This window comes from uncultured Microbacterium sp. (assembly GCF_963528945.1).
In the GTDB taxonomy this organism is placed as follows: Bacteria; Actinomycetota; Actinomycetes; order Actinomycetales; family Microbacteriaceae; genus Microbacterium.
The window spans coordinates 222,574-334,115 of the sequence record NZ_CAURWX010000004.1; the positions used below are offsets into that span (position 1 = coordinate 222,574).

The window sequence follows — 111,542 nt, forward strand, 5'->3', positions numbered from 1 at the left end:
TCGAGCGGAGGCTGCTCGACCTCGCCGGAGACGATCGCGCGCCCGCGCACACTGGGACGGTGCCGGTCGTGCGCCTGTCGCCGCGCGAGACCGACGTTCTGGCCTGTGCGGCGCTCGGCGCCACCAACGGTGAGATCGCCGCCGAGCTGGGTCTGCGCGAGAGCACCGTCAAGGCGTACATCGGCACCGCGATGGCGAAGCTCGACGCGTCGACCCGTCATGCCGCCGTCGTGCGCGCCCGGCGCGCGGGCCTCCTGCCCTGATCGCGCACCAATTCCCGTTCGAATCACATTTGAGTCGACGCTCATATCGAACCGCAATTCGCGGCAATTCTTGCCGCATTTCCCTATGCGCGGTACTGTCCTCCTCATGGCGAGAAGAATTGTGCATCAGCTGGTCGACGATATCGACGGCAGCGTCCTCGAGGTCGGCGAAGGGGAGACGGTCCATTTCTCCCTCAACGGGCAGGCCTGGGAGGTCGACCTGAACGAGGAGCACGCGAGGGAGCTGCGCGAGGCGCTCGAACCCTACATCTCCGCGGGACGCCGCGCGGGGTCGGGCGGAGCGCCGCGATCCTCCTCCTCCTCCTCATCGTCGTCGCGGAAGCGCCCGGCGCGGAACCCCGAGGTGGCGGCGATCCGCGCCTGGGCCAACGACAACGGCTATTCACTCTCGGAGCGCGGAAGAATCCCCGCGCCGGTCATCGAGGCGTATAACAAAGCACACTGACCACACGCGGAATTGCGCGTTGAAGGCTCTCCAACCGGGGAGCCTTCAGTCGTTTTCGGGCGATGCCCATCCGCCCTCGGGGAGGGTGATCTCCTGGGCCATATCGCGCAGGAACCGCACGACCGTCTCGCGCTCGGCGCGCGTCAGTCGTGCGGCGGCATAGAACCGCCGGGCCTGCTGGCGACCGACGGTCTGCATGGCCGCCTCGCGCGTCTCGTCGGTGATCGTGATGGCCAGGGCACGGCGATCGTGGGGATGCGGCGAGCGCACGATGTGCCCGCCCTTCTCCAGCCGGTCGAGCAGCTTGGTGGTCGATGCGGTCGAGATCGCGAGGTGCTGGGCGATTCCCCCCGGCGTGGCGATCGCTTTGGCGTTCGCGCACACGATCAGATAGTGCAGCGCGCGCATGTCGGTCTCGTTCAGCTGCATGTAGCGACGGGATGCCCGAGAGAGCCGCTGCTCCGCCTCGCGCAGTTCGCCGAGCGCCGCCATGAGGGTCGAGATCTGCTCGAGGTCCTCCGGGGCGACGCCGGAGCGGTCGACGAGCGAGCTGCGCGGATCGGCCGCCTCGACGTCGTAGATCGCCCCGTGGTGCAGACCGTCGACTCCGGCCGCGCTCTCGAGCGTCGAGGCGCGAGACGACTCCCCCGTGGTCGGGGTGGTGCCGGAAGCGTGGTCCATGCGAGTATGTTACACAACGATCTATTTCATGCTAAGTTAATTACTCGCCAAGCTAGTGAAATGAACGCAGAGGATGCCATGGATCACGTGACTCTTCTCGACGAGGACGGGACGGCGATCGGCTCGCTCCCGAAGAGCGAGGTGCATACGCGCGACACCCCGCTGCATCTGGCCTTCTCCTGCCACCTCGTCGACGACCGGGGCCGCATCCTGCTGACCCGCCGAGCCCTCTCCAAGCAGACCTGGCCCGGCGTCTGGACCAACAGCTTCTGCGGCCACCCGCAGCCCGGCGAAGACATGGTCGAGGCGGTGCGACGCCGCGCCGTGCAGGAACTCGGCGCCCCCGTCGACGACGTGCAGCCCGCGCTGCCCGACTACCGCTACCGAGCGGTCGACGCGAGCGGCATCGTCGAGAACGAGGTGTGTCCGGTCTTCATCGCACGTCTGGCCGGTCCGCTCTCGCCGTCGGCCGACGAGGTGGCGGAGTGGGCGTGGGTCGACGCCGCCGACGCCGCCTCCGCCGTCACCGCGGCCCCTTTCGCCTTCAGTCCCTGGCTCGCCGAACAGCTCCCCCGCCTGCGCGCGAACGGAACGGTGTGAGATGACGGCGATCGCGACGCAGGACGAGCAGGGCATCCGGATCGAAGAGGCCCTGCGCCTCCGCTTCGCCGAGCGCAGCACGGCCGCCGAGGCGTACGGAGAGCCGTTCGCCGGTCTCTGGCGATCGGCTGCGGCGCACGCGACCGGCGGGAAGCTGATCCGCCCGCGCTTGCTGCTCGACATCCACCGCGCACTGTCACCCGACTCCCGCCGACGCGACGCCGACACCGTGGTCGGCATCGCCGCCGAGATCGAGCTGCTGCATTACGCATTCCTGCTGCACGACGACGTCATCGACGGCGACCTCTACCGGCGTCGCCGCCCGAACCTCATCGGCACGCTGGCACACGACGGCGGCGCCGCAGACGACGACCTGCACTGGGCGCGGTCGAGCGCCATCCTCATGGGCGACCTGCTGCTGGCGACGGCCGTGCTGGGATTCGCTCGCGCCCGGGTATCGACCTCCGCTCGTATGCGCCTGCTCGATCTCATCGAGCACACGATCGTCGAGACCGTCGCCGGGGAGCACATCGATGTCGGTCTCGCCGACGGTGTCATCGTGCCCGACCTGCGCACCATCCTCGCGATGAGCACCTACAAGACCGCGACCTACTCCTTCTCGCTCCCCCTGCGAGCGGCCGCCGTCCTCGCCGACGCCTCGGTCGAGGTCGAGGAAGACCTCTCCGCGATCGGACGACACCTCGGCCTCGCGTTCCAGTTGCAGGACGATCTGCTCTGCATCTTCGGCGACGCCGAGGCGCACGGGAAGGACCCGTTCTCGGATCTGCGCGAGGGCAAGGAGACGGCGATCATCGCCTACGCGCGCATGACCACGGCATGGTCGAAGGTCGCACCGCGATTCGGCTCCGCCGACCTCAGTGCCGACGAGGGGATGCACCTGCGCGGCCTTCTCCGCGAGTGCGGCGCGGAGGGCTTCGTGCAGAGCCTCGTGCTGGACGAGCTGGCCGCGGCATCCGAGATCCTGACCGCTGCCGAGGAGACGCGCACCATGTCGGGGGATGTCGTGACGTGCCTGCGCACCCTGCTCGCCCGGGTCGAGGGACGGCGGTCGTGAGCGCCGCACCCGCCGGAGCGGACGACGCTTCGCTGCGCCGCTTCAGCCGCACCGCCGAGATCGCGACGACGGGCGTGATCCGCGCCTACTCGACCTCGTTCGGGATGGCGACGAAGCTCCTCGGCCGTCGGCACCGTCAGCACATCCGCAACATCTACGCGATGGTGCGGATCGCGGATGAGATCGTCGACGGCGTCGCCGCCGAGGCCGGGCTCGACGCCGGCGCGCAGGCCGACGCGCTGACGACCTACATCGCCGAGACGCACCGCGCGATGCGCACCGGGTACAGCAGCGATCTGATCCTGCACGCCTTCGCCCAGACGGCCCGCGCCTGCGGGATCGGCGAGGACCTCACGCAGCCCTTCTTCGAGTCGATGCTCGCCGACGTACCCTCCGACGCTCCGGCCGCCTACGATTCGACGGCGCACGCGCGCTACGTCTTCGGGTCGGCCGAGGTGGTGGGCCTCATGTGCCTGCGCGTCTTCCTGCGGGGCACCGCCCCGACCGCCGCCCAGCGGGAGGTGCTCGAGCACGGCGCCCGTCAGCTCGGGGCCGCGTTCCAGAACGTCAACTTCCTCCGCGACCTCGCCGACGACACGGACCGACTCGGCCGCAGCTACCTCGGCACCGCCGACCGTCTGACCGACGCCGACCGTGACGCCTGGGTCGCGACCGTGGAGCGCCAGCTCGACGATGCCCGGGCATCGATCCCCCTGCTCCCCAAGGATGCGCGGGCCGCCGTGCGCAGCGCACTCGCGCTGTTCGCCGCCCTCACCCGGCGCGTGGCCCGCACCCCTGTGGACGACCTCTACCGTCGGCGCGTGCGCGTGCCCGACCCTCAGAAAGGACTGCTCGCGATGCGTTCACTCCTCGTCACCGCGGTGGAGCCCCGATGAGCCGCGTCGTCGTCATCGGCGCGGGTGTCGCGGGCCTCGCCACCGCCGGGCTGCTGGCCAAGGACGGACACGACGTGGTCGTGCTCGAGAAGAACGCCCGCGTGGGCGGTCGGGCCGGCACCATCGAGCGCGACGGATTCCGCTTCGACACCGGGCCGTCGTGGTACCTCATGCCCGGGGTCTTCGATCACTGGTTCGCGATGATGGGCACCTCGGCCGACGAGCAGCTCGACCTCACGCTGCTCGATCCCGGCTACCGCGTGTTCCAGCCGCCCCGCGCGGCGGGAGTGCCGACGCAGCTCACCGTGCCGGCGGGCCGCGAGGCGGTGTCTCGCCTGTTCGAGGATCGCGAGCCCGGCGCGGCGGAGGCCCTGTCGGCCTACCTCGATTCGGCGCACCACGCCAGCGCGATGGCCGAGAAGTACTTCCTCTACAACCCGTTCACGCGGCTGTCGTCTCTGACCACCGGCGAGGTGCTGCGCGCCGCGCCGCGGCTGTTCTCGCTGCTCGGCACCCGGCTGCAGGCCTTCGCCGCGAAGCGGTTCCGCGACCCCCTGCTGCGCCAGATCCTGGGGTATCCGGCGGTGTTCCTGGGCACCGACCCCCGCACCGCCCCCGCGATGTACCACCTGATGAGCGCGCTCGACCTCGATGAGGGCGTCAGTTACCCGCAGGGCGGTTTCTGGCGGCTGGTCGAGCGCATCGGCGCCCTGGCCTCCGACGCGGGCGCGCGGATCGTCACGGATGCCGCGGTCACGAGCATCCGTACGGTCGGCCGTGGTCGCGACGCGCGGGTCGACGGCGTGGAATGGACGGATGCCGCCGGCGAGCGTCACTTCGAGGCGGCCGACATCGTCGTCTCCGGGGCGGATCTGCACCACACCGAGACCGCGCTGCTTCCGCCGCACCTGCGCACCTACCCGGAGTCGTGGTGGCAGCGACGCACCAGTGGTCCGGGTGCCGTGCTCGTGATGCTGGGCGTGCGCGGCGCGCTCCCCGAGCTTCCGCACCACTCCCTGTTCTTCACCGAGGACTGGGACGCGAACTTCGACGCCATCTTCGGCTCCGATCCGCGCATCCCCTCCCCCGCATCGATCTACGTCTGCCGCCCGAGCGCGACCGACGACGACGTCGCCCCCGACGACCACGAGAACCTGTTCGTGCTCGTTCCCGTGCCCGCCGACACGGCCATCGGCCACGGAGGCTCCGACGGTGCGGGTGATCCCGAGGTCGAGAAGACCGCGGACGCCGCGATCGACATGATCGCCGAATGGTCGGGTGTGCCCGACCTCCGCGAGCGCATCGTCGTGCGGGAGACCCTGGGCCCGGCGGACTTCCGCGACGACTACCACTCCTGGCGCGGCGGGATGCTGGGTCCGGCGCACATCCTGTCGCAGAGCGCGATGTTCCGGGCGCAGAACGCCTCGAAGCGCGTGGGCGGCCTGTACTACGCGGGGGCGACCACCGCGCCCGGCGTGGGTGTGCCGATGTGCCTCATCAGTGCGGAGATCGTGCTCAAGCGCATCCGCGGCGACCACAGCGCCGGCCCCCTGCCCGTCGAGGTTCCGGCGACACCGGCCACCGGGGCGCGATGATGGGAGCGGTCTACCTCGGCGCGCTGCTGATCTCGACGGCCTGCATGCTGCTGGTCGACCGACGCTTCCGCCTGTTCTTCTGGCGTGATGCGGTCGCCGCGTCGGTGGTCACGGTCGTCGGCGTGGCGTTCTTCCTCGTCTGGGATGTCGCGGGCATCGCGTCGGGAATCTTCCTGCGCGGCGACGCCCTCATCGCCACCGGCATCGTGCTCGCCCCCGAGATGCCGCTCGAGGAGCCCGTCTTCCTGCTCTTCCTGGTGATCTGCACCATGGTCGTCTACACCGGACTCGTGCGCCTGCTGGCGCGGCGTCGCACCGAGGTCGCCGGAGGCACGCCATGACCTACCTCCAGCTCTCCGCGTGCTTCCTCGCGGCCACGGTCGTCCTCGCCATCGCGCTCGGGCTGCTGGCGCGCGGTCGCGGGCCGCGTCCCGCCGGGGTCGCGCTCACCATCGCGGTGATGCTCGCGCTGACCGCGGTGTTCGACACGGTGATGATCGGAAGCAGGCTGTTCCACTACGCCGACCAGCACCTCATCGGCATCCGCATCGGTCTGGCACCGATCGAGGACTTCGCGTATCCGTTGGCCGGCGCGCTGCTGCTGCCCGCGCTCTGGGCGCTGCTCCGCCGTCGCCGGTCCGCCCCCGCGGATGCCGTTCGCGAAGAGGAGCCGGCATGACCCCGACGACCCGACCCTCCGTGGCACGCGATCTCGGCCAGATCCTCCTCTCGTCGCGGCCGATCAGCTGGATCAACACCGCCTTCCCCTTCGCGGCCGCCTACGTGATGACGACACGCGAGCTCGACCCGACCCTCGTCATCGGGTTCCTGTACTTCCTCGTGCCGTACAACCTCGCGATGTACGGCATCAACGACGTGTTCGACTACGCATCCGACCTCGCCAATCCCCGCAAGGGCGGCATCGAGGGAGCGCTGCTCGCGCCCCGCATGCACCGCCCCACCCTGTGGGCGGCGGCGCTGTCGAACCTCCCGTTCCTCGTGTACCTCGTGGTCGTCGGCGATGCCTGGTCGACCGCGTGGCTCGCGGTGTCGGTGTTCGCCGTGATCGCCTACTCCGCCCCCGGTCTGCGCTTCAAGGAGCGCCCCTTCCTCGACTCGGTCACGTCGAGCCTGCACTTCGTCACTCCGGCCGTCGTCGGGCTCGCCCTCGCGCGCGCCGAGTTCTCGACCGGCACCGTGCTCGTCCTCGTCGCGTTCTTCCTCTGGGGCATGGCGGCGCACGCGTTCGGCGCCGTCCAGGACGTCGGGCCCGACCGGGAGGCGGGGATCGGGTCGATCGCCACGGTCATCGGCGCCCGCGCCACCGTGCGCCTCTCCCTCGTGCTCTGGCTGCTCGCGGGCGTCCTCATGCTCGTCACCCCCTGGCCCGGGCCGCTCGGCGCTCTGCTCGCGGTGCCGTACCTCGTCAACGCCGCGCCCTGGTGGCGCGTCACCGATGAGACGTCGGGCGGGACCAACCGTGCCTGGCGCCGATTCATCCTCCTCAACTACGTCGCGGGATTCCTGGCGACGATGATCCTCATCCTGGCCTGGGTCTCCTGACCCGCCGCATCACGAAAGGCCCTCGCATGTCGCCCTCCGAACGCGCCTCCACGCCGAAGATCCGCGAACGTTCGCGCCGTCACTCCTGGGTGCGCGTGTTCGTGCCGGTCGTGCTGATCCTCGCCTGGCTCGTGGGAGCGTCGCTGGGCGGCCCGCTGTTCGGCAAGGTCGACGAGGTGTCGTCGAACGACCAGACGACCTACCTCCCGGAGTCGGCCGACGCGACGAAGGTGCAGGAGTTGCTCGGCGACTTCCGCGACAGCGACGAGATCCCCGCGATCGCGGTGTTCACGTCCGAGACGGAGCTCAGCGAGCAGCAGGTCGAGACGATCTCGGATGCCGTCGCCGACAGCACGTCGATCGAGGGGGTCGCCGACGACGTGTCGCCGGCGCTCGTCTCCGACGACGGTCTCGCCGTGCAGGCGTTCATCCCCATCGAGGGGGACGCCGAGCTGCGCGACGTCACCGCCGAGCTGGGAGACGCGCTGCGGGCGGCGGCTCCGGAGGGTGTCGAGGTCTTCCTCACCGGTTCGGCGGGCTTCACCTCCGACCTCGCCGCCGGATTCGCCGGCATCGACGGCCTCCTCCTCGGTGTCGCGCTGCTGGCGGTCCTCGTGATCCTCGTGCTCGTGTACCGCTCGCTCCTGCTTCCGGTGGTCGTGCTGTCGACGAGCCTGTTCGCCCTGTGCGTCGCCCTGCTGGTGGTGTGGTGGCTGGCCAAGTTCGAGGTGCTGCTGCTGAGCGGTCAGACCCAGGGCATCCTGTTCATCCTCGTGATCGGCGCGGCCACCGACTACGCACTGCTCCTCGTCGCGCGCTTCCGCGAGGAGCTGCGCTCGACCGAAGACAAGGGCGCGGCCATCATGGCGGCGTGGAGGGGCTCCTTCGAGCCGATCGTCGCCTCGGGCGGCACGGTCATCACCGGCCTCCTCTGCCTGCTGTTGAGCGACCTCAAGTCGAACAGCACGCTCGGCCCGGTGGCCGCGATCGGCATCGTGTTCGCCATGCTCGCGGCGCTCACCCTGCTGCCGGCGCTGCTGCTGCTCTTCGGTCGCGCCGTCTTCTGGCCCCGCCGCCCGCGCTTCGAGCCCGAGGTCGTGGCCGACGAGCACGGCATGCGCACCACCGGCCTCTGGGCCGCGCTGTCGCGCCTCGTCTCCCGCCGCCCCCGCGTGATCTGGATCGTCACCACGCTCGTGCTGCTCGTCGGTGCGATCGGGCTCACCCAGCTCGACGCCGAGGGGGTGCCGCAGTCCGACCTGGTGCTCGGCGCTTCCGAAGCGCGAGACGGTCAGACCGCACTGGGCGAGCACTTCCCCGGCGGATCCGGCAGCCCAGCCTCGGTGGTGGTCGCGGAGGACTCGCTGCAGGATGCCGCCGACGTGCTGCTCGCGAACGACGGCGTCGATGCGGTCGCCATCACCGCATCCGACTCGCCCAGCGGCACCGCCCCGGTGACGGCCGACGGCATCACCGCCGTGGGGCCTCCCGGAACGCCCGCGCCCGACCCGACGGTCGCCGACGGGCGGGTGCTGCTGCAGGCCACCCTCACGGATGCCGCGGATTCGGATGCCGCCGCCGAGACGGTTCGCGAACTGCGCGTCGAGCTGGCCGACCTCGATGCGCTCGTGGGCGGTGTCACGGCCACGTCGATCGACACGAACGACGCGTCGATCCACGATCGCAACCTCATCATCCCCGTGATCCTCGTGGTGATCATGCTGATCCTGATGCTGCTTCTGCGCTCGATCCTCGCGCCGGTGCTGCTCATCCTCACCACGGTGCTGTCGTTCGGCACGGCTCTCGGCGTCTCGGCCCTCGTCTTCGACGGCATCTTCGCCTTCCCCGGTGCCGACCCGGCCGTCCCTCTCTACGGCTTCGTCTTCCTCGTCGCCCTGGGCATCGACTACAACATCTTCCTCATGACGCGCGTGCGCGAGGAGTCGATCGCGCACGGCACCCGCGAGGGAGTCCTGCGCGGACTGTCGATCACCGGCGGCGTCATCACCTCGGCCGGGCTCGTGCTCGCCGCGACGTTCGCGGCGCTGTCGGTCATCCCGATCCTGTTCCTCGTGCAGCTCGCCTTCATCGTCGCCTTCGGGGTGCTGCTCGACACGTTCGTCGTGCGCTCCCTGCTGGTGCCGGCGCTCGCCTACGACCTGGGCAAGCGGATCTGGTGGCCGTCGAAGCTGTGGAGGAAGGGCCTGGAGTGAGACTCGGGCCGCGGTGCCCTCGACAGGATTCGAACCTGCGACCTGCCCTTTAGGAGAGGGCTGCTCTATCCTGCTGAGCTACGAGGGCGTGAGCCTCCAGCTTACGGGACGGCCCGCCGTCACGCCGCGAGCGCGAGGTACGGCTCCCACCGGGGGTCGCTGCGTTCGGTGCCGCGCACGGTCCACGCCGTGCCGTGCGGCGGCCGCGGGGTGAAGCGCAGCTCCCAGCGCATCTCCTGGGGCGTGCGATTGCTCTTCACGTTGTTGCAACGGAGGCAGCAGGCGACGAGGTTCTCCCACGAATCGGCGCCGCCACGCGAGCGCGGCAGCACGTGATCGATCGTCGACGCCGCTTTGCCGCAGTACCCGCACCGGTGATTATCGCGCCGCAGCACCCCGCGCCGGGTGACGGGCACGCGACGCCCGGATGGCACCCGCACGTAACGCGCCAGCACGATCACGGCCGGACGGTCATAGACACCGTGCGACCCCCAGACGGGATCGTCCTCGACCCGTTCGATCACGGTCGCCTTGTCGTTCATCACGAGCACCAGAGCCCGTTTGAACGACACGATCGCGAGCGGCTCGTAGCCGGCGTTCAGTACCAGTGTGCGCATCCGTCATCCTCTCGATCCGCCGGGACGGCTTCCCGGCACTCTCGAACACACGACGCCGTGCAGACGGAAGATCCCCAGAGACGAGAAAAGGCGCTGTCTAGTGACAGCGCCTTTCGCGCGCGGAAGCACCGCGGCATCCCTGCGGGCGATGCAGAAGGACGTGACGACCGAGGGCATCCATGGTGCGGATGCTCGGAATCGTGTCCATCAGCTTCTCCTGCCCGTTCGACGACGGGATCAGGCTAACCCATTCCGCAGGGTGCGGGGCGAAACGAGAGGTGAACGCTCGGCGTGTTCGGAGACGTCAGCCGGCGTTGGCGGCGAGCCACGCCTGCGGCTCGAGGAGCCCGCCGTTGACCCACACCTCGAAGTGGAGGTGGTTGGCGGTCGAGCGACCGGTGCTGCCGACGTAGCCGATCAGCTGGCCGGGCTCGACGGTCTGACCCTGCTGCACCTGGCGGGAGCCGTAGATCATGTGGCCGTAGGTGGTCTGCACACGCTGACCGCCCACGACGCTGTCGATCATGACGGCGACCCCGTAGCCGCCGATGCTCTCGGCCGACGCGCGCACGACACCGCCGGCGGCGGCGTAGATCGGAGTGCCAGCGGGAGCGAGCATGTCGACGCCGTTGTGGCCGCCGCCGATCGTGCGGCTGACGTGCCAGGAGCCCATCGGAAGCGGGTAGCGCACCTCACCGGAGCCGGGCGCGACGAGCGCGTACCCGGCGGTGTTGAACTTGCCGGAGGACGCAGACGAGGATGCCGATGCGACGGCGGCCGCCTTGGCGGCAGCGGCGGCACGAGCGGCGGCGGCCTCTTCGGCCTTCTTCTTCTCGATCTCTTCGGGCGTGGTCGCCGTGAAGGTTCCGCGGTTCATCGGCGCGGCGGTCGCCTCGGAGGCGACGACCAGCGACTGCGCGTCGACCGCGGCGAGCTGCTGCACCGTCGTCGTGGACGCCTCGGCCGGCTTCGTCGCGGCGTACGCCGGGAGAGCGACAGCGGCGACGAGCGCCCCCACAGCTCCGAAGATGAAGATCGAGCGGAGCGGCTTGACCACCGCGCGGGATGCGGCTCGTGCTCCGTCGCGACGAGCGATCGCTCGGTCTTCCGTTGTCTGTGCGGGCAAATTCTTGTCTGCGACCAAAACCTGATCCTCCAGCGCCTGAGCGCTCGGGTAGCGCTGGCTCGTCGGCACTCTGCTCTCGTGGCACGAATGTATCTCGGGTACTTTGTGCGTTCTCACCGCGACGACGACGAGCCGGAAGGCAATCGACGCGGGTCATCGGTGAGGGGCTCTCCGACGACCTGTCCGAGGTTACCGGAAGATAACGATCGTGTCACCCTGCGAACCTGGCAATCACCGGTGCGGCGGGACGCAGCCGCCGATCAGACGGGTTCGCCGACCAGGAAGATGTGCGACGCGAGCTCCACCGGCAGCTCCAGGCCCTCGTCGCGGCCCTCCATGCGGATGAGGACGTAGCCCTCGTTGAAGCGGAAGTCGCCCTTCGCGCCCGGCATGACCCCGGCGTCGCGCAACTGCTCCAGCAGTTCCGGGTCGACCTGCGCGGGCTCGGCGAGACGCCGCACCGTGCCGTCGACCGGCTCGCCCGCCGCGTTCAGCTTCTGCACGAGCCCGATGACGCCCTCGTCGAACGTGCGCGCCGGCATGTCGCCCAGCTGGTCGAGCCCGGGGATGGGGTTACCGTACGGCGACTCGGTGGGGTGCCCGAGCAGCTCGACGAGGCGACGCTCGACCTGCTCGCTCATCACGTGCTCCCAGCGGCAGGCCTCTTCGTGCACGAAGGCCCAGTCCAGACCGATCACATCGGAGAGCAGGCGCTCCGCCAACCGGTGCTTGCGCATGACGTCGACGGCCTTGCGGCGGCCGGCGTCGGTGAGCTCGAGAGTGCGGTCTTCGGAGACGACCACGAGACCGTCGCGCTCCATGCGACCCACCGTCTGCGAGACGGTCGGCCCGGAGTGGCCGAGACGCTCGGAGATGCGAGCGCGCAGCGGCACGATGTTCTCCTCCTCGAGTTCGAGGATGGTGCGGAGGTACATCTCCGTGGTGTCGATCAGATCCGTCATGTGCTGGCCCTCCGAGGTTCTTAGGCAAGCCTACATTCCCGGGCCGACATCGGGCCCCGCTCCCCGGTGGGCGGGCGTCGGCGCTCCCCCTAGAATCGACGCATGGCGATCGAGATTCCCCGTGACCTCCTGCCCGTCGACGGCCGTTTCGGCTGCGGTCCCTCGAAGGTGCGCGCGGCGCAGCTCGAGGCGCTCGTCACCGCGGGGGCGTCGATCCTCGGCACCTCGCACCGCCAGGCGCCGGTGAAGAACCTCGTGGGCAGCGTTCGCGAGCAGCTCGCGGCGCTCTTCCGCCTCCCCGAGGGGTATGAGATCGTCGTCGGCAACGGCGGATCGACCGCCTTCTGGGACGCCGCGGCGTTCGGTCTCATCGAACGCCGCAGCCAGAACCTCGTGTTCGGCGAGTTCGGCGGCAAGTTCGCCGCCGCGGCCGGCGCACCCTGGCTCGATGCGCCCGACGTGCGCAAGGCCGAGCCCGGCACCGCCGTGGCCGCCGAGATCGTCGACGGGGTCGATGTCTACGCATGGCCGCACAACGAGACGTCCACCGGGGTCGCCGCACCGGTGCGCCGCGTCGACACCGACGGTGCGCTCACCGTGATCGACGCGACGAGCGCCGCGGGCGGGATCGAGTTCGACTCCGCCGAGGCCGACGTCTACTACTTCGCCCCGCAGAAGAACCTCGGATCCGACGGCGGCCTGTGGTTCGCGGCCGTGTCGCCGGCGGCCATCGAGCGCATCGAGCGCATCGCCGCCTCCGACCGCTACATCCCCGAGTTCCTGAGCCTCAAGAATGCGCTCGACAACTCGCGCCTGAACCAGACGCTCAACACCCCCGCGCTGGCCACCCTCCACCTGCTCGACAGCCAGCTGTCGTGGATCCGCGACAACGGCGGCCTCGCCTGGGCCGCGGAGCGCACGGCGGAGTCGTCGGGTCTGCTCTACGACTGGGCGACGGCATCCGACATCGCGACGCCCTTCGTCGCCGACGCCGCGCACCGCTCCCCCGTGGTCGTGACGATCGACTTCGACGAGAGCGTCGACGCCGCCGCGGTCGCGAAGACGCTGCGCGCCAACGGCATCGTCGACACCGAGCCCTACCGCAAGCTCGGTCGCAACCAGCTGCGGGTGGCGACGTTCGTCTCGATCGAGCCCGACGACGTGCGTCAGCTCATCCGTTCGCTCGACTACGTGCTCGAGAACCTCGGGTCCTGACCGCGGGGCGCGGGTCGTCGACCCGCGCCTTCCCGGGCCCCCGGGGACTCACTCCTCCTCGGAGTCGTCGCCCTCCGCTGCGGAGTCGTCCGCGACGTCGTCGGTCTCGTCCTCGTCGTCCGCGTCGCTCTCGACGTCGTCGTCGTCGGTCTCAACGTCGTCCGCCTCGTCGTCGTCCGCGTCGTCGTCCTCGTCCGACTCGACGGAGTCGTCGAGCTCGTCGATGTCGACCCCGTCGAGATCGCCGGCGTGCAGCCGGGGAGACACGACGCCATCGATCTCGTCGTCCTCGTCGTCCTCCTCGTCGTCGAGGTCGAGGTCGTCCTCGACGTCGTCGGTCTCGTCGTCGAGGTCATCCGACTCGTCGTCCTCGGTGCCGTCCTCGGCATCCGATCCCGAATCATCGGCAGCCGCCGCCGCGCTCTGCTCGGCGAGTTCCGCCTGGTGCGCGCGGTACTCGGCCAGACGCTCCGCCCACGGCACCCATTCCGGGGCCAGCAGCGAACCATCGCCGGGCAGCAACTCCGCCTCGAGCACGGTGGGCTCGTCGTCGTCGACGCGAGCCACGGTCACGATCCAGTACCAGCCGGGATAGCCCGCCAGTCGGTTCTCGAAACGCAACGACACCGTGCCGTCGTCTTCGACGAAGTACCCGGCGGCCGGGCCGATCGTCGATGCAGGGGTGATCTCGCGCAGCGCCTGCAGTGCGAGATCATGGGCGCCGACGAGGCGCTCGTCGGGCTCAGGCTTCGAGGTCATCAGCGACCTTGCGCAGAACGGCGGCGATCTTGCGGCCGTGGCTCGACGAGGGGTATCGGCCGCGACGCAGGTCGCCGCCGATGCCGTCGAGCAGCTTCACGAGATCCTCGATGATGATCGCCATGTCGTCGGCCGGCTTGCGCTTGGCCTTGGCGAGGCTGACGGGCGCCTCGAGCACGCGCACCGAGAGGGCCTGCAGTCCGCGCTTGCCGTCGGCCACCCCGAACTCGACACGGGCCCCCGCCTTCACGGACGCGCCGGCGGGCAGGGCGGACGCGTGCAGGAAGACGTCCTGACCGTCATCGGAGGCGATGAAGCCGAAACCCTTGTCTTCGTCGTAGAACCTGACCTTGCCGGTGGGCATGGGAGAACCTCGCTGAGTCGTGCGGAGCAGAGATCGCGCGTGTGCGCGACCCCTGCCAGCCTACCGGTCGGTGACGATGACGGAGCTCGACGTCCGCGCGCGCGGGTAGGGTGAGAGGGATGAGCACGCAGAACTCCCAGCCGGATGTTCCGATCCGACGACTGGATCGCTTCCTGGCCTTCACGGCGCTCGGCATCGCCGCAGCATCCGTGATCTGCTTCTTCGTCATCATCATCGGCACGGCCGTCGGCATGGACCAGAAGGACTTCGGCGAGGGGCTCTGGCCGGTCGTCGCCGCGATCCCCTACTGGGGCCTGCCGCTGGCATTCGCCATGATCATCGCGCTGCTCGTGATGAGCTTCATCCGCAAGGGTCGCGCATCGCGATCCTGAGGGCGTCGACATGAGCACGCACGCGCGCCCGCTGGCCGACGACCTCGCGGCCACGAGCGATGAGCAGCTGGACCGGCTCCTGCGCGCCCGCGGGGTGCGGGCCGACCCCGGCTGGCACGACTTCTTCGACGCTGCCGAGGCCCTCCTCGATCCTGCCTCGATCCAGCGCGCGCTGCCCGCGCTCACCGCTGCCGAGGCCATCGCCCTCGTGCGGGCCGACCGCGGCGGCGACGCCGGGGAGCACCGCGCGGCGCTCACCTCTCTGGCGCTCCTGCAACCGGACGGCTCGCCGTGGCCTCCCGTGAGCACGGTGCTCGCCGGACGCCCGGCCCCCGCCGACCCCCGCGACGAGACGCCCACCGGAGCGTCATCGGATCCGGTCGCCGCACACGCCGCGGAGCGCGCCTTCACCACGGTCGCCCGCCTGGCCGACCTGCTCCTGCTCACCCGCGACGCTCCCCTCGGCCTCCTCGCCGGGGGGACCCTCACGGCCGCCGAGAAGCGACAGCTGGACGAGGCGGGAGTCCCGATCGACGGCATCGACGCGCTCCTCGACCTCGCCGTGCACGCCGAACTCGCCGTGGCCGGCGCACGCCGCCTGCGCGTCACCGACACCGGCGAATCCTGGCTGCGCTCCTCGGCGGCGGAACGGTGGATGCACGTCGCGACGGCGTTCCGCGCACGGCTGCCGCGCGGCCTGCGCACCCCCGAGGGCGGATGGACGCCCCCGTCGACGTGGGTCGGCGCGCACCCGTGGGACCCGCAGTGGCCGCAGCGCAGCGCGGCGCTGCTCGAGGTCGCGGGCCTGCTCGGCTTGGTCGCCGACGACGGCTCCGAACCGCCGTGGGCAGCGCCCCTCCGTGCGGGTCGCGACGCCGACCCCGCCGCGCTCCTCGCCCTCCTCCCCGCGGAGGTCGACCGCATCTTCCTGCAGAACGACCTCACCGCGATCGCCCCCGGGCCCCTCGCTCCGCAGCTCGACGTCCGGCTGCGCACGATGGCCGTGCGGGAATCGGCGGCACAGGCGTCGTCCTACCGCTTCACCGACGAGTCCGTCACGCGGGCGCTCATCCTCGGCGAGACCGAGCGGTCGATTCACGACTTCCTCGGCACGCTCTCGCTCACGGGCATCCCGCAGCCGCTGTCGTATCTCGTCACCCGCGCCGCCGCGCGCCACGGCCTCGTGCGCGTGTCGACCGACGACGAGACCGGGAGCACGCGCATCGAGAGTGCCGACGACCACCTGCTCGGAGCCATCGCCGTCGACCAGGCTCTCAAGCCCCTGGGACTCGTGCGTCACACCGGTTCCCTGACCACCCACGTCGGTCGGGACACCGTGCACGGCGCGCTCGTCGACGCCCGCTATCCCGCCACCCTCATCGGCGCCGACGGCGCACCGATCGTCGCCGACCGTCAGCGCGCTGGCGACGCCCCCGCCACGGCGGCCGTGGTCGACTACGGTCCCCTCATCGCACGACTGCGGGAGCACCGCGGGCCGGATGCCGACGCCGCCTGGCTCGGGCGCGAACTCGAGGCGGCCGTGCGCGCTCGCGCCCTCCTGCGGGTGACGGTGGCGATGCCCGACGGTTCGACCCGCGACCTGGAGCTCGAGGCGACCGGTCTCGGTGGCGGGCGACTGCGGGGCCGCGACCGGGCGGCCGACGTCGAGCGCACGCTGCCCGTGTCGAGCATCCGCTCGGCGTCGGTCGTCGAAACCTGAGGCCGGTCACACCCCGCGCGGGTAGGATGGTCAGCTATGTCTGATGGCCCCCTGATCGTCCAGAGCGATCGCACCGTGCTACTCGAAGTCGCCCACGCCGACGCCGAAAGCGCCCGCCACGAACTCGCCGTGTTCGCCGAGCTCGAGCGCGCTCCGGAGCACATCCACACCTACCGGATCACCCGGCTCGGACTGTGGAACGCGCGGGCCGCCGGCCACACCGCCGACGACATGCTCGAGACCCTCGACCGCTGGTCGCGCTTCCCGGTGCCGCCGTCGGTCGCGGTCGACCTGCGGGAGACGGTGAACCGCTACGGCCGCCTGGTCATCGAGCGCGACGACGAGGGGCTGCTGATCCTGCGGTCCACCGACGCCGCCGTGCTCACCCAGGTCGCGGCGAACAAGCGCATCCAGCCGCTGCTCGTCGGCCACCCCTCCCCCGAGACGTTCGTCATCGACGCCTGGGCCCGCGGACAGATCAAGCAGGAGCTGCTGAAGATCGGCTGGCCCGCCGAGGACCTCGCCGGCTACACCCCCGGCACCCCACACGAGATCGAGCTCGCCGAGACCACGTGGAAGATCCGTCCGTACCAGCAGGATGCCGTCGACGCGTTCTCGAAGGACGGCTCGGGTGTCGTCGTCCTCCCCTGCGGCGCCGGGAAGACCATCGTCGGTGCCGGAGCGATGGCGGCCACGAAGACCACCACGCTCATCCTGGTGACGAACACCGTGTCGGCGCGGCAGTGGCGCGACGAGCTGCTCAAGCGCACGAGCCTGACGCCGGAGGAGATCGGCGAGTACTCGGGGCAGTCGAAGGAGGTCAAGCCGGTCACCATCGCGACCTACCAGATCCTCACGGCGAAGCGGAAGGGCGAGTACGCGCACCTCGCGCTGCTCGACGCTCTCGACTGGGGTCTCGTCGTGTACGACGAGGTGCATCTGCTGCCCGCGCCCGTCTTCAAGCTAACCGCCGACCTGCAGGCCCGCCGACGCATCGGGCTGACGGCGACCCTCGTGCGCGAAGACGGCCGAGAGGGCGACGTGTTCAGCCTCATCGGGCCGAAGCGGTTCGATGCCCCATGGAAGCAGATCGAGGCGCAGGGCTTCATCTCCCCCGCCGCGTGCTTCGAGGTGCGCGTCGACCTGCCGCCGGACGACCGGCTCGAGTACGCCGCCGCGACCGACGACGAACGGTACCGCCTGGCCGCATCGGCGCCGGCGAAGATCGATGCCGTGCGCGAGCTGATCGCGAAGCATCCCGGCGAGCAGATCCTGGTGATCGGGCAGTACCTCGACCAGCTCGAGACGCTGTCGCAGGCCCTGAACGCGCCGCAGATCACCGGGGCGACCCCCGTCGACGAGCGTGAAGACCTCTACCGTCAGTTCCGTGAGGGCGAGATCCAGCTGCTCGTCGTCTCGAAGGTCGCCAACTTCTCGATCGACCTGCCCGAGGCATCCGTCGCCATCCAGGTGTCGGGGTCGTTCGGTTCGCGGCAGGAGGAGGCGCAGCGTCTCGGACGTCTGCTGCGCCCGAAGCAGTCGGGTCACACGGCGAGCTTCTACACGCTGATCGCGCGCGACACCGTCGACCAGGACTACGCGCAGAACCGCCAGCGCTTCCTCGCCGAACAGGGCTACAGCTACACGATCCTCGACGCCGACGCTCTCGCCGCCGCCTGATCGCCCGCTGGCTTCTCGCTTCGCTTCCGGTCGCACGAACGGCTCTTCTCCGCGCTCAGAACAGCCGTTCGTGCGACCGGAACAGGGGCTGTGGAGAGCGCCGCCGGGGCGTGGCGCGGGCATGGCAGAGTCGCGGGATGCGAAACCCGGAACCGCTTCCGCGCGACCTCGGCTCGGTGTTCGGGGTGGCCGATGCTCGCGACCTCGGCGTGCAGCGGGGCACCCTTCGGCATCCGCGATTCGAACGCCCGTTCCGCGGCGTGCGCGTTCTTCCCGACGAACGGTCCCTCTCCGACGATTCGTTCATGCGCCAGGAGCAGGCCCGACGGGCGGCTGCCCGGGCATGGCTCCCCCGGATGCTCGACACGCAGTTCTTCAGTCATGAGACGGCGGCAGCGATCTGGGGTGCGCCTCTTCCCCTCGACGGTGATCCTTCCGTGGGCTTCCCGGTGCACGTGAGCATCTTCGGCGCCGCGCCGCTGCCCCGAGCGCCGGGGATCGTCGGGCACCGAGCGAGTCCCGCGACGAGCGACATCATCACGCGTGGCGTGGTGCGAGCGACATCGCCGGCGAGTACGTGGGCGAGTCTCGGTCGCCTCGCCCTCCCCGACCTCGTGGCCCTCGGCGACTTCTTCTGCCGCGTGAGGAGACCGGGCGTCGGGCGGCGTCACGTGGGACGCCCGCCGCTCACGACCCGGGACGAGCTGCGGTCGGCTGTCGATGCCGGGCGCCGTGTCGGCAATCCGCGGCTGCGGCAGGCGCTCGAACTCATCCGAGAGGACTCCTGGTCGCCGCGCGAGTCGCATGTGCGGTGCATCCTTCTCGCGGCAGGCCTTCCCGAGCCCGATCTGAACGTCGATGTGTTCGACGACGACGGCCGCTTCCTCGCCTGCCTCGACCTGGCGTACCCGCATCGACGAACGGCGATCGAGTACCACGGCACCGTGCACGCCGCCCACTACGCCGCCGACGTCGAGCGCATGGCGCGCCTGCGGGCGGCCGGCTGGACCGTCATCGAGGTCACCGCGGCTCTGTTGGCGCGCCCCGACGTGCTGACGGGCCGCGTCCGCGCCGCCCTCCGCTGACCCTCACTCCCCGCTCCGGTCGCACCAACGGCTCCCTCCGCCGGTTCCGGTCGCGCGAACGGCTCGTCTCAGCGCTCAGAGCAGCCGTTCGTGCGACGGGAGGGCGCAGGGAGACCGGGCGCACCGGCGAATGATCAGCCGGACCATCGGCTGAGTCACCATAATGGGGTCATGACAGCTGCACGAATTCTGGTCGTCGACGACGAGCCGAACATCCGCGACCTGCTCTCCACCGGTCTCAGCTTCGCGGGCTTCGAGGTGAAGACCGTCGCCAACGGCGCGGCCACCATCTCGGCCGTGCTCGAGGAGGAGCCCGACCTCATCATCCTCGACGTCATGCTGCCCGACATGAACGGCTTCAGCGTCACCAAGCGCCTGCGCGGCGCCGGATTCACCGCGCCGATCCTCTTCCTCACGGCGAAGGACGGCACCGACGACAAGATCGAGGGACTCAACGCCGGCGGCGACGACTACGTCACCAAGCCGTTCAGCCTCGACGAGATCGTCGCCCGCGCCCAGGCGATCCTGCGCCGCACGATGCAGGCCGACGAGGAGTCGATCATCCGCGCCGGCGAGCTGTCGATGGATCAGGACACCCACGACGTGCACGTCGGCAAGGTGCCGATCGAGCTCAGCCCGACCGAGTTCAAGCTGCTGCGCTACCTCATGCTGAACCCGAACCGCGTGCTGTCGAAGGCGCAGATCCTCGACCACGTCTGGGAGTACGACTTCAACGGCGACGCGGGGATCGTCGAGAGCTACATCTCGTACCTGCGCCGCAAGATCGACCCCCACACCGAGGAGTCGCTCATCCAGACCAAGCGCGGCTTCGGCTACATGCTGAAGATCGGCAAGTCCGCCTGACGACGGCGGACACGCCCCCGCATCCACGCCACGAACGAGAGGACCGCATGGCGACCCAGCCCGACGCGGTCACCTCCTGGTGGCGCCGGATCAGCCTGCGCGCGAAGGTCACGGGGGTGACGGTCGCGGTCCTCGCGCTCGGCCTGCTCGTCGCCGGCGTCGGCACCGTGCCCATCCTGCGCACCGCGCTCGTGCAGAACATCGATGCGCAGCTTCCGGGGCTGGTCTCCACGCCGCTCGTCGACCGCTACTTCGACACCTCGACCGTCGACGGACAAACGACGTACACGCGCACCGACACCCCCCGCGATTTCTCGGTGGCCATCTACGACGCTGAGGGCGTGCTCGTCGCGACGGCGGGCGAATCGGATGCCGAGGCGGCGCCGCTGTTCCCGTCGGAGTACTCGCTGCAGAAGGCGAAGGCCGACGAGGGCGAGGCGTGGGATCTGCCCGGAGCCGACCGCAGCGTCTACCGCGCCATGGTGGCTATCGTGCCGGCCGACGGCGGCGCGCTGTACATCCAGGTCGTGGCAATGCCCCTGGTCGAGGTCGACCGCATCCTCGGCCAGTACTTCGGCATCTACATCACGATCGCGCTCATCACGATCTTCATCGCGGCACTCGCGACCCGGGGGCTGGTGACACTCACCTTCCGGCGGCTGGGCCAGGTGGAGGCGACAGCGATGGCGATCGCAGCCGGCGACTTCAGCCAGCGCCTGACCGATCTGGAGCCGACGACCGAGGTCGGCCGCCTCAACGGCGCGATCAACACCATGCTCGACCGGGTCGACCGCTCGCTCGCCCAGCGCGAGCGCACCGTGCAGCACATGCGCCGGTTCATCGGCGACGCCAGCCACGAGCTGCGTACGCCGCTGGTCAGCGTGCGCGGCTACGCCGAGCTGTACCGGATGGGAGCCATCCAGGGCGAGGAGGACACGGCGCGAGCCATGGAGCGCATCGAGAAGGAGGCGATCCGGATGGGCGTGCTGGTCGAGGACCTGCTCGCTCTCGCGCGGCTCGACGAGGAGCGCGAGCCGCAGATCGTGCCGATCGACCTCCGGCCGGTGGCCCGTGACGCGGCACTCGACCTGCGCGCGGCCGCGCCGGGCCGCACCGTGACCGTGATCGACCGCACGGCGGAGCAGCCCACGACGGCATCGGTCCGCATCGCTCCCGTGCCGGCCCCGCCGCCCCCCACGCGCAGCCTCCCGCGCGCCACCCTGGCGCGGCTGCGCCGCCGCCCCCGCACGACGCCCACGCCGACCCCGACCGAGCAGATGCCGGCGATCGACTTCACCGAGCAGCCGGACCAGCCGGTGCGCACCCCGCCCATCGCTCTGGGCGAGGAGAACAAGGTGCGCCAGGTCGTGACGAACTTGCTCGGCAACGCGCGACGGTTCTCGCCCGAGGACTCGCCGCTCGAGATCGTCGTCGACTCGAATCGCGTGCGCGGCACGGCGAGCATCTCGATCGTCGACCACGGCGAAGGGATCCCTCCGCAGATCCGCGAGCAGATCTTCGAGCGCTTCTGGCGTGCCGACACGTCGCGCGCTCGCGAGACGGGCGGCTCGGGACTCGGTCTCGCCATCGTCGCGTCGATCATGAAGGCGTTGAACGGCTCGGTCTCGGTCGCGGAGACCGAGGGCGGCGGCGCGACGTTCACCGTCACCCTCCCCTTGGCTCCGGCGCGGGCGACGCCCGAGCACCTGCTCGAGGACACCCAGCCGATCGAGCCGCTCGACCTCTGACGGCGCCGGCCAGGCTCCCTGCACAGCAACCCTCAAACGAAACTTGTCCCCGCCACCGGGCGGTCCGGGCTCGCGGGCATCCGTCGCGGCATGTGCTGCGCCTACGGTCGGAGCACCAACGAAAGGGGAACCCCTCATGTCCGTCTTCACCGTCGACACCGAAGCCGTCCAGGCCGCCCAGACGGCGGCACTCGCCACCATGACCCGCCTGCAGAGCGAGTCGAGCACGCTCATGGCGCAGCTCACACAGCTGCAGTCGTCATGGGTCGGCGGGGCTGCCACCGCCTTCCAGGGCTGCGCCGAGCAGTGGCGGGGTGCCGCCGCCCACGTCGAGCAGGTGCTCGAGTCGATCGGCACCGCTCTCGGCTCCGCGGCCACCCAGTACGCCGATGCCGATCAGTATTCGGCGGGCCTGTTCCGCTGACCCCGCGCCCGGCCGGCGGACTCCTCCTCCGTCGGCCGGGAACGCAGAAACGCCCCCGGCCGAAGCCGGGGGCGTTCTGTCATGCGGGATGGATCAGAAGTCCATGCCACCCGTCGGGTCGCCCGCGGGAGCGGAGGCCTTCTCGGGCTTGTCGGCGACGACGGCCTCCGTGGTGAGGAAGAGACCGGCGATCGACGCGGCGTTCTGCAGCGCGGAGCGCGTGACCTTCGCCGGGTCGATGATGCCCTGTGCGAACATGTCGCCGTACTCGCCGGTGGCGGCGTTGAGGCCCTGGCCCGCGGGGAGCTCGGAGACCTTGTTCGCCACGACACCCGGCTCGAGGCCGGCGTTGAGGGCGATCTGCTTCAGCGGAGCCTCGATCGCGACGCGAACGATGCTGGCACCGGTCGCCTCGTCACCCGTCAGCTCGAGAGCGTCGAGCGCCTTCGTGCCGGACTGGATGAGCGCGACGCCACCACCGGGGACGATGCCCTCCTCGACGGCCGCCTTCGCGTTACGGACGGCGTCCTCGATGCGGTGCTTGCGCTCCTTGAGCTCGACCTCGGTCGCCGCACCCGCCTTGATGACGGCCACGCCGCCGGCGAGCTTGGCGAGGCGCTCCTGCAGCTTCTCACGGTCGTAGTCGCTGTCGGTGTTCTCGATCTCGCGACGGATCTGCGTGACGCGACCCTCGATCTGGTCGGCCTCGCCGGCACCCTCGACGATCGTGGTCTCGTCCTTGGTGACGATGACCTTGCGCGCACGGCCGAGCAGGTCGAGCGTGGCGTTCTCGAGCTTGAGGCCCACCTCTTCGGTGATGACCTGTCCGCCGGTGAGGATCGCGATGTCCTGCAGCTGCGCCTTGCGGCGGTCGCCGAAGCCGGGAGCCTTGACGGCGACCGACTTGAAGATGCCCTTGAGCTTGTTCAGCACGAGCGTCGCGAGAGCCTCGCCCTCGACGTCCTCGGCGATGATGACGAGTTCCTTGCCGTCCTGGATCACCTTGTCGACGATCGGCAGCAGGTCCTTGATGTTGGAGACCTTCTGGTTCGCGATGAGGATGTAGGGGTCCTCGAACACCGCCTCCTGGCGGTCGGGGTCCGTCACGAAGTACGGGTTGAGGTAGCCCTTGTCGAAGCGCATACCCTCGGTGAGCTCGAGCTCGGTGCCGAACGTCTGCGACTCCTCGACGGTGACCACGCCCTCCTTGCCGACCTTGTCGATCGCCTCGGCGATCAGTTCGCCGATCGCGGGGTCAGCGGCGGAGATGGATGCCGTGGCGGCGATCTGCTCCTTCGACTCGATCTCCTTGGCGCTGGTGAGCAGCTCCTCGGTGATCGCGGCGACGGCCTTCTCGATGCCGCGCTTGAGCGAGATGGGGTCGGCGCCGGCCGCGACGTTGCGCAGGCCCTCGCGGACGAGCGCCTGAGCCAGGACCGTGGCGGTCGTGGTGCCGTCACCGGCGACGTCGTCGGTCTTCTTGGCGACCTCCTTGACGAGCTCCGCGCCGATCTTCTCGTACGGGTCGTCCAGCTCGATCTCCTTGGCGATGGACACGCCGTCGTTCGTGATGGTGGGGGCGCCCCACTTCTTCTCGAGCACGACGTTGCGACCACGCGGGCCGAGCGTCACCTTGACGGCGTCGGCGAGGATGTTGAGGCCGCGCTCGAGGCCGCGACGGGCCTCCTCATCGAAAGCGATGATCTTTGCCATGAGTTTTGTCGTCCCTCCTGGACGTAGACGTTGGGTTTAGCACTCCGAGTAAGAGAGTGCTAACGCCATTCTGGCACTCGACCCCATCGAGTGCAAGCCGCGTGGAGGGCCCGGGCGCCGGGGCTCAGGGAGCGGGGGTCTCGCCGCCCGATCCGTCATCTGCTCCCCCACCGCCGGAGGAGCGATCGAGGCCGATTACGATCGTCAGCTGCTTCTGTCCGTCGGCCAGGCCCGCGTAGAAGTCGCTCTGCTCGACGGTGGCGCCGCCGATGAGGTCGGCGACTCCGAGAGCGGCGGGACGGTCGGCGTCCTCGACGTAGTAGACCGTGGTGTCGGTGAAGTCCTGGCTGCCGCTGTCGCTGGCGTAGACCTTCGCGAAGCCGGCGTTCAGCAGGGTGTCGCGCATCTGGGCGTCGAGCCCCTCGTCGGGCGTCGCGTTGAGGATCGTGACCGCGTAGGCCGTGTCGACGACACCCGTCTCGACCGGCGTTGGCACCGCGGTGGGCTGAGCCTCGGGGAAGAGCGAGATGCGCCCCATGACCACGAGAGAGCCGAAGATCCCCGCGATGACCAGGACGAGCGCGGCCACGAACGACCAGAGGAGAACCACCCAGCCGTTCATTCCTGGCGCCTCGGCGCGGTGCGCTCCGACACGTCCGTCGGATCGGGGAACCTCGTCGAAACGATCGCGGGAGGGCTTGGACACCCCTCGATGCTAGCCGAGGCCGGCTTCAGCCCACGAACCCCGGCGTGCGGGCGGTGCGCCGCCGGGCCCGCACATCGCGCAACCGACGCAGTCGACCGATGAGAAGGGGGTCGTACTCCAGGGCGGCATCCGAGTCGACGAGGCGTGCGAGCAGTTGGTAGTACCGGGCGGCACTCATGCCGAGCTGCGCGCGGATAACCTCCTCCTTCGCGCCGCTGTGCCGCGGCCAGAGGGTCTCCAGCGAGAGGATCGCGCGGTCGCGCTCGGTCATCTCTCCCTGCATGCCTCCAGGTTAGGTCGACGGACCCGCGGTTCCCGGACGCCACTCCCACCACGCGCCGAGCGGATCGGCCGCCGCGCGCACGCGCCCGTCGAGGGCGACGACGAACCCCGGCCAGGAGGCGGCGTCGACCGCCGGCTCCCAGATGTCGAGCAGGCCGGGCGGATCGATCGTCACCCAGCGCGCATCGAGCGAGCGGATGCGGTCGACGAGAGCCTGGCGCGAGCCACGGGGGATGTGCACGAGCACGCCCGGCGTGGTGACGGCGAGCGTCGCGTCGGACGGCGCCGCCGCGGCCAGGGCGTCGAGGCGGTCGAGGGCGTCCCCTGCGACGAGCATCGGCGGGTCGGCTGCCGCGACGTCGAGCGCAGCCTCGATGCGCTGCTCCCGGCCGCTCTCCCCCGGCCAGACGAGGCCCCGCAGCCATCGCCGGTCGTCGGGGTCGCGGGCGTCGCGCGGAGCGAGGTCGATGCCGGCGCGCCACACGACCTGCGGCATCGACAGCGGCGGGAGCGGCCCGTCGACGCGGCTCTCGAGCACGACGTCGGATACGCCGTCGTGCGGGTCGAGAACGGCGCGCAGCGTTCCGTCGGCGTCGCGGAACCGGTACGAGTACCGGTCGGGATACAAACAGAGGCCCGCGGATGCCCCGACCTCGAGCAGCGCGAGCGGACCCTCGATCTCCGACAGCACGGGGAGCAGTGCGGCCAACCGAAGCGGCTCGTTCGTCTGCAGGGTGCGGGCCGCGCACTCCGACACCACATCGTCTGCGCGACCGATCACGAACGCCCGCCACTCGTCGAACGGTGCGACGGGAGCCCCCAGCAGACGCGTGACGGCGAACACGAGGGGCGGCTGGCGATGCGTCTCGGGGATGCGGGCGAGCACCGCCTGCACTGCGGTATCGACGGCGACCCCGGCCGCCCATTCCGCGTAGACCGCACTGCGACCCGGGGCCTCGACTGCGGCGAAGCGCGCATAGCGCTCGCGTACGGCATCCGTCATCCCCCCATTCTCGTCGCCGACGTGCCCCGCACTCGTCGCAGAGGGGAGAATGGAGAGAACACCCCGGGAGGACACATGCCGTACGACGTGCAGAAGACCGAAGACGAATGGCGCCAGGAGCTCGGCGACGAGCAGTACGCCGTGCTGCGCCAGTCCGCGACCGAGCGCGCGTGGACGGGCGAGCTGCTCGACGAGAGCCGCTCCGGCCTTTACACCTGCGGCGCATGCGGTGCCGAGCTCTTCCAGAGCGGCACCAAGTTCGACTCCGGGTGCGGGTGGCCGAGCTTCTACGAGTCGGTGCGCCCCGAGGCCGTCGAACTCATCGAAGACACGACGCTCGGCATGGTGCGCACCGAGGTGCGGTGCGCGAGCTGCGGCTCGCACCTGGGGCACGTCTTCCCTGACGGCTTCGGCACGCCCACGGGCGACCGCTACTGCATGAACTCGCTCGCCCTGAACTTCACCCCCGAGGCGCCGGAGGCGTGAGCGCCTTCGACGCCGTCGTCGCGCGTCAGTCGTGGTCGAAGGTCACCCCCGACGCCCCGACGCACGAGCAGCTGCTCCCTCTCGTCGCGGCTGCGGGGCGCGTGGCCGATCACTCCTCGCTGCGTCCGTGGCGGCTGATCGAGCTGCGCGACGACGACCGTCTCGCACTCGGCGCGGCGATCGGGAAGGCCGAGGGCGACAAGCATCCGTCGACGAAGCCCCTTCGCGCGTCGTTGCTGATCGCCGTCGTGGCGAGCTACCGCAAGAGCGGCAAGGTGCCGCGGTGGGAGCAGGAGGCCGTCGCATCGGGTGTCGCGCACACTCTCAGCCTGCTGCTCGACGAGGCCGGGTGGGGCGTCATCTGGCGCACGGGCGGTTACACGCGGGCGAAGGCGGTTGCCAAGGCGCACGGGCTCGGCAAGAACGAGGAGCTGCTCGGGTGGCTCTACGTCGGCGGCAAGCCAGACAAGAGGCCGGGCCGGCGCAAGCCGATCGACGCCGACGAGGTTCTCACACGGATGCCCGCGCCCGACGCCCTGAAGAAGGCGAAGAAGAAGTAGGCGGCGTCACCGTCGAGGGCGGGCGAGCGCCACGACGACGGATGCCGCGGCGATGACGACCATCGTCACGATCTGCCACGGGGCGGGGCCCGCCTCGGTGGGCCAGAGCATGTCGATGATCACCGCCGTCACCAGCTGGCCGAGCACCGATCCGAGGCCGAGCAGCAACACGCCCGTGTGGGCCACGAGGAACGCCCCGAGGAAGATGTAGGCGACGCCGAGCGTACCGCCGAGATACAGCCACGGCTCGGCGGGCAGCGGATCGGGAGCGCCCCCGACGAGCACGCTGACGGTCGCGGCGAGCGCGAGCACGACCGTTCCGGCGACGAAACTCGTCATCGTCGCCGCCATCGGGGAGGCGACCCGCTGGGCGAGACGGCCGTTCGCCGCCTGCTGCCACGCGATGCCGACTCCCGCGGCGAACGGCAGCACGAGCATCCACAGCGGCGCCGTGGTCAGCACGTCGCCGCTCAGCGACACCGCGACCGCGATGAGGGCCAGCGCCGCACCGGCGACGCGCCCCATCGTCACGGCCACCACGCCGGCGGGGCCGAATCCGATCCTGTCGAGCACGAGCCCGTGCGTGGTCTGCCCGGCCACGACGCCGACGGTGAACAGCGAGACACCCAGCAGGCCGGCCGTGAGTCCCTGGGTCGACACGGTGAGAGCGCCGCACGCGCCGCCGAGCAGCATCCACGGGGGGATGCGCCGCGCCCGCAGCCCTCGCGCGAGTCGCCCCATGCCCGCGCGTCCGCTCGGCAGCGCGGCGACGATCGCCGCGAGCACGAGGGTGCCGACTGAGAACGAGACGAGCCCGGCCACGATGCCGTCGCCGAGGCGGACCCCGAGCACGCCATTGATGCGCGCCTGGATCGCGGTCATGACGCCGATCGCGACCGCACCGCCGATCGCCACGGGAGCGGGGACGGAGCGGGTGGGGGTCACCGCCTCACGGTACCGGACTCCGCGGCCCCTCCCGGGTGTCGGAGGTCGGGTCTAGCCTGAGGACATGTGCGCGAGCTACGGACTGGATCCCCGCTTCACCGACGCCGAGCTGCTGGCCGAGGCCGACAGCGAGATGCTCGACGACCTGCGCGGCTGGGCGCAGCGCAACGACGGCGAGACGCTGCGCCCGTCGGGGAAGAACCTGCGCAACCTCAATCCGGTGATCGTCGACGCCGACGGGGCGCCGACCATCGAGCCTGCGTGGTGGGGGTTCCTGGTCGACGGCGCGCCGGCCCGCTTCCCCTCGATCAACACCCGCTCGGAACGCCTGCAGGAGCGGCCCGGCGGTCTCAAGAACCGCGCCCTGGTTCCGGCCACGAACTGGTTCGAGATGAAGAAGCCGGAGCGGGTGTGGCACGAGTTCGGCATCGGGCAGGGCACGCTGTTCGGCATGGCCGCCGTGACCCAGCGCGGTCGCACCGCCGACGGCGAGTGGTTCACGTGCTACTCGATCGTCATGCGGCCCGCTCCCGCGCACCTCGCCGACATCCACGACCGCATGCCGGTGCTCATCCCGACCGCCTTCGCCCACGACTGGCTCACGGCGCAGGGCGACCGCGAGCTGATCGACGAGGCTCTGCTGGCCGCGGCATCCCTCGACGAGCGCGTGGTGGCCGCACCGCGCGCCGACGACAAGGGAACGGACCGTCTCTTCTGATGGATGCATCGCTGCTCACCCGCACCGCGGCCGCGCGCGCCGACGAGCTGCCCGGCTCGGAGCGCACGGCGCCCTTCGGCCCGGAGTGGGACGTGTACAAGGTGCGCGGACGTGTGTTCCTGCTCCTCCCCCTCGACGGCACCGGGCGGGTGACCCTGAAGTCGCACCCCGACGACGCCGTCGCCCTGCGCGAGACCTTCGCCGACATCGTGCCCGGCTATCACATGAACAAGAAGCACTGGATCACACTGCAGCCGGGCCCGTCGCTCGAAGCCGGGTTGGTCGACGAACTCGTCACCGAGTCGTACCGTCTCGTCGTGGAGAAGCTCCCCCGCGCCCAGCGGCCCGTCGACCCCGAGCTGTTCGGACGGGTCTGAGCGACCCTCCGCCAACCCGCCGCCAACCCGCCGCCGGCGGAGACTAGATCCAGCCCTTGTCGCGCGCGACGCGAGCCGCCTGCACCCGGTTCTCGGTCGCGGTCTTGCCGATGGCCGATGACAGGTGGTTGCGCACGGTTCCCGCCGAGAGGAACACCTCTGCGGCGATGCGGGCGATCGCGCGGCCGTCGGCCGACAGGCGCAGCACCTGCTGCTCCCGCTCGCTCAACGGGTTGGCCCCCTCGAACAGCGACGCCTCGGCGAGCGCCGGGTCGACGACGCGCAGACCCTGGTGCACCCGCCGCACGGCATGCGCGAGATCGGACGCCGGGGTGTCCTTCGCGATGAAGCCGCTGGCCCCGGCGTCGAGCGCCTGCCGCAGGTAGCCGGGGCGCGCGAAGGTCGTGACGACGAGCACCCGGGTCGACGGGCTCACCGCTCGGACCGCCCGCGTCGCGGCGATGCCGTCGATGCCTGGCATCTGGATGTCCATGAGGCAGACGTCGGGCTGCGTCTCGGCGGCGCGCTCGCTGGCCGCGGCGCCGTCTGCGGCCTCGGCGACCACGGTGAGGTCTCGCTCGAGTTCGAGCAGCGCCCCCATCGCCCCGCGCACGAGCGCCTGGTCGTCGACGAGCAGCAGTCGGATGGGATCGGTCACCAGGTCACACTCACCCTCGTGCCGCCGCCGGGCACCTCGTCGACGGCGAGCACGGCCCCCGCCGCCCCCGCACGCTCCGCCATGCCGCGCATCCCGTTGCCCGCCCCGCCGCCGCGCACACCGCGTCCGTCGTCCTCGACGACCACCTCGCCGGGCGCCATGGCGATGCGCACCCGGGAGGCATCCGCATGCCGCAGCACGTTGGTCGTCGCCTCCCGCACGATCCACCCCGCGGGCAGCGACTGCGCGGGCGAGAGCGCGGCGGGGTCACCCGCGACCTCCACGTCGACCCCCGCCGACCGGAGGGCGGCCGAGCTCGCCCGCACCTGCTCGCCCAGGGCGGCGCCCCGCAGGCCCGTCACCGTGCTGCGCACGCCCGCGATCGCCTCGCCCGTCAGGTGCACGATCTCGGCGAGCTCGGCCTTCGCTCGCGCGGGGTCGGCGTCGACGAGCCGCTCGGCGAGTTCGGCCTTGAGCTTCACCGCGGTGAGCGTGTGCCCGAGCAGATCGTGCACGTCCCGGGCGATCGACGTGCGCTCCTCGCTCGTCGCCAGTTGCACGCGCACCCGATCCGCGTCGACCGAGCGCCCGATCAACCACGAATTGACGGTGTTCACCACCGCGATCAGCAGCACGATGGCGAGGATCTGAAAGTGCTCCGCGAATCGACCGGTGACGACGATCACCCCGGCGGCGACCGCGATGCCGCCGAGCGTGGTCGCCCAGTGCCAGACGCCGCGCAGGCCGTAGCTGGCGTACGACATCAGGTACGGCAGGAAGCTCAGCGCCCGGGTGTCGATCGCCGGGATCGTCGCGACCGCGCAGGCGATCTGCGCCCAGAACAGCGTGCGCACGAGGCGGCTGGGCGCACCCCACTCCGCGCGCATACCGGCCACGAAACCGACGACGTAGACGACCGCGAAGCAGACGAGCGCGACCCATCCCAGCGCGACCCACCCGACCTCGGCGTTCGACTGCAACAGTGCCAGCACGGGGTAGACGAGGAAGACCATCCAGACGACGGCCATGAGCCAGCCCCAGCGCTGCCACGGCCCGGTGTGGGCCGTGCTGTCGGCCACGTCGGTCATCGCTCCAGCCTAGCGACGGCGCCGCGAGCGCAGCACACCGAGACGTACGAGTCCGGCGAACGCCACGGCCCACACGACGACGTTCAGGAGCACCGCCCACAGTGGGTCTGATCCGCCGGCGACGAGCGCGCCGTCGGTCGCCGGCCACCGCACCAGGGCGACGTAACCGTACATCGGCGTCCCGTGCGCGATGTCGAGCATCGTGCCGTCGAGAGGCACGAACACGTTGCCGAAGAACCCGAAGAACGTGATCGAGATCGAGGCGAGCGCGGCCGCCGAGTCGGAGTTGAAGGCGAGACCGACGCCCAGCCCGAACAGTCCGAAGACGAGCCCGAGGCCGAGGGTGATCACGGCGGCGGCCACCCACCGCCAGGGGTCGGATGCCTCGGCGCCCGTCGCGAGGCCGGCGGCGTAGACGAACACCACGGCGAGGGCCGCGAACGAGACGGCCGCGAGCACCTTGGTCAGCGCGTATCCGAGGGTCGACATCGGCGTGAGCGCCAGCTGCCGCCCCCACCCCTGACCGACCTCCGAGGCGGCGAGCGAACAGAGCGAGCTCATCGCGGTCGCCGTGCCGTAGGCGCCCATCGACACCATGACGTAGAACGAGACGTTGGCCTGACCGACGCTCTGCGACGCGTACGACATGCTCGCCCCGAAGAGCAGGTACATCGCCACGGGCATCGCGAGGGTGAAGGCGAGCGTGTAGGGGTTGCGGATCTGGCGGACGAGTTCGGTGCGGTAGAGCACCGGGGCGACGAGCGCGGTCATGCGGGGTCCTTGGTGAGAGAGGTGAAAGCGGATTCGAGGGTGGGCGCGGTGATCTCGAGATCGGTCGCGCCCCGTGCGAGCAGGCGCCCCGCGAGGACATCGGATGCTGCGGTGCGCACCGTGACGCGATCGGCGTCGACATCCACGTCGGCGACCCCGGCGTCGGCGCGCAGCTCGGCGACGAGGGCGGCGACCTCGGCGCGGCCGCCGGGCACGGTGGCGGATACCGTTCGTCCGCCGAGCGATGCCCGCAGCTGGGCCGTCGCTCCGTCGGCGACCACGACGCCGTGGTTCATCACCACCGTGCGACGGGCGAACTGCTCGGCCTCTTCGAGGTAGTGGGTCGCGAACACGATGGTGCGGCCCGCATCGGCATCCGCCCGCATCGCGTCCCAGAACCGGCGCCGAGCGGTCACGTCCATTCCCGCGGTGGGTTCGTCGAGCACCAGCACGTCCGGGTCGGGCAACAGGGCGAGGGCGAACTTCACGCGCTGCTTCTCACCGCCCGAGCAGCGGCCGACGCGCCGACGCGCGATCGGGCCGAGGTCGGCGCGCTCCATCACCTCGGCGATGCGGCCGGTCGCGCCGTGCAGTCCGGCGATCACCGCGACCGTCTCGCGCACGGTGAGGTCGGAGAGCAGCCCTCCCGTCTGCAGCACGGCGGCGAGGCGGCCCGAGGCGACCGCCCGCTGCGGCCGGGTGCCGAGCACCTGGGCCGTTCCCTCGTCGGGGTCGGCCAGGCCGAGCAGGACGTCGATCGTGGTGGTCTTGCCGGCACCGTTCGGTCCGAGCAGCGCGACCACCTCGCCGCGTTCGATGCGCAGATCGACGCCGTCGACGGCCACGAGGCGGTGGGCGCCGGCGCCGAAGCGACGGACGATCCCCTGCAGTTCGACGGCGGGGGCGGGGGCGGGGTGCTCGGGCTCTCGAAGAGTGGAGACGGAGGCAGGCTGGGTCATGCTTCCAGTGAATCGTCGACCGCCGCGTGGCGCCGGAGGCCGATGTCACACCTTCGGGATGACATCCGTCATGTCGACGCGCCGTCGCGGCGCCGCCCGCTGCGACGGCGTCGTTTCGGAGCGACCCCGGGTCGTCGGCTACTCTGCATCGGGTGACCGTGCAGAAGACCGACGACGAACAGCACCTCCGGCGAGCGCTGAGCAACCGCCACATCCAGCTCCTGGCGATCGGCGGGGCCATCGGCACCGGTTTGTTCATGGGCAGCGGAAAGACGATCTCGGTCGCCGGACCCTCGGTGATCTTCGTCTACATGATCATCGGCTTCATGCTGTTCTTCGTCATGCGCGCCATGGGCGAGCTGCTGCTGTCGAACCTGAAGTACAAGTCGTTCAGCGACTTCGCGAGCGACCTGCTGGGGCCATGGGCCGGCTTCTTCACGGGCTGGACCTACTGGTTCTGCTGGGTCGTCACCGGGGTGGCCGACGTCATCGCCATCGCCGGCTACACGGATGCTCTGTTCCCGGGCGTCCCGCTGTGGATCCCCGGGCTGGCCGTGGTGGTCGTCCTGCTCGCCCTCAACCTCCCGTCGGTCGCCGCATTCGGCGAGATGGAGTTCTGGTTCGCGCTCATCAAGATCATCGCGATCGTGGCGCTGATCGTGACCGGCCTGGTGATGATCCTCACGGGCTTCTCGCACGACGCGGGCACCGCGAGCTTCGCCAATCTCTGGGCGCACGGCGGCATGTTCCCGCACGGTTTCCTGGGATTCGTCGCCGGATTCCAGATCGCGGTGTTCGCGTTCGTGGGCGTCGAGCTCGTCGGCACGGCGGCGGCGGAGACGAAGGACCCGGAGAAGAACCTCCCGAAGGCGATCAACGCCATCCCCATCCGCATCCTGCTGTTCTACGTGGGCGCTCTGGTCATCCTCATGGCGGTCACGCCGTGGACGGAGTACGTCGCCGGCGAGAGCCCCTTCATCGCGATGTTCGCCCTCGCCGGGCTCGGCATCGCGGCCACGGTGGTCAACCTCGTCGTGCTCACCTCGGCGATGTCGAGCGCCAACTCTGGCATCTACTCGACGTCGCGCATGGTGTTCGGCCTCGCGCAGGACGGCGACGCGCCGCGTCTGTTCGGCCGCCTGTCGAAGCGGCGCGTGCCGCAGAACGCGCTCTTCCTGTCGTGCATCCTGCTGCTCTCCGGCGTCGTGCTGCTCTACGCGGGCGACGACATCGGCACGGCCTTCGAGATGGTCACGACCGTATCGGCCGTGTGCTTCATGTTCGTCTGGACGATCTTCCTGCTCAGCTACCTCGCGTACCGCCGCAACCGCCCGTCGAAGGCCGCCGCCTCGACCTTCCGCCTTCCGGGTGGCCGGGTGATGGTCTTCGTCGTCCTGGCGTTCTTCGTCTTCATCCTCTGGGCTCTCACGACGCAGCCCGACACGCTCACCGCCCTGCTGGTGACGCCGATCTGGTTCGCGGTGCTCGTCGTGGCGTGGCTGTTCGTGCGTCGCTCGCCGCACCACCTCGAGCGGCACGCCGCGCACATCGCGCACCTGCGCAGCGACGACGAGGGGTGAGGGTCAGCGTCGCAACTCGCCGCTGACCGCCCACCGCCCGGTCGCTCGATGGAACCGGAGGTGGGCGAGCAGCGGTGCGGCGTCGTATCGGCGGATGTTCAGCCGGAGACGCACACCGCGCGTGGTGCGCACCGTCAGCACGGGTCCCTGATCCGACCGCGTGACCGCGTAGTCGGCGATGTCCGAGTAGCGGAACGTTCGGGTGACGCCGAGGAGGGTGCGGAAGGTCACTTGTTCGTCATCGAAGGCGACGTACCAATTGCGGTACATGACGACGAAGACGACTCCGGCCGTGAGGATCGCGGACGCCGTGATCGCCATGCCGACACGGTCCTCGCTTCGAGAGGCGTCGGCGAGGAGCAGCAGCGGGAGGCCGACGACGACGAAGATCCACCCGGTGATCGGGAGGATTTTCAGGAGGCGGAGGCGGTCGGGGTGCCGCCGGTCGCGGTTCGGATGCTTCCGCGCGTAGTACGCGGCCTCCACCGCCAGCCACCCGGCGATCGCCGCGACGGCGATGTGCACCACGACAGTCAGCATGCGATCCCTCCCCGCGGATGCGTCCCCCTCATGCGACGAGGGGTGTTCGGGTTTCCGTCGGCTCCGAGCGATATCATCTCATCGTGCGCTGCGCACGCTGCCGCCGGGACGACCCGGTCCGCGTCATCACCCGGGGACGGCCCCGCGAAGGATCCAGATGATGACCTCCCCCGCGGTAAGACAGTTCGTCGGAGCATCCGACCTCGCCCGCATCGCACTCGGCTGGGGCACGTTCCTCGCCGCCGTGCTCGCGCATCCGCTCCTCGCCGCGCCGGCCCCCGCCCCGGTGTTGATCGCGGCGCTCGTGGTGATCGTGGCCGTGATCCTGGTGTGCGCGTTCGGCGTCGTGACGCATGCCGAGGCGCTGGCGCACCGGCTCGGTGATCCGTACGGGTCGCTCGTGCTCACCCTCTCGATCGTGCTGATCGAGGTCATCCTCATCTCCGCCGTCATGCTGGGCCCGGGCGAGCACGCCACGATCGCGCGCGACTCGGTGATGGCCGTGTCGATGATCATCCTCAACCTGGTGATCGGCCTGGCGCTGCTGGTGGGCGGCATCCGCCATCGCGGTCTCGCGCACAACCGCACCGGTACCTCGGCCTACCTGTCGATGCTCGTCGTGCTGGTCGCGCTCGCGTTCGGTCTGCCCGCGCTGATCGGCAACGGTGGCGCGTTCACCCTCACCCAGGAGATCCCGATCGTCGTGCTCACGCTCGGGTTGTACGCGTTCTTCCTCTACCGCCAGATGGGGGCGCAATCCACGGACTTCACCGAGGTCGCGCCCCTTCCCTGGGCGACGGCGGCGGAAGGGTCGACCCCGCGCGTCGGCATCCGTCGCGTGCTCGTCGAGCACCGCACGGAGGTGCTCGTGCGGCTCGCGCTGCTCGTCGTCACGGTGGCCCCCATCGTGCTGCTCTCGCACGACATGGCCGCGCTGCTCGACGACGGCCTCGGGCGGCTGGGCGCTCCCCCGGCGCTCGCCGGCGTGCTGATCGCGGCGATCGTCTTCCTGCCCGAATCGATCACGACGATCCGGGCGGCGCTGCGCGGCGAGGCGCAGCGGGTCGTGAACCTGTGCCACGGTGCACTGGTGTCGACCGTGGGCCTGACCATCCCGGTCGTACTGATCATCGGGATGCTCACGGGGCAGACCGTCGTCCTGGCGGAGTCGCCCGTGAACCTGCTGCTGCTGGGTGTCACCCTGCTGCTGTCGGTGACGACGTTCGCGGCGAAGCGCACCACAGCCACCCACGGCGCCGCTCACCTGGTGGTCTTCGCCGCCTACGTCATCGCCCTCTTCTCCTAGCCCGCTTCCCCTCTGCTCCCCCGCCCACACCCACCGCACCCCTCTGCTCCCGTCGCACTTTCTGTCGCCCGAGCGTGCGACGAGCGACAGAAAATGCGACGGGAGGGGGAAGGGTCAGGCCTGCGGCGACCAGGTGGAGACGCGGGTGAGGGTCTCGACCTCGACGGGAGTGAGCGCGAGACGGGCTCCGGCGAGCAGGTCGGGAACCTGATCGACCGTGCGAGCGCTGGCGATCGGCGCAACGACGGTCGGCTGCGCGCGCAACCACGCGAGGGCGGTCGCGGCGATCGACGCCCCGTGGGCGTTGCCGATCTCTTCCAGCGCGTCGATGATCCGCAGTCCCTGCGGCGTGGCGTACTTCGCGGCGCCTTCGGCCCGCGGCGACGACTGCCCTGCGGTCTCGGGTGACCGGTACTTGCCGGTGAGGAAGCCGCTCGCGAGCGAGTAGTAGGGCACGAGTCCGAGCCCGAACTCCTCCGCGACGGGGATGATCGTGTCCTCGACGTCGTTGCGGTGCACGAGGTTGTAGTGCGGCTGGATGGCGACCGGCAGCGCAGCACCGGTGCGCTGCGCGATGTCGATCCACTGCCGGATGCGGTCGCCGGTGTAGTTCGAGACCGCGATGTTGCGCACCAGGCCGTCGGAAACGAGCTCGCCGAACGCACCGACGGTCTCCTCCAGCGGGACCGACTCGTCGTCGAAGTGCGCGTAGTAGAGGTCGATCGCGTCGACCCCGAGGCGACCGAGCGATGCTTCCGCGGCCCGGCGCACGTTCGACGCCGACAGCCCACGGAACTCGGGGTGCTGGCTGACCTTGGTCGCGACGATCACGCCCTCGGGCCGGCGCGACGCGAGCCACTCGCCGATGATCGTCTCGCTCTCCCCGCCACTGTTGCCGGGCGCCCACGCGCTGTACGCATCGGCCGTGTCGATGAAGTCCCCGCCGCCGTCGATGAACGCGTCGAGCACGGCGAAGGACGCGTCGCGGTCGGCCGTCCACCCGAACACGTTGCCGCCGAGCGAGAGGGGAAGAACGTCGAGGTCACTGTTTCCGATACGAGTCATACCGGGGCCAACCGACCATCAGCGCGGGGTATTTCCGATTCGACCGCATACCTCGGTCGTCGCCGACGAACCGGGACTCACGTTCCGCTTGTGAAGAGCCGACTACGGGACTCGAACCCGTAACCCCCGTATTACAAGTACGGTGTTATTTCTACCGTAGACTTCACATGTAATCCAAGTCATCGACTTGACAGCATCCTCCGTGGATGACATCTTGGACTCCATTATGTCATCCACGGAGGATCAATGGCGTCGGTGGTAAAGGTCAAGACTCCAGAACGCTGGGCAGTCGTCGACCACAGAGGCGTTCCTCTGGGAGACGTAACGGCCTTCCTTCGCTATCAACACTCCATTGAGCGTTCCCCTAATACGATCAGGGCCTACGCGTCCGACCTTGCTCACTTCCACAGCTTCCTCGAGTCAAAGTCCTTGCTCTGGACCGCGGTCACCAACGAAGTGCTCGCAGGTTTCATCGCATTCATGCGCACACCCTCACCTGAGCTTGTGACGAAACTTAATCCGGCGGGCAAGCGCACCAAGGCGACGGTCAATCGTTCACTCTCCGCCGTCTCATCGTTCGCCTTGTTCCTCGCCGATGCGCGAGGCGATGACGTGTACAGTCACCTGCTCCTCACTGCTCGGCGCTCAAAGAACAGGTACACCGAGAGTGGTCGTCCAGTTGTCCGCGTCGGCCCTCGACTGAAAAAAACCGAGCAGGTTCGGCATGTGCTCTCGGACGCTGAGGTGACGTCGATTGTCAACGCTTGCAACCGCCTCCGCGACAAGTTCCTCTTCGCGTTGCTCTACGAGACCGGGATGAGGATCGGTCAAGCTCTCCTGCTCCGCCACTCCGATATCCGCATCTCGCGCTCGTCAGTTCGCGTTTTTCCGGAAGATGATGACGTCGTTGAATCGGACGCGCGGAACAAGAGTACGAACTTCGCCGAAGTACCGGTGCCGGCTTACGTGATTCGCATGTATGCCGCGTATCAGCACATTGAGTACCGCGATGTCGACTCAGACTTCGTCTTCGTCAATCTGTAGGCAGGCGAGATCGGCCGACCTATGACATATCACGCGGTGGATCGGCTGGTCGTGCGCTTGAGGAAGAAGTCAGGCGTCACGCGCTGGTCGCCCCACACTTTCCGACACACATACATAACCCGCCTCCTATCCAGGGGCGTCTCGCCTAGCACCGTCGCCTACCTCGCCACTCACGCAACGGTGATGACCACACTCGAAACCTACAACCACGTAGACATCGAGTCCGTCCGCAACGAAATACAGAATGCAGGTGTATGGAATTGAGAACCGCTAAACAGTCACGAGACGACTACCCCAACCGAGTCGGAGCGCTTCTGGAACCGCGATTCCTCACGGATCCGATCCAAGCGGATCCGGAGGGACGGTACTCCCGAAAGATCTGTGCAGTGAATGGGTGTCCGCGAATCAGCCGATTGAAGGATCTTCAACTGTGCAAGCCGCACGGTTCTGCCTTTTCCAAGAGCGATGCTGCCGACTGGCGAGAGTGGGTCGCAAGAGCGCGGGAGGTGAAAGTTCATAAAGATTCATTCACAACCCTCGGCCTGTTCGATGTGGCGGCCGCCGGCAACAAGACGGTGCGCGACGAACTCGCCTATGGACTTCAGCGACGAGGCATGCGTCGCAGAGCCACGAGACCCGAAATTGCGACGCGGTTAGCCCGCACGTTGAAGGCGCGCGGCGTCCGAACCATACTAGACATCCGGCACGATGCAGACCTCATCGAAGCCATCGCCCAGGACTGCGGGGGCGAATACAAGTCCGTTCGCTCGTTCCTCCTCGACACGCTCGACGAGGTCTGTATCGCATACGGCGAAGAACCGACTCGTCGATACCTAGGCATAGCTGCTGTCGGTGGCAGCGTGTTCATCAACCTGAACTCAGTGGAGACTCTCGAGTTTCGTGACGCCATCGTTCGCTGGATGACCTACAGGCTGAATGCCGAGAGCGGGACGCCAACCCACATTCAATCGGTCGGTACATGGCTTACGAACTTCGCGATGTGGCTGACCGAAAGGGGTATTGACAGCTGGGCGGGCGTCTCACGGGACGTGCTGCTCGACTATCTGGCGGTCATCAATGCCATGAAGAAGCCTGACGGGAGCAGATACGCCGCCAAGTACCGGGCGAAGATCGTCAGTGGCATCGGAACCTTCCTTGAGGAGGCCGCCGTGAATGGATGGGTCGCGATCCCCTCCGGTGCGAAGTGGCTTCGCGGAGAGTTCCCCAAAGTACCAAAAGGCGTGCCGCGACTCATAGGAAAGCTGAACGCAGCGCGCCTTCGCGATCCCGAAAACCTGCAGCTCCTCGAAGACCTCGACTGTCGCACGGCTATCCTCATCATGGCTACAACGGGGCTGCGGCGCAAAGACGTCTGCGCCGGCATCACGGTCGACTCCGTTCTTGACCTCGGTGACGGTCGCTGGTCTCTCGTTTACATCAATAGCAAGGCGAAGGAAGAGAAGGTCGTTCCAATCAGTGCGGAGCTTGCCGACAGGATCAACGCGCACATCAAGTACAAGGTTGCCAAGTATCCCAATTCTCGGATGCTGTTCGCCCGTGACGATGCCGACAAGGTGATCACGCTAACCATCGTGAACGCAGAGCTCAGCAAGCTCATCAAGCTGCTCGAACTCACCGATGAGTCGGGCAAGGCAGTGAACATCACCCCGCACATGTTCCGCCATCAGAACGCTACTGAGTGGCTTGAAAAGGGGATGTCTCTGACGGCGATTCGCGACCTGCTCGGCCATAGCTCAATGAGAACCACCGAGATATACGCCCACATGACTGAAGCCAAGGTCAGAGAAGAGTGGGAGCAATCACTCGCGGTTAACAGCGACGGCGACCTTCTATACGCTCCCGGTAGCATCGAGATGGAGGCAGCGTGGACTCACGCATTCATGGGCGGCGCGACTCAGGCACTGCCCAACGGTCGGTGTGGGATGCCGTGCAGCGAAGAGTGCGAGCACGCAAACGCTTGTCTCTACTGCCCGCTTTTCATCACCACTCCCGACTACCTGCCAGTTCTGCGCGACCAACGCGATGAACACGAGACGATGATGAGGCTCGCCGAGGAGGCGGGCCATCAGAGGATCGTAGAAAGAAATAGGAAGCCCTTCTTCGCCCTGTCTAAACTGATTGCAAAGCTCGAGAAGATCGAGGGCCAGTCGCAAGGAGAGTAGACGCATGACCGATGCGCTTGCAGACGCCGCGCGACGTAGATCGCGCGAAAGTCTGGCGGCTGTCACGCGCGCAGTCGACGACCTCGTTCGTTCGGACGAACGTGTGACACTACGCGCTGTAGCGGAACGCGCCGGCGTCTCCCGAAACTACATCTACACGACTCCGAAGGCGAAAGAACTCGTCGATCAAGCGCGCAGGAGCTCTTCAACTCGTGGTCGACATGTGCGCCCGGAGTCGCGCAGTGCAAGCGAAGCGTCACTGCAGACCAAGCTCGATGCACAAACGCTGCTCATCGACGAGTTGGAAGCCGAAGTAGCAGAGCTACGGGCTAAGAATCAGGCTCTCGTGCAAGAAGTCATAGATCTGCAAAACCCTCAGCCTGCGAACGTCACGCGCATTCGCAAGCGAAGAGGCTGATGAGCCCAGGCAACCTTGAGTAGCCGTGATGCCGCCTAGGCGGTACGCCGAGAAGTGGCTCACACACGCAGATACGCGTCGACGATTTTGGCGGCGACCTCCTCCGGCACACCTTCGTCCCGCAGAAGGCTGCAGGTCATCACCACGACGAAAAGCTGAGTCAGCCGGTGAGTTTCCAGATCCGGATCAGCTACTGGTGGGCGGTCCGTCCCGAGCCATCGGTTCTTCTCCGCTGGCGCATAGGAACCTGCAAGAAAACCCGTGGCGTGCGCGTACGAGCTTTCTTCTCTCCAGGCTCTGTACAGCCCTGCACTTTTGACTTCAGTTGCATACGCTGCCGCAGCGAACTTCTCGGCCTGATCCTTGACCTTCCCGTTCTCGGTGACGTTGAGCACGAACTCTCGCATCTCAGTGAGGTCTACGTCGCTCTCCCACCCCATCTGACGCATGTGGTCGAACGTCTTCTCCCGGTTCTTCCTTTCCCAGTCGAGCGCGGCGTCCACTGCTCCCGGGCGGTCACCCTTCGGAAGATCATGCAGCCAGTGGAGCCGCACCGCCAGCTCCATGAACAGGCGCCGGTTAGGCGCTGCGGCGGGACCCCGGCCCCGCATCGTCAGGTCTGAGATCAGAAGTGACTGGTCGAACGCAGCGCGGAACCAGCCGACGGTGAATTGTGTGACTCGAGTCAGCGCCACCTCGCGGAGATCCAGACCGAGCATCGCCTTGGCTGAACGCAAGGCATAGTCTCCATTGACCATGTGTGGGGGGCGATCCCGAACCGCACGCCGTCTCGCCTTCGACTTGCGTCCGCTCATGAGATAGATCGTACTGAGTCCGCGACGGACGCGTGCCGCTTACCTCGCGCGACGCTTACTGTCATCCTCAGTCTGAGGCTCGGGAAGCAGACTTGACGTTGCGCACCGTTGAGACACCCTCTCGGAGCCAAAGTCGCCCTACTTGCGCGTGCCGCCCGGAGGCTGGCTCGCGATGGATCCGTCATTCCTCAAGGATGCGCTGAAACGTTGAGATGACGGATTGAGGAATCCGTCGCGGATCTTGTGCCCACACTCTTTTCATCACGGTCGGAACGAAGCGATGATTGTTGCGGTAGCGGAGAAGCTCCGGGATCCGATCCAAGATTCGGGCTTCGAGGTCATGGCCCCGCAGGTTCATCCAGTCGTCGAGCACTTGAATGACGGTTCCGTCGCGATACTCAATAGTGCTTTGGAGCTCGTTGCGGGAGTCCGGAAAGACCTCTCTCATTATGGCGTCTGCGAGCCTCTGAGCGTCCTCAACCCGGAACTGAACGAACGTGGAATCTGGGACGGCGGCGCGGGCAACGTCTACGCTGTCCGCCAGAAGCAGCAACCCTACTGACAACGGATCCAAGACGACGTTCTCGATTGAGTATCCCCGCGGGTTGAAGTGCACACCCAGTGCGGGCTCCACCTCTCGGGTGTCTCTATCCACCAGACCCCAGACTGCGAGGTTGCCGTTGCTACGAAGTTTCTCAACCATGCCAATCACCGCAACGCACCCATCATCACGCCCGTTCGCTGCGCCCGCCGATATGAAGGTGAGCGTGCGCTCGGACTCGATAAGCGGTCGAACGATGCTGAACATCTCCGTGTACCGGCTGGCGTCGATAGGACTCTCGGTGAAGACGACACGGCGGTGATCCGCAGAGACACTTACGGTCGGCACGCCGACGAGAAGGCGGCGCAGAGCGTCATCGCGGGTCGACTTCTTCAGCCGCGGGGATCCGCTCCGCTCCATCAAGTAGAGCGCGCGTTCTTCGGCCAGAGCGACCGTTGTGGGCGAATGGGTGGTGATGATCACCCTCATCCCAAGCTTGGTGACGAGCACTTCCTGTATCAGCTGGAGCATGCTACGGATCATGGACGGGTGCAAGGTTGCGTCCGGCTCGTCCAACAACAGCACCTTGGGAACGCGCGTCATGGTTGCTCGATAAAGGCCAGAATAGACAGAGAGTGCGATTTGAATGAGGGTCAACTCTCCGGACGAAAGGTCGCTAGGCGGAACCACGATATCTTCGCGCTCAGAGATTAGGCGGGGCACATACGGAACCTCGCCCAGACTCACAGTCGGAGCCGGGAATCGGTAGGGCAAGCCCACGCTTGAGAGGACCTCGTTAAGGAGGTCCCAAGGCGGCGGACCCTGTACCGTCAGAAAATCCTCGCGGGTCAACCATGGGTCGTGCGGCTTCCCCTCGCTCTCTAGCCACTGGTTGAAATCGTTCACAGTTCGCATCGCGCTATATCGCTGGAACGTGTCGGCGACCGACCATTGCATCAATGTCTGGCCGTGTTCAAACGGCGTGTGTTGGTCAAAGTCGGCCGGCAGCCAGTCTTTGAGAGGTTTACCGGCGCGGTGCTCTGCAGCGAGAAGGACGTCGTCCGACAGTCCGAGATAGTTGTTCAGCCACCTGTACAGGTGCGGCACGGCTGTTGCCTGGAGAGCTCCGTTTGGGCGTATCTGTTGATTGACAGCTTGCTCGAACTGGTCAACCACCGTTCTGCGAGTCGTCCCTGTCGGTTGGATAGAAGAGCTATCGCCAAGCTGGCCCGAAGTCAGAAGAACCACCGCATCGTTTGGGTATTCCCAGTCTCCGAGCATTGATCCCTGGCTCAGCGCGTAGAGAAACTGAGACTTGCCCGAGCCGTTCTCGCCGGTGATGACGAGGAAGTTGGGTAGCTCCTCCTGCGTCGGCACTTCTTCGAACGAACCGGACGCGCTGACAAACTGTAGTTGCAACTCAGGACTGCCCTTCCACTCACCTGCGCAGAGCGTATCGCAGCGCATTCACGCGACTGGAGATTCGGGCTACACAACTCTCGAATCGGCAGATCGAGTGCCGATTTCATCTAGCTGGCTAGCGCAGATGAAGGTCGGGGACATCGGTGGGCAGCAGATCTCCTACCTCGACTTCGAGCACTTGTGACAAGGCGAGCAACGTCCGGAGGGTGAGGTTCGTCGGCTCGCCTGGTCTTGACTCGCCCTTCTCGTACTTCTGATAGGTGTAACGAGTCCGCCGCGCGCGGTAGGCCACGTCCTCTTGAGTCAGACCGAGCTCAAGGCGAGCCGCCTGCAGGTTCGCGCCCAGTGCTGTCGCGTAACCTCGCCACCCCTCCGAGTGCTCGAACCTTCGCCGCGCCATCATTCAACTCTGGCGAGAGGAAGACATCACCATGGCCTAATCGGTATGGCATAATCTTCACAGCCATACGAAACATTCACTCCATCGACAGACGCAGCCGCGCGTCTCGACCTGCACGTGTGCCGCTGCGCATCGGTTCCGGGTCGCCTCGATGCGTAGGTCCCGTTCAGGTCGACCCCGATTGTTGAGTAGCAGTGACTGATTCCCGACCGATCTGGTGGAGCGCTGCAGAAGTCGAGGCTCCCGACGCTTGGATCGCGGCGTTCAAGGCGCTCACCGATGAGCAGCAAGCCGACAGAATGGGCCTGACGGCAGCCATCTTCATCGCCCGTGCACGACGACGCACCGGCCGCGGACCGACGTTCTCCGAACTGTTCGCCGAGCTCTTTCCGCGTGACCAGCTGCACCCTGAATGGCCGCCCGGTCTTACCTACCCTGTGCGCGCCACCATTCACCATGCTTTCCGCCTCCATGTCGCGATCCAGTGGAAACGTGGTGGTTGGATCAACTGGGAGCCAGGGGTGGAGCGCAGCTTGCGCGTCGGCCCGACGTTTCGCGAGAAGTCGCGCGCGCGACAGGCGGCGAGGGCGCGGTGAAGGTTCTCGAGCGAGTTGCCACCATCGAGCTCCCGGACGAGCGCGTCGCTGTCTGCGGAGACTGGCACGGCAACGTCGTCTGGGCTCGCGCAATTGCGCGCGCGCTCCCGTACATCGCACCCGACGTGACCACCCTGCTGCACCTTGGCGACTGGTCGATGCCGGTGGCAAAGATAGACGAGGTCTTTGCCGAAACTGACGTCGACCGCATCCTCGTAACCGTCGGCAATCACGAGCCGTTCGACCAGATCAGCCCTCTTCTCGACGAGAATCCGGGGGCTGCCGTGCGGGTCTCGAAGCTCACCTGGTTCCTGCCGCGACCGGCGCGCCTGGTCATCGGCGGTCGTGGGGTGCTATCTCTAGGCGGTGCCGCATCGGTCGACCGTCAGTCCCGCATCGAAGGACTGACCTGGTGGGCGGATGAGGTCATCACTGACGAACACGTCGCGGCTGCTATTGCCGGCGGCCCCGCGGACTTGATGCTCACACACGAGGGCCCGGCTGGCACACCCGTCCGCCCGGTCCGCGAGATCCTGAGGACGAACCCGCATTCGTTCCCCGCAGCCGCGCTCGAAGCGTCCGCCGCGTCGCGTGCTCGTATTACCGAAGTGTGGGACGCGGTGCGCCCCGAATTGCTGGCTCATGGGCACATGCACGTGGCTGCCGGGGGGAAGACGGACGACGGTCGCCGGGTCGCGAGCCTGGGGCGCGACGGGCAGGAAGGCAACCTGGCGATCCTCGACATGACCACGCTCAAGATGGCGACTCCAAGTCTTGCCATCATCCGCGGGATGTCCGAACGTGCCAACGTTGACCGTGACTGGCGAATCCGCGATGTTGCCGAGTCGCTGCACGACGCAACATTGGACGGGCTCAAGCCCACACCTCGGGCTCTCCAGGACGCACAAGACTATGTCGACGGACGCCGCACTCTCGAGGAGATCATCGAGGACGTCCGCCGGCGCCACACCCGCAATCCCGAACAGAAGCAGTCATGACCGGAGAGGAGCCGACCGCGTGGGCCGCGCACCTTGGCCCGTGTTACACGGTGACGGGTATGGCCCGACGACTGGGGTGGACGGAGACCGACGTCCTGGAGGGCGGGAACGATCTCACCCTCCTCATGCTGCCGACCGACGACGACATCTACCTTTTCCCAGTGCTCCAGTTCAAGGACGGAACGGTCTTCGACCGACTGGACGAGATGCTCATCATCTTCCAGACGATGACTCACGACCGCTGGATGTGGGCGGACTGGATGACCCCCATGCTCCCCGAAGACCCCTCGCCCGAGGAGGTCGAGCGGACCTGAACCGTGAGCCGCGAGGTCTCGCTCCATGGCCTCTCCCACAACTGGTGGTGGATCACGCCAGCAGAGAACCCAGACGTCGAAGACAGCGATGGATGACACCGAAGCCGAGAACAGAAACCCGTGGGCTCAGATTGTCGGCCCCTGCTACACCGTCGCGAGTATGGCCCGCACCCTCGGATGGACTGAGGCCGAGGTCTTGGCGGCCGGAAACGACCTCCGCCTGCTCATCCTGCGTACCGAGGACGGCGTCGACCTGTTCCCATCCTTTCAACTCCAGGACGGGAAGGTCGTAGACGGGCTGCAAGACGTCCTCGGCGTCCTGCAGACCGGAGTGAACGACTCATGGACGTGGGCGCAGTGGTTGAACGTCGAACTGCCCGACGTGGACCCGCCCCGCAACATCACGCTGCTCTACAAAGGTCGCCTCGAGGATGCATTACGGGTTGCGCGACACGACGCGTGGGCATGGAGCGCTCCCTGATGTGACTTTCGCTCCAATGCCTTCTCGAAGACTGCCAAGGCTGAACCCGCTACTGAGCCGATTTTGCCGAGTGTTCTACCGCTTAAGGCGAGGGCGGCGTAGGAAGAGCAGTGGGCATCAACAAGATGGGGCGAGACGATGACGGCACTGGTGGTTCGGGAATACCTGCGCGTTTCGAAGGACACCGGAGGGACCGGACGCAGTCCGGATCAGCAACACGCAGAGAACCTCCGCGCGATACATGAACAGGGGTGGTCATTGCACCCAGAACCGCCCTATCGAGACACCGACCGCAGCGCGAGCCGCTACGCCAAGATCGCCCGAGAAGACTTCCGCCGGCTGGTCACCGACCTGGCGTCTGGAGAGTTCGGGGCTGACGTTCTGGCGATCTGGGAGTCGAGCCGGGGGTCCCGTCGTGTCGGCGAGTGGGTAGACCTCGTTGACCTGTGCAAGGAGCGCAACATCCTCATCTGGGTCACCACGCACGGCCGCGCCTATGATCCCGCGCGTGCCAGAGATCGCCGCAGTCTGCTCGAGGACGCGGTCGACGCGGAGTACGAGTCGGACAAGATCTCAGAACGACGACGGCGTAGCGCCCGGGCAGCAGCGGAGGAGGGCCGCCCCCATGGCAGGAACATCTACGGGTACCGCCGCGTATACGACTCCGAGACGCGGGCCCTGGTACGCGTCGAGCCTCGCCCCGGCGAGGCCGAAGTGGTCGAAGAGGCAGCACGACGGGTGCTTGCACGAGAGTCCTTCTACTCCATCGCTCGGGACTTCAACGCCCGAGGGGTGCCGACCAGGAGCCGGAAACGAGTCCCGCCGCTCGATCACAACGGTTGGACACCGTCGGAGGTGAAGCAAATGCTCCGGCTCCCCGCATACGCCGGCAAGCGAGATCACAAGGGAGTCATCGTCGGAGATGGCATGTGGCCGGCACTGGTCCCGTTCGAGCAGTGGCAGCATCTGCAAGCCATCATGAGCACGCAGCGCAGTACCAGCCCACGCGACCACACCGCGAAGTATTTACTCACGGGGATAGCCCTGTGCGGAGTGTGTGGCACTCCGTTGAAATGCAATCTGCGGAACTATTTTCCTCGCCGTCCTGGGCCGGACGGGGTCGTGCCCCCTCCCTACAAGGTCCGTTACTACATCTGCCCCGGCATTCCCGGGAAAACGCGGGCCGACGCCACCACCGGCTGGCACGCCGGGATAACGATGGGATCGCTGGACGAATACGTCATCAACCTGGTGCTCGACCACCTCGGCCCTCGCCGCTTTGACCACCGTCACGACCTGAAATTGCCTAACAACGAAGCGCTACGAGCCGACCTCCTGAGCGAGATCGCCGGACACGAGGCGTACTTGGAATCGGTACGAGCACAAGCGGCTGCATCCCGGCGATTCGAACTTGCTCTAGATCAGGAGAGAAGGGTGCGGCCAATGATCAATGCGGCCCGCCGCAAGCTCGCCGCCCTCGACCGTGTGGATCCACTCGCGCAATTCCTGGCCGACGCAGCGGATGTCCGGGCGTCATGGGACGCACTCGACCTCGAGGACCAACGCAGGGTTGTTCGCGCCACCGTGACGCTGGTCGTGAACCGTGCGGGCAGGAGAACGAACCGGCTCTCTCGCCCTGCCGACCGGGTCGAAGCAATCTGGCACTGACGTGGAAGTGGTGTCTGGGGCGGAGGCGCAGTTGCTGAGTTCGTCTGAGTCGACGACAACAGACTCGCCACGCGGCGCCACACTCCGCGACGCCGCGTGGCGGATCCCATTGATACGAGATGCCGCGTTGCTTGGATCGAGATGAGGGATGGTTTGGGCCGTTCATCCATCCGGCTGTTGTTGGGCGCATGAACCGGCATGCGCGCACGCTATCCGGCGCTCACCGCCTCAGGGGGATACTGTGCAGGCACGTACAGAGAGGCACCACGAGCGAAAGAGTTCTCGGCGGACGGCGCTCTTCCATCGCGACCGAATGCCGAGCCGGAGGGTAGATTCTTCTTATGCTTCGTGAATACGCCACGACGCCCGGCAGCCAGTTCGCCGCCGAGTCCGACCTAGCCCCACACGTGGAGGCGTGGTTGCAGAGCATCGGCACGTCCTGCATCGGGCGCGAGGTCGAGGTTGGATTCGGGATTCCAGATCTGGTTGGCGGCGTCGGTAGCCGTCAGTCGCTCCGCAATCGTCGTCGGCAGTCCCCGGCGGTTCGGCAAGCTCTACAGCTCACCGTTCTCGAGTACTGCCACCAGGGTCGGTCGGAATCTCAACTACGCGACTGGTACGGCGGGAGCTTCGCTGACCTCTCGCGGCGTGCCCTACGCCCGCTCATCGAGAACCAGATGTTGACCCTACGAAATGGTAAGTACCGCGGACGAGTCTTGCCGAAGGACCCCTTTGACCGGCTTGTCGCAGTGGAACTCAAGTTGTCTGATGTGACGCGCGGCCTAGCCCAAGCTCACGCCTACCGGGCGTTCGCTGAGGTTTCATACCTGGCTTTGCCCGCTCACCGCGTAACGCCGGAAGTGATGGACCGCGCCAGAACTGTCGGTGTTGGTCTGCTGGCCGTGCACCTCGGCATGGTTGAGGAAGTTGTCGAACCTGACGAGTCGAGTCACGCGACCACCCGGCGGCGGCGAATGGCCAGCGAGCACACCCTTGCCGCCTTCGCTGATTGTCGGGATCGCGTAGCGGGTGCTCCCCGCCGCGGTTAGGCGAGTGCGTCGTTCCAGGCACCCAAGAAGCCTCCTCCGTCCCCGGCGATACGCGCCGGGGGCAGGGCTCGATAAGTCTCCGTCGCAAGCTCGACGAGCGCGCGAAGTGTACTGATCCGCTGGCCTGCTGGCAGTGCGGCAAGCGCCTCTACTTGGCGTCGTTGAGCCACGAGGTTGTGCTGGATCAGGAGAATCCGCTCCTCAGTCCTCAGATCCTCCAAGTCGAAGTTGGCTGCAAACAGCGCCGCTGACTCATCGGTGTCAAGTGCCATGAGTTCGGGGTTCGCCCGTCGCATGAGCACGTAGTTGTCTACTGCTACCGAGTTCAATAGACGGGGAACGTAAATTCGGTCGAGGGGGCTCCACCCCTCTTCATCGGCTTCCGGGTGCGGGCTCATGTTCATGAGGTTGCCACTCACTCCGGTGCCCCATCCCGCGGCACCTAAGGCGAGGAGCAGCAGTCCGCTACTCGCACGCTTCCCCGCGATGACGGGGACCGCCGCCTCCCTGAGAACGGTGAGTAGATCCCTGAAGCCGCGAAGTGTGGGCAAGTCTCCCAAAGGCGCGAAGGAGGGCTGAGACGTCGCGACCAAGAGGTACAGTGCGGCCATCGGTTGCCCGGTTATGTCCGAAAGCAGGACGTCTCGAGCGGTCTCGTCGGCAAGCCAAGACGAGTGCACTGCGACTCCGGTCCATACTTCCGCCCGTTCTCCAGGCGCTCGCTCCTCCATGAGTTCTTCAAACTTCGCTGCACACTCGAGGGACTCCGTGATCCAGCTCGCTTCCCCCTCGCCCGCATAGAAGTACGGCGCGATGACCACATCGGGCGAACTCTCCATTTGCAGCTCGAGGACACTCCGGCAGAACGCCGTGCGGGCAGCGTCATCACTGAAGCCCGTAAGTCGAGGATCCGCACCATAAGGCAGCTTCTTGACCTGCGCTGGCCTCCACTCCTCGGGGCTGCGCGCGAAATGGGTGACGGGATCAACGACGGAACGCGCACCAATGGCGCGTGCCGCGTCGACAAACTCAGCTACTCGCTTGCCAGCGCGGATGTCAACGATGACGCCGTGCGGCGCAATGGAAGCCATTCCCGCACCCTCGGCGAAGTTCTTGACCTGGGCGATGTTAACGAAGAACTCTTGAGGCGCCGCCTCACCTACTTGCGAGTCATGTAACGCGAGGATGGCTCGGTCAAGATCCGCAATGATGTCTGCAGCGCGGAGGTACCGACGATGAGGCTGCTTCTGGAGCATCCTTTCGACCACATCGGCGGCAACGCTCGGTATGTTGCTGTCGACGGCGCGAATCGGGGTCGGCACCTGGTGCGCCGGAGCGAACCACCGGTCTCGCACACTTGGCGCCGCGAATGGCACCACGCCCGTGAGGAAGAGATATCCCAACGCGCCGATCACGAACTGGTCGCTTCGCCAGTCGCCGTGCGTCGGCGACGTCTTGACTTGCTCCGGGCTCATCCATCCCGGCGTGCCCGGTGTCGGCAGCTCCGTTAGAGTCTCGTCGTCCACATGACGCGCGAGGCCGAGGTCCACGATGACTGGGGTGTTGTCCGGCTTTAAAAGGATGTTACCCGGGCTCAGGTCGCGATGCGCGGTCCGCTGTTCCCAGATGGCCGAGGCAGCATCGACCAGCGCTCGAACCAGTTGGAGCGCGTCAATGGCGTCAAAGACCTGGCCGCCTCCGATTGCTTGGCGCAGGGAGTGCCCTTCGACGAATGACATCTTGATCCACTTATAGACGATGCCCTCGTGCTCGAAGTCGCCGTGGTCGATGAACCGAACGACACCCGGGTGCTGGACGCGACGTAGCGCGCTTAACTCGCGTTCGACACGTGCTGCTTCAGAAAGGCCGGGGTCGATAAGCTTCAACGCATACGGATCGCCGTCACCAGTGACTTTGAACGTGCAGGCGAAGCCGCCGGTACCTAGGTGATTGACCACCGCCGCATCCGGAACGATTCGACGTGCGATGGTTTCTAGCGTGTCCTTGTCGGCCGGCATTACGACTCCCCTTCGTCGCGGTAACTCCCCGGCCCCCTGCCGGACGATACGAAGCTAGCGTATTGCGGAGGATTGCAGCATGAGACGGAACGACGATGTGCCCGAAAGCCGAATCAGTTGATTATGACGTCGCCTCGCGTAGCGGACCGAACTTATTGTCCGGGCACATCCAATCCTCGCGCCGCTTGAGCGAGCCGCTGACCGGGACTTGAAGTTCCTTTGAGCCGCCTGTCGGATTCGAACCGACGACCTTCGCTTTACAAGAGCGCTGCGCTACCACTGCGCCAAGGCGGCATATTCGATTATCTTGTCTTCATCCTACCTGTCGATTACATGTACTCGACAACGATGGCCCATAAATTGGCGGATCTGACTCTGGTGGTAGAGATAACCGGCGCGCTACCAATTGCGCCAAGTCGGCGGATGCCACCAGCTTAGCGATGGCGGAGCCGCGGTCCCGTTCCCCGGGACCGCGACGTCAGGATGCCGGGGTCTCGCTGGGCGTCGGCGTCGGCGTGGGCGTCGGCGCCTCGGTGGCCTTGTACGAGGCCTCGCTCGACGCGGTCAGCACGAACGACGAGAACTCCGACGAGTCGTCGAGCGCGCCGACGTAGGCCTCGCCGTTCACCACGACCATGGGCGCGGACTTCAGCACCAGGTCGTCCGACCCGGCGAGCGGCCCCTCGAGAGCGCGTGTGGTGGCGTCCTTCGCCCATCCGAGGAAGTCGCCGTCGACGATGCAGGAACGCACCTTCTTCGCGTCTTCGACCCCGACGGCGCCGGCGAGGTCGGCGAGCTCGGTGTCGGACATGCCGTCGGTGTTGATCTCGGGCTGGTCGTCGAGCAGCTCGTGGTTGTACGCCCAGAACTGGTCGGCCGAGTACGTCGCGACGCAGGCCGATGCGGCGGCGGCGCGCAGCGAGTACTTCGTGCCGTTCGAGCTGGCGGTCAGCAGCGCCACCGGGTGGTAGGTCACGGTGACCGCGCCCTCGTTGATCCAGTTGGTGAGCAGACGGGCGTTGGTGCGCTCGAACTCGCCCGCGTCGTCGGAGAGGTAGTCGACGTAGATGTGGATGTCGACCTTCTCGGCCGTGCTCGGCTCCGGAGTGGGCTCGGGTTCGGTGGCCGCGTCGGTCGGTGCCGCACTCGGTGTCGCGGGGACGCCGGCGGATGCGGCGGCCGACGAGACGCTCGAGATGACGACGCCGTCGCCGTCCATGCCCGAGGGCGACAGCTGCGGCTTCGACACCTGCGCCGACACCGCCAGCGTGACGGCGGTGCCGATCGCGCCGATGGCGACCAGCGCCAGGGTGCCGAGGATGATCCGGCGCATGATCCGCGCCCGGGACTGCTGCGCGTGCACGCGCTGTGCCTTCTCCCGCACGGCCTCGCGCGAACTGCGAGGGGTGGAGGAGTCCGGCGTTTCGTCGCTCGACATCGTTCCTCTTGAAAGTCTCACGGGGGCAGGGTGACCCCGACCGTCGGATGCTCGGAGGATCGACGATCGCCGCGGGAAAACGGCCGGTCTCGATGCTAACCACCGCACCTGAGAAATACCCAGGTGAAGGCATCCATGTCATACTGATCCCGACCCGATGAGGGGTCACGGCGGCGAGGCTGCCGCTTCCATCACTACGGATCGTCCGGCACGTACCTGCCGGTGAAGGAGAAACATCATGGCATCAGTGACCTTCGACGACGCCACGCGTCTGTACCCCGGCGGTACCCGCCCGGCCGTCGACAAGCTCAACCTCGAGGTCGGAGACGGCGAGTTCCTCGTGCTGGTCGGCCCCTCCGGTTGCGGAAAGTCCACCTCGCTGCGCATGCTGGCCGGCCTCGAAGAGGTCAACGCCGGACGCATCCTCATCGGCGACCGCGACGTCACCGACGTGCCCCCGAAGGACCGCGACATCGCGATGGTCTTCCAGAACTACGCGCTGTACCCGCACATGACCGTCGCCGAGAACATGGGCTTCGCGCTCAAGATCGCCGGCGTCGGCAAGGAGGAGCGTGCCACGCGCGTTCTCGAGGCGGCGAAGCTCCTCGACCTCGAGCAGTACCTGACCCGCAAGCCGAAGGCGCTCTCCGGTGGTCAGCGTCAGCGTGTCGCCATGGGTCGCGCGATCGTCCGTCAGCCGCAGGTCTTCCTCATGGACGAGCCGCTCTCGAACCTCGACGCCAAGCTCCGCGTGCAGACGCGTACGCAGATCGCGTCGCTGCAGCGCCGCCTCGGCGTCACCACGGTCTACGTCACGCACGACCAGACCGAGGCCCTGACGATGGGCGACCGCATCGCCGTGCTGAAGGACGGCCTCCTGCAGCAGGTCGGCACGCCGCGCGACCTGTACGAGAAGCCGAACAACGTCTTCGTGGCCGGCTTCATCGGCTCGCCCGCGATGAACCTGTTCTCGGCCGACCTGGCCGACGGCGGCGTGCGCTTCGGTTCCGAGGTCGTCCCGCTCGAGCGCGACGCGGTGGCCGGTGCATCCGGCACCCAGATCACGGTCGGCGTCCGCCCCGAGGACATCACCGTCGGCCCGGCCGACGGCCGCGGCCTCTCGGTCGTCGTCGACCTCGTCGAGGAGCTCGGCGCCGACGGCTACCTCTACGGTCACACCGAGATCAACGGCAAGCGCACCGACCTGGTCGCCCGTGTCGACGGTCGCAACCACCCGAACGCGGGCGAGACCGTGACGCTGGCCGCCAACCCCGGCCACGTGCACGCCTTCGACCTCGAGACGGGCGACCGCCTGAACACGGCTCCGGTCGTCTCGGCCTGATCGGTCACACCACTCGCGGCGCGGGTCGACTTCGGTCGCCCGCGCCGCGTCTGCGTCCACCCCTCGATCCCCAGGAGCCCCATGCAGGATTCGCTGCGCATCACCGCGAGCTCGATCGACCCCGGTCTGCTCGGGCTGCCCTGGTCGACGACCCTCGCCCGGTGGCCGTCGGAGCACATCGTCTCGCTGCCGAAGGGCCTCTCGCGCCACCTCGTGCGCTTCGCCGACCTCTCGGGCCGCGTGGTGGCGGTCAAGGAGACCACCGAGGAGATGGCGCGCCGCGAGTACGAGATGCTCGGCAACCTGCGCCGCCTCGACGTGCCGTGCGTCGAGCGGGTCGCGGTGATCGCGGGCCGGACGGATGCCGACGGCGAGCCGCTCCCGGCCGCCCTGGTCACCTCGCACCTGCGTTTCTCGATGCCGTACCGGGCGCTCTTCACCCAGGTGCTGCGACCGGACACCGCCACGCGCCTCGTCGACGCACTCGCGCTGCTGCTCGTGCGTCTGCACAACGTCGGCTTCTACTGGGGCGACGTCTCGCTCTCGAACACCCTCTTCCGCCGCGACGCCGGCGCCTTCGCCGCGTACCTCGTCGACGCCGAGACGGGTGAACTGCACGAGGAGGGCCTGACCGACGGCCAGCGCTCGTACGACCTCGACCTCGCCCGCACCAACATCGCTGGCGAGGTGATGGACCTCGCGGCCGGCGGGCGACTCGAGAACGGGGTGGATGCGGTGGCGATCGCCGACGGCATCGTCTCGTCGTACCGCTCGCTGTGGGCCGAGCTGACCGAACAGGACTCCTTCTCGACCTCCGAGACCTGGCGCATCACCGAGCGCGTCGAACGGTTGAACGCGCTGGGCTTCGACATCGATGAGATGTCGATGACGACCACCTCCGACGGCACGGTCGTCGAGATCCAGCCGAAGGTCGTCGATGCCGGGCACCACCAGCGCCGGCTCATCCGCCTGACCGGGCTCGACGTCGAGGAGAACCAGGCGCGACGCCTGCTCAACGACCTCGACGAGTTCCGCGCCCGCTCGACGAAGCAGTGGGCCGACGAGGAGATGTACGCGCACGAGTGGCTGACGCGGGTGTTCGAACCGGTCGTGCGCGCGATCCCCTACGACCTGCGCGCCAAGCTCGAACCCGCCGAGGTGTTCCACCAGGTGCTCGAGCACCGCTGGTATCTCTCGCAGGCGCAGGGGCGACCGGTACCGCTGGCCGAGGTGCTCACGAGCTACATCAACGACGTGCTCCGGCACCGCCGGGACGAGGCGACCATCATGGGCCCGCCGACCGAGACCATGAGCCTGCCCGTCGTCACCGGGGCGACCCCCACCTCCGACGACGAGGACGACGACGAGGTCGACTGGCGCGATCTGGTCTGATCGACCCGATGCCCGCCGTCGTCAGTCTCAGTAGCCGACGGTGAACCGCTCGCGGCGGTGGTTCGCCTGCTCGATCTCGTCGACGACCGCCACCGCGAAGTCGGCGCCCGAGATGAACGAGTTGCCGTCGGCGTCGCGCACGAGCAGGTCGCCGCCGTCGCGGTAGTGTCCGCTGCGTTCGCCCTCCGCCCAGGGCCCGAAGACCTCGGCGGGGTGCACGAAGAACCAGTCGAGGTCGTCGGGAGTCGACTCGAGCAGGGCGAGCGAGTCGATGCCGACCTGGGCCTCGTGCTTGTACTCCTCGGGGAAGTCCTGGTCGAACAGCCGCGGCCCGCCCGGGGCGACGAGGCTTCCGCCCGCTCCCCCGACGACGCCGAGCCGCGTGCCCGTGCCGGCCAGCAGGTTCGCGATGCCGTCGAGGGCATCGAGCACGCGGTCTTCCATGTCACCGCGGGGCGACAGCGCCGACACGACGGCATCCGCACCGGCGAAGGCGCCCGCGAGGGGTGCCAGCTCGAGCACCGACCCCTGCACGTACGACGCCCCCGCGACGGCATCCGTGGGCACGGAACGCGACAGCGCGATCACGTCGTGCCCGCGCTGCACCGCCTCGGCGACGATGTGACGGCCGGCGTAGCCGGTACCTCCCAGAACGACGATGCGGCTCATGCGTGCTCTCCTCTGCGGTGGAACGGTACGGCGATGACGGCGTCTAGGACGCCGACCGGACGGTGGCGACCTGGTACAGCGCGACCGAGGTGGCGATGCCGACGTTGAGCGACTCGGTGGCCGTCGAGATCGGGATGGAGACGATCTGGTCGCAGGTCTCGCGCACGAGGCGCGACAGGCCCTTGCCCTCGGCCCCCGCGACGATCACGACGGGGCGGTCGGCGAGCTGGAGCGAGGGCAGGTCGACGTCACCGTCGCCGGCGAGTCCGAGGATGAAGACGCCCTGCTTCTTGAAGTCCTTCAGGAGCGACGTCAGGTTGGTCGCGAGCGCGACGGGCAGGCGAGCGGCGGCGCCGGCACTGGTCTTCCACGCCGCGGAGTTCACGCCGGCGGAGCGGCGCTGCGGCAGGATGACGCCGTGGCTGCCGAAAGCGGCGGCCGAGCGGATGATCGCCCCGAGGTTGCGCGAGTCGGTGATGCCGTCGAGCGCGACGAACAGCGGCACCTGCCCCTTGTCGATCGTGCTCTCAAGCAGGTCCTGCGGGTGCGCGTACTCGTACGGGGGCACCTTGATGGCGACGCCCTGGTGCACACCGTCGAAGCCGGCCATGCGGTCGAGCTCCTGGCGGGTGACCTCGAGCACCGGGATGCCGCGGTGCGTCGCGATCGAGAGCATCTCCTTGACGCGGTCGTCCATCTCCACGCGCTGCGCGATGTAGAACGCGGTCGCGGGGATCTTGGCCCGCAGGGCTTCGAGCACCGAGTTGCGGCCGGTGACGACCTCGGTGTCGGTCGTGTTGTCCTTCGCGCGCGCCGACCGGTTGGGGTTGCCGCCCGCGGTCTGCCGCTGCCCCGGCTTGCCCTTGCCGCCGGATGCCGCGTAGCGCTCGGCCGCGGCCTTGCGCTTCCCGGCGGGGTGCCAGGCGCGGTCTTCGGCCTTCGGGGTCGGTCCGCGGCCCTCGAGCGCCTTGCGCCCGAGGCCTCCGGTGCCCTTGGAGGGGCCCTTCTTCTTGCTGTTGCCCGCTCCGGGGCGACCTGGCTTAACCATCGATACTCCAATGAGTTCCGGCCGGAGTGTCCTCCAGCGTGATTCCCGCCGCGGCGATCGCATCGCGGATGCGATCGGCTGCGGCCCAATCCTTGTCTGCACGCGCCTGCGCGCGCTGCGCGATCATCGTCTGCACGAGGGCGTCCAGCGCGGAGGCCTCGGCTCCCGATTCCGTGCGCCTCCACTGCGGGGAGCGGGGGTTGATCCCCAGGATCGACGTCATCTGAGCGACGTCGGCGACGTCCTGCTTCGCCTCATCGTACTTGCCCGCGTCGAGGAGCGCATTCCCGGAGCGGATGCTCGTGTGCACGGCGGCGAGCGCACGGGGCACTGAGAGGTCGTCGTCCATCGCCTCGGTGAACTCGGTCGGGAGCCCCTCCTTCACCTGCGCCCAGCCGTACGGGGCGAGCCGCTCTCCGCGTTCGAGGAACGTCGAGATGCGGGCGAGCGCCGATTCGGCCTCGGCCCACGACGACTCCGAGAGGTCGAGGCTCGACCGGTAGTGGGCGGCGGCCAGGGCGTAGCGCACGACGAGCGGGTCGTGCGCGGCGAGCACGTCGGCCGCGAGGGTGAAGTTGCCGAGCGACTTCGACATCTTCTGCCCGTTCACCGTGACGAGGCCGTTGTGCATCCAGTACCGCGCGAAGGCGTCGCCGGCCGCCGTCGACTGCGCCAGCTCGTTCTCGTGGTGGGGGAAGCGCAGATCGAGCCCTCCCCCGTGGATGTCGAACTCCGCGCCGAGGTAGCGCCGGGCCATGGCCGAGCATTCGATGTGCCAGCCCGGGCGCCCGTCGCCCCACGGCGATGCCCACGTCGCATCGGCCGGCTCCCCGGGCTTGGCGCCCTTCCACAGCGCGAAGTCCTGCGGGGCGCGCTTGCCGCGCGGATCCGCGTCTTCCGCCGCCTCCATGGCGTCGACCGACTGGTGGGTGAGGGAGCCGTACTCGGGCCACGACCGCACGTCGAAGTACACGTCGCCGGAGCCGTCCGACGCGGGATAGGCGTGGCCGCGCTCGATCAGGCGCGCGATGAGCTCCTGCATCTGCGGGATCGACCCCGTGGCGCGCGGCTCGTAGGTCGGGGGCAGGATGCCGACGGCGGCGTAGGCCGCGGCGAACTCCTGCTCGATGCGGTAGGCGAGCGCCCACCAGGCCTCGACGTCGGTCGCGTTGGCGAGCACCTTGTCGTCGATGTCGGTGACGTTGCGCACGAAGGTCACGCGGCCGTGCCGGTGGGCGAGCCAGCGCCGCAGCAGGTCGAAGCTCAGCGCGGCGCGGACGTGCCCGATGTGCGGCCCCGACTGCAGGGTGGGCCCGCAGACGTACATGGTGACGTTCTCGGCGTCGAGCGGCACGAAGTCGCGCAGGTCCTGAGCACGGGTGTCGTAGAGGCGGAGAGTCACCGCTCAAGACTACTCGGCCCGGTCGGCTCCACCCCGGGAGAAGACGACGGCGACCGCGGTCACCGCGATCCCCTCTCCGCGCCCGGCGAATCCGAGACGATCGGTGGTCGTGGCGGTGATCGAGACGGGGGCACCCCCGAGCGCCTGCGAGAGGGCGCGCTCCGCCTCGCCGCGGCGGGCGCTGAACCGGGGACGGTTGCCCTGGAACTGGGCCGACACATTGCCGATCGCGAAGCCGGCCTCGTGGAGCAGCTCGCGCGTGCGCGCCAGGAACACCGCGGCGTGCGCCCCGGCGTACTCGGGATGCGCGGTGCCGAAGTGCTCGCCGATGTCGCCGAGCCCCGCGGCGCCGAGCAGCGCGTCGACGATCGCGTGGGCGACGGCGTCGCCGTCGGAGTGACCCGAGAGCGCGGGTTCACCGGGCCAGGCGAGTCCCGCCAGCCAGAGGTCGCCCTCGCCGCCGAACGCGTGCACGTCGGTGCCGATGCCGATCCGGGGGATGCCGCGAGCGAGCGTCTCCGTGGAGGCGGTCGGCCCCCCGGTGAGCACTGCAGGGGCGGGGGCGATGCTGTCGACCGCGAGGAGTCGACGTGCCCGGTCGAGGTCGTCGGGCGTGGTGATCTTGAATGCGCGCGCCGACCCGGGGATGTGGCGCACTGCACCACCGGCGGCCGCGAACAGCGCCGCATCGTCGGTGTACTCGACGCCCGACGCGCGTGCCGCGGCGTAGGCGGCCTCGAGCGCTTCGCGCGGGAACCCCTGCGGGGTCTGCGCCGCCGCGAGCTCCGAGCGATCGACCGGAGCGACCACACGGTCGCCGTCGACGCGCTTGAGGGTGTCGACGACGGGGAGCGCGGGGATGATGCCCGTTCTCTCGGCCACCGCCGCCGCGACCGCGTCGATCTGGGCCGGAGGGGTCAGCGCTCGCGCCGCGTCGTGCACGAGAACGACGTCGATGTCGCCCCAGAGCGCGGCGAGACCCGCGGCGACCGACTGCTGACGCGTCTCTCCCCCGGTCACGACGCGTGCGAGGTCGACACGGTCTCCCGCGGCGCCGCGCATCTCGGTCTCGGCGTCACCCTCGAACCCCGCCGGCGCCACGACCACGACCTGAGCGGGAGCGGCGGCGAACACGCCGTCGAGCGCGTGCCGCAGCACGGAACGGGAGTCGATGCCGACGAACGCCTTGGGCGCTCCGGCATCCAGACGCGTGCCGGAGCCGGCCGCGACGACGATCACCGCGGTGCGCGGAACGGGAATCAGGGTCACGTCCTCACGCTACCGTGCGCGTCGCGGGGACGACGAAGGGGCGGATGCCGCAGCATCCGCCCCTTCGGGAGTCTCGGCTCAGGAAGCGAGGACCTCGTCGAGCAGGGTGCCCGCCTTGTCCTCGTCGATCTTCTCGGCCAGCGCCAGCTCGGAGATGAGGATCTGACGAGCCTTCGCCAGCATCCGCTTCTCGCCGGCCGACAGGCCGCGGTCCTGATCGCGGCGCCAGAGATCGCGCACGACCTCGCTGACCTTGATGACGTCGCCCGACGCGAGCTTCTCGAGGTTCGCCTTGTAGCGACGCGACCAGTTGGTCGGCTCCTCGGTGAACGGCGCGCGCAGCACCTCGAACACGTGGTCGAGGCCCTCCTTGCCGATCACGTCGCGCACGCCGACCAGGTCGACGTTCTCGGCGGGCACCTCGATGATCAGGTCGCCCTGGGTCACGTTGAGCTTCAGGTACTTCTTCGCCTCACCCTTGATGATGCGCTCCTTGACCTCGATGATGGTCGCAGCGCCATGGTGCGGATAGACGACGGTCTCGCCAACCTCAAAAAGCATAAAAACAAGTCCTTTCGGCAACCTCAAGGATACCACAGGGGATATGCGCTAAGGTTCGCCACCCCCGGTCCCGACCCCGGCCGCCCATACCCATAGAATGGGACACGGACATCCCCGTCGGACCCCAGGAGGACCCGTGAAATCGCGCCTTGTTGCGTCTGCCGCCCTCAGCGCCCTCGTCCTTCTCGGCGCCACGGGCTGCACGTTCATCTCGCCGCAGGCCACGACCATCGAGTACTCGGCATCCGACGGCGTGAACGTCTCCGACTCCGACGGTCCGCTCGACGTGCGCAACGTGTTCATCGTCGCCACCGAAGACGGCTCGGTCGGCAACCTCGTCGCCGCGATCGTGAACCCCACTTCCGAGCGCGCCACCCTGACGATCTCGTTCCAGGACCTCGAGCCGCTCACGGTGACCGTGCCGGCGAACGGCCGCGTCAGCCTCGGCGCCGACGCCGAGCCGCTGCGCATCGTCGACCTCGACGCGATGCCCGGGTCGACCATCGACATCCACTTCCAGTCGGGCGATGCGACGGGCGTCACCACCGCCGTGCCGGTGCTCGACGGCTCGCTCTCGTACTACAAGGACCTCGTGCCCGAAGAGGACTGACACCCGGCACCACTGTGTACGGCGAAGGCCGGCTCCCGAGGGGGCCGGCCTTCGCCGTTCATCGTCGCGGGCGGGCGGTCAGCCCTCGAAGCGGTAGCCGAGCCCTCGGACCGTCACCAGCATGACCGGCTCACTGGGGTTCACCTCGATGCGCGAGCGGATGCGCTTGATGTGCACGTCGAGCGTCTTCGTGTCGCCGAAGTAGTCGCTCCCCCACACCCGGTCGATGAGCTGTCCGCGGGTGAGCACCCGGCCCGCGTTGCGCATGAGCACCTCGAGCAGCTCGAACTCCTTCAACGGCATGTTGATGAGCGAGCCGGCCACGGTCACGGTGTGGCGGTCGATGTCGAGCGACACGCGCCCGCCGTCGAGCACCCGCTCGTCGAGCTCGCTGTCGGCCTGCACGACGCGGCGCAGCACCGCACGCATGCGGGCGAGAAGCTCGCGCGACGAGTAGGGCTTCGTCACGTAGTCGTCCGCCCCGAGCTCCAGTCCCACGACGATGTCGACCTCGGAGTCCTTCGCCGTGAGCATGATGATCGGCACCGCCGACGACGACCGGATCTGCCGGCACACCTCCGTGCCGGGCATCCCCGGCAGCATGAGGTCGAGCAGCACGATGTCGGCACCGCGCTCGCGGAACGCGCTCAGTGCGGCCGGTCCGTCTTCGGCGATCTCGACCTCGTACCCCTCGCGGCGCAGCAGGTACGCGAGCGGGTCGGCGAGATCGGGCTCGTCCTCGACGAGAAGGATGCGGGTCATGCTCTGTCACCTTTCCGTACGCGCACGGCCGCCGTCTTCGGGGGCTTCCGGTCGCGCTTCTTCTTGACCTTGACGGCCGGCTCCGCCATCGGCGGCGCATCGATCGACGGGAGTCGCATCGTGAACGTCGAGCCGCGTCCGGGGCGCGACCACAGACGCACCTCGCCGCCGTGTCGCTGCGTGGCGTGCTTGACGATCGACAGCCCCAGCCCCGTCCCGCCGGTGCGCCGCGAACGGGCCTCGTCGGCGCGGTAGAAGCGTTCGAAGATGCGCTCGCGGTCGGACTCGGCGATGCCGATGCCCTGGTCGGAGACGGCGATCTCGATGACGCCCTCTTCGGCGCGCACACCGACGCCCACGCGCGAGCCGCGGGGCGAGTAGACGATCGCGTTCACGATGAGGTTGCCCACCGCCTCGACGAGGATCTGCGCGTCGCCGCGCACCCACAGGCCGCGGTCGCCGCCGCGCGTGATCTCGACGCCGGCGGAGTCTGCCTGCACGACGTGCGCCTCGATCGACTTTGCGATGACCTCGTCGATCGCGACCGGCACCGCATCGCCGAGGCCGTCGTCGGCCTGCAGACGCGAGAGGCTCATGATGCGACCGGTGAGCTGCGCCAGGCGCCCGGCCTCGGCCGAGATGCGCGCGGCGAAGATGCGCACCTGCGCCGGGTCGTCGGCGGCCGACTCGATCGCCTCCGCCAGAAGGGTCACCGCACCGACCGGCGTCTTCAGCTCGTGGCTGGTGTTGGCGACGAAATCGCGCCGCATCTGGTCGAGGCGCTCCTGCTCGGTCACGTCGCGGATGATGAGCAGCGTGAGCCGCGGGCCCAGCACGCTGGCGCGCGCGGCCACCAGACGGGGGTCGAGGCTGAGGCCGCCCCGGGTGATCCGCAGCGATTCGGTGGCCGTGCCTCCGGAGGCCCGCACGCGGCGCACCAGCAACCGCAGCTCGGGGTTCTCGAGCGCCGATCCCACGTCGATCCCGAAGCGCGTCGCCGCCTGCGACGACGCGAGCACGAGACCCGAGGCGTCGACCACGCACGCGGCGTCGTCCATGCTCTCCAGCACGTCGGAGATGCCGTCGGGAACCGCGTTCGACGTCTCCTCGGCGACGCGGGCGCGGGCCCGGTAGGCCCAGGCGATGAGGAGGGAGAAGCCGATGCCGATCGCGAGGCCGACGGCCAGGGCGATCAAGGCGATCTGCGTCTCGGTCATGTCTCCAGCGTAGAGTGCGTTCACCCGGCCTCCTGCGGGTTTCCGGGCCTGCAGGGCAACCGGAGAAGTACTATTCACTCACTGGGCACCGTTCGTTAACCTTCGACGAACACAATCGCCTCGGGCCTGAGCGGGAGCGTACTCGCGCTCGTCCGCGCGGATGTCCGCACCCCTCGCTGGCACCAGCGAGATCCACATTGAAAGGTTGCGCCCCACCATGCGCGAAGTCTTCCATCAGTCCCTCGAGGACCTGCAGTCCCGTCTCGTGGAGATCGCCGAGCTCGTCACCGTCTCGATCGATAAGGCGACCCGCGCGTTCGCGACGAGCGACGTCGCGCTGGCCGAAGAGGTCATCGCCGACGACGCCAAGATCGACGAGCTGGCCGTCGCCCTCGACGAGCAGGCGATCGAGATCCTCGCCCGCCAGCAGCCGGTCGCCCGCGACCTGCGCATCGTCGTCAGCACGCTCCGCGTGAGCGCGTCGCTCGAGCGGATGGGCGACATGTCCGAGCACATCGCGCAGCTCGCCCGCCTGCGCTTCCCCGAGCGCGCCATCCCCCGCGGCCTCAAGGGCACGTTCGTGAAGATGGGCGAGCTGGACGTCGAGATCTCCCGCACCCTCGCCGAGCTGCTCCGCACGCAGGACCTCCGCCTCGCCGATGCGATCCGCAATGCGGACGACGACGTCGACGAGCTGCACGCGAGCGTCTTCGAGAAGGTGCTCAGCGACAACTGGAAGGGCGAGGCGACGGCGACCGTCGACGCCACGCTCGCCAGCCGGTACCACGAGCGCTTCGCCGACCACGCCGTGGCCGTGGCGAAGAAGGTCGTCTACCTCGCCACCGGCGACTGGGCCGTGCAGGAGGACGACATCCCCCTCGCCGTCGAGCAGCAGGAGCTCGGTCACGCCTGACCGCCCCCGCTCCACGAAAGGAGCCCCGGACGCTTGGCGTCCGGGCTCCTTTCGTGAGCGTGCGGGTTACTTCTTGCCCTGGGCGGCGACCGCGGCGGCGCCGGCGGCGGCGGCTTCGGGGTCGAGGTAGCGACCGGGGCCGGTCGGCACGTTGTTCTCGTCGAGCTCGTACACCAGCGGGATGCCCGTCGGGATGTTGAGCTCGGCGATGTCGGTGTCGCTGATGCCCTCGAGGTGCTTCACGAGTCCGCGCAGCGAGTTGCCGTGCGCCGTCACGAGCACCGTCTTGCCCGCCTCGAGGTCGGGAACGATCGCGCTCTCCCAGTAGGGCAGCAGGCGGTCGATGACGAGCTTGAGCGACTCGGTGCGCGGCACCTCGCCGTCGATGCCCGCGTAGCGCGCGTCGTGCACCTGGCTGAACTCGCTGTCGTCGTCGAGCACGGGCGGCGGAACGTCGAACGAGCGGCGCCAGAGCTGGAACTGCTCGGGGCCGAACTCCTCGAGCGTCTGCGCCTTGTCCTTGCCCTGCAGGGCACCGTAGTGGCGCTCGTTGAGTCGCCACGAGCGGGTCACCGGGATCCACAGCCGGTCGGCCGCGTCGAGCGCGATGTTCGCGGTCTGGATCGCGCGGCTGAGCAGCGACGTGTGCAGCACATCGGGAAGGATGCCGGACTCGGCCAGCAGCTCGCCGCCGCGACGCGCCTCCTTCTCGCCCTGCGCGTTGAGGCGGACGTCCACCCAGCCGGTGAAGAGGTTCAGTTCGTTCCACTCGCTCCGGCCGTGGCGGAGCAGGATGAGGGTGCGCTTCGCAGTCATGCGGTCAGTTTATCGCCGACCGTCCGGCCCTCGCCGCAGCTCCTGCGAGGATGGACGCATGGCGTCCTCCCCCCTCGGCCGGCCGACCCGCGGCACGACCGGGACGAACCGGCTCCGGCGCAACGACCGGTGGATCGCCGCGAGCACCGCCCTGCGGCGTGCATCCGACCCGCTCGTGGTCGATCTCGGCTACGGCGCCAGCGGTGTGACGGCGTTCGAACTCGCTGCCCGGCTGGTGCGCACGCGCCCCGATGTCGAGGTGCGGGGACTCGAGATCGATCCTGCCCGGGTGGCCACGGCCGAGGCGCAGCTGGCGGAGGTGCGCGCGGGTCGCACCCCATTCCCGCCCGACCTCCCGGTGTCTTTCGCCCGCGGGGGCTTCGAGGTGCCGCTGCCCGGTGATCGGCGCCCCGCGGTCATCCGCGCCATGAACGTGCTGCGCCAGTACGACGAGCACGACGTCGCGGATGCCTGGGAACGGATGTCGTCGCGATTGGCACCAGCAGGCCTGCTCATCGAGGGGACCTGCGACGAGATCGGTCGCATCGCGAGCTGGGTGGACGTCGACGCCACGGCGCGCCCGCTGCGCTTCACCCTCTCGCTGCGGCTGGCCGATCTGGAGCATCCGAGCGTCGTCGCCGAGCGTCTGCCCAAAGCACTGATCCATCGCAACATCGCCGGCGAGCGCATCCACGCGTTGCTCGTCGACCTCGACCGGGAGTGGGACAGGGCGGCCCCCCTGTCGACCTTCGGGGCCACGCAGCGGTTCCTCGCCGCGGTCACCGCTCTGCGCGCGGGCGGCTGGCCCGTGCTCGGCGGCCGGCATCGCTGGCGGCTGGGCGAGCTCACCCTGCCGTGGAGCGCCGTCGCGCCGCTGCCGTAGGGGCAGGCGACGCGTGGACCGGGTGGGGTCTCAGCCCTGGGCGTGGCGGGGATCCGGGGCGGACGGGCGCCGCGACAGACGGGTGAGGCGGGGCACGTCGGCGGTGGCCCCGGCATCCGCCGGAACGATGACCTGCTGCGAGGCCGCGACCGGCCCGTCGCCGGACTGCACCGTCAGGTCGCCGACGGGGGCGCGACGGGCGAGGATGGCGAGCGCGATCGGGCCGTCCTCGTGATGGCGTGCGACGGACGTCACGTGCCCGACCTCGTCGTCGCCGGCGAACACCGGCGCTCCGGGCTCGGGCAGCACGGCATCGCTGCCGTCGAGCTGCAGCGCCGCGAGGCGGCGCGGGGGATGCCCGAGGTTGTGCACCTTCGCGACGGTCTCCTGCCCGCGGTAGCAGCCCTTGTTCAGGTGCACCGCGCTGCGGATCCAGTCGGACTCATGCGGCAGGGAACGCTCATCGACCTCGGTCGCCCAGCGCGGACGCCACGCCGCGATGCGCAGCGCCTCGGCCGCGAGGACCCCCGCGAGCGCATCCCGGTCGAGACCGGCGACGAGCGCATCGTCACCCGCCGCATCGAGGATCGCCACGCGCCAGGCGTAGTCGGCCCCCGGGTGCGACGCCACCTCGGCGTACTGGTGCCCGCCCGCGCTCACGCGCTGCCACGGATCGGCCCACACCAGCGGGCGGTCGTCGATGCGGAGAGCGGATGCCGTGGCCCGCTCCCCCGCGGCGCCGCCGTCGATGAAACCCACGAGCGTCAGGTCGGAGCGCACCGCGACGGTGACCTGCGCGCGGAAGCGCATGCGCGTCAGCCAGGCGGCGAGCGCCTCGGCGTCGGCGGCATCCGCGAGGAGCCACGCGGTCGATCCGTCGTCGAGGACCGCCGCGGCGTGCTCCACCCGTCCCTGCGGGTCGAGCACGAGCAATTCGGTGCTCTCGCCGGGCGCCAGGCGCGAGACGGCCTGCGACGTGATGGAGTCGAGCCAGGTCAGTCGGTCGGGGCCCGACACCTCGACGACCGTGCGGTCGCCGAGCGGCGCGAGTGCACCGCCCGTCGCGAGGCGCCGCTGCTCGCGGAACGCGTCGCCGAAGTGCAGGATCGCGGTGCCGTCGGTCACAGCGCCGTCGAGGTCGGAGAATCCCATCGGCGTCAGACCTTCGCCAGTCGGGCCGACGCGTGCGACCGCAGCGGCGTGCCGAGCGCGGCGATGTCCCACGCCCACATCAGGTGCCCGTCGACGAGTCCGTACATGCGGGAGGACGCCGTGTGCACCTTCGCCCCCGCGGCCCGGACGACCGCGTCGGATCCGAGGTCGATGCGCGGCCCGTTGATCTCGCCGAGGTACAGCTCGAGCGCTCCGTCGGCGTGCGCCACCGAGACCTCGATCGGGAACCCCCCGCTCGGTGCCCGCAGCGCCTCGACGTCGTCGACCGTTCGGGCGGCGCCGTCGGTGGTCGGAGGCAGCAGGGCCGGGCCGGGATCGGCGGCCGTCGCGGGGCGGGCGAGACGCCAGAAGCCCGTCTCGGCGAGGAGGGCCGCCGCGGGTGCGCCGTCGTCGGTGAGGAAGGTGGCGGTGCCGGAGTAGTTCAGGAAGGGTCCGCCGTCATGGCTGAAGCTGACGCGGTGCCGGAACTCGCCCTGGATCCGGTCGTCGCCGACCGGATAGTCGATCACCCCGGTGCCCTCCCACACGCCGATCAGCCACGCCAGCGGCGCGAGGTCGGCGGGGAGGTCGGTGGGCAGCTCGAGCACGACGCTCAGCGCTGGCCGCGGAAGAGGTTTCGCAGGACGACGACCGACACGAAGACGATCGCGAGGCTCGCGAGACCCAGCAGGCCGATGTAGAAGATTTCGAGCGCGAGGAGATCCATACCCCCAGACTACCTCGGGGCGGGGCCGGTCGCGCGGGCCGGTCCGGTCCGGTCGGGCCCGGTCAGGTCGGGCCGGTCAGGTGGGGATGAGGGCCGCGACGCCGAAGCCGAACGAGATCACGCCCATGAGCAGCATCGATCCGAGGATGCTCCCGCCCACCCGCAGGATGAACCCCTCGGTGAGCCCGTACCAGAGCTGCACCGCGAACGACAGCACGATCACGCCACCGAAGGCCACCAGCATCCACGGCATCCGCCACTCCTCGGCGACGAAGATGCCGACCGCGACCGCGGCGAGGAACGACACCGCCCACACGACGACGACACCGGTGAAGGCGTTGCGCGGGACGAGGGCGGGCTGCGTCATGAGTCCATTGTGTCTCATCCGCCCCGGTATCATGGCCGCACGGCGTCGATCCGCGCCGGTGAGGAGTGCGCGTGCCCCAGGTTCTGGTCCTGACGAATTCTCCGGTCGATGAAGCCGTCCTGCCCGCCCTGGAGCTGTTGAGCCACTCGGTGCGCCAGATCCCCGCCGAGCCGGCGCGCCTCGTGAACGCGCCCGACTACGACATCGTCGTGGTCGACGGCCGCACGGATCTGGCCGGGGCCAAGTCGCTCTGCCGCCTGCTGCGCGCGACCGGGCAGGAGGCGCCGCTGCTGCTCGTCGTCACCGAGGGCGGCATGAGCGCGGTCTCGGGCGACTGGGGCATCGACGACGTGCTGCTCGCGACCGCGGGCCCCGCCGAGACCGACGCACGCCTGCGCCTCGCGGTCGCCCGCCGCGAGAGCGACGAGCCCACCCGCGTGCAAGCCTCCGGAATCACGATCGACGAGCAGTCGTATTCGGCGAAGCTGCACGGCAAGCCGCTCGACCTCACCTACAAGGAGTTCCAGCTCCTGCACTTCCTCGCCACGCATCCGTCCCGCGTGTTCACCCGCGAACAGCTGCTCAGCGAGGTGTGGGGCTACGACTACTTCGGCGGCACCCGCACCGTCGACGTGCACGTGCGGCGTCTGCGGGCCAAGCTCGGCGACGCCGACCAGATCATCGGCACCGTCCGCAACGTGGGATACCGGTTCAACGTGTACGACGACGACGCGTTGGTCGGCTCGCACTGAACCGCCGCGCGTTCACGCGCCCGACACCTCGCGGTGCTTAGATGTACCCCATGATGGATCCCACTCTGGCCGACGCAGGTCTCGGCGACGCCGAGGATGACGACTTCGACGCGATCGAGGCGCCGGACGCGCTCCTGCCCGACCACCGCTACCTCGATCGCGAACTGAGCTGGCTCGCGTTCAACCAGCGCGTGCTCGAACTCGCCGAGGATCCGTCGCTGCCCGAGCTCGAGCGGGCCAACTTCCTGGCGATCTTCGCCAGCAACCTCGACGAGTTCTTCATGGTGCGCGTCGCCGGCCTCAAGCGCCGCATCACCACGGGCCTCGCCGTGCCGACGAACATCGGCCGCTCCCCGGTCGACGCCCTCGCCGACATCTCCCGCGAGGCGCACGCGCTGCAGCTGCGGCACGCCGACGCGTGGACCTCGCTCGTGCGACCGGCCCTCGCCGACGCCGGCATCGAGATCACCGACTGGGACGAGCTCACCGACGCCGAGCGGTCGGCGCTGTACGAGTACTTCCAGGCGCAGGTGTTCCCCGTGCTGATGCCCCTCGCGGTCGACCCCGCGCATCCGTTCCCCTACATCTCGGGGCTCTCGCTCAACCTCGCGATCCGCATCCGCAACGCCCGCACCGGCCGCCAGGAGTTCGCGCGCCTCAAGGTGCCGCCCATGCTGCCGCGTTTCGTCGAGGTGCCGGGCGGCGGCGAGATCGCACGCTACCTGCGCCTCGAAGAACTCATCGCGAATCACCTCGACGATCTCTTCCCCGGCATGGAGGTGCTCGACCACCACGCGTTCCGGCTCACCCGCAACGAAGACGTCGAGATCGAGGAGGACGAGAGCGAGAACCTCATTCAGGCGCTCGAGGCCGAGCTGCTGCGCCGCCGGTTCGGTCCGCCGATCCGGCTCGAGATCACCGACGACATGGACGACCTCACCCTCGAGCTGCTCGTGAAGGAGCTCGACATCACCGACCAGGAGGTCTACCGCCTCCCCGGCCCGCTCGACCTGCGCGGCCTGTTCGGCCTCTCGCGCGTCGACCGCCCCGACCTGCGCTACCCGCCGCACGTGCCCACGACGGCCGTGGCCTTCCAGCCCGGCGACAGCAACACGCGCGCCGACATCTTCCAGGCGATCCGCAAGGCCGACGTGCTCGTGCACCACCCGTACGAGTCGTTCACCACGAGCGTGCAGGCGTTCCTGGAACAGGCCGCCCGCGATCCGCACGTGCTCGCCATCAAGCAGACCCTGTACCGCACCTCGGGCGACAGCCCCGTCGTGCAGGCGCTCATCGACGCCGCCGAGGCGGGCAAGCAGGTGCTCGCGCTGGTCGAGGTGAAGGCGCGGTTCGACGAGGCCAACAACATCGTGTGGGCGCGCAAGCTCGAGAAGGCCGGCGTGCACGTCGTCTACGGCCTGGTGGGTCTCAAGACCCACTGCAAGCTCGCCCTCGTGATCCGCGAGGAGGCCGGCAAGCTGCAGCACTACTCGCACGTCGGCACCGGAAACTACAACCCCAAGACCAGCCGCATCTACGAGGACTTCGGTCTGTTCACCGCCGATGCCCAGGTCGGCAAGGACCTCACTCGGCTCTTCAACGAGCTCAGCGGCTACGCGATCGAGAAGAAGTTCAAGCGGCTGCTGGTGGCGCCGCTTCACCTGCGCAAGGGTCTCGTGCGGCAGATCGACAACGAGCGCGTGAACGCCGTCGCCGGCAAGCCCGCGCACATCCGCATCAAGGTGAACTCGATGGTCGACGAAGAGGTCATCGACGCGCTCTACCGCGCGAGCCAGGCCGGCGTGCAGGTCGACGTGTGGGTGCGGGGCATCTGCAGCCTGCGCACCGATCTCGACGGCATCAGCGACAACATCACCGTGCGCAGCATCCTGGGCCGCTACCTCGAGCACTCCCGCATCTTCGCCTTCGAGAACGACGGCGACCCGCAGATCTACATCGGCAGCGCCGACATGATGCACCGCAACCTCGACCGCCGGGTCGAGGCGCTCGTGCGGGTCACCGATCCCGCACACCTGAAGGAGCTGCAGTCGTTCTTCGACCTCGCGATGGACCCGGGCACCAGCGCGTGGCACCTCGGACCGAACGGGGTGTGGGAGCGGAACGCGACGGATGCCGAGGGCAAGCCGCTCGTCGATCTGCAGGACAAGACCATGGGCCAGGTGCAGCGACGGCGTCGGGCGCGGGCGGTTCGATGACGATCGGGCAGACCTTCGCCGAGACGTCGAAGTGGACGGACAAGGCCGTCTACGCGGCGGGTGCCGTCGTCTGGCGCATCGTCGAGGGCAAACTGCGGATCCTCCTGATCCACCGCACGAAGTACCGCGACATCACGCTCCCCAAGGGCAAGGTCGACCCCGGCGAGATGCTCGCCGAGACGGCCGTGCGCGAGGTGCACGAGGAGACCGGCATCCACGTCTCGCTCGGCGTGCCCGTCGGGGTCAGCCGGTACAACCTCGCGTCGCGCAAGCAGAAGGTCGTGCATTACTGGGCGGCCGAGGCCACCGACGACGCCATCCGCGCCTCGACCTTCGTGCCCAACCGCGAGATCGCCGCGCTCGAGTGGGCGAGCGTCAAGAAGGCGCGCGAACTGCTCAGCTACCCCGTCGACCTCGAGATCATCGACTTCTTCGCGCGGCTCGTCGACGACGGCGTGCTGCGCACCTTCCCCCTCATCGCCCTACGGCACGGCAAAGCGGTGCACCGCTCGGAGTGGGAGGGTCCGGATGCCGCGCGTCCCCTGGCCCCTCGCGGGCGCAAGCAGGCGAAGTCGATCGTCGGGCCGCTGCGCGCGTTCGGCGTGCGCCGGATCGTCACGAGCGACGCGGTGCGATGCGTCGAGACGGTGCGTCCGCTGGCGAAGGCCCTGGGGCGCAAAGCCGTGCGTACCGACCTGATCAGCCAGGACGCCTGGGAGGACGGCACGGCCGACCTCAGGTCCGTGGTCGGCCGTCGAGTGCGGTCGGGGAAACCCGCCGTGCTCTGCAGCCACGGCCCTGTGCTCCCCGGGCTGCTCTCCGAGATCGCCCTCGCAACCGGCACGGTGCAGGGCTCATACGTCTCCAGCGCCGCCGATCTCGAACCCGGGGCCTTCTCGGTCGTCCACCTCTCGGCCTCCCACCCGGGCTCCGGCATCATCGCGATCGAGACGCACGTCCCGAAGGTCTGACGGCATCCGTCCCCTCCCCGTGCCTCGACGGCATCCGGGGGCCGTCCGTCGCGCCCCGGAATCACGGGCGACGCCCCCAGAGAGTCGACACCCGTTCACCTTCCGTTCACCCGACCGGGAGAGTCTCGTTAACCGCCGCACCTAGCGTCACTGTGTGCCCTGCACCGGGCCTCTACCCCAAACCACGATCGAAGGATCCACAGTGAAGATCTCCCGAATCGCTCGCATCGGCGCCATCGGCGCCGTCGCCGCTCTCACCCTGGCCGGCTGCGCCACGAACGAGGGTGGCAGCACCGGCGGCTCGTCCGACGCTCCCGAGTCGACGCTCTCCGGCACCATCGACGCGACCGGCGCGTCCTCGCAGACCGCTGCCCAGGAGGCATGGGTCGCGGCCTTCCAGACCGCCAACCCCGACGTGACCGTCAACTACGAGCCCACCGGATCGGGCACCGGCCGCGAGAACTTCCTCGAGGGCGGCAGCAACTTCATCGGCTCCGACCGTGCGTTCAAGGACGAGGAGGTCGCCGCGGGCGGCTTCGGCGCCTGCACCACCGACGACATCGTCGAGGTCCCCCTCTACATCTCGCCCGTCGCCGTCGCCTTCAACCTCGAGGGCGTCGACGAGCTGAACCTCGACGCCGCGACCATCGCCGGCATCTTCGCAGGCACCATCACCAACTGGAACGCCCCCGAGATCGCCGCACTGAACGACGGCGTCGAGCTGCCCGATCTGGCGATCTCGCCGGTCCACCGCTCCGACCCCTCGGGCACGCAGGAGACGTTCGCCAAGTACCTCAGCGCGACCGCTCCCGACGTCTGGACCTACGAGGTCTCAGACGAGTGGCCGATCCAGGGCGGCGAGGCCGCTCAGGGCACCTCCGGTGTGAAGCAGGCGATCACGGCCGGCAACGGCGCGATCGGCTTCCTCGACGCATCGCAGGCCGACGGCCTCGGCCAGGTCTCCGTGGGCGTCGGCGAGGAGTTCGTGCCGTACTCCGCCGAGGCCGCCGCCAAGCTCGTCGAGGGCTCGGAGCTCGTCGAGGGCCGGGGCGAGGGCGACCTCGTCTTCGACGTCGACCCGGCTGCCGCCGCCGACGGTGCGTACCCGATCGCCCTCGTCAGCTACCTCATCGGCTGCGAGCAGTACGAGGACAGCAACGTCGCGGAGCTCGTGAAGGAGTACTTCACGTACATCGCGAGCGAAGAGGGCCAGAACGCGGCCGCCGACAACGCCGGCAGCGCCCCGATCTCGGACGGCCTGCGCGAGCAGGTCATGGCCGCGATCGACATGATCCAGGTCGACTGATCGAATCGAACGACTGATGGCGGTGCCCCCGCGTCCACTCCGGACGCGGGGGCTCCGCCGGGTCAGCCCCCACCCCGAACCGCCCGAGACAGGGAGACCATGAGCACGACCGCGCAGGCGCCCGCAGCGCCGCCCGCCCCGATCAAGGCCAAGCAGCGTCTCGGCGATCGGGTCTTCTCCGGCACCGCGCTCGGCGCGGGCATCATCATCCTCATCGTCCTCGCGCTCGTCGCCGCGTTCCTCATCATTCAGAGCATCCCGGCCTTCCAGCTCGACACGACCGACAACCACATCCTCAAGGGCGAGTCCTTCTGGGTGTACGTCTGGCCGCTCGTCTTCGGCACGCTCTGGGCATCGTTCATGGCCCTCCTCATCGCGGCTCCCATCGCGATCGGCATCGCCCTCTTCATCTCGCACTACGCGCATCGCCGGCTCGCCGCGTTCCTCGGCTACGTGATCGACCTCCTGGCCGCCGTGCCCTCGGTCGTGTTCGGCCTCTGGGGCGGCCTCGTGCTCGCCCCGCTGCTGCAGCCCATCTACGCCTGGCTCAACCAGCACGCCTCCTGGGTGCCCTTCTTCGGGGGCCAGGTCTCCTCCACGGGCAAGACCATCCTCACCGCCGCCCTCGTGCTCGCGGTGATGTGCATCCCGATCATGACCGCCATCTGCCGCGAGGTCTTCCTGCAGACGCCGAAGCTCCACGAAGAGGCCGCGCTCGCGCTCGGTTCGACGCGGTGGGAGATGGTGCGGATGGCCGTGCTCCCCTTCGCCCGCGGCGGTATGGTCTCGGCGGCGATGCTCGCCCTCGGCCGCGCCCTCGGCGAGACCATGGCCGTCACGATGGTGCTCTCCCCCTCCGCGGTCGTCAGCTTCCTCGTGCTGACCGCCACCAACCCCACGCCGATCCCCGCGAACATCGCCCTCGCCTTCCCCGAGGCGCACGGCACGGGCGTCAACACGCTCATCGCGACCGGCCTCATCCTCTTCATCGTGACCTTCGCGGTCAACGCGCTGGCGCGCTGGATCGTCGCCCGCCGCGCCGAGTTCTCGGGAGCGAACTGACATGAGCGTCCTCACCGCCCCGCCCGCGTCGACGACGCCGAGCACCTCCGCCCCGCTCACCGCCGGCAAGCTCCCGAAGTGGGCGCCGTGGGCCCTGCTCGCCGGCTCGTTCGTCGTGAGCGCCGCGATCTTCGCGGTCGCCGCGATGGGGTCGAGCCTCGCCGACTTCAACATCGCGGGCACCGTGATCGTCGGCATCGTGCTCTACATGGTGCTGATCACGGTCGTCTCGTCGATCGCCGAGAGCCGTCGCAAGGCTGTCGACCGGCTGATGACCGCGCTCGTCGCGACCGCGTTCCTCATCGCCCTGCTGCCCCTCATCTCCCTGCTCTGGACCGTGGTCGCGAACGGCATCGAGCGCTTCGACGCCGAGTTCTTCAGCTCGTCGATGCGCAACGTCATCGGCGACGGCGGCGGCATCGTGCACGCCATCTGGGGCACGCTGCTCATCACGCTCACCGCGACGATCATCTCGGTGCCGATCGGCCTGATGACCTCGATCTACCTCGTCGAGTACGGCCGCGGTCGCATCGCGAAGGCCATCACGTTCTTCGTCGACGTCATGACCGGCATCCCGTCGATCGTCGCCGGTCTGTTCATCTACGCGGTGTTCGCGCTGATCTTCCGTCCTGGCATCTCGATGGGCTTCATGGGCGCCCTCGCCCTCGCCGTGCTGATGACCCCGGTCGTCGTGCGCGGAAGCGAGGAGCTGCTGCGCATCGTCCCGAACGAGCTGCGCGAAGCCTCGTACGCCCTCGGTGTGCCGAAGTGGCTCACGATCCTCAAGGTGGTGCTGCCGACCTCCATCGCCGGTATCACGACCTCGGTCATGCTCGCCATCTCCCGCGTGATCGGTGAGACGGCCCCGCTGCTGCTGACGGCCGGGTTCACGCAGAGCCTCAACACGAACATCTTCAACGGTCAGATGATGACCCTGCCGGTGTTCGCCTACAACCAGTACATGAACCAGGGCACCAACCCCGACGCGTCGGTGGCGCGTGCGTGGGCCGCCGCCCTCACCCTCATCCTCATCGTCATGGTGCTGAACCTGCTCGCGCGTCTCATCGCGAAGCTGTTCGCCCCCAAGGTCACCGGCCGCTGAGCCCGATCACTCAGAACAGGAATCCACACGTGTCCAAAAGCATCGAAGTCAACGACCTCAACGTCTACTACGGCAACTTCCTCGCCGTCGAGGGTGTCTCCCTCGACATCCAGCCGCGCAGCGTCACGGCCTTCATCGGCCCCTCGGGCTGCGGCAAGTCCACGTTCCTGCGCACCCTGAACCGCATGCACGAGGTCATCCCCGGCGCCCGCGTCGAGGGCGAGGTGCTGCTCGACGGCAACGACCTCTACGGCCCGGGCGTCGACCCGGTGCTCGTGCGCCGTCAGGTCGGCATGGTCTTCCAGCGCCCGAACCCGTTCCCGACGATGTCGATCAAGGAGAACGTGCTCGCGGGCGTGAAGCTCAACAACAGCCGCATGTCGAAGAGCGACCAGGACGACCTCGTCGAGAAGTCGCTCACCGGCGCCAACCTGTGGAACGAGGTCAAGGACCGCCTCGACCGTCCGGGTTCCGGCCTGTCGGGCGGACAGCAGCAGCGTCTCTGCATCGCGCGCGCGATCGCCGTGTCGCCCGAGGTGCTGCTGATGGACGAGCCCTGCTCGGCCCTCGACCCCATCTCGACCTACGCGATCGAAGAGCTGATCGGCGAGCTCAAGAACGAGTTCACGATCGTCATCGTCACGCACAACATGCAGCAGGCATCCCGTGTCTCCGACAAGACGGCGTTCTTCAACATCGCCGGCACCGGCAAGCCCGGCAAGCTCATCGAGTACGACGACACGACGTCGATCTTCACCACCCCGTCGGTGCAGGCGACCGAGGACTACGTCTCCGGCCGCTTCGGGTGACCTGAGGCTTTGCCTCCCCTTTCGAGAACCCAGACCGTTCGCCCTCAGCCCGGCGCGTCGCATCGCGACACGCCGAGCGTGGCAGGAGTGGTCTGGGTTTTCGTGTGTGCGGCCGCAGTGGGGTGGTACTCCCTCCACAGGTGGGGGCGTGTGGGAGGGTGCGCCACTTCTGGGGATACGGAGGGCATGATGCCGGGGCACGGCGCATGATCGGGCGGTGTCGTTCCTCAGAGCCTCCGCCGCACTCGCCTCCCTGGGGCGCATGGCGCGCACCGCGGAGCTCCGTTCCCGCGGCGTGACCGCCGCCGAACTCTCGCGAGCCGTGCGGGAGGGAGAGATCCTCCGCCCTCGTCAGGGCGTGTACGCGCTGGTCGACACCGACCCGCTCCTCCTCCATGCCGCAGAGCACGGGGGGACGATCGGTTGCGCGGATGCCGGGGAGCGGATCGGCCTCTGGATTCTGCAGCGGCCCCGACGGCCGCACGTCTGGATGGGGTCAGCGGGCACGCCCCGCCTCGAGTGCGATTCCTGCACCGTCCACTGGGATGCCGGCCGCGTGCGCGTCGGCCAGGCTCCGCCCGTCGCCAACATCCTCCTGCAGATGGCCTCGTGTTGCGGGGAGGATGCGTTCTTCGCGGCACTCGAGTCGGCGCTGCGTCGCTCGCTCCTCTCCGCGGCCGGGGCGCGGTGGCTGCAGCGACATCTCCCCGTGAGCATGAGGTGGCTGGTCGCGTTCGCACGGGCGGATTCCGACAGTGGTCTGGAGTCACTCATCCGCCTGCGACTGCATCGCATCGGGATCGATGTTCGCTCACAGGTGCACGTCCCGGGCGTCGGCGAAATAGACCTCGTGATCGGCGACCGCCTTCTCATCGAGGCCGACGGCCGGGAGAACCATGAACGGGAACGTGAGAGGGCGAAGGACCTGCGACGCGACGCAGCCGCCGCATCCTTCGGCTACACGACCCTGCGCTTCACCTACGCCATGGTCGTCGCCGACTGGCCGCTCGTCGAGGCGGCGATCACCGGCGCCATGGCCCGTGGCGCGCATCTCGCCTGACCTCGCTCCCGCCCGCGTGCAGCGAAAACAGAGACGAGATGCATCGCGGCCGGCGCGTCGCCCCTCGACACACCGCGGAAGGCGGACACGGCCTGGGTTTTCGGCAGGGCCGGCGAGGGGCAGGCGAGGGCAGATCGGGCAGGGTCAGGTGCGGGGCGAGAGCAGGTAGGTGTTCAGCGCGTCGGTCAGGGAGCGGTCGACGGGGAGCGGAGCGCCGTCGACCGCGGTGATGGCGGTGGCGAGGCGCACGCTCGACACGAGCCACGCGGCATCCGCTCGCACCAGATCGGATGCCGGGATCCGCTCGTACCCCGTCTCGAACCCCTGCGCGGCGAGGTGTTCGTACACGCTGAGCTGTGTGGTCCCGTGCAGGATGCCTCCGTTCGGAGCCGGGGTGACGAACCGGTCGCCGAACCGCAGCACCAGAGAGGCCGTCGGCGCTTCGAGCACGAAACCATCGCTCGACAGGAAGATCGCGTCGTCGGCGTCGCGTCGCTTGGCCTCCCGCAGGGCCGCCATGTTCACGGCGTACGAGAGCGTCTTCGCGCCGAGCAGCAGCCACGGCGCACGTTCGGCCGCGCCGAGGTCGTACCCGCGGTCGAGCGTCACCACGCGCACACCGTCGCGACGCACCGCGCGGAAGTCGGCGGCGGGAGCCGCCGTCACCCATGCGGTCGGCGTCGGCCCGTGCTCGACGCCGCGGCTGAGGATGAGCTTGATGACGGCCTCGCCCTCGCCGCAGTCGGCCGCGGCGACCTCGATCGCCTGCCGCCACTGCTCCGCGTTCGGCACCGGGAGGTCGCACAGACGCGCCGAGTGCGCCAGCCGTTCGAGGTGCGGCACCACCTCCTGCGCGTGGCCGTCGATGACGCCGATCGACTCGAACACCCCGTCGCCGCGCTGGGTGCTGAGCTCGCCCACGCTCAGCGCGGGAGCGGCGGCGTCGACCCGCGTGAACGTGTCGCGGAAATCGCCGCGGCTCTCCGACGCGTCGACGGGATCGATGATGAGAGCGAAACGGCGGTCCATGCTTTGAGCCTAAGGGGCCGGGAATAGCTCCGCTCGTATCGCGTTACACTGGTACAGGCCGGGCCGCATAACCCCGGGCTCCAATTTTCGCCGCTGCGAGCGGCCTTCCGCCGAGAGGCGTTCTTGCGGCCCGGTCTTTTCTTTGCCCGCGACTCCCCGCCCGATCACACCCGCAGCCGACGGGCCGCGCTCAGGCCAGGGTCCCGGCCCGCCAGAGCGCGCCGGACGCCGAGAGGTCCTGCGCGTAGCTGCTGAGTCGGGATGCTCGCGCGGTGAGTTCGCTCGCCCGTTCCGGCTCGGTCGGCTCGTAGTCGTCGGCGGTGTGCGTCGCGCCGGAGGCCTGCACCCGGCAGAACGACGCCGCGCGCTCGAGAGCCACGGCGAAGTCGCCGCGGAACGCGCCGCGCAGGATGGTGTCGATGAGCGTGACGATCTCATCGGGCCCCGCCGGCACCGGTGCGCCCGCGATCGCCGCATCGGCGGAGGCGAGCTGCACCCTCCCCCGCTCGTACAGCAGGGCGGCCGTCTGCGGATCGGCGTGGATGGCGAGCTGCAGCAGGTACAGGCGCCACAGCGCCCCCGGAAGCGTGCGCGCCGGGGCCTTCGCCCACAGCTCGGCGATCTCGTCGATTCCGTGCTCGGCGGTGAAGGCGACGAGGCGCTCGGCGCTCACCCCGCTCTCGTCGGCGCGCACGCGCGCCAGGAGGGCGGATGCCGTGGCGTGCGCGATCCGCGTCTCCTCGGCGGGGTCGTGCGCGCCGACGAGGTTGTCGAAGTCGCTGGACGGGCGCCGGACGGGACGGTGGTGCTGCTCGGGCATCCCTCCAGGGTACGCGTGATCCCTAGGGCTCAGGCGGTGGGGATGACGATCACCGGGTCGGTCGTCGGCTGGCCGTCGGGCGATCCACCCGCCTGCTCGACCGTCACGGCGATGACGTCGCCTTCGTGCATCTCGCCGTCGAGCACCGCGGTCGACGTGGTGCCGTCGGCGTCGAAGATGCCGGCCGAGATCGGGGTCTCTCCGCGCACGAACCACAGCTCGTAGGTGCGGCCGTCGGCCGGGGCGGCGAGCCCGTCGGTGACCAGCACGGCCGATCTCAGGGATGCGGACCAGTGCGCGGTCGCCGTCGTGCCGTCGTCGAGCGTCACGCTGGCCTCGGCCGCGTCGTCGGCATCCTGGATCTGTTCCAGAGCCACGACGCTGGCCGGGCGATTGAGCGCATCGTTCAGCGCGACGGCTCCGACCCCGACTCCGACGAGCAGCGCCAGGCACGCGGCGAGTGCGAACACCGCGCGTGACCAGCGGCGCGGGGGGCGGATCTCCCCGCCCGAGGTGGTGCTCGACGGGTCGGGCTGCGCGTGCTCGCTCGCGCTGGCGGCATCCACGTCGACGGCGTGAGGACCCGGCGCGTTCTGAGGCGTGGTCGCGATCTGCGCGAGGAGCGCCGCACGGATGTCGGGGCGAGGCACCTCGTCGGTGAACGGGGCGGCGAGCTGCGCCGCCGTCGCCGCGTCGGACTCGACGATGTCCTGCCACTCCGGATGCTCGGCGAGGGCGCGGCGGAAGAGCGTCTCGTCCTCCGGGGAGAGCGCGTGCAGCGCTGCACCTGCGGAGAGTTCCGCGAAGTCCTTCTCATTCATGCCGTCACCCCCATTGCCGTTCGGAGACGGGTGAGCCCGTCTCGCATGCGTGTCTTGATCGTTCCCAGCGGCGCGCCCAGCAGCGCCGAAATCTCGTTCTGACTGTAACCACCGTAGTAAGCGAGGACGATGGCCTCGCGCTGGGCCTCGGGGAGTCCCGCGAGCGCTGATGCGACGCGTTCCCCCTCGATGCTCAGTTCGACCTGTTCCGCGACGCTGTCGTGCGCGACGCCGATGTCTCGCAGCCCGGCCTTCACATCACGATCCGTGCTCGACTGCGAGGACCGTACGCGATCGACCGCTCTGCGGTGTGCCATCGTCATGATCCATGTTCGTCCTTGCCCCTTGTTCGGAGCGAAGCGCGAGGCGGATTGCCAGATCTCGAGGAATACCTCCTGCAGCACCTCTTCGCTCTGGGAGCGGTTCACCAGCACCCGCAGGATGAGACCGAGGACGCGCGACGACATGGTGTCGTAGAGCTCCGCGAAGGCGGCTTGGTCTCCCGAGGCGACGGCGACGAGGAGGTCGGCCACGGCGTCGCGCGCCGGCCCGTCCTCGGGAACATCCATCCCATCGATGACCATCACTTCCAGCATGCCCCATCCGTGCTCCTCGCGCGCGCAGGCGCGAGGGGCTTTCCCGGTCGGGATAGAACCGTTATGGATGCTCCGTCGCGCCCTCGCCCTGCGCGGTGCGAGCCCGCCGCACTGCGCCATCCGACCCGACGAGCCGCGGAATCACGCGGATTTCGAGAAAGTTCGAACTTTTTCCCATCCGATCCCGCGGCGCTTCCGAACAGCTGTCAACGCCACGGAGAGGCCGTGGTGGAAACGCTTGAAGGAGCATGAGATGTTCAGCACCAAGAAGAAGGTCACCGCAGCACTGACGCTCACCATCGCGAGCGCATTCGCCCTGTCCGCATGTTCGATGGGCAGCGACACCGGCAGCAGCGACGAGTCGATGGAGCCGTCGTCGGCCCCCGAGACGTCGCAGTCCAGCGACGACATGGAGATGGACCCGGCGGCGAACCTCGTCGGCCCCGGCTGCGAGGCGTACGCCGAGCAGGTGCCGGACGGTGACGGATCGGTCGCCGGCATGGCCCAGGACCCGGTGGCGACCGCCGCCTCGAACAACCCGCTGCTCACCACGCTGGTCGCAGCCGTGAGCGGTCAGCTCAACCCCGACGTGAACCTGGTCGACACGCTCAACGGAGACGAGTTCACCGTGTTCGCCCCGGTCGACGAGGCGTTCGCCAAGATCGACCCGGCGACCATCGAGTCGCTCAAGACCGACAGCGCCACGCTGAGCTCGATCCTGACGTACCACGTGGTCCCCGGCCAGATCGAGCCGTCCGACATCGCGGGCATGCACACCACGGTGAACGGCGCCGACCTCGAGGTCACCGGCAGCGGCGACGACCTGATGGTCAACGACGCGACCGTCATCTGCGGTGGCGTCCAGACCGCCAACGCGACCGTGTACCTCATCGACACGGTGCTGATGCCGCCGGCACAGTAAGAAGCCAGGGAGAGTGCTGCTGAGGAGCAAGGCACACCCTGACCTTCTCCCGATCTGGGGAGGACCGGGAGAAGGATGAGCGGAGGGCCGTTGACGATGGCTGTGTCGTCAACGGCCCTCTTCTGTGCGCCCTAGACTGGGAACACGGGCCTCTAGCTCAGTTGGCAGAGCATCGGACTTTTAATCCGCGGGTCGTGGGTTCGAGCCCCACGGGGCCCACCGCACGGCATCCGGCGTCTATCAGCCTCATGGTCGGGTCGCCACCCCCTTCCCGCATCGTTCGGATCGCGGAAGAGTCGGAACATCCCACGGACCTCCACGAAAGGAACGATCATGGCGACCCTCACGAACAAGCGAGTGGCATTCCTGGCGACCGACGGCTTCGAGGACAGCGAGCTCACCAGCCCGTGGGAAGCCGTGACGGGTGAAGGCGCGAACGCCACGCTCGTCGCCCCCGAGTCCGGTGAGATCACCGGCAAGAACGGGCACACGCAGGCGGTCGATCTGACCTCGGGCAGCGCATCCGCCGACGACTTCGACGCCCTGGTGCTGCCGGGCGGCGTCGTCAACGCCGATCACATCCGCATGGACGAGGCGTCCGTCGCTCTGGCGAAGTCGTTCTTCGAGCAGCACAAGCCCGTCGGCGTGATCTGCCACGGCGCCTGGATCCTCGTCGAGGCCGGCGTCGTCGACGGACGCACGCTCACCAGCTACCCCAGCCTCAAGACCGACCTGCGCAATGCAGGTGCCGACTGGGTCGACGAGGAGGTCGTGGTCGACCAGGGCCTCGTCTCGAGCCGTACCCCCGACGACCTCCCGGCGTTCAACGCGAAGGTGATCGAGGAGATCGGCGAGGGGCGGCACGAGGGCCAGACGGCCTGACGCCCACCTGACGGATCACGCGAGCCGCGCCCGGTGCCGACGCACCGCGGCGCGGTTCGCGCATCTCACGGAGCAGAAACGCTGCCGCCCGTTGCGCGTGACGTCGACGACCACCCGTGTGCACGGCGAGGCCTCGCAGCGCGCCAGGCGCTCCATCCCGCGGGTCACCAGGTGCAGCGAGGTGCCGAGGCTGATGATCGCGCGCAGCACGAACGGCAAGGAGGGCACGTCGTCGCGGTAGTGCAGGTGCCACCCCTCGCCGTCATGATTCGTGAGCCGCGGATAGGCGGCGGACTGCTCCAGCTGCGCGTTGAGCAGAGCGGCGCGGGCGTCGGCATCCGATGCGTCGACGATGGCGAGCCAGTCGTCGATCACCTCGCGCACGCGAGCGTGGTCGTCGGATGCCGGGGGGAACGTCATCGTCATGCCCAGCTCGATCGTTCGCGCCTCGATACCGGAGCGGTCGGCGGGCCAGTCGTTCGCGAGCGAAGCGGCGAGGAGTACGGCGTACTCCCCGTAAGGGTTGAGATGCATAAGGGCATTACATCACGCTGGGTACATGACCTCGCTGCACACCCTTCCCGTTCCCGTTCGCCGCTCGATCGAGGCCGCCCACGAGCACGCCTGGATCACCGAGTCCCGCCACCGCACGAGCGAAGGCACGGTGCTCTACGTGCGGTGCGCGGTCTGCACGACGCGACGCGTCGATCTGCTCCCCGCCGCGTCGTCGGCGACGGTCCCCACCCCGGTGTCGCGGACGATCGCCGAAAGTCGCGGCCGCTAGGCGGTGAGCTCGGCGAGCGTGCGCACCGTGCGCAGGTTGCGCGCCGTGCCCGCCACCCCCAGAGCACGGTCGAGCACGGCCTTCGTGAGCTTGGTGGTGTGCACTCCCCCGTCGGCGTAGCGGATCCAGAGATCACGGCCCACGAGCTCGATCTCCTCGCCCGGGACGAGCCGTTCACGGAGCGCGTCGACCGCGCCGTCCCGCGCGCTCCCCTCGAGGAACATCGCGTGCACGAGCTTCTCGATGGGCTCGGCGAACGGTTGCGCCGACAGCGCCGCGGCCAGCTCGCCATGCGAACGATGGATCACGGGAGTGTCGACGTCGAAGCGGTCGCCGATCAGGGAACGGGCATGGGCGCATGCGGCCGCCGGGTCGGCCGGGGTGGCGCACAGGATGTTGCCGCTCGCGATATAGGTCGACACGTCGCGGAGGATGCCCGCCGCGGTCAGGGCATCGCGCAAATCGGCCATCGGCACGCGGTTGCGACCGCTCACGTTCACGGCACGCAGCAGCAGGACGCTCCGGCTCACGCCGACGTGCTCTCGACCAGCTCGGCCCCCGCATGCGCGAGCTCGGCCAGAGCGGCCGCCGAGGATTCGGCCCCGACACCGGCGATGAGGTCGGTGAGCACCCGCACGCCCACTCCGTGAGCGACCGCATCCAGAGCGGATGCCCGCACGCAGTGATCCGTCGCGATGCCGACGACGTCGGCGGTCAGCACCCCGGCGGCGGACAGGATGTTCCCCACGGTCTCGCCGTCGTCGGTCACGCCCTCGAACATCGAGTACGCCGGACGGCCCTGGCCCTTGCGCACGTGATGGGTCACGGCATCCGTGACCAGCAATGGGTCGTAGTCGGCACCCGGAGTGCCGGCCACGCAGTGCACCGGCCAGGAGTCGACGTAGTCGGGCGCCGAGGCGAAGTGGCCGCCATTGTCACCCTCGGCGTCGTGCCAGTCGCGGGAGGCGATGATGACGTCGTACTCGGAGGCGTGCGCGTCGAGGTACGTCGACACGGCCGAGGCCACCGCATCGCCACCCTGCACGGCCAACGCGCCGTTCTCGGTGAAGTCGTTCTGCACGTCGACGATGAGGAGTGCTCTGCTCATGCTCCGAGCGTAGTCCGACGCACCGACATGGCGAGCGCCCTCATCGACGTCGGCATCGTCCTGCCGCGATCAACGCGCCGAATCGGCGCGAGGGGCGGGCTCGCTGGACAGGAAGTGGTCGAGGACGAGCTCGCCGGTGGCGTTGAGCTCGCGCATCATGAGCTCGACGCGCTCGGCATCGATCTTCGGCATCGCGGCCACGTCGAACGCGTACAGCAGGGGGATGCCCGGATGCACCCAGGCGGTGAGCCGACCATCGGGAGAGTCCTTCGGCAGCCAGGTCATCATGAAGCTCTCCTGACGCCGCAGCTTCGTGCCCATCACGATCTTGAGATGCGCGAGCGTCTCGTCATCGATGACGATCGGCTCGTGGATGCTGTCGTACTCCAGGCGGCCCATGCCCTCACCCTAGGCATCCAGAGGGCGCGAAACCATGGGTTCACTTCCGCGCGGCGAGCGCGAGCCGTACCCTGACAGGGGGACCTCGTCTACGGAGGGCACGATGGGAAGGTTCGTCTACAACGGCACGACCAAGGCGGAGATCGAGGATCGCACGCTTCTCCACCTCCAACTCGTCATCACGGCGAAGCTGCGACGGGGCGAGGCATTCACCTTCTCGTGGCGAGACGACCCGAGCTACGGCGAAGGACACACGACCGTATGGATCAGCCCGGCCTCCCGCCTCGTCTACGCCTTCTACGGCTCACGCAGACCCGACGTGAACCGCGCCTGGACCCAGGCTCTGGCGTACACCGCTTCGACGGCGACGGGGCTCTACGTGGTCCCCGAGCCTCCGTCGACCTCGGCGGCGGCGAACACCCATGCGATCGACGTCGTGGATGCCTGAGCATCCGCCCGCACACGCGACACCGGGAAAGCCGAAGCCCCCGTCACCACGAGGGTGCCGGGGGCTGATCGGAGCCGCTTGTCAGAATCGAACTGACGACCTTTTCATTACGAGTGAAATGCTCTGCCGACTGAGCTAAAGCGGCGTGCGACGGACGAACCGGCGCGATCACCGATATTACCCTGTCTCGCGTCCGCTCGCGAATCGAGCCCGTCGCATGCGCGTGTCACCCGCGAGTCAGCCGCGTGTCACCCGCGGTCACTCGCAGCGGAGGCCGTCTTCGGGCACCGTGTCGTCGAGCAGGAAGGCCTCGACCGCGTCGTCGACGCAGCTGTTGCCCTTGTTGTAGCCGGTGTGCCCCTCGCCCACCCGGGTGATGAGCACGCCCTCGTCGAGTTGACCCGCGAGCGCCTCCGACCACTCGTACGGTGTGGCGGGGTCGTTCGTGGTGCCGACGACCACGATCGGGCCGGCACCCTCGGCGGTGATCTCGCCCCGCGTGCCGGTGGGCGGGTAGGGCCAGACCTCGCACGAGTCGGGACCCGCCCAGTACGGCGCGATCGTCGGGGCACCCTCGGCGATCTTCGCCGTCGTCGCCGCTTCGGCCGCGGGGTCGTCCTCGACCGGGTAGTCCATGCAGTTGTACGCGCGGAACGCCTCGCTGGAGTTGTCGGCGTACCCGCCGTTCTCCCGACCGTTGTAGAAGTCGGCGAGGAGGAACGCCGTCGTCGGGTCTCCCTGCAGCGCCTCGTCGAGCGCCTGCGTCAGGTACGTCCAGCTGTCCTGCGAGTAGAGCGCCGCGATGATGGCGGTCATCAGCGCATCGGCGCCGAGCATCCGCCCGTCGGCGTTCTCGAGCGGTGACCGGTCGACCGAGGCGAGGAGAGCGCCCAGGTCGGCCATCGCGTCGTCGACCGAGCCGGAGAACGGGCAGCTTCCCGAGTCGAGGCAGTCCTGCATGTACGCACGCAGCGCCGACTCGAAACCGAGAGCCTGCGTCGCGCCCACCTCGAGACCCGGCACGGACGGATCGATCGCGCCGTCGAGCACGAGGCGTCCGGCCTTCTCGGGGTACAGGCTCGCGTACGTGGCGCCAAGGAAGGTGCCGTACGAGAAGCCGAGGTAGTTCAGCTCGGTGTCGCCGAGCACGGCACGGAGCAGATCCATGTCGCGCGCGGAGTTGACGGTCGTGATGTACGGCAGGATGCCGCCGCTGTTCGCCTCGCAGGCGTCGGCGAACTGCTGGTGGCCGGCGAGCAGCTCGCTCTCCCACTCGGCGCTGCCTCGCGGCGCGCTGGGGATGTCGTAGAGGTACGCGTCCATCTGCTCGGCATCGAAGCAGCGGACGGCCGTCGACTGACCCACACCCCGAGGATCGAAACCGATCACGTCGAAATTGGCGATCAGATCGGCCCCCACCGCGAAGTCGAGGCTCTCGCTGATGAAGTCGACGCCGCTGGAACCCGGACCGCCCGGGTTCGTGAGCAACGACCCCACCGGCTCCTGCGATGCCCGGTGCCGGACGACCGACAGCTCGATCTCGCCCGCGTCGGGGTTCTCCCAGTCGAGGGGCGCGGTCACCGTCGTGCAGTCGAAGCCGCTGGCACCGCAGGCGTCCCACTGCAGGGTCTGCGAGTAGAACGGCAGCAGCTCGGCGGCGACGCCCTCGGTGTCGGGCGCCTTGGTCGTCGAGGGTCGCGGCGCGGCCTGCTCGGGGATCGCGGCATAGAGGCAGCCCGAGAGGGCGACGGATGCCGTGAGCACGCCTGCCAGGACGGCGGCGGCGCGGCGGAGACGGGACGTCTGCTGGATCTTCACGGTGTCCTCCCGCTCGCGACGGTCACGAGCAAGCTCTCGAGGGCGAGCAGCGGTGCGACGTTGCGCTCCAGCGACTGCCGGGTATCGGCCAGGTGGTCGAGTACGACAAGCGTACGGGTGTCGGGCCACGCCTGCGCCAGCGCGGCCAGCTCCGGCTGCAGCTCGCGGTTGATGAGCTGGTCGCCGCGACCGAACTGCAGCATCACGACGTCGCGGAAGAGCGACTGCAGATCGGTGAGCACACGGTCGATACCGTCGCGGAGACTGCGCGTGGCGCGCTTCTTCTGCTCGTCTTCGAGGGCGGAGAGCTGACTGCGCAGCGCCGGGGGCACGGCCTGCCCGTCCCCCACACCCACCATTCGCAGCAGATTCGCGCGCTCGGCCGCGTCACGCTCCGCCGTCAGCGCCTTCGCGTCGTCGGTCGCGGCCTGGATGATGCGCCCCGCGACCTCGACAGCGTCGCCGACGCCGCGCACCCCGAGGACCGCCCGGAGGGTCTCGTCGCGCCGGCGTCGCGCGGGCTCGTCGGTGGCGAGGCGCTGCGCCATGCCGATGTGGCGCTGCGCGTGGCGAGCGGCCTGCTCGGCGACGGCGGCATCCACTCCCGTGCGCAGCGCGATGAGGCGCGCGACGTCGTCGACGTCTGGCTCGCGCAGCCGCAGCGAGCGAACCCGGGAGCGGATGGTCGGCAGCAGGTCGGCCTCGCTCGGGGCGCAGAGGATCCAGACGGTCTGCTCCGGCGGTTCTTCGAGTGCCTTGAGCAGCACGTTCGAGGTGCGCTCCACCATGCGGTCGGCGTCTTCGACGACGATCACGCGGTAACGGCCGGACGACGGAGAGAAGTACGAGCGCTCGACGAGCGCGCGCGCCTCGGCGATCGTGATGATGACCTTGTCTGTGCGCAGAGCGGTGACGTCGGGGTGCGTGCGTGCGAGCACCTGGCGCATCGTCGCCTCATCTTCGGGCCCCTCGGCGATGAGCGCCGCCGCGAAGGCGTACGCGAGGGTGGAGCGCCCCGACCCCGGCGGGCCGGTGATCAGCCACGCGTGGGACAGGGCGGACGGGTCGGATGCCGCGGTGCGCAGCGTCTCGACGGCGTCGGGCTGCCCCCACACGTCGCCCCACGGGAACGGAGCGATCGCGGTGTCGGGCATGCACTCAGCCTAATCGGCACCACCGACGCCCGAGCGACGGTGTGGTCAGCCGCGGTGCGGCGGTGTGGTCAGCCGCGGTGCGGCGGTGTGGTCAGCCGCGGTCAGCGGGCAGGTCGAGAAGAGCCGCGACACGGTCGCGGATGGCGGCGGCGACGACGTCCGGGGCCTGCGCGGCGTCGATCACGAGGAAGCGCTCGGGCTCGGCGGCCGCGAGGTCGAGGAACGCCTGGCGCACCCGGCCGTGGAAATCGGCCTTCTCGGCCTCGAGACGGTCGAACGGCTTGTCCGCTGCATCGATACGCTCTCGGGCGGTCGCGGGGTCGAGGTCGAGCAGCACCGTGACATCGGGAAGCGCACCTTCGGCGGCCCAGAGCGAGAGGTCGCGGATCTCCGTCGCATCGAGCACACGTCCGGCGCCCTGGTAGGCGACCGAGGAGTCGAGGTAGCGGTCCTGCAGCACGACATCACCGCGCTCGAGCGCCGGGCGCACGACGGTCGCGACGTGGTGCGCGCGGTCGGCGGCATAGAGCAGCGCCTCCGCACGCGGGGCGATGTCACCCCGGTGATGCAGCACGATGTCGCGGATGAGGGTGCCGACCTCCGACCCGCCGGGCTCGCGGGTGCGGACCACCGAGTGTCCGCTCTCGGTCAGCCAGGCGGCGAGCAGGTCGGATTGAGTGGTCTTGCCCGATCCGTCGCCGCCTTCGAGGGTGATCCAGCGACCGCGGGCCGAGGTCACGAACCGGCCTGCTTCGCCGCCGCGTTCGCGGCACGCGTCGCCGCCGCCTTCTTCGCGGCTGCGGAACGAGCCGCCGCCTTCTCGGCGTCCGCCGAGGCCTTCGCGGTCGTCTTCTTCGCGGGAGCCTTCTTCGCGGTCGTCTTCTTGGCCGTGGTCTTGGCCGGAGCCTTCTTCGCGGGGGCCTTCTTCGCCGCCGTGCGAGAGCCGCGCTTCGGAGCCGGACCCTTCGCACGCTTGTCGGCGAGCATCTGCACCGCGATCTCGAACGTGATGTCCTCGGGCTTCTGACCGCGCGGGATCGTCACGTTCGTCTCGCCGTCGGTCACGTACGCACCGAAGCGTCCGTCGCGGATGCGGATCGGCTTGCCGCTGACCGGGTCGGCGTCGAACTCGGCGAGCGCGCTGGATGCTCGGCGGGCGCCGTACTTCGGCTGCGCGTAGATCTCCAGCGCCTGCTCGAGCGTCACGTCGAAGATCTGCGACTCGCTCTCCAGCGATCGCGAGTCGGTGCCCTTCTTCAGGTACGGGCCGAAACGGCCGTTCTGCGCGGTGATCTCGTCGCCCGACTCGGGGTCCGTGCCGACGACGCGCGGCAGGCTCAGCAGCTGCAGAGCCGTGTCGAGTTCGATCGTGTCGACCGACATGGAGCGGAACAGCGAGGCGGTGCGCGGCTTCGGAACGGTCTCCTTCTTCGCGCCGCGCTTCTTCGGGGCCTCGACGACCTCGCCCGTCGTCTCGTCGACGGCGGCGTCGTCGGAGACCGGATCGGCCTCCTGCACGTACGGGCCGAAGCGCCCGTCCTTCACGACGACGATCTTGCCGTTGTCCGGGTTCGTGCCGAGCACGCGGTCGCCGGCGACCGGGGCGTCGATGAGCTCCTGCGCCTTCTCGGCCGTGAGCTCGTCGGGGGCCAGGTCTTCCGGCACATTCACGATGCGGGGCTTGGCGTCGGGGTTCTCGGGGTCGGCGACCTCGAGGTACGGGCCGTACTTGCCGAACCGCAGGGTCGCGGTGTCGGTGATGCGCGTGGAGTTGAGCGCACGCGCGTCGATCTCGCCGAGGTTGTCGACGACCTTGCGCAGACCGACGTGCGCGTCGGAGCCGAAGTAGAAGCCCTTGAGCCACTCGACCCTGTCCTGCTCGCCGCGGGCGATGGTGTCGAGGTCGTCTTCGAGCGCCGCGGTGAAGTCGTAGTCCACGAGCTCCGCGAAGTGCTCTTCGAGCAGCCGGACGACGCTGAACGCGAGCCACGTCGGCACGAGGGCCTGTCCCCGCTTGACCGCGTAGCCGCGGTCGAGGATCGTTTCGGGGATGGTGGCGAACGTGGAGGGGCGGCCGATGCCCTTCTCCTCGAGGACCTTGACCAGCGACGCCTCGGTGTAACGGGGCTTGGGCGTGGTGCGGTGCCCCTTGGCCTCGGCCTCGGAGACGGCGAGCGCGTCGCCGACGGCGACGGCGGGGAGCGACTGGTTCTCGGCGGCATCCGCATCGCCGCGCTTCTCGTCGCGACCCTCCTCGTAGGCCTCGAGGAAGCCCTTGAAGGTGTAGACGGTTCCGGATGCCGTGAACTCCGCCGTCTGTCCCGCGGCGTCGACCGCGATGGTCACGGTCGTGGTCTCGTACTTGGCGTCGGCCATCTGGCTCGCGACCGTGCGCTTCCAGATGAGGTCGTAGAGGCGCTGCTCCTCGCGGTCGAGCTCGGACGACAGCGACGCCGGCGTGCGGAAGGTGTCGCCCGACGGGCGGATCGCTTCGTGCGCCTCCTGCGCGTTCTTGCTCTTCGACTTGTAGACGCGCGGCTTGAGCGGCACGGCGCTGTCGCCGTAGAGGGAGACCGCCTGGTTCCGCGCCGCCTGCACCGCCTGGGTGCTGAGCGACGTGGAGTCCGTACGCATATAGGTGATGTACCCCTTCTCGTACAGGCGCTGAGCGACGCTCATCGCCTGCTTCGCGCCCATCGAGAGCTTGCGCCCCGCCTCCTGCTGCATCGTGGAGGTGGTGAAGGGCGCGTAGGGGCTGCGCGTGCCGGGCTTCGCCTCGACCTTCGTGACGGTTCCGGTGCCGGCGGACTCGACCGCCTGGGCCAGAGCCGTCGCGGCCTTCTCATCGAGGGTGATGACGGCGCGCTTGAGGGCGCCTCGGTCGTCGAAGTCGGAACCGCGGGCGAGCTGGCCGCCGTCGACGCGCACGAGACGGATGCGGAATCCCGTGCCGCTCGCGGCGGCCGAGGCGTCGACGTCCCAGTACTCGGCCGACACGAACGCCATGCGCTCACGCTCGCGGTCGACGATCAACCGCGTGGCGGCGGACTGCACTCGGCCGGCGGAGATGCCCGTCTTGACCTTGTACCAGAGCACGGGCGACACGTCCCAGCCGTACAGGCGGTCGAGGATGCGTCGCGTCTCCTGGGCGTCGACGAGGGCGTGGTCGAGTTCGCGGGTGTTGCCGACCGCGGCCTGGATCGCGTCTTTGGTGATCTCGTGGAACACCATGCGCTTGACAGGGACCTTGGGCTTGAGGGTCTCGAGGAGATGCCACGCGATGGCCTCGCCCTCGCGGTCCTCATCAGTGGCGAGCAGGAGCTCGTCGGCGTTCTTCAGGGCGCGCTTGAGCTCGGCGACGGTCTTCGTCTTGCGATCGGAGACGACGTAGTAGGGGTCGAAGCCGTTCTCGATGTCGATCGAGTACTTCCCGTAGGCCTGCTTGTCGGCCGCGGGGATGTCCTTCTTGTCGGCGAGGTCGCGGATGTGACCCACCGAGCTCAGCACCTCGTAGCCGTCGCCGAGGTAGCCCTGGATCGACCGCATCTTCGTCGGGGACTCGACGATGACGAGCTTCTTGCCTTCAGCCAAGAGTGCGTCCTTTCTTCGAAGCACACCATACACACCCCTCATCTGCGCCTGATCGGCAGTGGGGAGGACGGTTCGCCGTCATTCGCCTTCGGGTGGCCCGGCACGAGCACGGGAGACGGCTGCGAGTCCAGCGTACGCCGCCTGGACCTCCACGGTCGCCACGAAGCCCTCGACGGCGCAGTGCACCAGGGTCGCTCCGGCGGCGCTCGCGACCCGCGCGGCCACCGTGCAGGGGGCGTCGGCGACGGGCACGGCACCGCTCGCGGCATCGGCGGCGGCGAGGGCGGCCGCATCGGCGGCGCCCGCGACGCGTTGGGCGGTCACCGCCGCGCCGCCCACCGCTGCGAGGCCCAGAGCGAGCGACGAGGCGACCACGAGCACCCCCGCGGCGAGCGCCGTGCCCGCCATCAGCGCACGCTCCTCGGCGACATCGCTCGTGTGACCGCCATCAGAGCCCTCCGGCGAGCGCACAGCTCGACGCGGTCAGGGGCATCCGCAGCCCGCCGATCGCGACGACGCTGCTGGCGCTGACGCAGACGAGGTCGCCCGACGACGACGAGGACCAGGAGGAACCCGGTACGGCGCGCGCCAGGGCGGCTCCCGCCGCGCCGGCGGACTCACCCCGACCGAGCAGCCGGGCCGCATCGGCGGTGGCGTCCTGCAGGGCGACCTGCCGCGCGGCAGCTCCCAGCGCCCCCACCCCGAGAGCGAGGACGAGAACCACGGCCGGGAGCGCGAGAGCCAGCTCCGCCGCGGCGGATCCCCGGTCGTCGGGCCGCCCGCGCCCTCGGGTGCCGATCATGAGACGGTGAGCGCGCGGCGCACGAGATCGGTGAGGATGCCGCGCACCTCATCGGACCGCATGATGACGACGAGGAGTCCGGCGAAGGCCACGGCGGCCATCGTCGTGATCGCATACTCGGCGGTCGCGGCGCCCGAGTCGTCGCCGAACAGGGTGCGGGCGCGGCGGCCGTCGAGGGGCGGGAACGCGGGCGTGGCAACCCCCTCGCGGCGTCTGCGCAGGGATGGCGCCGTCCGAGGCGGACGCGAGGGGCCGGCGAGTGTGGTGATCATGCGTGTCTCCTTCTTTCGTGCGGGCGCGGATGCGCCCGGTCTTCTTTCTCTTGCGGACGCGGGATGCGTCCGGTCTGCGTGGTCCGCCGGGAATCGGTCGGGTTCCGGCGGACGTACGACGGGACCCGTCAGGTCGGCAGCGGGGTCGACCCGAGGACGCTCAACAGCAGCGGGGCCACGCCGAGCAGCAGGAAGGCGGGCAGCGTGCACACCCCGAGCGGCAGGAGCAGACGCGTCGAGAGGCGCGCGGCCCGCATCCGACCGCGCACGCGGGCTGCGTGTCGCTCGTGCGCCGCGGCGGCACGGAGCAGTTCGACCGCCGGCACCCCCGCACTCCGCGACAGCTCGAGCACGATGGGCACTCGCTCGTCGTCAACCGTCTCGACGGACGTCTCGCTCACGAGCCGGCGGGCTCGCTCCACGGATGCTCCGCCGGAGAGCGCGACCGCGACGAGCTCGGCCTGCAGGCCGGGTGTGCCGGGTGGCGGGGCGGCCCGAGCGAGGAGCCGGCGCGTCCATGCGCGCGCAGCGAGGACGAGACCGAGCCCGAGTCCGAGGCACGCCGCACCGATCGGATTCCGCGTGACCGCGCCGATCGTGTCGAACCCCAGCACGAGTCCCAGGAACAGACCGGCCACGGGCATCCACAGCAGCAACCGCGCGGTGCCGGCGGGTTCGGCGAGGGCGATCCGCACATCGTCGGCGCCGGCGGCCGCGTCGCGGAGCGTCTCGGCGACGGACCGCAGCACGTCGGCCAGCGGTGCTCCGACCGTCGCGGCGATCTCCCACGCGGCGGCGACATCGCGCCAGGCCCCGCCCTCCGCCTCCAGCGCCTCGACCACCCCGTCCCCGGCCCGCAACCGTTCGGCGATCGCCTCGGCGCGCTGCTCGCCGGTCGCGGCCAGGTGGTGCCACGCCTCGACGGGGTGCGCGCCGGCCTGCAGGAGGACGGCGAGCATCTGCAGACAGGTCGCCGCCTCCATCGCGTCGACCGCCCGCCTGCGCGCTCGTACGGCGCCCCCACTCCGTGTCACCACGGCCGCACCTCCTCGATGTCCAGGCGGTCGCCGCACAGCACGAGCGTGCCGGCACGAGCGATGCGCCGCACGCCGTCGGGGAGTCGTTCGAGATGCAGCACGAACCCGAACGCGCTCACCGCCTGCCGGGCGAGGGCGGTCGCGTCCATGCCGGCCAACGCACCGAGTGCTTCGAGCCGCGCAGGCACGTCGCCCAACCCGCTCGCATGCATCGTGCCGGCGCCGCCGTCGTGCCCGGTGTTGAGAGCCGACAGGAGTTCGCGCACCTCCTCGCCCCGGCACTCCCCCACGATCAGCCGGTCGGGTCGCATGCGCAGCGACTCCCGCACCAGTCGCGCCAGCGTGATGCCACCTGCCCCCTCGAGGTTCGACTGCCGCACCTCGAGGGCGACGTGGTGCGGATGGTTCGGACGCAGTTCGGCGACGTCTTCGATCGTCACCAACCGTTCGCCCGGAGCGGCATGAGAGAGGAGAGCGGACAGCAGTGTCGTCTTCCCCGTGCCCGTACCGCCCGTGATGAGCAGGTTCGCGCGCTCGGACACCAGTCGCCGCAACCAGAGCTCCTGACGCCGGTCGATGCTGCCCAGCGCGTTGAGCGCATCGAGGTCGGCGGCTCGCACGCGTGGGATCCGGATCGACAACGCGGTGCCCCCGGTCGCCACCGGAGCGAGCACCGCATGCACGCGGACGCCGGACGGGAGCCGGACATCGACGCACGGTGCCTGATCGTCGAGGTGCCGTCCGCCGCGCCCGACCAGCGCGACGGCGAGGTCGCGCACCTCCCGCTCCGACGCACGCCATTCGGGCACGTGCTGCACCCCCGCTCCGCGGTCGACGAAGAGGCCGGCGGTTCCGTTGACGAAGATGTCGGTCACCGCGGGGTCGGCTCCGTACGGTGCGAGGGGGCCGAGATCGGCGTGGAGGCGAGGGTCGGGCTCGGCCACGCTCCCCCCACGGCCGTCGGCGTGCGCGGCGGGACGCGGGAGGAGGAGGAACGGTTCGGGCATGCGAAGACGGTAGGTCGACCCGCGTCGCCGGGAGTCACCGGATCCCGCGTCGTGTGCACAGCGCGTCTTCACGTGCTCTCCGTGCAGGAGGGAATCGGCGACGGTGCACGGTTCGCACCGACGTCGGAGACCACCCGCGCCACGAAGAAGGCGGCACCTCATGGGGGGAATGAGGTGCCGCCGGACGCGATCCGATCGGGGGAATCGGGCGCGCAGAAGCCGGAATGAGTATTCGGCTGGAGTTGAGCGTACACAAGGCGACCGTCCTCACAAAACCCGCCACGCTACCTACTTTCGGCAGTATGCCGGTGCGGTGGGCGAGACTAGATTCACTCTGTCCCTGGCGCACCACCGGGGCATGTCCAGCCGCAAAGGAGCGTCTGCCGATGAGCAGCCAGATCGATCACCTTCTCGACGAGAGCCGCCAGTTCCCGCCCTCCGCGGAGTTCGTGGCGCAGTCCGTCTCCTCCCCCGCGCTGTACGAGCGCGCAGCCGCCGACCGCGAGGGCTTCTGGGCCGAGCAGTCCCGCGAACTCGTGCACTGGCACACGCCGTTCACGCGCGTGCTCAACTGGTCGACCCCGCCGTTCGCGAAGTGGTTCGACGACGGCGAGCTGAACGTCGCCTACAACTGCCTCGACCGCCATGTCGAAGCCGGCAACGGCGACCGTGTCGCCCTGCACTGGGAAGGCGAACCGGGTGATTCCCGCACCATCACGTACGCCGAGCTCACCGATGAGGTCAAGCGCACGGCGAACGTCCTCGCCGACCTCGGCGTCGGCCACGGCGACCGGGTCGCCATCTACCTTCCGATGATCCCCGAGGCGATCGCCGCCATGCTCGCCGTCGCCCGACTCGGCGCCATCCACTCGGTGGTGTTCGGCGGCTTCAGCGCCGACAGCCTGCGCGCACGCATCGACGACGCGGGAGCCAAGGTCGTCATCACGGCCGACGGCGGCTACCGCAAGGGGCGCGTCTCGGCGCTCAAGCCCGCGGTCGACCAGGCGCTGAGCGATCGCGGCGACGGCGAGCAGCAGACCGTCGAGCACGTGCTTGTCGTGCGCCGCGGCGGCAACGACGTCAAGTGGGTCGAAGGCCGCGACGTGTGGTGGCACGACGCCGTCCCGGCAGCATCCGCCGATCACGTCGCGCAGGCGTTCCCCGCCGAGAACCCCCTCTTCATCCTCTACACCTCCGGGACGACCGGGAAGCCGAAGGGCATCCTGCACACCTCCGGCGGCTACCTCACGCAGGCCGCGTACTCGCACAAGTACGTCTTCGACCTGCACGCCGAGAGCGACGTCTACTGGTGCACCGCCGACATCGGCTGGATCACCGGGCACTCATACGTCACCTACGGTCCGCTCGCCAACGGGGCGACGCAGGTGATCTACGAGGGCACGCCGGATGCCCCGCACCCCGGGCGCTGGTGGGAGATCATCGAGAAGTACAAGGTGTCGATCTTCTACACCGCACCGACCGCGATCCGTTCGTTCATGAAGATCGGGCGCAGTGTGCCGAAGAAGTTCGACCTCTCGTCGCTGCGCGTGCTGGGGTCGGTGGGCGAGCCCATCAACCCCGAGGCGTGGATGTGGTACCGCGACGTCATCGGCGGCGGGCGTGCACCGATCGTCGACACCTGGTGGCAGACCGAGACCGGAGCGATCATGGTCTCGCCGCTGCCCGGCGTCACCGCGACGAAGCCCGGCTCGGCGCAGGTGCCGCTGCCCGGCATCTCGATCGACGTCGTCGACGAGAAGGGCGAGGAGGTCGGAACCGGCAACGGCGGGCTGCTCGTCGTCACCGAGCCGTGGCCCAGCATGCTGCGCGGCATCTGGGGCGACCCCGAGCGCTTCCGCGAGACCTACTGGGAGAAGTTCGAGGACCAGGGCTTCTACTTCGCCGGCGATGGCGCGCGGCTCGACGACGACGGCGACCTGTGGCTGCTCGGTCGCGTCGACGATGTCATGAACGTCTCGGGGCACCGCCTTTCGACGGCGGAGATCGAGTCGTCGCTCGTCGCCCATGAGGCCACCGCCGAAGCCGCCGTGGTCGGGGCATCCGACGAGGCCACCGGACAGGCCGTCGTGGCCTTCGTGATCGTGAAGCAAAGCTACCTCGATGCGCACGATGCCGCGGGCCTCGCCCAGCAGCTGCGCCTGTGGGTCGGCGAGCAGATCGGCGCGATCGCCCGCCCGCGCGACGTCTACATCGTCGGAGAGCTGCCGAAGACTCGGTCCGGCAAAATCATGCGGCGCCTGCTGCGCGACGTCGCCGAGGGGCGCGAGGTCGGCGACACGACGACGCTCGCCGACACCGCCGTGATGACGATCATCTCGTCGCAGGTCAAGTAGCCAGAGAGACGAGAACGCCCCCGCCGGTTCCGGCGGGGGCGTTCTCGATGTGGGCGGAAGCTCAGGCGAGGAGGAAGGCGACCTCGACCTCGACCGGACTGTCGAGCGGCAGGACCGGCACCCCCACGGCCGCGCGGGCGTGCCGCCCCGCGTCGCCGAAGATCTCGCCGAGCACCTCGCTCGCGCCGTTGATGACCCCGGGCTGCCCCGTGAACTCCGGCACGGATGCCACGAACCCGCCGACCCGGAGCACACCGGCGAGGCGGTCGACGCCCCCGGCGGCATCCGCCGCAGCGGCCAGCGCGTTCAGCGCGCACGTGCGCGCATACGCATTCGCGTCATCGGGGTCGACCTCGGCGCCGACCTTGCCCGTTGCGGGCAGGGCTCCGTCGACGAACGGCAGCTGACCCGAGGTGTAGGCGATGCCGCCGTGCACGACGGCCGGCACGTACGACGCGACCGGGGCGGCGACGGCGGGCAGGTCGATGCCGAGCTCGGCGAGCCGGGCCGAGACGGTCACGCGGCGCCCCCGTCGAACTGGCGCGCGGCCTGGGCGGCGGCGGCGAGACCGGTCTGGTTCGAGCCGTCCTGCGTCACCGGGCGCTTGAAGTACGCAACCAGGCCACCCTCGGGCCCCTGCACGACCTGCACGAGCTCCCAGCCCTGCTTGCCCCAGTTGTTGAGGATGGCCGCGGTGTTGTGGATCAGCAGCGGCGTGGTCAGGTACTCCCACGTGGTCATGGCTCTCCCAATCGGGTCGGTCGCGGGCGCGGATCGACACGGGCCCGTCAGAGGCGGTATTCAGGGAACTCCCCTACGATCAAGCGTATGCCTCACAAGACCCGTACGGTGAAAGGCGTGCTCGGTGGCCTGCTCGGGCTCGTCGGCCTGAGCGCCGTCGCCGGACTCCTCGTCGCCACCAGCGTGACCCCCGTCATCGCCATGACCGGCGTCGCCGGCAACAGCGCTCTGACCATGTTCGAGAAGCTGCCGGACAACCTCAAGGTCGACGCCCCCATGGAGCAGTCGACCATCTACGCGAACAACCCGGCGGGCGGCGACCCGATCGTGCTCGCGACGTTCTACGAGCAGAACCGCGTGCCGATCACGTACGAGCAGCTCTCCCCCACGCTGATCAACGCGATCCTCTCGTCGGAAGACAAGAACTACTACGACCACGGCGGCGTGAACGTCGGGGCGACCGTCAAGGCCGTCATCGACAACGTCCGCGGCACCTCCTCTCGCGGAGCATCCACGATCACGCAGCAGTTCGTCAAGAACGTGCAGATCCAGGAGTGCGAGCAGAACGCCGACACCGCATCGGAGACCTACGCGGAAGACCTGCAGAAGTGCTGGCAGGAGGCGACCGAGGCGACGGGCGCGGCCGGCATCGAGCGCAAGCTGCAGGAGATGCGGTACGCCATCCAGATCGAGAAGGAGGCGTCGAAGAACGACATCCTCCTCGGCTACCTGAACATCGCGAACTTCGGCGGCACCGTCTACGGCATCGAGGCCGCCGCGCGCTACTACTTCTCGACGTCAGCCGCGAACCTCACGATCGCCCAGGCGGCGACGCTGGCGGGCATCGTGCAGAATCCGAACTCGCTGCGCATCGACCGCACCGAGGGCCAGAATTCCCTCGCCGACGGGTTCGCCGACACCCTCAACCGGCGCGACTACGTGCTCGGCCGCATGCTCGCCGACGGCAAGATCACGCAGGCCGAGCACGACGAGGCCAAGGCCACCCCCATCCAGCCCGCGATCCAGGTTCCGGTCCAGGGTTGCAGCACGGCCGGTCGGAGCGCGTACTTCTGCCAGTACGTGAAGTCGATCATCGAGAACGACCCCACATTCGGCGACTCCCGCGAGGAGCGCCGCGAACTGCTGCGTCGCGGCGGACTGAAGATCTACACCACGCTCGACATGCGCATCCAGGACCCGGCGGCGCAGGCCATGGCCGACGTCGTTCCCGCGAACGCCGACAACCAGTACTTCGGCGCCGCAGGTGTCTCCGTCGAGGTCGGCACTGGCCGCATTCTCTCGATGACGCAGAACACGAACTTCCAGGAGACCGCGACCGACGACCAGGCCTTCACCTCGCTGGTGTTCGCCGGCGACTCGACGTACGGCAATTCCGGAGGCTTCCAGGTCGGCTCGACCTACAAGCTCTTCACCCTCATCGACTGGCTCGAGAAGGGCCACTCGGTGAACGAGGTGCTCAACGGCCGCGTGCAGACGAACCTCAAGATGAAGGTCTGCGGCGGCACCCAGAACGTCGACACCAAGAAGATCGGTAACTTCGGCGGTGGCCAGGGCGGCACGAGCAGCGTCATGAACTTCACCGCGCAGTCGCTGAACTCGGGCTACTTCGCCATGGCGGCGAAGCTGGACATTTGCGACATCAACAAGGTGGCCGACCGTATGGGCGTGACGTACGCCAGCGGCAAGAAGGTCACGGAGGAGAACGTGCCGTACGACGTGCTCGGACCGAAGAACATCTCGCCCCTCGCGATGGCCAACGCCTACGCGACGGTGGCGAGCGGCGGCACGCTCTGCGCCCCGCGCGCGATCGACAAGGTGCTCAACGCCGACGGCACGGAGCACGAGATCCCCGCGATCGACTGCAAGGAGGGCGTCATCTCGCCCGAGGTCGCTGCCACGGCCGCGTACGCGCTCCAGGGCGTGATGGCCGGCGGCGGAACCGGCGCGGCGGCGAACCCGTTCGACGGCACGCCACTCATCGGCAAGACCGGAACGCACGACCGCTGGTCGACCATGATGATCGAATCGAGCTCGAAGGTCACGACGGCTGTCTGGGCCGGTCGCTGGAAGGGCCAGGCCGACATCTATCGGAAGCGTATCAACGGCAAGCTCCTCAACGAGATGCGCTACCCCCTCGCCAAGGCCGCGCAAACGGCGGCGAACGACGTCTACGGCGGCGACCGCTTCCCCCAGCCCGACAACTCCCTGACCCGTCAGGTGCTCACCGACGTTCCCAACGTCGTGGGCATGACGATCGAGGAGGCCAGGGCGGCTCTCGAAGGCGCGGGCTTCGCGGTGGCCGACGGCGCTCCGGTGAACAGCGATCAGGCCACCAACATCGTCGTGGCGCAGGACCCGCAGGGGCAGGCGCCCAATGGTGCGACGATCACGATCTCAGTGAGCAATGGCCAGGGAACCACGGTGCCCGCCGACCTCGTCGGTATGTCCCGCGGGCAGGCCTCGGCGAGTCTCCTCGGGGCCGGCTTGAGTCCGCAGTTCGATGCGACCTGCAGCACGGGCGGCTCGAAGGTCACGGCGACGGATCCGGCGCCCGGCTCGGCGACGACCCGAGGCGCGACCGTGAACGTGGCGTGCGGGTGACCGCGCGACGCACGGCGCACCCGGCCCTCATCGCGCTCGGCGCGGTGGGGGCCGCTGGTGCCGCCGCCGCAGTGTGGGGCATCGGCATCGAGCGCTACCTGTTCACGGTCCGCGAGGCGACCGCATCCGCCCTCCCGGAAGGCGCGGCGCCGCTGCGCATCCTGCACATCTCCGACGCGCACATGGCGCCGTGGCAGCACCGCAAGCAGGACTGGCTCGCCTCCCTCGCTCAGCTGCAGCCCGACCTCATCGTGAACACGGGCGACAACCTCGGCCACCGCGACGGTCTCACGGGCATCCGGCGGGCCTTCGAGCCGTTCGCGGGCATCCCGGGTGTCTTCGTGCACGGATCGAACGACGTCAGCGAACCGTCGCCGCGCAACCCCCTCAAGTACTTCACCGGCCCGTCGAAGAGCACCGCTGAACCGGCCCGCCTCGACACCGCCGCGATGGATGCGTACTTCACCGACGAGCTCGGCTGGACCGACCTGAACAACACCGCCGCGCGCCTCACCGTGGCGGGCCTCGATGTCGACCTCGTCGGGGTCGACGACCCTCATCGTCGGTGGGACCGTCTCGACGCGCTCCCCGACGCCGTCGACGCCCTCGGGGCGCGCTCCTCGACCACTCCGGTGCTCGGGGTCGCGCATGCGCCCTACCAGCGTGTGCTGAACGGCTTCATCGACCTCGGCGTCGACGCCATCCTGGCCGGCCACACGCACGGGGGCCAGGTCTGCCTGCCCGGCTTCGGCGCCCTCGTGGCGAATTGCGACATCCCGTTGAAGCAGGCGAAGGGCCTCAGCACGTGGCAGCACGACGGGCGCACCGTGCCGCTCAACGTGAGCGCGGGGTGCGGTCACTCGATCTACGCGCCCGTGCGCTTCGCCTGCCGCCCGGAGGCGACTCTGCTCACCCTCACGGCGCGCGGATGATCGCCCGATTGGGCGCTCGCGGGTTTTCCTTGTAGACTCGGAGGGTTGCAAACGGGGTGTGGCGCAGCTTGGTAGCGCGCTTCGTTCGGGACGAAGAGGTCGCAGGTTCAAATCCTGTCACCCCGACCAGTGACACCGGAAGGCCGCCCGCGAGGGCGGCCTTCCTCGTATCCGGTCCCGGTCGTCGGCCCCGGCTCCCGGCTCACTCTAGGCTGGAGGCATCATGACCGCGCCCTCCCTCGTCGCCTTCGACCTCGACGACACGCTCGCCGTCTCGAAGGCCGCCATCACCCCCCGCATCGCCGATCTGCTGCGCGCACTGCTGCGCAGGGTCGACGTCGCCATCATCTCGGGTGGCAACGAGACGCAGTTCCGTTCGCAGGTGGTCGCCCGCCTCGACGGGACGGATGCGGCCCACCTCGCGCGCCTGCACCTGCTGCCCACCTGCGGCACCCGCTACCTGCGGCACGACGGCGAGGGGTTCGCGACGGTCTACGCGCACGATCTGAGCGACGACGAGAAAACGTCCGCCCTCACCGCGCTGCGCGAAGAGGCCGAACGTCTGGGCCTGTGGGAGGCCGACCCCTGGGGCGACATCCTCGAGGACCGCGGATCGCAGATCACCTTCTCGGCTCTCGGCCAGCGCGCCCCGCACGACGCCAAACAGGCGTGGGACCCGACCGGCGAGAAGCGCGCCGCACTGCGCGATACCGTCGCCCCGCGCCTTCCGGGACTCGAGGTGCGATCGGGCGGGTCGACGTCGATCGACATCACCCGCGCCGGTATCGACAAGGCCTACGGCATGACCCGGCTCTCCGAGCTCACGGGCATCCCGCTCGACGCCATGCTGTTCTACGGCGACCGTCTCGACGAGGGCGGCAACGACTTCCCGGTGCGTGCGCTCGGCGTGCCGTCCGTCGCGGTCGAGGGCTGGGAGGACACCGCCGAGAAACTCGACGGCCTCCTCCCCACCCTCTGACCGGCCGCGCGGGCGCACCGCACGGCGGGAGTGCCGGTCGGGGTCAGCGCATCGCCGCGTCGGATGCCGCGCGCGCGACCGGCACGAGCCGCTGCAGCTGCGTGACGTGCGCGGGCTCGAGCTCGGCCAGCGACGACACCCCCAGCAGGCGCATCGTTCGCTCGATCTCGCTGCGGAGAATCGCGATGGTGCGGTCGACGCCCTGCCGTCCACCCGCCATCAGGCCGTAGAGGTACGCGCGGCCGATGAGCGTGAAGTCGGCGCCGAGGGCGACCGAGGCGACGATGTCGGCGCCGTTCATGATGCCCGTGTCGATCATGACGGTGAAGTCGTCGCCGACGGCGCGCCGCACCTCGGGGAGCAGGTGGAACGGGATCGGGGCCCGGTCGAGCTGACGCCCGCCGTGGTTCGACAGCACGATGCCGTCGACGCCGGCGTCGCGCAGCCGCAGCGAGTCCTCGACGTTCTGCACGCCCTTGATCACGATCTTGCCGGGCCACAGGTCGCGGATGACCGCGAGGTCGTCGTAGCTGATGGTCGGGTCCATCGCGGCGTCGAGCAGCTCGCCGACCGTGCCCCCGGTCGCGCTGAGCGACGCGAACTCCAGCTTGGGTGTGGTGAGGAAGTCGATCCACCACCACGGCCGCGGGATGGCGTTGATGATCGTGCCGAGCGTCAGCTGCGGCGGAATGCTGAAGCCGTTGCGCTTGTCGCGCAGACGCGCGCCGGCGACGGGGGTGTCGACGGTGAACTGCAGCGTGTCGAAGCCGGCCGCGCCGGCCCGACGCGCGAGCTCGTACGAGATCTCGCGGTCGCGCATGACGTAGAGCTGGAACCAGTTGCGGCCATGCGGGTTCGCCGCCTTCACGCCCTCGATCGACGTCGTGCCCAGCGTCGACAGGGTGAACGGGATGCCCGCCGCGCCGGCCGCTCCGGCCCCCGCGGTCTCGCCCTCGGTCTGCATGAGGCGTGTGAACCCGGTCGGGGCGATGCCGAAGGGCAGCGCGGAGGGGCCTCCGAGGATCTCGACGCTCGTGTCGACGTCGGGCGCGGGCCGCAGGATGCCGGGGTGGAACTCGACGTCCTGGAAGGCCTGACGCGCACGGGCGAGCGACAGCTCCCCCTCCGCGGCGCCGTCGGTGTAGTCGAAGGCGGCCTTCGGCGTGCGGCGCTTCGCGATCTTGCGCAGGTCGTCGATGGTCAGCGCCGCGGCGAGGCGGCGACGACGACCGTTGAGGTCGGGCTTCTTGAACTGCATGAGCTCGAGCAGCTCGGCGGGCTTGGGGAGCTGGCGGTCAACCATGGGGGTCCTCTCGGGGCGGGGAATCGGGGGCGGGTGGTCCACTCGTGTCGGATGCCGGGAGCCGGTGCAGACCGGCGGCGGCGTAGTAGCCGGTGATGTGCGCGCGCACCAGGGCGCGGGCGGTGGCGGCGTCGCCGGCATCGATGTGCGCGACGAGGGCGCGGTGCTCGGCGCGCAGTCGTTCGGTCATGGCGGCCCAGTCGGCGACGGCTGCCGCCCCCGCCTGCACGTACGACTCGATCGACGAGCGCAGCCCCGCCATCATGGCCGCGATGACGGCGTTGCCGCTGGCTTCGGCGAGGGCGAGGTGCAGTTGGGCGTCGAGGGCGAGGAACTCGCCGGGCGTGAGATCGGGGGCATCCATCGCCGCGAGCATCCGATGCGCCTCGGCCGTGTCCCGGTCGGTCGACGAGGCGAGGGCATCGACGACCGCGTCTTCGAGCACGAGCCGGGTCTGCACGACGTCGGCCAGGGGGAAGCCCTGTGCGGCGACCTGCAGCCGCAGCAGCTGCGACATGCCGCCCGTGGGCGTGGCGATGACGATCGCGCCCGCCTGCGGCCCCGAGCCGGTCGCCGTGCGGATGAGCCCCATGACCTCCAGCACGCGGAACGCCTCGCGCACGCTCGATCGACCGACGCCGAGGTCGAGCGCCAGATCGCGCTCGGAAGCGAGCCGCTCCCCCGGCCGAAGGCGGCCGTCGAGCAGATCGCGTTCGATGTGATCGAGCACGACACGCCACGCGCGTACCGGCTGCTCTGTCATCGCCCGCCTCCTCGCCTGCGATCGGATGTCGATCTCTGTGGTCTGACCACACTGTAGCCGCTGTGGTCAGACCACGCAATGCGCGCCCGCACCGGGCATCGCCGAGGCCGATGACGCCCGCGGTCGCGAGGGCGGCGCCTCCGGGGGCGGAAGCGCGGCGAGCCGGGCGCTCAGCCCAGGCGTCCGCCCGACTCCTCGAGGTAGCAGGTTCCGCAGAGCGACTCGTAGGTCGTCGCGGCCGCCGTCGCGGACGCCTCCGCGCCCTCGTCGATCGCGACCTGGTCACCGTCGAACACGAAGCGCCCGCCGATCACGCGCCCGTTGAACACGGCCTTGCGACCGCACCGGCAGATCGTCTTGAGTTCCTCCAGCGAATGCGAGATCGCGAGAAGACGGGCCGACCCGGGGAACGCGTGCGTGAGGAAGTCGTTGCGGATGCCGTAGGCCAGCACCGGGATGCCCTCCTCGACCGCGATACGGAACAGGTCGTCGACCTGCGCCGGAGTGAGGAACTGCGCCTCGTCGATGAGCAGGCAGGCGATGTCGTCACCGTGGGACCGAGCATCCGCCCGGTGACGCAGGAAGATGTCGCGGGCGTCGTCGTCTGGCGCGACGAGGAAGTCGACCTCGCGCGTCATGCCGAGGCGGCTCGAGATCTCGGACGCGCCCTTCGTGTCGATCGCCGGCTTGGCCAGCAGCACCCGCTGCCCGCGCTCCTCGTAGTTGTACGCGGCCTGCAGCAGCGCCGTCGACTTGCCCGAGTTCATCGCCCCGTAGCGGAAGTAGAGCTTGGCCACGGGACCTCAGGCGTTGATGCCGAGCGCCGCCGCGGTCTGCGACGTCGACTCCTGCGCCAGCGCCGGGTCTTCGTTCAGCTGCTGGCCGAAGGTCGGGATGAGCTCGCGCAGCTGCGGCTCCCACTTCACGAACTCGTCGGGGAAGCAGGTCTTCAGCAGGTTGAGCATGATCGGCACGGCCGTCGATGCGCCAGGGGATGCTCCGAGCAGCCCGGCGATCGAGCCGTCGCCGGCGGCGACGACCTCGGTGCCGAACTGCAGCACGCCGCCCTTCTTCGGGTCCTTCTTCATGACCTGTGCGCGCTGACCGGCGTCGATGAGGGTCCAGTCCTCGTCTTTCGCGGTCGGCATGAAGGTGCGCAGGCTGTCGACCTTCTTGCGGTGGTTCTTCATGAGCTCGCCGACGAGGTACGTGATGAGGTCGGGGTTGGCGAACGCCACGCGCAGCATGGGCCACAGGTTGTGCGTACGCACCTGGGTGACGATGTCGAGCATCGAGCCGTTCTTGAGGAACTTCGGGCTGAACGTCGCGAACGGGCCGAACATCAGCGACGCCTCGCCGTCGACGACACGGGTGTCGAGGTGCGGCACCGACATGGGCGGCGCGCCGACGGATGCCTGCGAGTAGACCTTCGCCTTGTGCTGCTCGACGATCTTGGGGTTGCTGGTCTTGAGGAACTGCCCGCCGATCGGGAAGACGCCGTAGCCCTTGATCTCGGGGATGCCCGACCGCTGGAGCAGCTTGAGCGCCCAGCCGCCCGCGCCGACGAACACGAAGCGGGCTTTGATCTCGCTCGGGGTGCGACCGACCGTCGTGCGGAAGCCGACCTTCCACAGGCCGTCCTTCTGACGCTTGAGCGAGCGCACCTCGCAGTTGGTGCGCAGGTCGACGCCGGACGTGCGCAGGTGACCGAAGAGCTGGTGGGTGAGCGAGCCGAAGTCGACGTCGGTACCGGCGGGCACGCGGGTGGCGGCGAAGGGCTCACCCTTGCGGCGCTTCTGCATGAGCAGCGGCGCCCACTGGTTGATGACGCGGGAGTCCTCGCTGTACTCGATGCCCGCGAACAGGGGCTGCTCCTTGAGCACCTCGTAGCGCTCCTTCAGATACGCCACGTCCTTCTCGCCGCGCACGAACGTCATGTGCGGGGTCGCGTTGATGAAGGTGGAGGGCTCATCGAGCACGCCGCGCTCGACGAGCGACGACCAGAACTGCCGGCTCTGCTGGAACTGCTCGTTGATCGACACCGCCTTCGCGGGGTCGAGGGGGCCGTTGCCCTGCGGCATGTAGTTGAGCTCGCAGAGGGCGGCGTGCCCGGTGCCGGCGTTGTTCCAGGGGTTCGAGCTCTCCTGGGCGACATCGGAGAGTCGCTCGAAGGCGACGATCTTCCAGTCCGGCTGCAGCTCGTGCAGCAGGGTACCCAGGGTGGCGCTCATGATGCCACCACCGATCAAGACGACATCGACGGTTTCGGTCACCAGAACAGTCTAGTTCGCGCCCCGGATGCCGCGGACCACGGCGGGCCCGCGGCATCCCGACGATGCGGGGCGGCGGCGAGCGTCAGACGCGGGCGGCGAGGCGCTCAGCGACGATCTCGGCGATCTGCACCGCGTTCAGCGCGGCACCCTTGCGCAGGTTGTCGTTGCTGACGAAGAGCACGAGGCCCTTGCCCTCAGGAGCGGACTGATCGGCGCGGATGCGACCGACGAAGCTCGGGTCCTTGCCCGCGGCCTGCAACGGGGTCGGCACCTCGTCGAGTTCGACGCCCGGGGCGGTCGAGAGCAGCTCGGCGGCTCGCTCGGGGCTGAGGTCGTTCGCGAACTCGGCGTGGATCGTCAGCGAGTGCCCCGTGAACACGGGAACCCGCACGCAGGTGCCCGCGACCCGCAGGTCGGGCAGTTCGAGGATCTTGCGGCTCTCGTTGCGGAGCTTCTTCTCTTCATCGGTCTCGTTGTCGCCGTCGTCGACGAGGTTGCCAGCGAACGGGATGACGTCGAACGCGATGGGGGCGACGTACTTCTCGGGCTCGGGGAAGTCGACCGCCGATCCGTCGTGCACCAGGCGCAGGGTGTCGCCCTGCGCGAGCACGCCCTCGACCTGACCGAGCAGCTCCTGCGCACCGGCGAGACCCGACCCCGAGACGGCTTGATAGGTCGAGACGATCAGACGCTCGAGACCCGCCTCGGCGTGCAGCACCTTGAGCACCGGCATGGCGGCCATGGTGGTGCAGTTGGGGTTGGCGATGATGCCCTTGGGGCGATCGTCGATGGCGTGCGGGTTGACCTCGCTGACGACCAGCGGCACCTCGGGGTCCATGCGCCAGGCGCTGGAATTGTCGACGACCACCGCGCCGGCTTCGGCGAACCGCGGCGCGTAGGCGCGGCTGGCCGTGGCGCCCGCCGAGAACAGGGCGATGTCGATGCCCGAGGCATCCGCCTTCTCGACGTCTTCGACGATCACCGTGGTGCCGCCGAAGTCGATCGACGTACCCGCCGAGCGGGCCGACGAGAACAGGCGCAGCTCGCGGATCGGAAAGGACCGTTCGGCGAGGATCTCGCGCATGACGGTGCCCACCTGGCCGGTGGCGCCCACGATGGCGACGGAGATTCCTGAGTCGGAGATGCGGGTCATGAGTATTCCTTGGCGTCGTGCGGTACAGCAAGAGAGGCTTCGGGCACGGCGTCGGGGGTGCGGATGCCGCGCCTGGCGCCGATGTCAGGGTTTCGGCGAGTCTACCGCCTCGGTTCGGGCGGAGACGCGCCGCGGGTCAGCGGCCGGTACCGGCGTGCACGACGGCGTCGATGTCGCCGTCGAGGCCGTAGGCGGTGTGCACGGCGCGCGCCGCCTCGACCAGCTCGCTGCCGCGGAGCACCACCGAGATGCGGATCTCGGACGTGGAGATCATCTCGATGTTGATGCCGCCGGCGGACAGCGCTTCGAACAGCACCGCCGAGACGCCCGAGTGCGTGCGCATGCCCGCGCCGACGACCGAGAGCTTGCCGATCTGGTCGTCGTGGATGAGGTTCTGGAAGCCGACCTCGACCTGATCGCCCGCGAGGGCCTTGAGCGCCGCCGCCGCGTCGGCCTTCGGGACGGTGAAGGAGATGTCGGTGCGGCCCGTGGCCGACACGTTCTGCACGATCATGTCGACGTTCGCGCCCGACTTCGCGACGATCTTGAAGATCTCGGCCGCCTTGCCCGGCACGTCGGGCACACCGGCGACGGTGATCTTGGCCTGGCTGAGGTCGGTGGCGACGCCGGCGACGATCGGTTCTTCCATGACTGCTCCCTCGGCTTCGCGAGGGTTCTTCATGCCCTCGCCCAGAACGTATGTACCCTCGGCCGACGAGAACGACGACCGGGCGTGGATCAGCACGCCGTGCCGGCGTGCGTACTCGACGGCGCGGATGTAGAGCACCTTGGCGCCGTTCGCCGCCAGCTCGAGCATCTCCTCGCTCGACACGTGGTCGAGCTTCTGCGCGCTGGGGATGATGCGCGGGTCGGAGGTGAAGATGCCGTCGACGTCGCTGTAGATCTCGCAGACGTCTGCGGTGAGCGCCGCGGCGAGGGCCACGGCGGTCGTGTCGGATCCTCCGCGGCCGAGCGTGGTGATGTCGCGGGTGTCGCGGTTGAATCCCTGGAAGCCCGCGACGATGACGATCGCGCCCTCGTCGAGCGCTTCGCGCAGGCGCACGGGGGTGACGTCGACGATGCGCGCCGCACCGTGCTGGGAGTCGGTGATCATGCCGGCCTGACTGCCGGTGAACGAACGCGCCTCGAACCCCATCGAGTGGATCGCCATCGCGAGAAGCGCCATCGAGATGCGTTCGCCGCTGGAGAGCAGCATGTCGAGTTCGCGAGGTGCGGGGATCGGTGCGACCTCGTTCGCGAGGTCGAGCAGCTCATCGGTGGTGTCGCCCATCGCGCTGACCGCGACGACGACGTCGTGCCCGGCGCGGCGGGTGTCGACGATGCGCTTCGCGACGCGCTTGATGCTCTCTGCGTCGGCGACGGAAGAGCCGCCGTACTTCTGCACGATGAGGGCCACGTTCACTCCTGGGGGACGTCGGGCGGATCCGCCCTCGGCCATTCTACGATCGGGGCGTATGCGCCGATGCGCATGTGACGGCGCCACCGTTCACGGGGTGGGAGCAGGAGGGACGACGGATGCCCGAGGCCGGAGCCTTCCACCGGTCGCCGCGAACCAGCATCCGGCGATGATGAGCGGGAATCCGAGGAGCAGGCCGGGCGTCAGCGGCTCGGCGAGCACGAGGGCTCCGAGCACGATCGCAACGACCGGATTGACGTAGGTGAACAGCGGGGCTCGTACGGGCCCGACCTCGCGGATGAGGGCGAAGAACGCGAGGAACGCGACCGCCGTGCAGATCACCGCGAGCGCGAGGAGCGCGGCGACCGAGGGCAGGGTGGGGACCTCGTGTTGGGTGAGGATGCCGATGGGCAGGTAGAGCGCGCCGATCATGAGCAGCGAGAGGGTGATGGTGCCCAGCGACGGCACGTCGGCGAGCTTGCGCGCGACGATGAAGGGGGCGACCGCGTACAGCACCGCGACGAGCAGCACCTCGCCGGCCGCCGACAGGCTCGCCTCGCCGCCGAAGAGCCCGGGGCCGGCGACGACGATCGCGACGCCGACGAAACCCACGAGCAGGCCGATCGATCGGGCCGGCCGCAGAACCCCGCGGTCGCCGCCGCCCAGGGCGATCAGCGCCGCGAACAGCGGGACCGTCGCGACCAGCAGTCCGGTCATGCCCGACGGCAGTGTCATCTCGGCGTGGCCGAGCAGCAGGAACGGGCCCGCCATCTCGACGAGACCGAAGGCGAGCACCCAGGGCCAGTGCCGCCATGCGGCTCGGAGCGCGCCGCTGCGGAGCGCGAAGGGCAGCAGCAGCAGGGCCGCGACGAGGGTGCGACCGGCGACGATCGCGGGTGGGGAGAATGACTCGACCGCGACGCTGATGAAGAGGTACGGCACGCCCCACAGCAGCGCCATCGCGCCGAACAGCAGCCAGCCGCGGCGCGAGAAACCGCCCGCGGCGTTCACGCCACGACCGAGCGACGGGTCACAGGACGCGCCGTCCCTCGAACGCGCGCCCGAGCGTGACCTCGTCGGCGTACTCGAGGTCGCCGCCGACGGGCAGGCCGGAGGCGAGCCGCGACACCGTGATCTGCATCGTGGTGAGCAGTCGGCTGAGGTAGCTCGCGGTGGCCTCACCCTCGAGGTTCGGGTTGGTCGCGAGGATGACCTCCTGCACGGTGCCGTCGGCGAGGCGCCCCATCAGCTGCGCGATGCGCAGGTCGTCTGGGCCGATGCCGGCGATCGGACTGATCGCGCCGCCGAGCACGTGGTACAGGCCACGGAACTCGCGGGTGCGCTCGATCGCCGCGACGTCTTTCGCGTCTTCGACCACGCAGATGAGCGTCTGGTTGCGCCGCGGATCGCGGCAGATCGCACAGCGCTCCTGCTCGGCGACGTTCCCGCAGATCTCGCAGAAGCGCACCCGCTCGCGGATCTCGCTCAGCAGCTCCGAGAGACGCGCGACGTCGAACGTCGGCGTCTGCAGGATGTGGAAGGCGATCCGCTGCGCCGACTTCGGGCCGATGCCGGGCAGGCGACCGAACTCGTCGATCAGTTCTTGAACGATTCCGTCGTACATCAGGCGAACCTCGTCGGGGGCTCATAGGGCTCTTCGCGCACGAACGTCGCGCCGAGCACCTGGCGGATCACGGCTTCCCCGTAGCGCTGCACTCCCCCGGGCGCCGGCGAGCGCTCGGCGCGTCGCGGAGCCGCATCGTCGGCCAGGGCCCGCGCAGCGGGGGTGGGAGCGGCCGGGGTGGGAGCGGCGGAACGGGCAGGAGCGGATGCCGGTGCCGTCGATGCCGCGGGCACGCGCGCCCCAGCGGGCGACGGCGGCGCCGGCTCGTACGGCGGCTCGTCGTCGGGATACGGCGCGTCGGCATCGTCGGGCGCATCGGCGTACGGAGCGTCGGGGTACGACGTGCCGCGACTCGCCGGGGCCGGGACCGCGGCGGGCGACGCGACGGGGGCGGAGAGGGAGTCACCGGGGAGAGCGGCGTCGCCCGACAGCGGCGGCTCGTCGCGGTCGACGGTACCGTCGCGCGGCGGCACGGGCGCCGAAGCCGCGGCCTCGACCTCTTCGGGCTCCTCGTCGACCGGCAGCCCCGAGGGGACCGGGGTCGCCGACGCGGCGGACGAGGAGGCGGCCGACGGGTCGGAGGTGGGGATCGTCGCAACAGCCCACTCGGTCACCGGCGAGGGAGACGCGGCAGACCGTGCAGCGCCGGCCGTCGAGGAGCTCGCGGCGGACGATGAGGCAGCGGGTGCGGCGGCGCGGGCGGCGGATCGCGCCGCAGGGGCGGGCTCCTTCGACGCGGGTTCCGCCGACGTCGACGCGCCACTCCCGCCACCCGATCGCGGTGCGCCGCTCGTCGAGGGCGCCCCACCCGCGGGGAGCGGCGCCGGGAGGTACTTCACCCGCACGCCCACCTCGTGCTCGATGGCGGTGCGCAGGTGGTCGGACGTGCCGGAACCGGGCGTCGTGCCCTTGAACTTCGCGACGTCGTGCTGACTCGCGAACCCGACGGTCAGCACCTCGGAGTCGGTGTCGTACGCCAGCGGCTGCACACCGGTGACCACGAGCCACGAGGAGCGGCTGATGCCCTCGAGCC

Annotated in this window: 114 protein-coding genes, 6 tRNA genes and 1 pseudogene (2 of these 121 only partly in view); 56 read left to right on the forward strand and 65 right to left on the reverse strand. The window is 69.1% G+C overall.

All coding sequences use genetic code 11. From position 1 onward, the window contains the following. Both RWS82_RS13655 and RWS82_RS13660 read left to right on the forward strand, forming a co-directional pair. Positions 1-263, forward strand: partial view of a LuxR C-terminal-related transcriptional regulator gene (locus tag RWS82_RS13655; RefSeq protein ID WP_314651098.1) — the final stretch only. Its footprint begins 595 nt before the window's first position; the window shows 263 of its 858 coding nt (coding positions 596-858); its start codon lies beyond the left edge, outside the window; the stop codon is at positions 261-263. A gap of 106 nt (positions 264-369) precedes the next feature. Continuing rightward, a complete protein-coding gene (locus RWS82_RS13660) occupies positions 370-729 on the forward strand; it encodes an Lsr2 family protein (protein ID WP_314651102.1) in 360 nt (119 codons plus the stop codon). Positions 730-774: 45 nt separating this feature from the next. On the opposite strand, the gene RWS82_RS13665 is transcribed toward RWS82_RS13660, so the two are convergent. Further along, a complete protein-coding gene (locus RWS82_RS13665; protein ID WP_314651104.1) occupies positions 775-1,410 on the reverse strand; it encodes a MarR family transcriptional regulator in 636 nt (211 codons plus the stop codon). A gap of 78 nt (positions 1,411-1,488) precedes the next feature. Here RWS82_RS13665 and idi point away from each other — a divergent pair, with 78 nt between their 5' ends. The 8 genes from idi to RWS82_RS13705 are packed head-to-tail and all read left to right on the forward strand — an operon-like array spanning position 1,489 to position 9,352. Continuing rightward, the gene (idi, locus tag RWS82_RS13670) at positions 1,489-2,010 is read left to right on the forward strand and encodes an isopentenyl-diphosphate Delta-isomerase (RefSeq protein ID WP_314651106.1); all 522 of its coding nucleotides are present in this window, start codon (positions 1,489-1,491) and stop codon (positions 2,008-2,010) included. Between the two features lies 1 nt (position 2,011). Next, the gene (locus tag RWS82_RS13675) at positions 2,012-3,085 is read left to right on the forward strand and encodes a polyprenyl synthetase family protein (protein ID WP_314651108.1); all 1,074 of its coding nucleotides are present in this window, start codon (positions 2,012-2,014) and stop codon (positions 3,083-3,085) included. Beyond that, positions 3,082-3,981 (forward strand): squalene/phytoene synthase family protein, encoded by a 900-nt coding sequence (locus tag RWS82_RS13680; RefSeq protein WP_314651110.1) that lies wholly within the window; start codon positions 3,082-3,084, stop codon positions 3,979-3,981. The genes RWS82_RS13675 and RWS82_RS13680 overlap by 4 nt, the downstream gene beginning before the upstream one ends. Beyond that, positions 3,978-5,576, forward strand: a complete 1,599-nt coding sequence (gene crtI / locus RWS82_RS13685) for a phytoene desaturase family protein (RefSeq protein ID WP_314651112.1) — start codon at positions 3,978-3,980, stop codon at positions 5,574-5,576. The genes RWS82_RS13680 and crtI overlap by 4 nt, the downstream gene beginning before the upstream one ends. After that, the gene (locus RWS82_RS13690) at positions 5,576-5,917 is read left to right on the forward strand and encodes a lycopene cyclase domain-containing protein (protein ID WP_314651545.1); all 342 of its coding nucleotides are present in this window, start codon (positions 5,576-5,578) and stop codon (positions 5,915-5,917) included. The genes crtI and RWS82_RS13690 overlap by 1 nt, the downstream gene beginning before the upstream one ends. Further along, positions 5,914-6,255: a lycopene cyclase domain-containing protein gene (locus RWS82_RS13695; protein ID WP_314651115.1), complete on the forward strand. Its 342-nt coding sequence runs from the start codon at positions 5,914-5,916 to the stop codon at positions 6,253-6,255. The genes RWS82_RS13690 and RWS82_RS13695 overlap by 4 nt, the downstream gene beginning before the upstream one ends. After that, positions 6,252-7,139 carry a prenyltransferase gene (locus RWS82_RS13700; protein ID WP_314651119.1) on the forward strand — a complete coding sequence of 296 codons (888 nt, stop codon included), beginning with the start codon at positions 6,252-6,254 and terminating at the stop codon, positions 7,137-7,139. The genes RWS82_RS13695 and RWS82_RS13700 overlap by 4 nt, the downstream gene beginning before the upstream one ends. A gap of 26 nt (positions 7,140-7,165) precedes the next feature. After that, positions 7,166-9,352, forward strand: a complete 2,187-nt coding sequence (locus tag RWS82_RS13705) for an MMPL family transporter (protein ID WP_314651122.1) — start codon at positions 7,166-7,168, stop codon at positions 9,350-9,352. A 14-nt stretch (positions 9,353-9,366) separates the two neighbouring features. Here RWS82_RS13705 and RWS82_RS13710 read toward each other — a convergent pair. The 4 genes from RWS82_RS13710 to RWS82_RS13725 all read right to left on the reverse strand — a co-directional run bounded on the left by RWS82_RS13710 (position 9,367) and on the right by RWS82_RS13725 (position 12,057). Beyond that, positions 9,367-9,440: transfer RNA gene (locus RWS82_RS13710), tRNA-Arg, on the reverse strand. A gap of 31 nt (positions 9,441-9,471) precedes the next feature. Beyond that, positions 9,472-9,969 (reverse strand): HNH endonuclease, encoded by a 498-nt coding sequence (locus tag RWS82_RS13715; protein WP_314651124.1) that lies wholly within the window; start codon positions 9,967-9,969, stop codon positions 9,472-9,474. A 304-nt stretch (positions 9,970-10,273) separates the two neighbouring features. Further along, the gene (locus RWS82_RS13720; protein WP_314651125.1) at positions 10,274-11,113 is read right to left on the reverse strand and encodes a M23 family metallopeptidase; all 840 of its coding nucleotides are present in this window, start codon (positions 11,111-11,113) and stop codon (positions 10,274-10,276) included. A 242-nt stretch (positions 11,114-11,355) separates the two neighbouring features. Further along, a complete protein-coding gene (locus tag RWS82_RS13725; protein WP_314651129.1) occupies positions 11,356-12,057 on the reverse strand; it encodes an iron dependent repressor, metal binding and dimerization domain protein in 702 nt (233 codons plus the stop codon). A gap of 102 nt (positions 12,058-12,159) precedes the next feature. Here RWS82_RS13725 and serC point away from each other — a divergent pair, with 102 nt between their 5' ends. After that, on the forward strand, positions 12,160-13,272 hold the full coding sequence (gene serC, locus RWS82_RS13730; protein ID WP_314651132.1) for a phosphoserine transaminase: 1,113 nt from the start codon (positions 12,160-12,162) through the stop codon (positions 13,270-13,272). A gap of 48 nt (positions 13,273-13,320) precedes the next feature. On the opposite strand, the gene RWS82_RS13735 is transcribed toward serC, so the two are convergent. Together RWS82_RS13735 and RWS82_RS13740 are read right to left on the reverse strand one after the other, a co-directional pair. Beyond that, complete coding sequence (locus RWS82_RS13735) at positions 13,321-14,031, reverse strand: DUF3027 domain-containing protein (protein WP_314651135.1); 711 nt, start codon at positions 14,029-14,031, stop codon at positions 13,321-13,323. Next, the gene (locus RWS82_RS13740) at positions 14,015-14,395 is read right to left on the reverse strand and encodes a cold shock domain-containing protein (RefSeq protein ID WP_314651138.1); all 381 of its coding nucleotides are present in this window, start codon (positions 14,393-14,395) and stop codon (positions 14,015-14,017) included. The genes RWS82_RS13735 and RWS82_RS13740 overlap by 17 nt, the downstream gene beginning before the upstream one ends. Positions 14,396-14,514: 119 nt before the next feature. On the opposite strand from RWS82_RS13740, the gene RWS82_RS13745 reads away from it, so the two are divergent. From RWS82_RS13745 to RWS82_RS13775, 7 genes are all read left to right on the forward strand, one after another. Then, positions 14,515-14,787 carry a multidrug ABC transporter ATPase gene (locus RWS82_RS13745; protein ID WP_314651141.1) on the forward strand — a complete coding sequence of 91 codons (273 nt, stop codon included), beginning with the start codon at positions 14,515-14,517 and terminating at the stop codon, positions 14,785-14,787. Positions 14,788-14,797: 10 nt separating this feature from the next. Beyond that, a complete protein-coding gene (locus RWS82_RS13750; protein ID WP_314651143.1) occupies positions 14,798-16,507 on the forward strand; it encodes a helicase-associated domain-containing protein in 1,710 nt (569 codons plus the stop codon). 36 nt (positions 16,508-16,543) lie between these two features. After that, a complete protein-coding gene (locus RWS82_RS13755) occupies positions 16,544-18,187 on the forward strand; it encodes a DNA repair helicase XPB (protein ID WP_314651145.1) in 1,644 nt (547 codons plus the stop codon). Positions 18,188-18,324: 137 nt separating this feature from the next. Beyond that, complete coding sequence (locus RWS82_RS13760) at positions 18,325-19,272, forward strand: hypothetical protein (RefSeq protein WP_314651146.1); 948 nt, start codon at positions 18,325-18,327, stop codon at positions 19,270-19,272. 171 nt (positions 19,273-19,443) lie between these two features. Next, on the forward strand, positions 19,444-20,136 hold the full coding sequence (locus RWS82_RS13765; RefSeq protein WP_314651148.1) for a response regulator transcription factor: 693 nt from the start codon (positions 19,444-19,446) through the stop codon (positions 20,134-20,136). 47 nt (positions 20,137-20,183) lie between these two features. Beyond that, positions 20,184-21,884, forward strand: a complete 1,701-nt coding sequence (locus RWS82_RS13770) for a HAMP domain-containing sensor histidine kinase (protein WP_314651151.1) — start codon at positions 20,184-20,186, stop codon at positions 21,882-21,884. Positions 21,885-22,020: 136 nt separating this feature from the next. Further along, a complete protein-coding gene (locus RWS82_RS13775; protein WP_314651152.1) occupies positions 22,021-22,308 on the forward strand; it encodes a WXG100 family type VII secretion target in 288 nt (95 codons plus the stop codon). Between the two features lie 93 nt (positions 22,309-22,401). On the opposite strand, the gene groL is transcribed toward RWS82_RS13775, so the two are convergent. The 4 genes from groL to RWS82_RS13795 form a co-directional block, all read right to left on the reverse strand. Then, positions 22,402-24,021 (reverse strand): chaperonin GroEL, encoded by a 1,620-nt coding sequence (gene groL, locus RWS82_RS13780; protein ID WP_314651154.1) that lies wholly within the window; start codon positions 24,019-24,021, stop codon positions 22,402-22,404. A gap of 124 nt (positions 24,022-24,145) precedes the next feature. Further along, positions 24,146-24,727, reverse strand: a complete 582-nt coding sequence (locus tag RWS82_RS13785) for a LytR C-terminal domain-containing protein (protein ID WP_314651157.1) — start codon at positions 24,725-24,727, stop codon at positions 24,146-24,148. Between the two features lie 25 nt (positions 24,728-24,752). Beyond that, positions 24,753-25,010, reverse strand: a complete 258-nt coding sequence (locus RWS82_RS13790; protein WP_314651162.1) for a DUF3263 domain-containing protein — start codon at positions 25,008-25,010, stop codon at positions 24,753-24,755. Between the two features lie 9 nt (positions 25,011-25,019). Next, on the reverse strand, positions 25,020-26,012 hold the full coding sequence (locus tag RWS82_RS13795) for a DUF2332 domain-containing protein (protein WP_314651166.1): 993 nt from the start codon (positions 26,010-26,012) through the stop codon (positions 25,020-25,022). A 75-nt stretch (positions 26,013-26,087) separates the two neighbouring features. On the opposite strand from RWS82_RS13795, the gene msrB reads away from it, so the two are divergent. Further along, positions 26,088-26,498 (forward strand): peptide-methionine (R)-S-oxide reductase MsrB, encoded by a 411-nt coding sequence (msrB, locus tag RWS82_RS13800; protein ID WP_314651169.1) that lies wholly within the window; start codon positions 26,088-26,090, stop codon positions 26,496-26,498. Next, a complete protein-coding gene (locus RWS82_RS13805; protein ID WP_314651171.1) occupies positions 26,495-27,058 on the forward strand; it encodes a nitroreductase family protein in 564 nt (187 codons plus the stop codon). The genes msrB and RWS82_RS13805 overlap by 4 nt, the downstream gene beginning before the upstream one ends. A 6-nt stretch (positions 27,059-27,064) precedes the next feature. On the opposite strand, the gene RWS82_RS13810 is transcribed toward RWS82_RS13805, so the two are convergent. Further along, on the reverse strand, positions 27,065-27,973 hold the full coding sequence (locus RWS82_RS13810) for a DMT family transporter (RefSeq protein ID WP_314651549.1): 909 nt from the start codon (positions 27,971-27,973) through the stop codon (positions 27,065-27,067). A 94-nt stretch (positions 27,974-28,067) separates the two neighbouring features. On the opposite strand from RWS82_RS13810, the gene RWS82_RS13815 reads away from it, so the two are divergent. Continuing rightward, complete coding sequence (locus tag RWS82_RS13815) at positions 28,068-28,721, forward strand: SOS response-associated peptidase family protein (RefSeq protein ID WP_314651174.1); 654 nt, start codon at positions 28,068-28,070, stop codon at positions 28,719-28,721. After that, positions 28,721-29,098: an MmcQ/YjbR family DNA-binding protein gene (locus RWS82_RS13820; RefSeq protein WP_314651177.1), complete on the forward strand. Its 378-nt coding sequence runs from the start codon at positions 28,721-28,723 to the stop codon at positions 29,096-29,098. Before RWS82_RS13815 ends, RWS82_RS13820 begins: the two co-directional genes overlap by 1 nt. A gap of 43 nt (positions 29,099-29,141) precedes the next feature. On the opposite strand, the gene RWS82_RS13825 is transcribed toward RWS82_RS13820, so the two are convergent. From RWS82_RS13825 to RWS82_RS13840, 4 genes are read right to left on the reverse strand one after another with little or no spacing between them, the layout of a single operon-like run. Continuing rightward, positions 29,142-29,756, reverse strand: a complete 615-nt coding sequence (locus RWS82_RS13825) for a response regulator transcription factor (protein ID WP_314651179.1) — start codon at positions 29,754-29,756, stop codon at positions 29,142-29,144. After that, positions 29,753-30,844, reverse strand: a complete 1,092-nt coding sequence (locus RWS82_RS13830; RefSeq protein WP_314651181.1) for a histidine kinase — start codon at positions 30,842-30,844, stop codon at positions 29,753-29,755. The genes RWS82_RS13825 and RWS82_RS13830 overlap by 4 nt, the downstream gene beginning before the upstream one ends. Positions 30,845-30,853: 9 nt before the next feature. Beyond that, the gene (locus RWS82_RS13835) at positions 30,854-31,615 is read right to left on the reverse strand and encodes an ABC transporter permease (RefSeq protein WP_314651183.1); all 762 of its coding nucleotides are present in this window, start codon (positions 31,613-31,615) and stop codon (positions 30,854-30,856) included. Further along, the gene (locus RWS82_RS13840) at positions 31,612-32,574 is read right to left on the reverse strand and encodes an ABC transporter ATP-binding protein (RefSeq protein WP_314651186.1); all 963 of its coding nucleotides are present in this window, start codon (positions 32,572-32,574) and stop codon (positions 31,612-31,614) included. The genes RWS82_RS13835 and RWS82_RS13840 overlap by 4 nt, the downstream gene beginning before the upstream one ends. Before the next feature lie 152 nt (positions 32,575-32,726). Here RWS82_RS13840 and cycA point away from each other — a divergent pair, with 152 nt between their 5' ends. After that, complete coding sequence (gene cycA, locus RWS82_RS13845; RefSeq protein WP_314651188.1) at positions 32,727-34,154, forward strand: D-serine/D-alanine/glycine transporter; 1,428 nt, start codon at positions 32,727-32,729, stop codon at positions 34,152-34,154. A gap of 3 nt (positions 34,155-34,157) precedes the next feature. Here the strand turns inward: cycA and RWS82_RS13850 are convergent, their stop codons facing one another. Continuing rightward, entirely contained in the window at positions 34,158-34,694 is a 537-nt protein-coding gene (locus RWS82_RS13850; protein ID WP_314651191.1) for a hypothetical protein, read from the reverse strand. 160 nt (positions 34,695-34,854) lie between these two features. On the opposite strand from RWS82_RS13850, the gene RWS82_RS13855 reads away from it, so the two are divergent. Next, positions 34,855-36,000, forward strand: coding sequence for a calcium:proton antiporter (locus RWS82_RS13855; protein WP_314651552.1), 1,146 nt, complete (start codon positions 34,855-34,857; stop codon positions 35,998-36,000). Positions 36,001-36,114: 114 nt separating this feature from the next. On the opposite strand, the gene RWS82_RS13860 is transcribed toward RWS82_RS13855, so the two are convergent. Both RWS82_RS13860 and RWS82_RS13865 read right to left on the reverse strand, forming a co-directional pair. Beyond that, the gene (locus tag RWS82_RS13860) at positions 36,115-37,065 is read right to left on the reverse strand and encodes an aldo/keto reductase (protein ID WP_314651192.1); all 951 of its coding nucleotides are present in this window, start codon (positions 37,063-37,065) and stop codon (positions 36,115-36,117) included. A 99-nt stretch (positions 37,066-37,164) separates the two neighbouring features. Further along, positions 37,165-37,228 (reverse strand) — tRNA-Thr (locus tag RWS82_RS13865). Positions 37,229-37,320: 92 nt separating this feature from the next. Between RWS82_RS13865 and RWS82_RS13870 the strand changes: the two are divergent. The 3 genes and pseudogenes from RWS82_RS13870 (at position 37,321) to RWS82_RS13880 (ending at position 40,710) form a co-directional block, all read left to right on the forward strand. Further along, a pseudogene (locus RWS82_RS13870) lies at positions 37,321-38,373 on the forward strand (tyrosine-type recombinase/integrase). 149 nt (positions 38,374-38,522) lie between these two features. Next, entirely contained in the window at positions 38,523-40,292 is a 1,770-nt protein-coding gene (locus RWS82_RS13875) for a tyrosine-type recombinase/integrase (RefSeq protein WP_314651195.1), read from the forward strand. Between the two features lie 4 nt (positions 40,293-40,296). Further along, complete coding sequence (locus RWS82_RS13880) at positions 40,297-40,710, forward strand: DUF6262 family protein (RefSeq protein WP_314651198.1); 414 nt, start codon at positions 40,297-40,299, stop codon at positions 40,708-40,710. 59 nt (positions 40,711-40,769) lie between these two features. On the opposite strand, the gene RWS82_RS13885 is transcribed toward RWS82_RS13880, so the two are convergent. From RWS82_RS13885 to RWS82_RS13895, 3 genes are all read right to left on the reverse strand, one after another. Continuing rightward, on the reverse strand, positions 40,770-41,525 hold the full coding sequence (locus tag RWS82_RS13885; RefSeq protein WP_314651201.1) for a hypothetical protein: 756 nt from the start codon (positions 41,523-41,525) through the stop codon (positions 40,770-40,772). A 181-nt stretch (positions 41,526-41,706) separates the two neighbouring features. Then, a complete protein-coding gene (locus RWS82_RS13890) occupies positions 41,707-43,533 on the reverse strand; it encodes an ATP-binding protein (protein ID WP_314651204.1) in 1,827 nt (608 codons plus the stop codon). A 70-nt stretch (positions 43,534-43,603) separates the two neighbouring features. After that, entirely contained in the window at positions 43,604-43,891 is a 288-nt protein-coding gene (locus tag RWS82_RS13895; RefSeq protein ID WP_314651207.1) for a helix-turn-helix transcriptional regulator, read from the reverse strand. 191 nt (positions 43,892-44,082) lie between these two features. On the opposite strand from RWS82_RS13895, the gene RWS82_RS13900 reads away from it, so the two are divergent. The 6 genes from RWS82_RS13900 (at position 44,083) to RWS82_RS13925 (ending at position 48,994) form a co-directional block, all read left to right on the forward strand. Beyond that, positions 44,083-44,484, forward strand: a complete 402-nt coding sequence (locus RWS82_RS13900; protein ID WP_314651209.1) for a hypothetical protein — start codon at positions 44,083-44,085, stop codon at positions 44,482-44,484. Further along, positions 44,481-45,482 carry a metallophosphoesterase gene (locus RWS82_RS13905; RefSeq protein ID WP_314651212.1) on the forward strand — a complete coding sequence of 334 codons (1,002 nt, stop codon included), beginning with the start codon at positions 44,481-44,483 and terminating at the stop codon, positions 45,480-45,482. The genes RWS82_RS13900 and RWS82_RS13905 overlap by 4 nt, the downstream gene beginning before the upstream one ends. Then, positions 45,479-45,796, forward strand: a complete 318-nt coding sequence (locus tag RWS82_RS13910) for a hypothetical protein (protein WP_314651215.1) — start codon at positions 45,479-45,481, stop codon at positions 45,794-45,796. Before RWS82_RS13905 ends, RWS82_RS13910 begins: the two co-directional genes overlap by 4 nt. Before the next feature lie 88 nt (positions 45,797-45,884). Beyond that, positions 45,885-46,277 carry a hypothetical protein gene (locus tag RWS82_RS13915; RefSeq protein WP_314651218.1) on the forward strand — a complete coding sequence of 131 codons (393 nt, stop codon included), beginning with the start codon at positions 45,885-45,887 and terminating at the stop codon, positions 46,275-46,277. Positions 46,278-46,415: 138 nt separating this feature from the next. Beyond that, positions 46,416-47,945, forward strand: coding sequence for a recombinase family protein (locus RWS82_RS13920; protein ID WP_314651220.1), 1,530 nt, complete (start codon positions 46,416-46,418; stop codon positions 47,943-47,945). A 341-nt stretch (positions 47,946-48,286) separates the two neighbouring features. Further along, positions 48,287-48,994, forward strand: a complete 708-nt coding sequence (locus tag RWS82_RS13925) for a hypothetical protein (protein ID WP_314651222.1) — start codon at positions 48,287-48,289, stop codon at positions 48,992-48,994. Here the strand turns inward: RWS82_RS13925 and RWS82_RS13930 are convergent. The 3 genes from RWS82_RS13930 to RWS82_RS13940 form a co-directional block, all read right to left on the reverse strand. Continuing rightward, positions 48,991-51,012: a serine/threonine-protein kinase gene (locus RWS82_RS13930; RefSeq protein ID WP_314651225.1), complete on the reverse strand. Its 2,022-nt coding sequence runs from the start codon at positions 51,010-51,012 to the stop codon at positions 48,991-48,993. The genes RWS82_RS13925 and RWS82_RS13930 overlap by 4 nt on opposite strands. A 222-nt stretch (positions 51,013-51,234) precedes the next feature. Next, positions 51,235-51,306: transfer RNA gene (locus RWS82_RS13935), tRNA-Thr, on the reverse strand. Positions 51,307-51,490: 184 nt separating this feature from the next. Then, on the reverse strand, positions 51,491-52,450 hold the full coding sequence (locus RWS82_RS13940; RefSeq protein WP_314651227.1) for a thioredoxin domain-containing protein: 960 nt from the start codon (positions 52,448-52,450) through the stop codon (positions 51,491-51,493). 238 nt (positions 52,451-52,688) lie between these two features. Between RWS82_RS13940 and RWS82_RS13945 the strand changes: the two genes are divergently transcribed. Both RWS82_RS13945 and RWS82_RS13950 read left to right on the forward strand, forming a co-directional pair. After that, positions 52,689-53,792, forward strand: a complete 1,104-nt coding sequence (locus tag RWS82_RS13945) for a sn-glycerol-3-phosphate ABC transporter ATP-binding protein UgpC (RefSeq protein WP_314651230.1) — start codon at positions 52,689-52,691, stop codon at positions 53,790-53,792. Between the two features lie 81 nt (positions 53,793-53,873). After that, positions 53,874-55,184 carry a DUF4032 domain-containing protein gene (locus RWS82_RS13950; protein WP_314651232.1) on the forward strand — a complete coding sequence of 437 codons (1,311 nt, stop codon included), beginning with the start codon at positions 53,874-53,876 and terminating at the stop codon, positions 55,182-55,184. 27 nt (positions 55,185-55,211) lie between these two features. On the opposite strand, the gene RWS82_RS13955 is transcribed toward RWS82_RS13950, so the two are convergent. From RWS82_RS13955 to RWS82_RS13975, 5 genes are all read right to left on the reverse strand, one after another. Next, positions 55,212-55,853, reverse strand: a complete 642-nt coding sequence (locus RWS82_RS13955; protein ID WP_314651234.1) for an NAD(P)H-binding protein — start codon at positions 55,851-55,853, stop codon at positions 55,212-55,214. Between the two features lie 43 nt (positions 55,854-55,896). Then, positions 55,897-56,901, reverse strand: a complete 1,005-nt coding sequence (rlmB, locus tag RWS82_RS13960; protein WP_314651238.1) for a 23S rRNA (guanosine(2251)-2'-O)-methyltransferase RlmB — start codon at positions 56,899-56,901, stop codon at positions 55,897-55,899. Next, positions 56,894-58,303: a cysteine--tRNA ligase gene (gene cysS / locus RWS82_RS13965; RefSeq protein ID WP_314651240.1), complete on the reverse strand. Its 1,410-nt coding sequence runs from the start codon at positions 58,301-58,303 to the stop codon at positions 56,894-56,896. The genes rlmB and cysS overlap by 8 nt, the downstream gene beginning before the upstream one ends. Positions 58,304-58,312: 9 nt before the next feature. Beyond that, on the reverse strand, positions 58,313-59,572 hold the full coding sequence (gene ispD, locus RWS82_RS13970) for a 2-C-methyl-D-erythritol 4-phosphate cytidylyltransferase (protein ID WP_314651243.1): 1,260 nt from the start codon (positions 59,570-59,572) through the stop codon (positions 58,313-58,315). 78 nt (positions 59,573-59,650) lie between these two features. Continuing rightward, on the reverse strand, positions 59,651-60,133 hold the full coding sequence (locus RWS82_RS13975; protein WP_314651246.1) for a CarD family transcriptional regulator: 483 nt from the start codon (positions 60,131-60,133) through the stop codon (positions 59,651-59,653). 136 nt (positions 60,134-60,269) lie between these two features. Between RWS82_RS13975 and RWS82_RS13980 the strand changes: the two genes are divergently transcribed. Then, positions 60,270-60,743: a DNA modification methylase gene (locus RWS82_RS13980; RefSeq protein ID WP_314651248.1), complete on the forward strand. Its 474-nt coding sequence runs from the start codon at positions 60,270-60,272 to the stop codon at positions 60,741-60,743. A gap of 78 nt (positions 60,744-60,821) precedes the next feature. Here RWS82_RS13980 and RWS82_RS13985 read toward each other — a convergent pair whose 3' ends face one another. Together RWS82_RS13985 and RWS82_RS13990 are read right to left on the reverse strand one after the other, a co-directional pair. After that, complete coding sequence (locus RWS82_RS13985) at positions 60,822-61,505, reverse strand: response regulator transcription factor (protein WP_314651251.1); 684 nt, start codon at positions 61,503-61,505, stop codon at positions 60,822-60,824. Then, positions 61,502-62,722, reverse strand: a complete 1,221-nt coding sequence (locus RWS82_RS13990; RefSeq protein WP_314651253.1) for an ATP-binding protein — start codon at positions 62,720-62,722, stop codon at positions 61,502-61,504. The genes RWS82_RS13985 and RWS82_RS13990 overlap by 4 nt, the downstream gene beginning before the upstream one ends. Positions 62,723-62,939: 217 nt before the next feature. On the opposite strand from RWS82_RS13990, the gene phoU reads away from it, so the two are divergent. Then, positions 62,940-63,635, forward strand: coding sequence for a phosphate signaling complex protein PhoU (gene phoU, locus RWS82_RS13995; RefSeq protein WP_314651554.1), 696 nt, complete (start codon positions 62,940-62,942; stop codon positions 63,633-63,635). 66 nt (positions 63,636-63,701) lie between these two features. Here phoU and RWS82_RS14000 read toward each other — a convergent pair whose 3' ends face one another. Then, positions 63,702-64,451, reverse strand: a complete 750-nt coding sequence (locus RWS82_RS14000; RefSeq protein WP_314651256.1) for a phosphoglyceromutase — start codon at positions 64,449-64,451, stop codon at positions 63,702-63,704. A 58-nt stretch (positions 64,452-64,509) separates the two neighbouring features. On the opposite strand from RWS82_RS14000, the gene RWS82_RS14005 reads away from it, so the two are divergent. Then, a complete protein-coding gene (locus tag RWS82_RS14005) occupies positions 64,510-65,334 on the forward strand; it encodes a class I SAM-dependent methyltransferase (protein ID WP_314651259.1) in 825 nt (274 codons plus the stop codon). 30 nt (positions 65,335-65,364) lie between these two features. On the opposite strand, the gene RWS82_RS14010 is transcribed toward RWS82_RS14005, so the two are convergent. The 3 genes from RWS82_RS14010 to RWS82_RS14020 all read right to left on the reverse strand — a co-directional run bounded on the left by RWS82_RS14010 (position 65,365) and on the right by RWS82_RS14020 (position 67,580). Beyond that, positions 65,365-66,486, reverse strand: a complete 1,122-nt coding sequence (locus RWS82_RS14010) for a glycine cleavage T C-terminal barrel domain-containing protein (protein ID WP_314651262.1) — start codon at positions 66,484-66,486, stop codon at positions 65,365-65,367. A 5-nt stretch (positions 66,487-66,491) separates the two neighbouring features. Then, positions 66,492-67,094, reverse strand: a complete 603-nt coding sequence (locus RWS82_RS14015) for an FABP family protein (protein WP_314651263.1) — start codon at positions 67,092-67,094, stop codon at positions 66,492-66,494. A 195-nt stretch (positions 67,095-67,289) separates the two neighbouring features. After that, positions 67,290-67,580 (reverse strand): hypothetical protein, encoded by a 291-nt coding sequence (locus RWS82_RS14020; RefSeq protein ID WP_314651266.1) that lies wholly within the window; start codon positions 67,578-67,580, stop codon positions 67,290-67,292. A gap of 71 nt (positions 67,581-67,651) precedes the next feature. On the opposite strand from RWS82_RS14020, the gene RWS82_RS14025 reads away from it, so the two are divergent. From RWS82_RS14025 to RWS82_RS14060, 8 genes are all read left to right on the forward strand, one after another. Then, positions 67,652-68,332 (forward strand): response regulator transcription factor, encoded by a 681-nt coding sequence (locus RWS82_RS14025; protein WP_314651268.1) that lies wholly within the window; start codon positions 67,652-67,654, stop codon positions 68,330-68,332. A gap of 50 nt (positions 68,333-68,382) precedes the next feature. Beyond that, the gene (locus RWS82_RS14030; protein WP_314651269.1) at positions 68,383-70,548 is read left to right on the forward strand and encodes an RNA degradosome polyphosphate kinase; all 2,166 of its coding nucleotides are present in this window, start codon (positions 68,383-68,385) and stop codon (positions 70,546-70,548) included. Beyond that, a complete protein-coding gene (locus RWS82_RS14035) occupies positions 70,545-71,519 on the forward strand; it encodes an NUDIX domain-containing protein (protein WP_314651272.1) in 975 nt (324 codons plus the stop codon). The genes RWS82_RS14030 and RWS82_RS14035 overlap by 4 nt, the downstream gene beginning before the upstream one ends. 202 nt (positions 71,520-71,721) lie before the next feature. Next, positions 71,722-72,825 (forward strand): phosphate ABC transporter substrate-binding protein PstS, encoded by a 1,104-nt coding sequence (locus RWS82_RS14040; protein ID WP_314651275.1) that lies wholly within the window; start codon positions 71,722-71,724, stop codon positions 72,823-72,825. 99 nt (positions 72,826-72,924) lie between these two features. After that, positions 72,925-73,887, forward strand: coding sequence for a phosphate ABC transporter permease subunit PstC (gene pstC, locus RWS82_RS14045; RefSeq protein ID WP_314651277.1), 963 nt, complete (start codon positions 72,925-72,927; stop codon positions 73,885-73,887). Between the two features lies 1 nt (position 73,888). After that, positions 73,889-74,989 (forward strand): phosphate ABC transporter permease PstA, encoded by a 1,101-nt coding sequence (gene pstA / locus RWS82_RS14050; RefSeq protein WP_314651281.1) that lies wholly within the window; start codon positions 73,889-73,891, stop codon positions 74,987-74,989. Between the two features lie 29 nt (positions 74,990-75,018). Further along, positions 75,019-75,798, forward strand: coding sequence for a phosphate ABC transporter ATP-binding protein PstB (gene pstB / locus RWS82_RS14055; RefSeq protein WP_314651284.1), 780 nt, complete (start codon positions 75,019-75,021; stop codon positions 75,796-75,798). 217 nt (positions 75,799-76,015) lie between these two features. Then, positions 76,016-76,858, forward strand: a complete 843-nt coding sequence (locus tag RWS82_RS14060; protein WP_314651287.1) for a type IV toxin-antitoxin system AbiEi family antitoxin domain-containing protein — start codon at positions 76,016-76,018, stop codon at positions 76,856-76,858. 144 nt (positions 76,859-77,002) lie between these two features. Here the strand turns inward: RWS82_RS14060 and RWS82_RS14065 are convergent, their stop codons facing one another. The 4 genes from RWS82_RS14065 to sigK form a co-directional block, all read right to left on the reverse strand. Beyond that, entirely contained in the window at positions 77,003-77,887 is an 885-nt protein-coding gene (locus RWS82_RS14065; RefSeq protein WP_314651289.1) for an aminodeoxychorismate lyase, read from the reverse strand. A 190-nt stretch (positions 77,888-78,077) separates the two neighbouring features. Continuing rightward, positions 78,078-78,707 carry a DNA-directed RNA polymerase subunit beta gene (locus RWS82_RS14070; protein ID WP_314651292.1) on the reverse strand — a complete coding sequence of 210 codons (630 nt, stop codon included), beginning with the start codon at positions 78,705-78,707 and terminating at the stop codon, positions 78,078-78,080. Positions 78,708-78,736: 29 nt separating this feature from the next. Then, entirely contained in the window at positions 78,737-79,528 is a 792-nt protein-coding gene (locus RWS82_RS14075; RefSeq protein ID WP_314651295.1) for an anti-sigma factor, read from the reverse strand. Beyond that, on the reverse strand, positions 79,525-80,124 hold the full coding sequence (gene sigK, locus RWS82_RS14080; protein WP_314651557.1) for an ECF RNA polymerase sigma factor SigK: 600 nt from the start codon (positions 80,122-80,124) through the stop codon (positions 79,525-79,527). The genes RWS82_RS14075 and sigK overlap by 4 nt, the downstream gene beginning before the upstream one ends. Before the next feature lie 253 nt (positions 80,125-80,377). Here sigK and RWS82_RS14085 point away from each other — a divergent pair, with 253 nt between their 5' ends. The 3 genes from RWS82_RS14085 (at position 80,378) to RWS82_RS14095 (ending at position 81,928) form a co-directional block, all read left to right on the forward strand. Further along, positions 80,378-81,046: a fasciclin domain-containing protein gene (locus RWS82_RS14085; protein WP_314651297.1), complete on the forward strand. Its 669-nt coding sequence runs from the start codon at positions 80,378-80,380 to the stop codon at positions 81,044-81,046. A 146-nt stretch (positions 81,047-81,192) separates the two neighbouring features. Continuing rightward, positions 81,193-81,265 (forward strand) — tRNA-Lys (locus tag RWS82_RS14090). Positions 81,266-81,379: 114 nt separating this feature from the next. Then, positions 81,380-81,928 (forward strand): type 1 glutamine amidotransferase domain-containing protein, encoded by a 549-nt coding sequence (locus tag RWS82_RS14095; protein ID WP_314651300.1) that lies wholly within the window; start codon positions 81,380-81,382, stop codon positions 81,926-81,928. A 15-nt stretch (positions 81,929-81,943) separates the two neighbouring features. On the opposite strand, the gene RWS82_RS14100 is transcribed toward RWS82_RS14095, so the two are convergent. Further along, complete coding sequence (locus tag RWS82_RS14100) at positions 81,944-82,462, reverse strand: CGNR zinc finger domain-containing protein (RefSeq protein WP_314651303.1); 519 nt, start codon at positions 82,460-82,462, stop codon at positions 81,944-81,946. A gap of 25 nt (positions 82,463-82,487) precedes the next feature. On the opposite strand from RWS82_RS14100, the gene RWS82_RS14105 reads away from it, so the two are divergent. Continuing rightward, positions 82,488-82,712, forward strand: a complete 225-nt coding sequence (locus tag RWS82_RS14105; protein WP_314651304.1) for a hypothetical protein — start codon at positions 82,488-82,490, stop codon at positions 82,710-82,712. Here RWS82_RS14105 and RWS82_RS14110 read toward each other — a convergent pair. The 3 genes from RWS82_RS14110 to RWS82_RS14120 form a co-directional block, all read right to left on the reverse strand. Further along, entirely contained in the window at positions 82,709-83,242 is a 534-nt protein-coding gene (locus RWS82_RS14110) for a DUF1697 domain-containing protein (RefSeq protein WP_314651307.1), read from the reverse strand. The two genes, RWS82_RS14105 and RWS82_RS14110, sit on opposite strands and share 4 nt — an antisense overlap. Beyond that, on the reverse strand, positions 83,239-83,820 hold the full coding sequence (locus tag RWS82_RS14115; RefSeq protein ID WP_314651310.1) for an isochorismatase family protein: 582 nt from the start codon (positions 83,818-83,820) through the stop codon (positions 83,239-83,241). Before RWS82_RS14115 ends, RWS82_RS14110 begins: the two co-directional genes overlap by 4 nt. A gap of 69 nt (positions 83,821-83,889) precedes the next feature. Continuing rightward, positions 83,890-84,219 carry a hypothetical protein gene (locus RWS82_RS14120; protein ID WP_314651312.1) on the reverse strand — a complete coding sequence of 110 codons (330 nt, stop codon included), beginning with the start codon at positions 84,217-84,219 and terminating at the stop codon, positions 83,890-83,892. Positions 84,220-84,322: 103 nt separating this feature from the next. Between RWS82_RS14120 and RWS82_RS14125 the strand changes: the two genes are divergently transcribed. Then, on the forward strand, positions 84,323-84,667 hold the full coding sequence (locus RWS82_RS14125; RefSeq protein ID WP_314651315.1) for an ATP-dependent DNA ligase: 345 nt from the start codon (positions 84,323-84,325) through the stop codon (positions 84,665-84,667). A gap of 72 nt (positions 84,668-84,739) precedes the next feature. Here the strand turns inward: RWS82_RS14125 and RWS82_RS14130 are convergent. The 10 genes from RWS82_RS14130 to RWS82_RS14175 all read right to left on the reverse strand — a co-directional run bounded on the left by RWS82_RS14130 (position 84,740) and on the right by RWS82_RS14175 (position 94,348). After that, positions 84,740-84,812, reverse strand: a tRNA-Thr gene (locus tag RWS82_RS14130). A gap of 113 nt (positions 84,813-84,925) precedes the next feature. Next, on the reverse strand, positions 84,926-86,485 hold the full coding sequence (locus RWS82_RS14135) for an alpha/beta hydrolase (RefSeq protein ID WP_314651317.1): 1,560 nt from the start codon (positions 86,483-86,485) through the stop codon (positions 84,926-84,928). After that, entirely contained in the window at positions 86,482-87,639 is a 1,158-nt protein-coding gene (locus tag RWS82_RS14140) for a DNA polymerase III subunit delta' (protein ID WP_314651320.1), read from the reverse strand. The genes RWS82_RS14135 and RWS82_RS14140 overlap by 4 nt, the downstream gene beginning before the upstream one ends. A gap of 91 nt (positions 87,640-87,730) precedes the next feature. Next, complete coding sequence (gene tmk, locus RWS82_RS14145; protein ID WP_314651323.1) at positions 87,731-88,378, reverse strand: dTMP kinase; 648 nt, start codon at positions 88,376-88,378, stop codon at positions 87,731-87,733. Continuing rightward, on the reverse strand, positions 88,375-91,230 hold the full coding sequence (topA, locus tag RWS82_RS14150) for a type I DNA topoisomerase (protein ID WP_314651326.1): 2,856 nt from the start codon (positions 91,228-91,230) through the stop codon (positions 88,375-88,377). Before topA ends, tmk begins: the two co-directional genes overlap by 4 nt. Before the next feature lie 78 nt (positions 91,231-91,308). Then, positions 91,309-91,638: a helicase gene (locus RWS82_RS14155; RefSeq protein WP_314651329.1), complete on the reverse strand. Its 330-nt coding sequence runs from the start codon at positions 91,636-91,638 to the stop codon at positions 91,309-91,311. A 40-nt stretch (positions 91,639-91,678) separates the two neighbouring features. Further along, positions 91,679-92,032 (reverse strand): TadE family type IV pilus minor pilin, encoded by a 354-nt coding sequence (locus tag RWS82_RS14160; RefSeq protein WP_314651331.1) that lies wholly within the window; start codon positions 92,030-92,032, stop codon positions 91,679-91,681. Further along, positions 92,029-92,253: a DUF4244 domain-containing protein gene (locus tag RWS82_RS14165; protein WP_400190100.1), complete on the reverse strand. Its 225-nt coding sequence runs from the start codon at positions 92,251-92,253 to the stop codon at positions 92,029-92,031. The genes RWS82_RS14160 and RWS82_RS14165 overlap by 4 nt, the downstream gene beginning before the upstream one ends. Positions 92,254-92,432: 179 nt before the next feature. Further along, positions 92,433-93,341, reverse strand: coding sequence for a type II secretion system F family protein (locus RWS82_RS14170; RefSeq protein WP_314651334.1), 909 nt, complete (start codon positions 93,339-93,341; stop codon positions 92,433-92,435). Beyond that, positions 93,335-94,348, reverse strand: a complete 1,014-nt coding sequence (locus RWS82_RS14175) for a TadA family conjugal transfer-associated ATPase (protein WP_314651337.1) — start codon at positions 94,346-94,348, stop codon at positions 93,335-93,337. The genes RWS82_RS14170 and RWS82_RS14175 overlap by 7 nt, the downstream gene beginning before the upstream one ends. A 386-nt stretch (positions 94,349-94,734) precedes the next feature. Between RWS82_RS14175 and acs the strand changes: the two genes are divergently transcribed. Further along, positions 94,735-96,702 carry an acetate--CoA ligase gene (gene acs / locus RWS82_RS14180; RefSeq protein WP_314651339.1) on the forward strand — a complete coding sequence of 656 codons (1,968 nt, stop codon included), beginning with the start codon at positions 94,735-94,737 and terminating at the stop codon, positions 96,700-96,702. Positions 96,703-96,763: 61 nt separating this feature from the next. On the opposite strand, the gene RWS82_RS14185 is transcribed toward acs, so the two are convergent. Together RWS82_RS14185 and RWS82_RS14190 are read right to left on the reverse strand one after the other, a co-directional pair. Continuing rightward, a complete protein-coding gene (locus tag RWS82_RS14185) occupies positions 96,764-97,222 on the reverse strand; it encodes a RidA family protein (protein ID WP_314651342.1) in 459 nt (152 codons plus the stop codon). Further along, a complete protein-coding gene (locus RWS82_RS14190; protein WP_314651345.1) occupies positions 97,219-97,443 on the reverse strand; it encodes a hypothetical protein in 225 nt (74 codons plus the stop codon). Before RWS82_RS14190 ends, RWS82_RS14185 begins: the two co-directional genes overlap by 4 nt. Before the next feature lie 87 nt (positions 97,444-97,530). On the opposite strand from RWS82_RS14190, the gene RWS82_RS14195 reads away from it, so the two are divergent. From RWS82_RS14195 to RWS82_RS14210, 4 genes are all read left to right on the forward strand, one after another. Further along, the gene (locus RWS82_RS14195) at positions 97,531-100,065 is read left to right on the forward strand and encodes a transglycosylase domain-containing protein (protein WP_314651348.1); all 2,535 of its coding nucleotides are present in this window, start codon (positions 97,531-97,533) and stop codon (positions 100,063-100,065) included. Next, positions 100,056-100,997 carry a metallophosphoesterase gene (locus RWS82_RS14200; RefSeq protein WP_400190098.1) on the forward strand — a complete coding sequence of 314 codons (942 nt, stop codon included), beginning with the start codon at positions 100,056-100,058 and terminating at the stop codon, positions 100,995-100,997. Before RWS82_RS14195 ends, RWS82_RS14200 begins: the two co-directional genes overlap by 10 nt. Positions 100,998-101,049: 52 nt before the next feature. Beyond that, positions 101,050-101,126 (forward strand) — tRNA-Pro (locus tag RWS82_RS14205). A 94-nt stretch (positions 101,127-101,220) separates the two neighbouring features. Beyond that, entirely contained in the window at positions 101,221-101,976 is a 756-nt protein-coding gene (locus tag RWS82_RS14210; protein ID WP_314651353.1) for an HAD family hydrolase, read from the forward strand. Between the two features lie 43 nt (positions 101,977-102,019). Here RWS82_RS14210 and RWS82_RS14215 read toward each other — a convergent pair whose 3' ends face one another. The 9 genes from RWS82_RS14215 to RWS82_RS14255 form a co-directional block, all read right to left on the reverse strand. Then, complete coding sequence (locus RWS82_RS14215) at positions 102,020-103,279, reverse strand: alpha-hydroxy acid oxidase (protein ID WP_314651354.1); 1,260 nt, start codon at positions 103,277-103,279, stop codon at positions 102,020-102,022. Further along, on the reverse strand, positions 103,272-104,042 hold the full coding sequence (locus RWS82_RS14220) for an FCD domain-containing protein (protein ID WP_314651357.1): 771 nt from the start codon (positions 104,040-104,042) through the stop codon (positions 103,272-103,274). Before RWS82_RS14220 ends, RWS82_RS14215 begins: the two co-directional genes overlap by 8 nt. A 170-nt stretch (positions 104,043-104,212) precedes the next feature. After that, entirely contained in the window at positions 104,213-104,839 is a 627-nt protein-coding gene (locus RWS82_RS14225; protein ID WP_314651360.1) for a thymidine kinase, read from the reverse strand. 6 nt (positions 104,840-104,845) lie between these two features. Next, positions 104,846-106,315, reverse strand: coding sequence for a malate:quinone oxidoreductase (locus RWS82_RS14230; protein WP_314651362.1), 1,470 nt, complete (start codon positions 106,313-106,315; stop codon positions 104,846-104,848). An 82-nt stretch (positions 106,316-106,397) separates the two neighbouring features. Then, positions 106,398-107,468, reverse strand: coding sequence for an aspartate-semialdehyde dehydrogenase (locus tag RWS82_RS14235; RefSeq protein WP_314651364.1), 1,071 nt, complete (start codon positions 107,466-107,468; stop codon positions 106,398-106,400). A 136-nt stretch (positions 107,469-107,604) separates the two neighbouring features. Then, positions 107,605-108,885 carry an aspartate kinase gene (locus tag RWS82_RS14240; protein WP_314651367.1) on the reverse strand — a complete coding sequence of 427 codons (1,281 nt, stop codon included), beginning with the start codon at positions 108,883-108,885 and terminating at the stop codon, positions 107,605-107,607. A gap of 90 nt (positions 108,886-108,975) precedes the next feature. Beyond that, positions 108,976-109,896: a DMT family transporter gene (locus RWS82_RS14245; protein ID WP_314651370.1), complete on the reverse strand. Its 921-nt coding sequence runs from the start codon at positions 109,894-109,896 to the stop codon at positions 108,976-108,978. A gap of 19 nt (positions 109,897-109,915) precedes the next feature. Next, complete coding sequence (gene recR, locus RWS82_RS14250; RefSeq protein ID WP_314651373.1) at positions 109,916-110,509, reverse strand: recombination mediator RecR; 594 nt, start codon at positions 110,507-110,509, stop codon at positions 109,916-109,918. Then, positions 110,509-111,542, reverse strand: partial view of a DNA polymerase III subunit gamma and tau gene (locus RWS82_RS14255; protein WP_314651375.1) — the 3' end only. 1,504 nt of this gene lie beyond the right edge of the window; the window shows 1,034 of its 2,538 coding nt (coding positions 1,505-2,538); its start codon lies beyond the right edge, outside the window — the gene reads right to left on this strand; its stop codon occupies positions 110,509-110,511. The genes recR and RWS82_RS14255 overlap by 1 nt, the downstream gene beginning before the upstream one ends.

Bases quoted from the DNA above. Each gene is read 5' to 3' on its own strand.
- RWS82_RS13660 (WP_314651102.1), top strand. From the start codon at position 370: ATGGCGAGAAGAATTGTGCATCAGCTGGTCGACGATATCGACGGCAGC.
- RWS82_RS13665 (WP_314651104.1), bottom strand. From the start codon at position 1,410: ATGGACCACGCTTCCGGCACCACCCCGACCACGGGGGAGTCGTCTCGC.
- idi (WP_314651106.1), top strand. From the start codon at position 1,489: ATGGATCACGTGACTCTTCTCGACGAGGACGGGACGGCGATCGGCTCG.
- RWS82_RS13675 (WP_314651108.1), top strand. From the start codon at position 2,012: ATGACGGCGATCGCGACGCAGGACGAGCAGGGCATCCGGATCGAAGAG.
- crtI (WP_314651112.1), top strand. From the start codon at position 3,978: ATGAGCCGCGTCGTCGTCATCGGCGCGGGTGTCGCGGGCCTCGCCACC.
- RWS82_RS13690 (WP_314651545.1), top strand. From the start codon at position 5,576: ATGGGAGCGGTCTACCTCGGCGCGCTGCTGATCTCGACGGCCTGCATG.
- RWS82_RS13695 (WP_314651115.1), top strand. From the start codon at position 5,914: ATGACCTACCTCCAGCTCTCCGCGTGCTTCCTCGCGGCCACGGTCGTC.
- RWS82_RS13700 (WP_314651119.1), top strand. From the start codon at position 6,252: ATGACCCCGACGACCCGACCCTCCGTGGCACGCGATCTCGGCCAGATC.
- RWS82_RS13705 (WP_314651122.1), top strand. From the start codon at position 7,166: ATGTCGCCCTCCGAACGCGCCTCCACGCCGAAGATCCGCGAACGTTCG.
- RWS82_RS13715 (WP_314651124.1), bottom strand. From the start codon at position 9,969: ATGCGCACACTGGTACTGAACGCCGGCTACGAGCCGCTCGCGATCGTG.
- RWS82_RS13725 (WP_314651129.1), bottom strand. From the start codon at position 12,057: ATGACGGATCTGATCGACACCACGGAGATGTACCTCCGCACCATCCTC.
- serC (WP_314651132.1), top strand. From the start codon at position 12,160: ATGGCGATCGAGATTCCCCGTGACCTCCTGCCCGTCGACGGCCGTTTC.
- RWS82_RS13735 (WP_314651135.1), bottom strand. From the start codon at position 14,031: ATGACCTCGAAGCCTGAGCCCGACGAGCGCCTCGTCGGCGCCCATGAT.
- RWS82_RS13740 (WP_314651138.1), bottom strand. From the start codon at position 14,395: ATGCCCACCGGCAAGGTCAGGTTCTACGACGAAGACAAGGGTTTCGGC.
- RWS82_RS13745 (WP_314651141.1), top strand. From the start codon at position 14,515: ATGAGCACGCAGAACTCCCAGCCGGATGTTCCGATCCGACGACTGGAT.
- RWS82_RS13750 (WP_314651143.1), top strand. From the start codon at position 14,798: ATGAGCACGCACGCGCGCCCGCTGGCCGACGACCTCGCGGCCACGAGC.
- RWS82_RS13755 (WP_314651145.1), top strand. From the start codon at position 16,544: ATGTCTGATGGCCCCCTGATCGTCCAGAGCGATCGCACCGTGCTACTC.
- RWS82_RS13760 (WP_314651146.1), top strand. From the start codon at position 18,325: ATGCGAAACCCGGAACCGCTTCCGCGCGACCTCGGCTCGGTGTTCGGG.
- RWS82_RS13765 (WP_314651148.1), top strand. From the start codon at position 19,444: ATGACAGCTGCACGAATTCTGGTCGTCGACGACGAGCCGAACATCCGC.
- RWS82_RS13770 (WP_314651151.1), top strand. From the start codon at position 20,184: ATGGCGACCCAGCCCGACGCGGTCACCTCCTGGTGGCGCCGGATCAGC.
- RWS82_RS13775 (WP_314651152.1), top strand. From the start codon at position 22,021: ATGTCCGTCTTCACCGTCGACACCGAAGCCGTCCAGGCCGCCCAGACG.
- groL (WP_314651154.1), bottom strand. From the start codon at position 24,021: ATGGCAAAGATCATCGCTTTCGATGAGGAGGCCCGTCGCGGCCTCGAG.
- RWS82_RS13790 (WP_314651162.1), bottom strand. From the start codon at position 25,010: ATGCAGGGAGAGATGACCGAGCGCGACCGCGCGATCCTCTCGCTGGAG.
- RWS82_RS13795 (WP_314651166.1), bottom strand. From the start codon at position 26,012: ATGACGGATGCCGTACGCGAGCGCTATGCGCGCTTCGCCGCAGTCGAG.
- msrB (WP_314651169.1), top strand. From the start codon at position 26,088: ATGCCGTACGACGTGCAGAAGACCGAAGACGAATGGCGCCAGGAGCTC.
- RWS82_RS13815 (WP_314651174.1), top strand. From the start codon at position 28,068: ATGTGCGCGAGCTACGGACTGGATCCCCGCTTCACCGACGCCGAGCTG.
- RWS82_RS13820 (WP_314651177.1), top strand. From the start codon at position 28,721: ATGGATGCATCGCTGCTCACCCGCACCGCGGCCGCGCGCGCCGACGAG.
- RWS82_RS13830 (WP_314651181.1), bottom strand. From the start codon at position 30,844: ATGACCGACGTGGCCGACAGCACGGCCCACACCGGGCCGTGGCAGCGC.
- RWS82_RS13835 (WP_314651183.1), bottom strand. From the start codon at position 31,615: ATGACCGCGCTCGTCGCCCCGGTGCTCTACCGCACCGAACTCGTCCGC.
- RWS82_RS13840 (WP_314651186.1), bottom strand. From the start codon at position 32,574: ATGACCCAGCCTGCCTCCGTCTCCACTCTTCGAGAGCCCGAGCACCCC.
- RWS82_RS13850 (WP_314651191.1), bottom strand. From the start codon at position 34,694: ATGCTGACTGTCGTGGTGCACATCGCCGTCGCGGCGATCGCCGGGTGG.
- RWS82_RS13855 (WP_314651552.1), top strand. From the start codon at position 34,855: ATGACCTCCCCCGCGGTAAGACAGTTCGTCGGAGCATCCGACCTCGCC.
- RWS82_RS13860 (WP_314651192.1), bottom strand. From the start codon at position 37,065: ATGACTCGTATCGGAAACAGTGACCTCGACGTTCTTCCCCTCTCGCTC.
- RWS82_RS13880 (WP_314651198.1), top strand. From the start codon at position 40,297: ATGACCGATGCGCTTGCAGACGCCGCGCGACGTAGATCGCGCGAAAGT.
- RWS82_RS13885 (WP_314651201.1), bottom strand. From the start codon at position 41,525: ATGAGCGGACGCAAGTCGAAGGCGAGACGGCGTGCGGTTCGGGATCGC.
- RWS82_RS13890 (WP_314651204.1), bottom strand. From the start codon at position 43,533: ATGCGCTGCGATACGCTCTGCGCAGGTGAGTGGAAGGGCAGTCCTGAG.
- RWS82_RS13895 (WP_314651207.1), bottom strand. From the start codon at position 43,891: ATGATGGCGCGGCGAAGGTTCGAGCACTCGGAGGGGTGGCGAGGTTAC.
- RWS82_RS13910 (WP_314651215.1), top strand. From the start codon at position 45,479: ATGACCGGAGAGGAGCCGACCGCGTGGGCCGCGCACCTTGGCCCGTGT.
- RWS82_RS13915 (WP_314651218.1), top strand. From the start codon at position 45,885: ATGGATGACACCGAAGCCGAGAACAGAAACCCGTGGGCTCAGATTGTC.
- RWS82_RS13920 (WP_314651220.1), top strand. From the start codon at position 46,416: ATGACGGCACTGGTGGTTCGGGAATACCTGCGCGTTTCGAAGGACACC.
- RWS82_RS13925 (WP_314651222.1), top strand. From the start codon at position 48,287: ATGCTTCGTGAATACGCCACGACGCCCGGCAGCCAGTTCGCCGCCGAG.
- RWS82_RS13930 (WP_314651225.1), bottom strand. From the start codon at position 51,012: ATGCCGGCCGACAAGGACACGCTAGAAACCATCGCACGTCGAATCGTT.
- RWS82_RS13940 (WP_314651227.1), bottom strand. From the start codon at position 52,450: ATGTCGAGCGACGAAACGCCGGACTCCTCCACCCCTCGCAGTTCGCGC.
- RWS82_RS13945 (WP_314651230.1), top strand. From the start codon at position 52,689: ATGGCATCAGTGACCTTCGACGACGCCACGCGTCTGTACCCCGGCGGT.
- RWS82_RS13950 (WP_314651232.1), top strand. From the start codon at position 53,874: ATGCAGGATTCGCTGCGCATCACCGCGAGCTCGATCGACCCCGGTCTG.
- RWS82_RS13955 (WP_314651234.1), bottom strand. From the start codon at position 55,853: ATGAGCCGCATCGTCGTTCTGGGAGGTACCGGCTACGCCGGCCGTCAC.
- rlmB (WP_314651238.1), bottom strand. From the start codon at position 56,901: ATGGTTAAGCCAGGTCGCCCCGGAGCGGGCAACAGCAAGAAGAAGGGC.
- RWS82_RS13975 (WP_314651246.1), bottom strand. From the start codon at position 60,133: ATGCTTTTTGAGGTTGGCGAGACCGTCGTCTATCCGCACCATGGCGCT.
- RWS82_RS13985 (WP_314651251.1), bottom strand. From the start codon at position 61,505: ATGACCCGCATCCTTCTCGTCGAGGACGAGCCCGATCTCGCCGACCCG.
- RWS82_RS13990 (WP_314651253.1), bottom strand. From the start codon at position 62,722: ATGACCGAGACGCAGATCGCCTTGATCGCCCTGGCCGTCGGCCTCGCG.
- phoU (WP_314651554.1), top strand. From the start codon at position 62,940: ATGCGCGAAGTCTTCCATCAGTCCCTCGAGGACCTGCAGTCCCGTCTC.
- RWS82_RS14000 (WP_314651256.1), bottom strand. From the start codon at position 64,451: ATGACTGCGAAGCGCACCCTCATCCTGCTCCGCCACGGCCGGAGCGAG.
- RWS82_RS14005 (WP_314651259.1), top strand. From the start codon at position 64,510: ATGGCGTCCTCCCCCCTCGGCCGGCCGACCCGCGGCACGACCGGGACG.
- RWS82_RS14010 (WP_314651262.1), bottom strand. From the start codon at position 66,486: ATGGGATTCTCCGACCTCGACGGCGCTGTGACCGACGGCACCGCGATC.
- RWS82_RS14020 (WP_314651266.1), bottom strand. From the start codon at position 67,580: ATGACGCAGCCCGCCCTCGTCCCGCGCAACGCCTTCACCGGTGTCGTC.
- RWS82_RS14030 (WP_314651269.1), top strand. From the start codon at position 68,383: ATGATGGATCCCACTCTGGCCGACGCAGGTCTCGGCGACGCCGAGGAT.
- RWS82_RS14035 (WP_314651272.1), top strand. From the start codon at position 70,545: ATGACGATCGGGCAGACCTTCGCCGAGACGTCGAAGTGGACGGACAAG.
- pstC (WP_314651277.1), top strand. From the start codon at position 72,925: ATGAGCACGACCGCGCAGGCGCCCGCAGCGCCGCCCGCCCCGATCAAG.
- pstA (WP_314651281.1), top strand. From the start codon at position 73,889: ATGAGCGTCCTCACCGCCCCGCCCGCGTCGACGACGCCGAGCACCTCC.
- RWS82_RS14065 (WP_314651289.1), bottom strand. From the start codon at position 77,887: ATGGACCGCCGTTTCGCTCTCATCATCGATCCCGTCGACGCGTCGGAG.
- RWS82_RS14070 (WP_314651292.1), bottom strand. From the start codon at position 78,707: ATGCCCGAGCAGCACCACCGTCCCGTCCGGCGCCCGTCCAGCGACTTC.
- RWS82_RS14075 (WP_314651295.1), bottom strand. From the start codon at position 79,528: ATGAATGAGAAGGACTTCGCGGAACTCTCCGCAGGTGCAGCGCTGCAC.
- sigK (WP_314651557.1), bottom strand. From the start codon at position 80,124: ATGCTGGAAGTGATGGTCATCGATGGGATGGATGTTCCCGAGGACGGG.
- RWS82_RS14085 (WP_314651297.1), top strand. From the start codon at position 80,378: ATGTTCAGCACCAAGAAGAAGGTCACCGCAGCACTGACGCTCACCATC.
- RWS82_RS14095 (WP_314651300.1), top strand. From the start codon at position 81,380: ATGGCGACCCTCACGAACAAGCGAGTGGCATTCCTGGCGACCGACGGC.
- RWS82_RS14100 (WP_314651303.1), bottom strand. From the start codon at position 82,462: ATGCATCTCAACCCTTACGGGGAGTACGCCGTACTCCTCGCCGCTTCG.
- RWS82_RS14105 (WP_314651304.1), top strand. From the start codon at position 82,488: ATGACCTCGCTGCACACCCTTCCCGTTCCCGTTCGCCGCTCGATCGAG.
- RWS82_RS14115 (WP_314651310.1), bottom strand. From the start codon at position 83,820: ATGAGCAGAGCACTCCTCATCGTCGACGTGCAGAACGACTTCACCGAG.
- RWS82_RS14120 (WP_314651312.1), bottom strand. From the start codon at position 84,219: ATGGGCCGCCTGGAGTACGACAGCATCCACGAGCCGATCGTCATCGAT.
- RWS82_RS14125 (WP_314651315.1), top strand. From the start codon at position 84,323: ATGGGAAGGTTCGTCTACAACGGCACGACCAAGGCGGAGATCGAGGAT.
- RWS82_RS14140 (WP_314651320.1), bottom strand. From the start codon at position 87,639: ATGCCCGACACCGCGATCGCTCCGTTCCCGTGGGGCGACGTGTGGGGG.
- RWS82_RS14155 (WP_314651329.1), bottom strand. From the start codon at position 91,638: ATGGCGGGCACGGCGCTCGCCGCGGGGGTGCTCGTGGTCGCCTCGTCG.
- RWS82_RS14160 (WP_314651331.1), bottom strand. From the start codon at position 92,032: ATGATCGGCACCCGAGGGCGCGGGCGGCCCGACGACCGGGGATCCGCC.
- RWS82_RS14175 (WP_314651337.1), bottom strand. From the start codon at position 94,348: ATGCCCGAACCGTTCCTCCTCCTCCCGCGTCCCGCCGCGCACGCCGAC.
- acs (WP_314651339.1), top strand. From the start codon at position 94,735: ATGAGCAGCCAGATCGATCACCTTCTCGACGAGAGCCGCCAGTTCCCG.
- RWS82_RS14190 (WP_314651345.1), bottom strand. From the start codon at position 97,443: ATGACCACGTGGGAGTACCTGACCACGCCGCTGCTGATCCACAACACC.
- RWS82_RS14195 (WP_314651348.1), top strand. From the start codon at position 97,531: ATGCCTCACAAGACCCGTACGGTGAAAGGCGTGCTCGGTGGCCTGCTC.
- RWS82_RS14210 (WP_314651353.1), top strand. From the start codon at position 101,221: ATGACCGCGCCCTCCCTCGTCGCCTTCGACCTCGACGACACGCTCGCC.
- RWS82_RS14215 (WP_314651354.1), bottom strand. From the start codon at position 103,279: ATGGTTGACCGCCAGCTCCCCAAGCCCGCCGAGCTGCTCGAGCTCATG.
- RWS82_RS14220 (WP_314651357.1), bottom strand. From the start codon at position 104,042: ATGACAGAGCAGCCGGTACGCGCGTGGCGTGTCGTGCTCGATCACATC.
- RWS82_RS14235 (WP_314651364.1), bottom strand. From the start codon at position 107,468: ATGACCCGCATCTCCGACTCAGGAATCTCCGTCGCCATCGTGGGCGCC.
- recR (WP_314651373.1), bottom strand. From the start codon at position 110,509: ATGTACGACGGAATCGTTCAAGAACTGATCGACGAGTTCGGTCGCCTG.